Origin of the sequence: Micromonospora sp. AKA38 (assembly GCF_027925725.1) — a bacterium.
Lineage (GTDB): Bacteria > Actinomycetota > Actinomycetes > Mycobacteriales > Micromonosporaceae > Micromonospora.
Window position 1 is genome coordinate 449644 of record NZ_BNEI01000007.1, and the last position, 115343, is coordinate 564986.

The 115343-nt window shown below is 72.0% G+C and carries 98 protein-coding genes, 2 pseudogenes and 1 riboswitch (2 of these 101 only partly in view); of the genes and pseudogenes, 38 read left to right on the forward strand and 62 right to left on the reverse strand.

Features of this window, described 5'->3' with window-relative positions:
- On the reverse strand, positions 1-1621 hold the 5' portion of the coding sequence (gene tmk / locus TPA0908_RS29410; protein ID WP_374709277.1) for a dTMP kinase. 446 nt of this gene lie to the left of the window's left edge; the window shows 1621 of its 2067 coding nt (coding positions 1-1621); it begins with the start codon at positions 1619-1621; its stop codon lies off the left edge, out of view.
- A 306-nt stretch (positions 1622-1927) separates the two neighbouring features.
- On the opposite strand from tmk, the gene TPA0908_RS29415 reads away from it, so the two are divergent.
- Positions 1928-3136 (forward strand): amino acid deaminase/aldolase, encoded by a 1209-nt coding sequence (locus tag TPA0908_RS29415; protein ID WP_281943509.1) that lies wholly within the window; start codon positions 1928-1930, stop codon positions 3134-3136.
- A 75-nt stretch (positions 3137-3211) separates the two neighbouring features.
- Here the strand turns inward: TPA0908_RS29415 and TPA0908_RS29420 are convergent, their stop codons facing one another.
- The gene (locus TPA0908_RS29420; protein WP_281943818.1) at positions 3212-3787 is read right to left on the reverse strand and encodes a TetR/AcrR family transcriptional regulator; all 576 of its coding nucleotides are present in this window, start codon (positions 3785-3787) and stop codon (positions 3212-3214) included.
- A gap of 219 nt (positions 3788-4006) precedes the next feature.
- On the opposite strand from TPA0908_RS29420, the gene TPA0908_RS29425 reads away from it, so the two are divergent.
- Positions 4007-5323: a D-arabinono-1,4-lactone oxidase gene (locus TPA0908_RS29425; protein WP_281943511.1), complete on the forward strand. Its 1317-nt coding sequence runs from the start codon at positions 4007-4009 to the stop codon at positions 5321-5323.
- A gap of 50 nt (positions 5324-5373) precedes the next feature.
- On the opposite strand, the gene topA is transcribed toward TPA0908_RS29425, so the two are convergent.
- The 6 genes from topA to TPA0908_RS29455 all read right to left on the reverse strand — a co-directional run bounded on the left by topA (position 5374) and on the right by TPA0908_RS29455 (position 13193).
- The gene (gene topA, locus TPA0908_RS29430) at positions 5374-8202 is read right to left on the reverse strand and encodes a type I DNA topoisomerase (RefSeq protein ID WP_281943513.1); all 2829 of its coding nucleotides are present in this window, start codon (positions 8200-8202) and stop codon (positions 5374-5376) included.
- A 314-nt stretch (positions 8203-8516) separates the two neighbouring features.
- Positions 8517-9131: a hypothetical protein gene (locus TPA0908_RS29435; protein ID WP_281943514.1), complete on the reverse strand. Its 615-nt coding sequence runs from the start codon at positions 9129-9131 to the stop codon at positions 8517-8519.
- Positions 9122-9661 carry a hypothetical protein gene (locus TPA0908_RS29440; protein ID WP_107154714.1) on the reverse strand — a complete coding sequence of 180 codons (540 nt, stop codon included), beginning with the start codon at positions 9659-9661 and terminating at the stop codon, positions 9122-9124. The genes TPA0908_RS29435 and TPA0908_RS29440 overlap by 10 nt, the downstream gene beginning before the upstream one ends.
- Before the next feature lie 101 nt (positions 9662-9762).
- Positions 9763-12111, reverse strand: coding sequence for a sodium-translocating pyrophosphatase (locus TPA0908_RS29445; protein ID WP_281943518.1), 2349 nt, complete (start codon positions 12109-12111; stop codon positions 9763-9765).
- 294 nt (positions 12112-12405) lie between these two features.
- Positions 12406-12843: an ATP-binding protein gene (locus TPA0908_RS29450; protein WP_107154712.1), complete on the reverse strand. Its 438-nt coding sequence runs from the start codon at positions 12841-12843 to the stop codon at positions 12406-12408.
- On the reverse strand, positions 12843-13193 hold the full coding sequence (locus TPA0908_RS29455) for an STAS domain-containing protein (protein WP_107154711.1): 351 nt from the start codon (positions 13191-13193) through the stop codon (positions 12843-12845). Before TPA0908_RS29455 ends, TPA0908_RS29450 begins: the two co-directional genes overlap by 1 nt.
- A gap of 104 nt (positions 13194-13297) precedes the next feature.
- On the opposite strand from TPA0908_RS29455, the gene TPA0908_RS29460 reads away from it, so the two are divergent.
- The 3 genes from TPA0908_RS29460 (at position 13298) to TPA0908_RS29470 (ending at position 17252) form a co-directional block, all read left to right on the forward strand.
- The gene (locus TPA0908_RS29460) at positions 13298-15919 is read left to right on the forward strand and encodes a DEAD/DEAH box helicase (RefSeq protein WP_374709278.1); all 2622 of its coding nucleotides are present in this window, start codon (positions 13298-13300) and stop codon (positions 15917-15919) included.
- Between the two features lie 339 nt (positions 15920-16258).
- Positions 16259-16465, forward strand: coding sequence for a hypothetical protein (locus TPA0908_RS29465; RefSeq protein ID WP_107154710.1), 207 nt, complete (start codon positions 16259-16261; stop codon positions 16463-16465).
- A gap of 208 nt (positions 16466-16673) precedes the next feature.
- Entirely contained in the window at positions 16674-17252 is a 579-nt protein-coding gene (locus TPA0908_RS29470) for an LURP-one-related/scramblase family protein (protein ID WP_281943524.1), read from the forward strand.
- Positions 17253-17352: 100 nt separating this feature from the next.
- Here TPA0908_RS29470 and TPA0908_RS31730 read toward each other — a convergent pair whose 3' ends face one another.
- From TPA0908_RS31730 to ssd, 7 genes are all read right to left on the reverse strand, one after another.
- The gene (locus TPA0908_RS31730; RefSeq protein ID WP_374709272.1) at positions 17353-17688 is read right to left on the reverse strand and encodes an Rv3654c family TadE-like protein; all 336 of its coding nucleotides are present in this window, start codon (positions 17686-17688) and stop codon (positions 17353-17355) included.
- 389 nt (positions 17689-18077) lie between these two features.
- Positions 18078-18488, reverse strand: coding sequence for a TadE family type IV pilus minor pilin (locus TPA0908_RS29480; protein ID WP_374709273.1), 411 nt, complete (start codon positions 18486-18488; stop codon positions 18078-18080).
- A 59-nt stretch (positions 18489-18547) separates the two neighbouring features.
- Entirely contained in the window at positions 18548-18715 is a 168-nt protein-coding gene (locus TPA0908_RS29485) for a DUF4244 domain-containing protein (RefSeq protein ID WP_013283643.1), read from the reverse strand.
- A 23-nt stretch (positions 18716-18738) separates the two neighbouring features.
- Positions 18739-19467, reverse strand: coding sequence for a type II secretion system F family protein (locus tag TPA0908_RS29490; RefSeq protein ID WP_281943528.1), 729 nt, complete (start codon positions 19465-19467; stop codon positions 18739-18741).
- The gene (locus TPA0908_RS29495) at positions 19467-20315 is read right to left on the reverse strand and encodes a type II secretion system F family protein (RefSeq protein ID WP_281943530.1); all 849 of its coding nucleotides are present in this window, start codon (positions 20313-20315) and stop codon (positions 19467-19469) included. Before TPA0908_RS29495 ends, TPA0908_RS29490 begins: the two co-directional genes overlap by 1 nt.
- Positions 20312-21523 (reverse strand): TadA family conjugal transfer-associated ATPase, encoded by a 1212-nt coding sequence (locus TPA0908_RS29500; RefSeq protein ID WP_281943532.1) that lies wholly within the window; start codon positions 21521-21523, stop codon positions 20312-20314. Before TPA0908_RS29500 ends, TPA0908_RS29495 begins: the two co-directional genes overlap by 4 nt.
- The gene (ssd, locus tag TPA0908_RS29505) at positions 21520-22623 is read right to left on the reverse strand and encodes a septum site-determining protein Ssd (protein ID WP_281943534.1); all 1104 of its coding nucleotides are present in this window, start codon (positions 22621-22623) and stop codon (positions 21520-21522) included. Before ssd ends, TPA0908_RS29500 begins: the two co-directional genes overlap by 4 nt.
- 308 nt (positions 22624-22931) lie before the next feature.
- Here ssd and TPA0908_RS29510 point away from each other — a divergent pair, with 308 nt between their 5' ends.
- The 7 genes from TPA0908_RS29510 to TPA0908_RS29540 all read left to right on the forward strand — a co-directional run bounded on the left by TPA0908_RS29510 (position 22932) and on the right by TPA0908_RS29540 (position 32456).
- The gene (locus TPA0908_RS29510) at positions 22932-23621 is read left to right on the forward strand and encodes a VHL beta domain-containing protein (RefSeq protein ID WP_281943536.1); all 690 of its coding nucleotides are present in this window, start codon (positions 22932-22934) and stop codon (positions 23619-23621) included.
- 120 nt (positions 23622-23741) lie between these two features.
- A complete protein-coding gene (locus TPA0908_RS29515; RefSeq protein ID WP_281943538.1) occupies positions 23742-24629 on the forward strand; it encodes a hypothetical protein in 888 nt (295 codons plus the stop codon).
- A gap of 1255 nt (positions 24630-25884) precedes the next feature.
- Positions 25885-27255, forward strand: a complete 1371-nt coding sequence (locus TPA0908_RS29520) for an Eco57I restriction-modification methylase domain-containing protein (RefSeq protein ID WP_281943540.1) — start codon at positions 25885-25887, stop codon at positions 27253-27255.
- Between the two features lie 47 nt (positions 27256-27302).
- Complete coding sequence (locus TPA0908_RS29525) at positions 27303-29687, forward strand: ATP-binding protein (protein WP_281943542.1); 2385 nt, start codon at positions 27303-27305, stop codon at positions 29685-29687.
- Entirely contained in the window at positions 29684-30811 is a 1128-nt protein-coding gene (locus tag TPA0908_RS29530; protein WP_281943544.1) for a hypothetical protein, read from the forward strand. Before TPA0908_RS29525 ends, TPA0908_RS29530 begins: the two co-directional genes overlap by 4 nt.
- Positions 30812-30941: 130 nt before the next feature.
- Positions 30942-31415 (forward strand): hypothetical protein, encoded by a 474-nt coding sequence (locus TPA0908_RS29535; RefSeq protein ID WP_281943547.1) that lies wholly within the window; start codon positions 30942-30944, stop codon positions 31413-31415.
- 561 nt (positions 31416-31976) lie between these two features.
- Positions 31977-32456 (forward strand): Imm1 family immunity protein, encoded by a 480-nt coding sequence (locus TPA0908_RS29540; protein WP_281943549.1) that lies wholly within the window; start codon positions 31977-31979, stop codon positions 32454-32456.
- A 121-nt stretch (positions 32457-32577) separates the two neighbouring features.
- Here TPA0908_RS29540 and TPA0908_RS29545 read toward each other — a convergent pair whose 3' ends face one another.
- Complete coding sequence (locus tag TPA0908_RS29545; RefSeq protein ID WP_281943550.1) at positions 32578-33045, reverse strand: NUDIX domain-containing protein; 468 nt, start codon at positions 33043-33045, stop codon at positions 32578-32580.
- 23 nt (positions 33046-33068) lie between these two features.
- Entirely contained in the window at positions 33069-34292 is a 1224-nt protein-coding gene (locus TPA0908_RS29550) for a helix-turn-helix domain-containing protein (RefSeq protein WP_281943552.1), read from the reverse strand.
- A gap of 317 nt (positions 34293-34609) precedes the next feature.
- Here TPA0908_RS29550 and TPA0908_RS29555 point away from each other — a divergent pair, with 317 nt between their 5' ends.
- From TPA0908_RS29555 to TPA0908_RS29565, 3 genes are all read left to right on the forward strand, one after another.
- A complete protein-coding gene (locus tag TPA0908_RS29555) occupies positions 34610-34837 on the forward strand; it encodes a hypothetical protein (protein ID WP_281943554.1) in 228 nt (75 codons plus the stop codon).
- Entirely contained in the window at positions 34830-35084 is a 255-nt protein-coding gene (locus TPA0908_RS29560) for a hypothetical protein (protein WP_281943555.1), read from the forward strand. The genes TPA0908_RS29555 and TPA0908_RS29560 overlap by 8 nt, the downstream gene beginning before the upstream one ends.
- Positions 35085-35474: 390 nt before the next feature.
- A complete protein-coding gene (locus TPA0908_RS29565; RefSeq protein WP_281943557.1) occupies positions 35475-36281 on the forward strand; it encodes an HAD family hydrolase in 807 nt (268 codons plus the stop codon).
- 138 nt (positions 36282-36419) lie between these two features.
- Here TPA0908_RS29565 and TPA0908_RS29570 read toward each other — a convergent pair whose 3' ends face one another.
- Positions 36420-37166: a Fic family protein gene (locus TPA0908_RS29570; protein ID WP_281943559.1), complete on the reverse strand. Its 747-nt coding sequence runs from the start codon at positions 37164-37166 to the stop codon at positions 36420-36422.
- Positions 37167-37373: 207 nt separating this feature from the next.
- On the opposite strand from TPA0908_RS29570, the gene acs reads away from it, so the two are divergent.
- The 5 genes from acs (at position 37374) to TPA0908_RS29595 (ending at position 46770) form a co-directional block, all read left to right on the forward strand.
- Positions 37374-39362, forward strand: coding sequence for an acetate--CoA ligase (acs, locus tag TPA0908_RS29575; protein ID WP_281943561.1), 1989 nt, complete (start codon positions 37374-37376; stop codon positions 39360-39362).
- Positions 39363-39568: 206 nt separating this feature from the next.
- A complete protein-coding gene (locus TPA0908_RS29580; RefSeq protein ID WP_281943563.1) occupies positions 39569-42361 on the forward strand; it encodes an immune inhibitor A domain-containing protein in 2793 nt (930 codons plus the stop codon).
- Positions 42362-42711: 350 nt separating this feature from the next.
- On the forward strand, positions 42712-45114 hold the full coding sequence (locus TPA0908_RS29585) for an immune inhibitor A domain-containing protein (protein WP_281943820.1): 2403 nt from the start codon (positions 42712-42714) through the stop codon (positions 45112-45114).
- 106 nt (positions 45115-45220) lie between these two features.
- Positions 45221-45751, forward strand: coding sequence for a hypothetical protein (locus tag TPA0908_RS31840; RefSeq protein ID WP_281943564.1), 531 nt, complete (start codon positions 45221-45223; stop codon positions 45749-45751).
- Positions 45752-45837: 86 nt separating this feature from the next.
- Positions 45838-46770 carry an alpha/beta fold hydrolase gene (locus TPA0908_RS29595; protein ID WP_281943566.1) on the forward strand — a complete coding sequence of 311 codons (933 nt, stop codon included), beginning with the start codon at positions 45838-45840 and terminating at the stop codon, positions 46768-46770.
- A gap of 1 nt (position 46771) precedes the next feature.
- Here TPA0908_RS29595 and TPA0908_RS29600 read toward each other — a convergent pair whose 3' ends face one another.
- Both TPA0908_RS29600 and TPA0908_RS31875 read right to left on the reverse strand, forming a co-directional pair.
- The gene (locus tag TPA0908_RS29600; protein ID WP_281943568.1) at positions 46772-47137 is read right to left on the reverse strand and encodes a hypothetical protein; all 366 of its coding nucleotides are present in this window, start codon (positions 47135-47137) and stop codon (positions 46772-46774) included.
- Positions 47134-48102: pseudogene (locus tag TPA0908_RS31875) on the reverse strand (SseB family protein); the annotation flags it as partial. The pseudogene TPA0908_RS31875 and the gene TPA0908_RS29600, both read right to left, overlap by 4 nt.
- A 2847-nt stretch (positions 48103-50949) precedes the next feature.
- Here TPA0908_RS31875 and mycP point away from each other — a divergent pair.
- Complete coding sequence (gene mycP, locus TPA0908_RS29610; RefSeq protein ID WP_281943572.1) at positions 50950-52158, forward strand: type VII secretion-associated serine protease mycosin; 1209 nt, start codon at positions 50950-50952, stop codon at positions 52156-52158.
- Positions 52159-52333: 175 nt separating this feature from the next.
- Here the strand turns inward: mycP and TPA0908_RS29615 are convergent, their stop codons facing one another.
- Both TPA0908_RS29615 and TPA0908_RS29620 read right to left on the reverse strand, forming a co-directional pair.
- Positions 52334-52627 carry a WXG100 family type VII secretion target gene (locus TPA0908_RS29615; RefSeq protein WP_281943574.1) on the reverse strand — a complete coding sequence of 98 codons (294 nt, stop codon included), beginning with the start codon at positions 52625-52627 and terminating at the stop codon, positions 52334-52336.
- Between the two features lie 21 nt (positions 52628-52648).
- The gene (locus tag TPA0908_RS29620) at positions 52649-52966 is read right to left on the reverse strand and encodes a WXG100 family type VII secretion target (protein WP_281943575.1); all 318 of its coding nucleotides are present in this window, start codon (positions 52964-52966) and stop codon (positions 52649-52651) included.
- 245 nt (positions 52967-53211) lie between these two features.
- Between TPA0908_RS29620 and eccE the strand changes: the two genes are divergently transcribed.
- The 4 genes from eccE (at position 53212) to rarD (ending at position 56968) form a co-directional block, all read left to right on the forward strand.
- A complete protein-coding gene (eccE, locus tag TPA0908_RS29625) occupies positions 53212-55008 on the forward strand; it encodes a type VII secretion protein EccE (RefSeq protein ID WP_281943577.1) in 1797 nt (598 codons plus the stop codon).
- Positions 55009-55055: 47 nt separating this feature from the next.
- Positions 55056-55442 carry a phage holin family protein gene (locus tag TPA0908_RS29630; RefSeq protein ID WP_281943579.1) on the forward strand — a complete coding sequence of 129 codons (387 nt, stop codon included), beginning with the start codon at positions 55056-55058 and terminating at the stop codon, positions 55440-55442.
- A gap of 100 nt (positions 55443-55542) precedes the next feature.
- Positions 55543-55974, forward strand: coding sequence for a GNAT family N-acetyltransferase (locus TPA0908_RS29635; RefSeq protein ID WP_281943581.1), 432 nt, complete (start codon positions 55543-55545; stop codon positions 55972-55974).
- A 52-nt stretch (positions 55975-56026) separates the two neighbouring features.
- Entirely contained in the window at positions 56027-56968 is a 942-nt protein-coding gene (rarD, locus tag TPA0908_RS29640; protein ID WP_281943583.1) for an EamA family transporter RarD, read from the forward strand.
- Here rarD and TPA0908_RS29645 read toward each other — a convergent pair.
- The gene (locus tag TPA0908_RS29645; protein WP_281943585.1) at positions 56953-57642 is read right to left on the reverse strand and encodes an anti-sigma factor family protein; all 690 of its coding nucleotides are present in this window, start codon (positions 57640-57642) and stop codon (positions 56953-56955) included. The two genes, rarD and TPA0908_RS29645, sit on opposite strands and share 16 nt — an antisense overlap.
- A complete protein-coding gene (locus tag TPA0908_RS29650; RefSeq protein ID WP_107154686.1) occupies positions 57639-58154 on the reverse strand; it encodes a sigma-70 family RNA polymerase sigma factor in 516 nt (171 codons plus the stop codon). The genes TPA0908_RS29645 and TPA0908_RS29650 overlap by 4 nt, the downstream gene beginning before the upstream one ends.
- 252 nt (positions 58155-58406) lie before the next feature.
- Between TPA0908_RS29650 and TPA0908_RS29655 the strand changes: the two genes are divergently transcribed.
- Positions 58407-60530, forward strand: a complete 2124-nt coding sequence (locus TPA0908_RS29655) for a PhoX family protein (protein WP_281943587.1) — start codon at positions 58407-58409, stop codon at positions 60528-60530.
- Between the two features lie 71 nt (positions 60531-60601).
- Here the strand turns inward: TPA0908_RS29655 and TPA0908_RS29660 are convergent, their stop codons facing one another.
- Positions 60602-61384 carry an IclR family transcriptional regulator gene (locus tag TPA0908_RS29660; RefSeq protein WP_281943589.1) on the reverse strand — a complete coding sequence of 261 codons (783 nt, stop codon included), beginning with the start codon at positions 61382-61384 and terminating at the stop codon, positions 60602-60604.
- Between the two features lie 152 nt (positions 61385-61536).
- Between TPA0908_RS29660 and TPA0908_RS29665 the strand changes: the two genes are divergently transcribed.
- Complete coding sequence (locus TPA0908_RS29665) at positions 61537-62718, forward strand: MFS transporter (RefSeq protein WP_281943591.1); 1182 nt, start codon at positions 61537-61539, stop codon at positions 62716-62718.
- A 334-nt stretch (positions 62719-63052) separates the two neighbouring features.
- On the opposite strand, the gene TPA0908_RS29670 is transcribed toward TPA0908_RS29665, so the two are convergent.
- From TPA0908_RS29670 to paaA, 27 genes are all read right to left on the reverse strand, one after another.
- Complete coding sequence (locus TPA0908_RS29670; protein ID WP_281943592.1) at positions 63053-64093, reverse strand: polyprenyl synthetase family protein; 1041 nt, start codon at positions 64091-64093, stop codon at positions 63053-63055.
- Positions 64094-64185: 92 nt separating this feature from the next.
- Positions 64186-65739 (reverse strand): NADH-quinone oxidoreductase subunit NuoN, encoded by a 1554-nt coding sequence (nuoN, locus tag TPA0908_RS29675; RefSeq protein ID WP_281943593.1) that lies wholly within the window; start codon positions 65737-65739, stop codon positions 64186-64188.
- Entirely contained in the window at positions 65736-67268 is a 1533-nt protein-coding gene (locus TPA0908_RS29680) for an NADH-quinone oxidoreductase subunit M (RefSeq protein WP_107154680.1), read from the reverse strand. The genes nuoN and TPA0908_RS29680 overlap by 4 nt, the downstream gene beginning before the upstream one ends.
- Positions 67269-67332: 64 nt before the next feature.
- A complete protein-coding gene (gene nuoL, locus TPA0908_RS29685; protein WP_281943594.1) occupies positions 67333-69261 on the reverse strand; it encodes an NADH-quinone oxidoreductase subunit L in 1929 nt (642 codons plus the stop codon).
- Between the two features lie 10 nt (positions 69262-69271).
- Positions 69272-69571 (reverse strand): NADH-quinone oxidoreductase subunit NuoK, encoded by a 300-nt coding sequence (gene nuoK / locus TPA0908_RS29690; protein WP_089154544.1) that lies wholly within the window; start codon positions 69569-69571, stop codon positions 69272-69274.
- Positions 69568-70338: an NADH-quinone oxidoreductase subunit J gene (locus tag TPA0908_RS29695; RefSeq protein ID WP_281943597.1), complete on the reverse strand. Its 771-nt coding sequence runs from the start codon at positions 70336-70338 to the stop codon at positions 69568-69570. Before TPA0908_RS29695 ends, nuoK begins: the two co-directional genes overlap by 4 nt.
- The gene (gene nuoI / locus TPA0908_RS29700) at positions 70335-70973 is read right to left on the reverse strand and encodes an NADH-quinone oxidoreductase subunit NuoI (RefSeq protein WP_281943599.1); all 639 of its coding nucleotides are present in this window, start codon (positions 70971-70973) and stop codon (positions 70335-70337) included. The genes TPA0908_RS29695 and nuoI overlap by 4 nt, the downstream gene beginning before the upstream one ends.
- A 1-nt stretch (position 70974) precedes the next feature.
- Entirely contained in the window at positions 70975-72330 is a 1356-nt protein-coding gene (nuoH, locus tag TPA0908_RS29705) for an NADH-quinone oxidoreductase subunit NuoH (RefSeq protein ID WP_281943601.1), read from the reverse strand.
- Positions 72327-74840: an NADH-quinone oxidoreductase subunit G gene (locus TPA0908_RS29710; RefSeq protein ID WP_281943603.1), complete on the reverse strand. Its 2514-nt coding sequence runs from the start codon at positions 74838-74840 to the stop codon at positions 72327-72329. The genes nuoH and TPA0908_RS29710 overlap by 4 nt, the downstream gene beginning before the upstream one ends.
- Complete coding sequence (gene nuoF / locus TPA0908_RS29715) at positions 74840-76156, reverse strand: NADH-quinone oxidoreductase subunit NuoF (protein WP_281943604.1); 1317 nt, start codon at positions 76154-76156, stop codon at positions 74840-74842. Before nuoF ends, TPA0908_RS29710 begins: the two co-directional genes overlap by 1 nt.
- Positions 76153-77313 (reverse strand): NADH-quinone oxidoreductase subunit NuoE, encoded by a 1161-nt coding sequence (gene nuoE / locus TPA0908_RS29720; protein ID WP_281943606.1) that lies wholly within the window; start codon positions 77311-77313, stop codon positions 76153-76155. The genes nuoF and nuoE overlap by 4 nt, the downstream gene beginning before the upstream one ends.
- A gap of 52 nt (positions 77314-77365) precedes the next feature.
- Complete coding sequence (locus tag TPA0908_RS29725; protein ID WP_281943608.1) at positions 77366-78691, reverse strand: NADH-quinone oxidoreductase subunit D; 1326 nt, start codon at positions 78689-78691, stop codon at positions 77366-77368.
- Positions 78688-79425: an NADH-quinone oxidoreductase subunit C gene (locus tag TPA0908_RS29730; protein WP_281943609.1), complete on the reverse strand. Its 738-nt coding sequence runs from the start codon at positions 79423-79425 to the stop codon at positions 78688-78690. The genes TPA0908_RS29725 and TPA0908_RS29730 overlap by 4 nt, the downstream gene beginning before the upstream one ends.
- Positions 79422-80099 carry a NuoB/complex I 20 kDa subunit family protein gene (locus TPA0908_RS29735; RefSeq protein WP_091062855.1) on the reverse strand — a complete coding sequence of 226 codons (678 nt, stop codon included), beginning with the start codon at positions 80097-80099 and terminating at the stop codon, positions 79422-79424. Before TPA0908_RS29735 ends, TPA0908_RS29730 begins: the two co-directional genes overlap by 4 nt.
- 11 nt (positions 80100-80110) lie before the next feature.
- Positions 80111-80476 carry an NADH-quinone oxidoreductase subunit A gene (locus TPA0908_RS29740; RefSeq protein ID WP_089154551.1) on the reverse strand — a complete coding sequence of 122 codons (366 nt, stop codon included), beginning with the start codon at positions 80474-80476 and terminating at the stop codon, positions 80111-80113.
- 133 nt (positions 80477-80609) lie between these two features.
- Positions 80610-81884: a geranylgeranyl reductase family protein gene (locus tag TPA0908_RS29745; RefSeq protein WP_281943611.1), complete on the reverse strand. Its 1275-nt coding sequence runs from the start codon at positions 81882-81884 to the stop codon at positions 80610-80612.
- Between the two features lie 134 nt (positions 81885-82018).
- The gene (locus tag TPA0908_RS29750) at positions 82019-82240 is read right to left on the reverse strand and encodes a hypothetical protein (RefSeq protein ID WP_281943613.1); all 222 of its coding nucleotides are present in this window, start codon (positions 82238-82240) and stop codon (positions 82019-82021) included.
- Between the two features lie 72 nt (positions 82241-82312).
- Positions 82313-83023 (reverse strand): demethylmenaquinone methyltransferase, encoded by a 711-nt coding sequence (locus TPA0908_RS29755; RefSeq protein WP_281943615.1) that lies wholly within the window; start codon positions 83021-83023, stop codon positions 82313-82315.
- Positions 83024-83113: 90 nt separating this feature from the next.
- Entirely contained in the window at positions 83114-84367 is a 1254-nt protein-coding gene (locus tag TPA0908_RS29760; RefSeq protein WP_281943616.1) for a cell wall anchor protein, read from the reverse strand.
- Between the two features lie 422 nt (positions 84368-84789).
- A complete protein-coding gene (gene mqnC, locus TPA0908_RS29765; protein ID WP_281943618.1) occupies positions 84790-85980 on the reverse strand; it encodes a cyclic dehypoxanthinyl futalosine synthase in 1191 nt (396 codons plus the stop codon).
- A gap of 76 nt (positions 85981-86056) precedes the next feature.
- Positions 86057-86467, reverse strand: a complete 411-nt coding sequence (locus TPA0908_RS29770) for a PIN domain-containing protein (RefSeq protein WP_281943620.1) — start codon at positions 86465-86467, stop codon at positions 86057-86059.
- Positions 86464-86742 carry a type II toxin-antitoxin system Phd/YefM family antitoxin gene (locus TPA0908_RS29775; RefSeq protein ID WP_281943622.1) on the reverse strand — a complete coding sequence of 93 codons (279 nt, stop codon included), beginning with the start codon at positions 86740-86742 and terminating at the stop codon, positions 86464-86466. Before TPA0908_RS29775 ends, TPA0908_RS29770 begins: the two co-directional genes overlap by 4 nt.
- Before the next feature lie 83 nt (positions 86743-86825).
- On the reverse strand, positions 86826-87947 hold the full coding sequence (paaE, locus tag TPA0908_RS29780) for a 1,2-phenylacetyl-CoA epoxidase subunit PaaE (RefSeq protein ID WP_281943624.1): 1122 nt from the start codon (positions 87945-87947) through the stop codon (positions 86826-86828).
- On the reverse strand, positions 87944-88420 hold the full coding sequence (gene paaD, locus TPA0908_RS29785; RefSeq protein ID WP_281943626.1) for a 1,2-phenylacetyl-CoA epoxidase subunit PaaD: 477 nt from the start codon (positions 88418-88420) through the stop codon (positions 87944-87946). The genes paaE and paaD overlap by 4 nt, the downstream gene beginning before the upstream one ends.
- A gap of 55 nt (positions 88421-88475) precedes the next feature.
- The gene (gene paaC, locus TPA0908_RS29790) at positions 88476-89237 is read right to left on the reverse strand and encodes a 1,2-phenylacetyl-CoA epoxidase subunit PaaC (protein WP_281943821.1); all 762 of its coding nucleotides are present in this window, start codon (positions 89235-89237) and stop codon (positions 88476-88478) included.
- 140 nt (positions 89238-89377) lie between these two features.
- Positions 89378-89722, reverse strand: a complete 345-nt coding sequence (gene paaB / locus TPA0908_RS29795; protein WP_374709274.1) for a 1,2-phenylacetyl-CoA epoxidase subunit PaaB — start codon at positions 89720-89722, stop codon at positions 89378-89380.
- Positions 89719-90786, reverse strand: coding sequence for a 1,2-phenylacetyl-CoA epoxidase subunit PaaA (gene paaA / locus TPA0908_RS29800; protein WP_281943628.1), 1068 nt, complete (start codon positions 90784-90786; stop codon positions 89719-89721). The genes paaB and paaA overlap by 4 nt, the downstream gene beginning before the upstream one ends.
- Before the next feature lie 369 nt (positions 90787-91155).
- On the opposite strand from paaA, the gene TPA0908_RS29805 reads away from it, so the two are divergent.
- On the forward strand, positions 91156-92148 hold the full coding sequence (locus TPA0908_RS29805) for a hypothetical protein (protein ID WP_281943630.1): 993 nt from the start codon (positions 91156-91158) through the stop codon (positions 92146-92148).
- Complete coding sequence (locus TPA0908_RS29810) at positions 92148-93083, forward strand: serine hydrolase (protein ID WP_281943632.1); 936 nt, start codon at positions 92148-92150, stop codon at positions 93081-93083. Before TPA0908_RS29805 ends, TPA0908_RS29810 begins: the two co-directional genes overlap by 1 nt.
- 33 nt (positions 93084-93116) lie before the next feature.
- Here TPA0908_RS29810 and TPA0908_RS29815 read toward each other — a convergent pair whose 3' ends face one another.
- The 3 genes from TPA0908_RS29815 to TPA0908_RS29825 all read right to left on the reverse strand — a co-directional run bounded on the left by TPA0908_RS29815 (position 93117) and on the right by TPA0908_RS29825 (position 95963).
- Positions 93117-93968 (reverse strand): menaquinone biosynthetic enzyme MqnA/MqnD family protein, encoded by an 852-nt coding sequence (locus tag TPA0908_RS29815; protein ID WP_107154657.1) that lies wholly within the window; start codon positions 93966-93968, stop codon positions 93117-93119.
- 122 nt (positions 93969-94090) lie between these two features.
- A complete protein-coding gene (locus TPA0908_RS29820; RefSeq protein WP_281943634.1) occupies positions 94091-95338 on the reverse strand; it encodes an MFS transporter in 1248 nt (415 codons plus the stop codon).
- Positions 95339-95381: 43 nt separating this feature from the next.
- On the reverse strand, positions 95382-95963 hold the full coding sequence (locus TPA0908_RS29825; RefSeq protein WP_281943636.1) for an ArsR/SmtB family transcription factor: 582 nt from the start codon (positions 95961-95963) through the stop codon (positions 95382-95384).
- Between the two features lie 208 nt (positions 95964-96171).
- Here TPA0908_RS29825 and TPA0908_RS29830 point away from each other — a divergent pair, with 208 nt between their 5' ends.
- From TPA0908_RS29830 to TPA0908_RS29845, 4 genes are all read left to right on the forward strand, one after another.
- Positions 96172-98244: a HelD family protein gene (locus tag TPA0908_RS29830; RefSeq protein ID WP_281943638.1), complete on the forward strand. Its 2073-nt coding sequence runs from the start codon at positions 96172-96174 to the stop codon at positions 98242-98244.
- An 82-nt stretch (positions 98245-98326) separates the two neighbouring features.
- A complete protein-coding gene (locus tag TPA0908_RS29835) occupies positions 98327-99214 on the forward strand; it encodes an ABC transporter ATP-binding protein (RefSeq protein WP_281943640.1) in 888 nt (295 codons plus the stop codon).
- Between the two features lie 9 nt (positions 99215-99223).
- Entirely contained in the window at positions 99224-99961 is a 738-nt protein-coding gene (locus tag TPA0908_RS29840; protein WP_281943642.1) for an ABC transporter permease, read from the forward strand.
- Positions 99962-100055: 94 nt separating this feature from the next.
- Positions 100056-100814, forward strand: a complete 759-nt coding sequence (locus TPA0908_RS29845; protein WP_281943644.1) for a VOC family protein — start codon at positions 100056-100058, stop codon at positions 100812-100814.
- 77 nt (positions 100815-100891) lie between these two features.
- Here the strand turns inward: TPA0908_RS29845 and TPA0908_RS29850 are convergent, their stop codons facing one another.
- From TPA0908_RS29850 to TPA0908_RS29865, 4 genes and pseudogenes are all read right to left on the reverse strand, one after another.
- Positions 100892-101689: an ABC transporter ATP-binding protein gene (locus tag TPA0908_RS29850; RefSeq protein ID WP_281943646.1), complete on the reverse strand. Its 798-nt coding sequence runs from the start codon at positions 101687-101689 to the stop codon at positions 100892-100894.
- 115 nt (positions 101690-101804) lie between these two features.
- A complete protein-coding gene (locus TPA0908_RS29855) occupies positions 101805-102893 on the reverse strand; it encodes a FecCD family ABC transporter permease (RefSeq protein ID WP_281943823.1) in 1089 nt (362 codons plus the stop codon).
- Between the two features lie 68 nt (positions 102894-102961).
- Positions 102962-103894: an ABC transporter substrate-binding protein gene (locus tag TPA0908_RS29860; protein WP_281943648.1), complete on the reverse strand. Its 933-nt coding sequence runs from the start codon at positions 103892-103894 to the stop codon at positions 102962-102964.
- Positions 103895-103976: 82 nt separating this feature from the next.
- A riboswitch (cobalamin riboswitch) is annotated at positions 103977-104145 on the reverse strand.
- A gap of 71 nt (positions 104146-104216) precedes the next feature.
- Positions 104217-105527, reverse strand: a pseudogene (locus tag TPA0908_RS29865) (M14 family metallopeptidase); the annotation flags it as partial.
- A gap of 206 nt (positions 105528-105733) precedes the next feature.
- On the opposite strand from TPA0908_RS29865, the gene TPA0908_RS29870 reads away from it, so the two are divergent.
- On the forward strand, positions 105734-107074 hold the full coding sequence (locus TPA0908_RS29870) for a C39 family peptidase (RefSeq protein WP_281943649.1): 1341 nt from the start codon (positions 105734-105736) through the stop codon (positions 107072-107074).
- Positions 107075-107133: 59 nt separating this feature from the next.
- Here TPA0908_RS29870 and TPA0908_RS29875 read toward each other — a convergent pair whose 3' ends face one another.
- Genes TPA0908_RS29875 through mqnE form a run of 3 tightly spaced genes read right to left on the reverse strand, consistent with a single transcriptional unit; the run spans position 107134 to position 109075 of the window.
- Positions 107134-107412, reverse strand: a complete 279-nt coding sequence (locus TPA0908_RS29875; protein ID WP_281943650.1) for a DUF4229 domain-containing protein — start codon at positions 107410-107412, stop codon at positions 107134-107136.
- 27 nt (positions 107413-107439) lie between these two features.
- The gene (locus TPA0908_RS29880) at positions 107440-107898 is read right to left on the reverse strand and encodes a hypothetical protein (RefSeq protein WP_281943651.1); all 459 of its coding nucleotides are present in this window, start codon (positions 107896-107898) and stop codon (positions 107440-107442) included.
- Between the two features lie 7 nt (positions 107899-107905).
- Positions 107906-109075 (reverse strand): aminofutalosine synthase MqnE, encoded by a 1170-nt coding sequence (gene mqnE, locus TPA0908_RS29885; protein ID WP_281943652.1) that lies wholly within the window; start codon positions 109073-109075, stop codon positions 107906-107908.
- A 230-nt stretch (positions 109076-109305) separates the two neighbouring features.
- Here mqnE and TPA0908_RS29890 point away from each other — a divergent pair, with 230 nt between their 5' ends.
- From TPA0908_RS29890 to TPA0908_RS29905, 4 genes are all read left to right on the forward strand, one after another.
- Positions 109306-110970 carry a C40 family peptidase gene (locus tag TPA0908_RS29890; protein ID WP_281943653.1) on the forward strand — a complete coding sequence of 555 codons (1665 nt, stop codon included), beginning with the start codon at positions 109306-109308 and terminating at the stop codon, positions 110968-110970.
- A 110-nt stretch (positions 110971-111080) separates the two neighbouring features.
- Positions 111081-112796: a hypothetical protein gene (locus TPA0908_RS29895; protein WP_281943654.1), complete on the forward strand. Its 1716-nt coding sequence runs from the start codon at positions 111081-111083 to the stop codon at positions 112794-112796.
- Positions 112797-112983: 187 nt separating this feature from the next.
- The gene (locus TPA0908_RS29900) at positions 112984-114966 is read left to right on the forward strand and encodes a DEAD/DEAH box helicase (RefSeq protein WP_281943655.1); all 1983 of its coding nucleotides are present in this window, start codon (positions 112984-112986) and stop codon (positions 114964-114966) included.
- Between the two features lie 108 nt (positions 114967-115074).
- Positions 115075-115343: the start of a putative glycolipid-binding domain-containing protein gene (locus tag TPA0908_RS29905; RefSeq protein WP_281943656.1), read on the forward strand. Its footprint extends 352 nt past the window's final position; 269 of the gene's 621 nt are visible here — the first part of the coding sequence; its start codon is at positions 115075-115077; the stop codon falls past the right edge of the window.

Consider the following 115343-nt stretch of genomic DNA (forward strand, 5'->3'; position numbering starts at 1 on the left):
CACTGATCACCACCGCGCCCCGCACCAGCGCCGGGCGGACCACGGTGGCCACGTGGTGGGCCCGGTCGGCGGCGTAGAGCAGCGCCTCGGCACGCGGCGACGGCGCGTCGTCGGAGGTGGTGCCCAGCACCAGCGAGCGGATCCGCTCACCGACCCCGGTGGCGCCCGGCTCGCGGGTGACCACCACGTCCCGCCCGTCGCCGCGCAGCCGCTCGGCGAGCGCGGCGAGCTGGGTGGACTTGCCGGCGCCCTCGCCGCCCTCGAAGACCACGAAGAGGCCGGAGGAGACGAACGACTCGGCCGGCATCAGCGGGCGGCCCCGGATCGAGCCCCAGAGGTCGGCCAGGACCGGCACGCCCTTCTTGTCGTCCATCTGGCCGAACGCGCTGATCCCGGCGAAGATGCCGGCCGCGCCGGCGGCGAGCAGCAGCAGGCGGGTCGAGGAGATGGAGATGCCCAGGTCGGCGATGGTGAGCTGGCGGGAGCCGCCGACGCCGACCAGGAGGCTGCTCAGCGCGATGGCCAGGATCAGCACCAGCCGGGTGCCGATCTGCACCACCGCGAAGACCCGGCCGCGCACCTCGTCGGCGACCTCGCCGCCGAGCAGCGTGGTGCCGGCCAGGAACGCCATGCCGGCGCCGGCGCCGACCAGGATCGCGCCGAGGATGGCCATGGACAGGTGGATGGCGAACGCCAGCACCAGCACGGAGGCGCTGGCCAGCACGATGCTCATGCCGAACCAGCGGCGTCGGGACATGTCCCGCACGACCATCGGCCCCAGCCCGATGCCGAGCGCCAGGCCGACGAAGATCGCGCCGAAGAGCAGCGAGAACGCGGCGTCACCGGCGCCGAGCGAGTTGGCGAAGAACTTGCCGGTGCCGACCACGATACCGCCGCCGGCGAACGCGCCGAAGATGCCCAGCACCAGGCCACGGACCAGCGGCGTCTGGCCGATGAACTTCCAGCCGTCGGCGAACTGGCGGAACATGCTCTGCTCGGTGCGCTGGGCCTCGCCGCGCTGGGCCTCGCTGATCTCCTTGATCCCGAACGCCACCACCAGCGCGGTGGCCAGCCGGGAGAAGGCGTTGAACCAGAGCGCGAGCTGGGCCGGCTGGGCCCAGTCGGGCAGGTTGCCGCCGACCACGCCGGGCAGGCCGCGGGTCAGCACCGCCAGCGCGACGGCGGCGGCCACCGGGGTCAGGCCGTACGTGGTGATCAGCGTGAGCTGGTTGGCGGCCTCCAGCCGGGTACGCGGGATCAGGTTGGGGACCGCCGCCTCCTTGGCCGGGATCCACAGCAACGTGATCGACTCGATCAGGAAGGTGGCGATCAGCGCCCAGCCGACCACCAGGCCGCCCGCCGCGCCGGTGAGCGCGTAGAGCGGGATCGAGGCGAACAGCACGAAGCGCAGCAGGTCGCAGATGACCATCGTCCACCGGCGGTCGAACCGGTCGGCGAAGACGCCCGCCACCGGGCCGAGCACCAGCGCCGGCAGCAGCCGGATCGCGGTGACGCCGCCGAACGCCGCGCCCTGGGCGGTGCTGCCGGAGACCTGCGAGGCGGCGAACAGGGCGGTGGCGAGCAGGCCGAGCCAGTCGCCGAAGGAGGCGGCGCTGAGCACGATCCACAGCCGGCGGAACGGCCGGATGCGCAGCACCGAGCGGATGGCGGCGAACCCGGACCGGTCGGCGGCTGTCCCGGACGACGACACGCCGGACGACTCGCCGTTCTTCTGGCTTTCGATGGCCGTACCTCCACGTGCCGGCCCAGGTCTGGGCATCCCCGGTGGAACACTCTAGCCGCGCGGAGGGCGTCGCCCCCCGTGACATCGCCTGTTCGCCGAGCCTAGGCCGCCGGGACCACCGCCCGCAGCCCGGACAGACGCGAGGGTATTTCGCATTGCCGTCCGGACAGTTAGCGTGCAGACGTGGCCATCGACCGTGCCGAACTTCGCGATCGTCTCGACCGGGCGACCGCCCACCTCGACCCGCCGTACGCGGTGGTCGACCTCTCCTCGTTCGACGACAACGCCGACGCGCTGGCCGGCCGGGCCGGGGGCAAGCCGCTGCGCGTGGCGAGCAAGTCGGTGCGGGTCCGCGAGCTGCTCACCCGCGCGCTCAAGCGCCCCGGCTGGCGCGGTGTGATGGCCTTCACGCTGCCCGAGGCGCTCTGGCTCGCCCGCACCGGCGTCGCCGACGACGTGCTGGTCGCGTACCCGACCGCACACCGGGGGGCGCTCGCCGAGCTGGCCGCCGACCGGGCGCTCGCCGACGCGGTCACGCTCATGGTCGACGACGCCGGGCAGCTCGACCTGATCGACCGGGTGTGCCCGCCCGGCAGTCGGCCCGCGCTGCGTGTCTGCCTCGACCTGGACGCCTCCTGGCGACCACTGCGGGGCCGGGTGCACGTCGGCGTGCGCCGCTCCCCGGTGCACAGCGCCCGGGCGGCCGGCACGCTCGCCGCCGCCGTCGCCGGCCGGCCGGGCTTCCGGCTGGTCGGCCTGATGTCGTACGAGGCACAGATCGCCGGTCTCGGGGACGCCCCGCCCGGGCAGGCGGCGCTCGGCTCGGCGATCCGGGTCGCGCAGCGCGGGTCGTACCGGGAACTGCTGGCCCGCCGCTCGGCCGCGGTCGCCGCGGTCCGCGAGCACGCCGACCTGGAGTTCGTCAACGGCGGCGGCACCGGCAGCGTGGCCGCCACCAGCGCCGACCCGGCGGTCACCGAGGTCACCGCCGGCTCCGGCCTGTACGGCCCGACGCTGTTCGACGCGTACCGCGCCTGGCGGCCCACCCCGGCGGCGTTCTTCGCCTGCGCGGTGGTCCGCCGGCCGGCGCCCGGGCTGGCCACCGTGCTCGGCGGCGGCTGGATCGCCTCCGGCCCGGCGGCGGAGAGCCGGCTGCCCCGGCCGTGGCTGCCGGAGGGGCTGAAGCTGCTCGGCGCGGAGGGCGCGGGCGAGGTGCAGACCCCGCTCGCCGGCGACGCCGCGGACGACCTCCGGGTCGGCGACCGGGTGTGGTTCCGCCACGCCAAGGCGGGCGAGGTGTGCGAGCACGTCAACGAGGTGCACCTGGTCGACGGCGACGCCGTGGTGGCGACCGTGCCCACCTACCGGGGCGAGGGCCACGCGTTCCTCTGACCGGGCAGGAACAGGTCGGGACATGACGACGGCGGGCCCCGGCGCACTCTCAGAACCCGCCGCTCGGCGTGCCGCTCAGCCCTGTGGGACGGCCTCGGTCGGGGCGTCGACCTGACGGTGCAGGTACTCCCGGATGAGTGCCTTCGCCTCGACCAGCACCCGCTCGTCGCCGTCGGCACGGCGGCGGAACGCCAGCTTGATCAGGGCGTCGGCGGCCTCCACCGCGACCTCCAGGTGGAACCGCAGGTCGGGCACGCCGGCCAGACCGAACCGCTCGGTGAGCACGCGGGCGAGCTGCTCCGCGATGACCCCGTTGTTGTCGCGCTGGTCGTCCAGCAGGTGCAGGTCGACCACGTCGCCGAAGTGCAGGGTACGGAAACCGGGCACCGTGCGGTGCATCGAGATGTACTCGTCGATCGCCGCGTCGACCCCGTCCCACCAGTGGGTCAGGTCGTCCGAGGCGAAGCGCTCGTCGAGCCGCTGGAGGTAGGACTCCATGGTCCGCAACGTCAGCGCCTGCACGATCGCCCGCTTGTCCGGAAAGAACTGGTAGACCGACCCGATCGCCACCTCGGCGCGCTCGGCGAGCAGGGTCGTGGTCAACCCCTCGTACCCCACCTCGTCGACGAGCTCGGCGCAGGCGTCCAGCATCCGCTGGACCCGCGCGACACTTCGACCCTGCACCGGTACCCGACGCAGCGGCCCGGTCGTGGCGGCTGGTGTGGACACTCGGCGCCACCCCCCTTCGACGGTTGAACATATCCGCACGTCACGAGTCTGTGACTACCGGTACAACGAGCCGACCTCGATTGCGGTATTTACCAGGCACAACGTTCCTGATATGAATTCAGTTCATATTCATGTCGAGGAGTGTTCGCCATGGCCGGTAGCCCCGCCGACTGGTCCAACTGGGCCGGCAACCAACACAGCACGGCACTGGTCACCGCGCGACCCCGGAGCGTGGCGGACGTCGCCGAGGCGGTCCGCCGGGCCGCCGCCGCCGGCACCACCATCCGGGCGGTCGGTAGCGGTCACTCCTTCACCGCCACCGCCGTCGCCGACGGACACCGGCTCGACCTCGCCGACCTGGCGACCGACGTCACCGTCGACGTGGCGCGTCGCCTGGTCACCGTACCGGCCGGGATGACGCTGCACTCGCTCAACGACCTGCTCGCCGGTCACGGGCTGGCGGTGCCCAACCTCGGCGACATCGACGCGCAGACCGTCGCCGGCGCGATCTCCACCGGCACCCACGGCACCGGCGCGACACTCGGGTGCCTCTCCACGTTCGTGGCCGGCCTGACGCTGGTCACCGGCACCGGCGAGGTGCTCCGCTGCTCCGCCGACGAGCACCCCGACGTGTTCGACGCCGCGCGGGTCGGGCTCGGCGCGGTCGGCATCCTGGTCGAGGTCACGCTGCGCTGCGTGGACGCCTTCGTGCTGCGCGCACACGAACGGCCGGCCGTGCTCGCCGAGGTGCTGGCCGACCTGCCCGGCCTCCACCAGGCGCACGACCACGCCGAGTTCTACTGGTTCCCGTACACCGACCGGGTGCAGGTCAAGACCAACGACCGGGTGCCCGCCGACGACCGGCCGCTGCCCCGCTGGCGCGGCTGGCTGGACGACGAGTTCCTCGCCAACACCGTCTTCGCCGGGGCCTGCCGCCTCGGCCGCGCGGTGCCGGCGCTCGCGCCCGGCATCAGCGCCGTCTCCGCCCGGGCGCTCACCGAACGCACCTACACCGGCCGCTCCGACCGGGTCTTCTGCACCCCGCGCCGGGTCCGGTTCGTGGAGATGGAGTACGGGCTGCCGCGCGACGCGCTGCCCACCGCGCTGGCCGAACTGCGCCGGATCGTGGACCGGCTGCCGTTCAAGGTGCTGTTCCCGGTCGAGGTGCGGTTCACCGCCGCCGACGACATCTGGCTCTCCCACTCTTACGGGCGGGACTCCGCGTACGTGGCGGTCCACCAGTACGTGGGGATGCCGTACGAGCCGTACTTCCGCGCGTTCGAGCAGGTGGCCACCGAGCTGGGCGGTCGCCCGCACTGGGGCAAGCTGCACTGGCGCGACGCGGCCTCGCTGGCCCCCGCCTACCCGAAGTTCGCCGCGTTCCAGTCCCTCCGCACCCACCTGGACCCGCAGAACCTCTTCACGAACCCCTACCTGAAGCAGGTCCTCGGCTCCTGACCGAGATCGTGGTACGCGCCCGCCCCTCCCGGGGCGGATGCGTACCACGATTACTCCTTCGAAGTTGAGGACGCCTTCTTCGGGGCGGCCTTCTTCGCCGGGGCCTTCTTCGCGGCCGTGGTCTTCTTCACCGCGGCCGTCGTCTTCTTCGCGGCGGCCGTGGTCTTCTTGGCCGCCGTGGTCTTCTTGGCGGGAGCGGCCTTCTTGGTGGCCTTCTTCTTCGGCGCCGGGCCCTTCGCCCGCTTCTCGGCGAGCATCTCCGACGCCTCTTCCAGCGTCAGCGCCTCCGGCGTCTGCGCGCGCCGCAGCGACGCGTTGGTCTCCCCGTCCGTGACGTACGGCCCGAAGCGCCCGTCCTTGATCACCAGCGGCTTCTCGGTGAGCGGGTCGACGCCCATCTCCCGCAGCGGCGGCGCGGCGGCCCGGCGCTGGCGGGTCTTCGGGGCGGCCAGCAGCGCCAGCGCCTCGTCCAGCGTGACGGTGAACATCTTGTCTTCCGAGTCCAGCGAGCGGAACTCGTCACCACGCTTGACGTACGGGCCGTAGCGGCCGTTGTTGGCGAAGACCTCCCCGCCGTCCGGGGCCACGCCCACCAGTCGGGGCAGGCTGAGCAGCCGCAGCGCCTGCTCCAGCGTGAGGTCGTCCGGCGACTGCGAACGCAGCAGCGACGACTTCCGCTCCCCGCTGGCCACGTACGGGCCGTAACGGCCGGACTTCAGCAGGATCGGCTCGCCGGTCGACGGGTCGTCGCCGAGCTTGCGCTCACCCCCGCCGCCGAGGAACAGCTCGTGCACCTTCTCCGGGGTCAGCTCATCGGGCGCCAGGCCCTCCGGGATCGGCGCCCGGTCGCCCTGGGAGCCGCCCTCCTCGCCCTCGGCCGGGGCGGCCGGCGCCTGCTGCTCGCCGGGCACCGCCCGCTGGAGGTAGGGGCCGTACCGGCCGACCCGGACGACGACCTCCCGCCCCTCGTCGTCGGTGAACAGCGGGATCGAGTTGACGCTGCGCGCGTCGATGTCGCTCAGGTTCTCGGTGACCAGCTTCTTCAGCCCACCGGCGTGCGCGATGGCCTGGTCGCCGGCGCCGTTGGCGCTGCCGAAGTAGAACGAGGTGAGGAAGTCGACCGCGGCGTGGTCGCCGCCGGCGATCTCGTCCAGCTCGTTCTCCATGCTGGCGGTGAAGTCGTAGTCGATCAGGCGCGGGTAGTGCCGCTCCATCAGCCCGATCACCGCGAACGCCAGGAACGTCGGGATCATCGCCTGGCCGCGCTTGGTGACGTAACCGCGGTCCTGGATGGTCTGCATGATCGAGGCGTACGTGGAGGGGCGGCCGATGCCCAGCTCCTCCAGCGCCTTGACCAGCGACGCCTCCGTGTAGCGCGACGGCGGCTGGGTGTGGTGGCCCTGCGCGGCCAGCTCGTCGGCGGTCAGCGGCTGGTCCTTGACCAGGGTGGGCAACCGCCGCTCGGCGTCCTCCGCCTCGGCGTTCTCGTCGTCGCTCGACTCGACGTACGCGCGCAGGAAGCCCGGGTCGGTGATGGTCTTGCCGGTGGCGCCGAAGTCGGCCTCCTCCTGCGCGGAGGAGACGGCCCGGATGCGCACCGACACGCTGGAGCCGACCGCGTCGGTCATCTGCGAGGCGATGGTGCGCCGCCAGATCAGCTCGTAGAGCTTGAACTCCTCGCCGGACAGCTCCTTGGCCACGTCGCCCGGGGTGCGGAAGTTGTCGCCCGCCGGACGGATCGCCTCGTGCGCCTCCTGCGCGTTCTTCACCTTGCCGGTGTAGCGGCGGGGCTCCGGCGGCACGCTGCGCTCGCCGTACAGCTCGACGATCTGCCGGCGGGCCGCCGCGATGGCGGTCTCCGACAGGTTCACCGAGTCGGTACGCATGTAGGTGATGTAGCCGTTCTCGTAGAGCCGCTGCGCGGTGCGCATCGTCTGCTGGGACGAGAACCGCAGCTTGCGGGCCGCCTCCTGCTGGAGCGTGGAGGTGATGAACGGCGCGTACGGGCGTCGGCGGTAGGGCTTCTCCTCGACCCGGGTGACCGTGAACGGCCGGGCCGCCAGCCGGGCGGCAAGCCCTCTGGCCCCGCCCTCGTCGAGGTGGACCACCCCGGCGCCGGGCCTGACGCGACCCGTGGTCGGCTCGAAGTCCTTGCCGGTGGCGATCCGGTCGCCGTTCAGCGCGACGAGCGTGGCGTTGAACGTGCGCGGACCCTCGCCCGGCTTCGCCACCGCGAGGGTGGCCAGGATGTCCCAGTACTCGGCGGTGCGGAACGCCATCCGCTGGCGCTCCCGCTCGACCACGATCCGGGTCGCCACGGACTGCACCCGGCCCGCCGAGAGCTTCGGCATGACCTTCTTCCACAGCACCGGGGAGACCTCGTAGCCGTAGAGCCGGTCCAGGATGCGCCGGGCCTCCTGGGCGTCGACCAGGTCGCGGTCGATCTCCCGGGGGTTGGCCACCGCGGCCTGGATGGCCGGCTTGGTGATCTCGTGGAAGACCATCCGCTTGACCGGCACCTTGGGCTTGAGCGTCTCCACCAGGTGCCAGGCGATCGCCTCGCCCTCGCGGTCCTCATCCGTGGCCAGGAAGATCTCGTCGACCTCCTTGGCCAGCTTCACCAGCTTGTTGATCTGCTGGCGGCGGTCGGCCGAGACCACGTAGAGCGCGTGGAAGCCGTTGTCGACGTCGACGCCGAGCCGCGCCCACGGCTCGCCCTTGTACTTCGCCGGCACGTCGGCGGCGTTGCGGGGCAGGTCCCGGACGTGGCCGAAGCTGGCCTCCACGACGTACCCCGGGCCGAGGTAGCCCGAGATCGTCTTGGCCTTCGCCGGTGACTCGACGATGACCAGACGGGTGGTTCCAGCGTTGCTCGGCACGTCTCTCCCCGACCTCACTCCTACGCCACGCCCGCTCCGGGCCGTGTTGCACCACCCGGACCGCGGTCGGCCCGGACGTCCAACGTAACGCGCCGTCCGCGCCCCGGGTTTCGTGGGCGGCGAACGGGCCGCCTCCCCGGCGGTCGCCGGCCGCACCCTGCCGGACGGCGCCACCGTACACCGTGGGTAGGGCGCCGGGCGGGTCACTGTGACGATCACACACCCCCCGGCGGAGGCGGCTCCAGTCGAATTCCTGCGCAAACCGCCGCCGGGACGGTCGGCGATCGGACAGCCGGCGGGGTTGCGCCGACGGGTCAGCCGTGCGGGCCCGGCCAGTCGGCGGCCGGCGCGGCCGGCGGCCGTTCCCCCACCAACTCCGCCAGCCGGGTCACCCGCCGCCCACCGATCCGGTACGCGGGGCCGCCCTCACCCGGCTCCACGAACGCGGCCGGCAGGCCCACCGCGGCCAGCGCGGCGCGCACCGCCTTCCAGCACTGCTCGTCGGCCGGGCCGAGCCCGAGGCGGAACCCGGCCGGTTCGGCGGCCCCGGCCGCGGCGGCCCAGAGCCGTAACCGCCGCCCGTCGAGGTGGAACCGGGCCGGCGGTCGCTTCGCCGCGCCGTGCAGCCAGCCCCGGGCGAGCGGCGTCAGCGTGCTCGCGTACGCGGTGCGCACCCGGTACCGGCCGTCCCCGGTCGGCTCCCAGCCCGCCGGCACGCCCCGGGCACCCAGCTCGGCCACCAGCACGTGCACCCGCCAGGCCGCGTCCACCACCACGGAGAGCCGGGCCGTGCCGCCCATCCGCACCACCTCACCCGGCCCGGCGAGCAGGCCGGCGAGGTCCGCCAGCGCGGGATCGGCCGCCTCGGTGGAGAACAGCGAGGGCTGGCGGGCCGGGTTCGGATTCGGGGAGGGTGGCGTCAGCGACACTCCGGGACCTCGTCGAAGGCCTCTTTGAGTTCGGGTGAGTTGAGTTTGCTGGTGTCCAGCGCGCTCGCGTCGTACTCCTGGTTCAGCGTGTCCACGGCGGCGCGCACGCCGTCGTAGAACGGGCCGGCCTGGGCGGTGTCGAGCCGGTCGATGGTGGTCCGCGCCCGCCCGTACGCGTCCCGCATCTTGCTCAGCGAGCCACGGAACCCGGCGGAGACCTCGGGGCCGTGGTCGACCTCCGGCACGCCCGCCTCCTCGACCTTGCGTCGGGCCGTCTCGCTGGCCTGCTCCGCCCCGGCGAACAACCGCACCAGGTTCTCCTTGGCCTGCGGCGGGGTGGTCTGCGCGGTCATCTGCTGCCGGGTGCTGCTGGTCAGCTTGGAGATCTCCGCGCGCCACGGGGTGAGCGCCTGGCACACCGACGCGGCCCAGGCCCGTGGGCTGGGCCCGCCGCAGCCGGCGGCGACGAGGACCAGCGTGGCCAGGACCACCGTGAGCTTTCCGGCGGTTGCCGCCCGGCGCGTACGCATGCGATGCAGCGTACGACCTCCGGGGGGAACCGCCACCGGTCAGGTTTCGTGCACGGGATGGTTCCCGGCCGACCGGGGCCGGCCGGGAACCGTCCCGTCGGTCAGGCGCCCACCGTCTCCGTGCGCTGGCCCGGGGTGCCCGCACCGTGGTCCGAGCTGTCCATGGCCACGCCCTTGCGCTTGCTGAACACCACCGCCGCCGCGATGATCAGCGCGGCCACCACGGCGATCGTGATCCGCAGCGCGGGGTTCTTGTCGTCGCCCACGCTCCAGGCCACCACGGCCGGCGCGATCAGCAGCGAGACCAGGTTCATCACCTTGATCAGCGGGTTGATCGCCGGGCCGGCGGTGTCCTTGAACGGGTCGCCGACCGTGTCGCCGATGACCGTGGCGGCGTGTGCCTCGGAGCCCTTGCCGCCGTACGCGCCGTCCTCGACCAGCTTCTTGGCGTTGTCCCAGGCGCCACCGGAGTTGGACAGGAAGACCGCCATCAGCGTGCCCGCGCCGATCGCGCCGGCCAGGTAGGAGGCGAGCGCGCCCGGGCCGAGGCCGAAGCCGACCGCGATCGGGGCCAGGATGGCCAGCAGGCCGGGGGTCAGCAGCTCGCGCTGCGCGTCCCGGGTGCAGATGTCCACGACCTTGCCGTACTCGGGACGCTGGGTGCGGTCCATGATGCCGGGCAGCTCGCGGAACTGCCGGCGGACCTCCATCACCACGGCGCCGGCCGAGCGGGAGACCGCGTTGATGGCCAGGCCGGAGAAGAGGAAGACGACGGCCGCGCCGATGATCAGGCCGACCAGGTTGCGCGGGTTGGCCACGTTCAGCGCGTTGAGGATCTCGGTGCCGACGTCGCCCACACCCGCGTCGGAGTACGAGGTCCGCAGCGTGTCGGTGTACGAGCCGAACAGCGCGGTCGCGGCCAGCACCGCGGTGGCGATCGCGATGCCCTTGGTGATCGCCTTGGTGGTGTTGCCGACCGCGTCCAGCTCGGTGAGCGTGCGCGCGCCGTGCTCGTCGATGTCACCGGACATCTCGGCCACGCCCTGCGCGTTGTCCGAGATCGGGCCGAACGTGTCCATCGCGACGATGACGCCGACGGTGGTGAGCAGGCCGGTGCCGGCCAGCGCGACCGCGAACAGCGACAGCGTGATCGAGCTGCCGCCGAGCAGGAACGCGCCGAAGACGCCGGCGCCGATCAGCAGCGCCGAGTAGACCGCCGACTCCAGGCCGATGCTGATGCCGGCCAGGATGACGGTGGCGGCGCCGGTCTGCGAGCTCTTGCCGATGTCCTGCACCGGGCGGCGGTTGGTCTCGGTGAAGTAGCCGGTCAGCGCCTGGATCGCGGCGGCCAGCACGATGCCGATCACGACCGCGCCGATGGCCACCAGCCGCGGGTTGCGGTCGACGTCGGTCAGCCCGCCCTCCAGCTCGCCGAACGTGGCCGGCAGGTACGCGAACGCGGCGATCGCCACCAGCACCGCGGCGATCACCGCGGAGAGGTAGAAGGCCCGGTTGATCGCGGTCAGGCCGTTGCGGTCGCTGGCGCGCAGCCGGGTGATGAACACGCCGACGATGGCGACCAGCACGCCGATGGTGGAGATGATCAGCGGGAAGACCAGGCCGTCCTCGCCGAACGCGGCCCGGCCCAGGATCAGCGCGGCGACCAGCGTGACCGCGTACGACTCGAACAGGTCGGCGGCCATGCCGGCGCAGTCACCGACGTTGTCGCCCACGTTGTCGGCGATGGTGGCGGCGTTGCGCGGGTCGTCCTCCGGGATGCCCTGCTCGACCTTGCCGACCAGGTCGGCGCCGACGTCCGCGGCCTTGGTGAAGATGCCGCCGCCGACCCGCATGAACATGGCCAGCAGCGCGGCGCCGAAGCCGAAGCCCTCCAGCACGGTCGGCGCGTCGCCCCGGAACAGGATGACGACGAGCGCCGCACCGAACAGGCCGAGGCCGACGGTGAGGAAGCCGACCACGCCGCCGGTGCGGAAGGCGATCTTCATGGCGCCCTCGCGGCCACCTTCGCGCTCCCGCGCGGCGGCGGCGACCCGCAGGTTGGCGCGGGTGGCCAGCCACATGCCGGCGCCGCCGATGAACGCGCTGAACAGCGCACCCACCACGAAGAACGCCGACCGGCCGATCTTCACCAGCGTCTGGTTCCCGTCGGTGTCGTGCACCGGCAGCAGGAACAGCAGCACGACGGCGATCACCACGAAGATCGCCAGGGTGCGGAACTGCCGCAGCAGGTACGCGGACGCGCCCTCCTGCACCGCCCCGGAGATCTCCTGCATGTTGGTGGTTCCCGTACCGGCTGCCAGTACCGCCTTGGTCAAGGCGGCGGCGAAGACGAGCGCCACCAGCGCGATGACCGCGGCGATGACGACGTACGTCACGTTGGCTCCGGTAAGGGACAGTGCGCCGCCGTCGGCGGCCAAGGTCCCGGACATCTGTGTCCTCCTGTACCGAACACTCGCGTCGGCTCGTGGAGACGCACGGGCCGACGCCTGGATGCGAACTCGCCAGCGCGCGCCATCCACCCGTTCCCGCTGGCTGCGGGGAGCGATCACTTGCTGACAACCCGGGTACTGTAGCCCTCCGGCGTGGTGAGGGTCACAGCGAGGGGGCACCGTGTCTCGATGATCTTCGTAACTGTGTTATGCGAGGAAATCTGATATATAGGCCGGTCAACACGACGAGGCCGCGCTCCCCGTGCGGGGAACGCGGCCTGCGGAACGATCGGATCAGCCGCGGCCGGTCGGCCAGGCCATCCGGACCTCGGTGCCGACACCCTCGTCGACCGGGCGGACCTGGAGGTCCTCCACGAAACCGGCGAGCAGGGCGAACCCCACGCCGGTGGTCAGCGCGTCCTCGCTGAGCGACTCCTTCGCCAGCTCGTCCGGGCCGAGCGCGGCCAACCCGAGACCCGCCTCGATCGGGGCCCGGTCCACCACCCGCACCGTGTACGGCCCGCCGTCGGACATCTCCACGTAGACCAGCTCCGCCAGCCCGTACTGCCGGTGCAGCGCGACCGCCCGGGTGCACGCCTCACCGATGGCCAGCCGCACCTCGTCGAGCAGGTCCTCGCGGACCCCGGCCCGCCGCGCCACCGCGACCCCGACCAGGCGGGCGGTGCGCACGTGCACCGGCGCCGGTGAGAAGGAGAGCTTGACGGTGGCCATCACGCGCCGGTGGTGTCGGCGGCGATGGCCGCGTCGACCGTCGGGTGCAGCGGGAAGACCTGATCCAGGGCGGTGATGCGGAAGATCTTGAGCAGCGGCTCCTTGTCGCAGACCAGCGCGAACGAGCCGCTGGCCGACCGGAGCCGCTTGAGCGCGCCGACCAACACGCCGAGGCCGGTCGAGTCGAGGAAGTCCACCCGACCCAGGTCCACCACCACGTGGCGGGCCCCTCCGTCGATCAGCTCGATGAGCCGTTCCCGCAGGCGGGGTGCGGTGTAGACATCCACCTCACCGCCGACCTCGAGCACCGTGTGCTCCCCCACGGTGCGGGTCGCCAGCGACAGCTCCATCGGCCCCTCCTCGGTAAACTCTCCTGGGCATCTAACCATCCCCCCGTGCGACCGCTTCGGGTCACCGGCCCGGCCCTCCCCATACCCCGACCCGGCGGTTCCCAATTCCGAACACCAGTGCGAGAGTGCAGGACGTGACCGACGACAGCCCCGGCCCGAGGCGTACGCCGGACGAGCTGCTGCGCCGGCTGCGGCTGCGCCACGCCACCGACCCGGTCACCCACGTCGAGCGGGTGCCGGCCCGCGTCGGCGAGCCGGCGCCGTGGCCCGACTGGGCGCCCGCGGAGCTGCGGGCGGCGTTCGCGCGACGCGGCGTGGTCGCGCCGTGGCGGCACCAGGCCGAGGCCGCCGAGCTGGCGTACGCGGGGCAGCACGTCGTCGTCGCCACCGGCACGGCGTCCGGCAAGTCGCTGGCCTACCAGCTTCCCGCGCTGAGCACGCTGCTCGCCGACCCACGCGCCACGGTGCTCTACCTGGCCCCGACCAAGGCGCTCGCCGCCGACCAGCTCCGCGCCGTCGCCGGCCTGGACCTCGACGGGGTACGCCCGGCCACCTACGACGGCGACACCCCGCGCACCGAACGGGAGTGGATCCGTCGGCACGCCCGGTTCGTGCTCACCAACCCGGACATGCTGCACCACGGCATCCTGCCCGGGCACGCCCACTGGTCCGGCTTCCTGCGCCGGCTCGCGTACGTCGTCATCGACGAGTGCCACACCTACCGGGGCGTCTTCGGCTCACACGTCGCGCACGTGCTGCGGCGGTTGCGTCGACAGTGCGCCCGCTTCGGGCGTACGCCCGTCTTCCTGCTGGCCTCGGCCACGTCGGGCGACCCGGCGACGGCGGCCGGGCGGCTCACCGGCCTGCCCGTCACCGCCGTCACCGAGGACACGTCGCCGCGCGGCGGGGTGACGTTCGCGCTCTGGGAACCGCCGCTGCTGCCGCCCACGGATTCGTCTGTTGACGCTGATCTCGTCCAGGTCCGGCGCTCCGCGCTGCGGGAGACCGCCGACCTGCTCGCCGACAGCGTGGTCGAGGGCGTCCGCACGCTCGCGTTCGTCAGGTCCCGCAAGGGCGCCGAGGTGGTCGCCGCGAACGCGCGGCGGTCGCTCGACGAGGCGGTGCCGGGGCTGGGCGACCGGGTCGCCGCCTACCGGGCCGGCTACCTGCGCGAGGAGCGTCGCGAGCTGGAACGGGCGCTGCTGCACGGCGACCTGCTCGGGCTCGCCTCCACCAACGCGCTCGAACTCGGCGTCGACCTGGTCGGGCTGGACGCGGTGCTGATCTGCGGCTGGCCCGGCACCCGCGCCTCGCTCTGGCAGCAGGCCGGCCGGGCCGGGCGTTCCGGCGACGAGGCGCTCGCGGTGCTGGTGGCCCGCGACGACCCGCTCGACACCTATCTCGTGCACCACCCGGAGGCGCTGTTCGGGCGTCCCGTCGAGGCCACCGTGCTCGACCCGGCCAACCCGTACGTGCTCGCGCCGCAACTCGCCTGCGCCGCGCACGAGGCCCCGCTCACCGCCGCCGACCTGGACCTGTTCGGCGACGGCGCGAAGGAGGCGGTGGACTCGCTGGTCGAGGCGGGCGCGCTGCGGCAGCGGCCCACCGGCTGGTACTGGCGGCACCGGGAACGCCCCGAGGTGGACCTGCGCGGCGAGGGCGGCGCCCCGGTCTGCGTGGTCGAGGAGTCCACCGGGCGGCTGCTCGGCACCGTCGACGGCGGCTCCGCGCACTTCCTGCTCCACACCGGCGCGGTCTACCTGCACCAGGGCGTCTCGTACGTGGTCGACGCGCTCGACCTGGCCGACGGCTGCGCGCTGGTGCACGCCGAGGAGCCGGACTGGTCCACCCACGCCCGCGACGTCACCTCGCTGTCCGTGGTGTCCGTCCGCTCGTACGTCGACGCCGGCCCGGTCGGGCTGTTCCTCGGCGAGGTGGACGTGACCAGCCAGGTGGTGTCGTACCAGCGCCGGCGCATCGCCACCGGCGAGGTGATCGACACCCGCCCGCTGGACCTGCCCGCGCGCGAGCTGCGTACGGTCGCGGTCTGGTTCACGCTCTCGCCGGAGTCGCTGGCTCGTGCCGGCGTCGAGGCCGCCGACGTGCCGGGCGCGCTGCACGCCGCCGAACACGCCGCGATCGGCCTGCTGCCGCTGATGGCGACGTGTGACCGCTGGGACATCGGCGGGTTGTCGACCGCCCTGCACCCGGACACCGAAGCCCCGACCGTGTTCGTCTACGACGGTCACCCCGGCGGGGCGGGCTTCGCCGAGCGCGCTTACCGGACGGCCGCCGCCTGGCTGCGCGCCACCCGCGACGCGATCGTCGAGTGCGGGTGCGAGACCGGGTGCCCGTCCTGCGTCCAGTCCCCGAAGTGCGGAAACGGCAACAACCCGCTGGCCAAGCCGGAAGCCGTCAAGGTCCTCGACGTGGTGCTCACCAACCTCGCCGCCGCGTCGAGCAGCACGACGCCCGTCGACGCGACGGACGGCAGCACGACGCCCGTCGACGCGACGGACGGCAGCACGGCGGCCGTCAGCGCGGCGGACGGCAGCGCGACGGGCGTCCATGCGGTGGGCGTCGATGCGGCGGCGGGCGGTGGCTTGCCGGGTGACGTCGCGGCGGATGACGGGTCGGGGCCAGGGGCGGAGCGCGACGGGGTGCTGCCACGGCAGGACGACCGGGCAGCCCGGCGATCGGCGACCGACCGCATCACGACGGACTGACCTCGCCAGATCACTCGTCACCACCTCGGCCCACCGAGGCGGTGACGCCAGCGAGCGAGGACTGTTCCCGTCACCGACGCGCCGCCCGATGCTCACCCGGCGCAGGCCCCACCGTCCCCATCGATCTTGCAGTTTCGGCCCCCACCTCGCCCTCTTTGCCCGGTACGCCTGGGCGCAAGGTGCAAGATCGACGGGGCGGGTCAGCGGGAGGAGTGAGTCTGGTGGGTGGGACGGGGCATGAGGACGGGCGTTGCGGGGCATTGATGTATGGGAGCGCTTCCATGCATCATTCCGGTAGCGCAGACGCGACCCGAGACCCGTCCCGCCGGAGGTGCCGCCGTGGCCGACACGATCGCCGAGACCGTCGAGCTGCTCTACACCATCGACCAGGAAAGCCTCACCCCGGACCAGCAGATAGCGCTGGGTACCGCGCTGGCGAACCTGGCCCAGGCGGAGCGGCTGGACCAGATCAACGAACGCCTGCGCGGTATCCACCAGGTGCTCAACACGTGGGCGATGAAGGCCACGGTCGACGGCGGACGCTGACCGCCCGTCGCGGCACGAACCGCTGTGCGGTGAGCGCGGTCGGACCGGGGGGCGTCTCGCCAGCTCACCGGGAGGACGGTGTCGGACGATGACCGGCACCGTCACTTCGGTGCGCGGGAGTCGATCAAGGTCACCGGCAGGGCGGACCAGCGGTGCGCGCTGGTGGCGGCGCTGTGCGACACTCCGGCGACCCCTCGAAGGAGATCAGATGTCGCTCGACAGCCTGCAGGCCCAACACCGGTTCATCGTCCGCCAGCGGATCCGGATGATGGTCAACCAGTACGAGGTGCACGCCGTGGCACCGGACGGCTCCGAGGGCGGGCTGCTCGCGTTCGCGCAGCAGAAGCGGCTCGCCTTCAAGGAGCAGGTCACCATCTACACCGACGACACCAAGCAGTACCCCCTGCTCGGGTTCAAGGCCCGCCAACGGCTCGACCTCGGCGCCACCTACGACGTGACCGACCACGCCGGCACCCCGATCGGCCTGTTCCGCAAGGACTTCGCCCAGTCGCTGCTGCGTTCGACCTGGCACGTCGAGCAGCCCGGTCTGCCGCCCGCGACGGGACAGGAGCGCAGCCTGCCGGTGGCGCTGCTGCGCCGCTTCGTCGACTCGCTCTCCTGGCTGCCCTACCACTTCGACTTCCTGGCCGGCGGCCAGCCGGTGTTCTCGGTCGACAAGAAGTGGGGCCTGCGCGACCGGTACGTCGTCGACATCCAGCACCCGCACATCGATCGCCGCCTGGTCATCGCCATGGCGGTGGGCCTGGACGCGCTCCAGTCCCGCTGACGCCGACGTCGACCGGTGCGGCCCGTCGCGGCGGGCTCCACCGGTCGACCGCTGGCTAGGTTCATCGGCCGACTGCCGAGTCTCCAGTCGGCAATGATGATCATGGCGTGGCGGCGAGTTCGCGCGCCGGGCCGGCCCGGGACGTGGCGGTGGCGACGCGGGTCAACCCGGGTAGCGGCGTGACCCGCACGTGCGCCGTGACGATCAGGTCGAGGCCGTCGACCCGGCACCCGGTCATCCGGCCGGCGTTGGCGGACACCAGCGCGTCGGCCGACCCGCAGGCAGCGTCCGCCCCGTCGAGCACCCGGCTCGCGCCCGCGAGCGCGCCGAAGTCGGCCGCCACCCGGGCCTGGTGGCGGGCGCAACGGGCGGCCCCGAGCCCGGCGCCGAACAACCCGACGAGCACGAACACCAGGCCGATGGCGAGCAGGCACACGGTCGCCCCACCCCGCTCGGACGCCGACCAGCCGGTGGGTTGTCCGCGTGCGTGCGGTCCATCAAAGCTCGACCCGTCGGGGCTCGGCCCGGCAAGGTTCGGCCTGTCAGGGCTCGGCCTGTCAGGGCTCGACCCGGCAGGGTGCGGCCTGTCAGGGCTCGGCCCGGCGAGGTCCGGCCCGGCGAGGCGCAGCCCGGCAGGGGCCGATCCGGCAAGGTGAATCCCGGCCGGGTCCGACAGCTCATCCGGGTGCGGCTCCCGATCGGCCGAACTGACGGTCGGTGACAAGGTCTCCAGCTTCCCCAGCTTCCCCAGCCGCCCCGGCGTTCCCGGCCTCGCCGGCGTTCCCGGCCTCGCCGGCATTTCCGGCCTCGCCGGTGTTTGCGGCGTCACGGCGTCGGCCCGGGAGCGCCGGGTTCCACGGCGGCCACCGCGACGCCGGAGACGGTCGACCGGGGCAGCCTCGTGCCGAACGTCCGCACGGGTGCCCGGACGGTCGCGGTCACCCGGTCACCGGTCACGGTCAGCGTCACCTCCGCGCCCGCCGGGGCGTACCGGGTGGCGGCGGGTGGGCCCGGCTCGCCCCGTGCGGCGGCGAGTGCCGCTTCCCGGGCCGCGTCGACGCAGCCGGCACGCGTGGTCACCGCGTCGACCGCGGTGAGGCCGGCGACGAGCAGGAACATCAACGCCGGCAGGCCGACCGCCAGCTCGGCGGTGAACGAGCCCCGTTCCCGGGCGTCCCAGGGGCGACGGCGGGCAGCGCCGCACCGGACGCCGTACGGCGCCCCGCCACTTGCCACCGGGGCGGCCGGAACGTGGGCGCACCGGCCACGGTGTCGACCGGCCCACCGGCGCCCGGTCACTTCAAGGCCCGGTCGATGACAGCGGTCAGCGCGGACTGCACGTTCCCGGAGGTGAGCACCTTCAGCAGGATGCCGGCGAAGGCGACCGCGGCGAGGGTGCCCACGGCGTACTCCGCGGTGTTCATGCCGGCGTCACCCCGCAGTCGGGTAAGGAGCTTGCGCATGTCGTACGTCCCTTCTCGATGGTTTACAGCACGTCGCCGAGGACGGCGACGATCACCGGCACCAGACCGGCGAGAATGAAGGCGGGCAGGAAGCACAACCCGAGCGGCAACACGATGAGCACGCCCGCGCGTCGGGCCGCCGCCTCGGCCGCGGTCGAGCGCTCCGCCCGCAGGTCGTCCGCGAGTCGGGTGAGCGCGCCGGCCAGCGCGGCGCCACTGTTCGACGAGCGGACCGCGGCGGTCACCAGGCTCTCCGCCCCGGCGACCGGGCGCAGGTGCGCCCACGCCTCGGTCGCCGTACCGCCCAGGCCCAGCGTGCGGCCCACCCGGCCGAGCCGGTCCGCGAGTGGCCCGCCGAGCGCCTCGGCGACCGCGAGCGCCGAGCGGTCGACAGGTGCGCCGGCCCGGAGCGCCGCGGCCAGCAGATCGGCGGCGAGCGGCAGGTCCGCGGTTTCGCGCAGGCGACGCTCCCGTACGGCGCGGGGCTCGATCCGGCGTAGCAGACGGTCGGCGGTCACACCGGCCAGCAGACCGGTGAGCAGGCCGGGCCAGCCGCCGGCGACCACCGCCACGGCCACGGCGGTCAGGCCGGCACCCAGCCGGATCCGGTCCGGCCACCAGCTCGGGCGGCCTTGCGAAGGGATCGGCGCGAGCCGGCGCAGCCGCCGGACCGGCCGGGCGGTGGCCCCGGTGACGAGTACGAGGGAAGCGGCTCCGCCGAGGCAGACGGCGGCGACCACCTGGCGGGACATCAGGCCGCCCGCCCTGGCCCGGCGCCGAGCCGTTCCGCCCAGAGCAGCCCGCCCACCTGCAGGGCCACGGCCGCCACGGCGCTGCCACCGCCGACCGGCGTGTGCAGGAGCACGGCCACCGGGTCGACGCCGATGGCGTAGCCGAGACCGATCCCGCCGAGTGGCAGGGCGGCGAGCAGCCACGCCGTCGCCCGCGCGCCGGCGGCCTGGGCGGCGGCAGCGGCGAGCCCTCGATCGGCCGCGCGGGCGTCGGCTTCGATCCGTTCGAGCAGGTCGGCCAGCGGCGCTCCGGTCCGGTCGGCAAGTCGCACCGCGGCCCGGGTCAGCCGCGCGATCCGCCCCGCACCAGTGTCGAGCAGGTGGCCGGTGGGCAGACCGGCCCGCAGATCGGCGGCGACGGCACCGAGCCGGTCGAGATCACGACGGTGCTCCGCCCGGGCCGCCTGCCGGGTGCGCCTGCGTACCGCCGCCCGGGCCGCGAGCGTGCCGTATACGGCAAGTGCCAGCGCGGCCACCGGACCACCGAGGAACGCCCCCACCCCGCCACCGAGCAGCGCCGCCGCCGGCGGGAACCGCCGGACGGAGACGGCCCGGAACGCGGCCAGACCCGCCGACGTCGAGGCGGGCCGCCGGTCAGGGGCCGGCCGCGTCGGGAACGCAGCCCGACCGCCCGACGTCGAGGCGGGCCGCCGGTCAGGGGTGGGCCGGCTGCCGGGACCGGGTCCCGGGTCGAGGACCGCCCGCTGTCGGGTCCGGCCGGCGCGTACCGGCCAGCCGACCGTCACCGCGGCACCGACCAGCAGCACGACCACCAGCCCGAGCTGACCGGTCACGAGCTGGCCGGTCACGAGGGGCCTGCCGCGTCGGGCCAGACCGCACAGAGGATCGGCGGCACGGGCACGCCCCGCTCGCGCAGCAGGTTGCCGAGCGGCCGGGCGGCCAGGCCGAGACCACGGCCCCGGATCCAGGCCGGAACCACTGTCACCACCCGTTCGGGGCCACCCGGGAGGAGCAGGCCGATCGAGTCGAGCACCCGCCCCTCGCCGGTCCGGCGTACCTGGAGGACGACCTGCAGGGCGGCGGCGACCTGGGCGTGCAACGCGATCCGCGGCAGCCCGCCGAGCATCCCGAGCGCCTCCAGTCGGGCGGGCACATCCGTCGGGGCGTTGGCGTGCAGCGTCCCCGCCCCGCCGCCGTGGCCGGTGTTCAACGCGGCCAGCAGGTCGACCACCTCGGCGCCCCGGCACTCGCCCACCACGAGCCGGTCCGGTCGCATCCGGAGCGCCTGCCGGACCAGGTCGCTGAGGCCGACCGCCCCGACGCCCTCGACGTTCGCGGTGCGCGCCTGCAACCCGATCACGTGCGGGTGCACCGGGCGCAGTTCGGCGGCGTCCTCCACCAGCACGATCCGCTCGGTGCCGGGCACCAGCCCGAGCAACGTGTTGAGCAGCGTGGTCTTGCCGGAGCCGGTGCCGCCGGTGACCAGGTACGCGAGCCGGGCGGCCACCACCGCGTCGAGCAGCGGGGCGACCGGACGGGGCACGGTGCCGTGGTCGACCAGTTCCGCCAGCGTGAACGGCCGTTGCCGGAAGGTGCGCAGCGACAGGTAGGGGCCGTCGGTCGCCACCGGTGGCAGCACGGCGTGCAGCCGGGTGCCGTCCGGCAGTCGCGCGTCGGCGTAGGGCGACGCGTCGTCCAGCCGGCGACCGGCCGCCGCGGTCAATCGCTGCGCCAACCGGCGTACGTCGTCGACCGTGCCGAGCGGCACGGCCACCTGGTGCAGGCCCCGCCCCCGGTCGACCCAGACCCGGACGCCGTTCACCAGCACGTCGGTGACCTGTGGGTCGGCGAGGAGCGGCGCGAGCGGGCCGGCGCCGACGAGGTCGTCGTGCACCCGGTCGGCGATCCGCAGCAGAGTGGTGTCGCCGAGCACGCCGGCGCCCGGCTCGGCGCGTACCGCGGAGACCACCGCGGCGGAGGTGACCGGGGTGGCGTCGGCGGCGAAGCGGTGCCGGACCCGGGCGGCCAGCTCTCCCGGATCGGCCGGGCCGGTCACGCCGCGCCCGCCGCGGACCGACCGGTCAGCTCGTCGACGAGCCGCTGGCACAGCACGGCGAGCGGGCCCTTGCCGGTGGCGCCAGGGGCCTCGCCGCGCTCCAGCCCTCGGCACAGGCCGGGCTCGGGCCGGAGCGTCCCGGCGAGCGGCAGGCCGAGGGCGCGGGCCACCTCGGCCGCCCGGAGCCGGCCTGGCGCCGGGCCGCGCACGATCACCGAGAGGTCGGCGCACTGCGGTGCCACCACGGCGGCCACCCGGGCCGCGGCGGCGGTGGCACGCAGCTCGGCGGGCACCACGAGGAACGCGCGGTCGGCCGCCTGGAGGGCGATCACCGCCGCGTCGTCGAGATGCCGGGGCAGGTCGAGCACGACCAGGTCCCGCCCGCGCCGGCCGGCGTCGACAGTGGCGGCCATCGCCTCGGCCGGCAGGTGCCGCAGGTCCCCCCGGTCCCACGAGAGCACGACCAGATCGCCACGGCTGGGCAGCGCGCGGACCAGTGACGGTGGATCCACCCGGCCGTCGGCGCCGGCCAGCTCGGGCCAGCGCAACCCGTCGAGTTGCTCCCACCCGAGCACCAGGTCGAGGCCGCCGCCCAACGGGTCGGCGTCGACCAAGAGCGTGCGCAGCCGGGACCGGGCCGCACTGACCGCGAGCCCGCCGGCGAGCACGCTGGCTCCCGCGCCGCCACGCCCGCCGAGCACCGCCACGACCCGGCCCGGGCCCGCGCCGACCGGCCCGGTCACGCACTCGGCGAACCGGTCGACCAGCCAGGGTTCCGCCGCGGGCAGCGCCGCGACATGCTCGGCGCCGATCAGCTCGGCCAACTCCGTACCCGGATCGAGCTGGCCGGAGCGCCCGACCAGCACCGTGCGCGGACGCCGCGGCAGGCGGGCCCGCAGGCAGGCCGCGGCCTGGTCGGCGCCGACCAGCACCAGCGGCGCGGGCGCCCAGCGGGCGCGGGCGGCTGCCGGGTCGGCCGCCAGCTCGACCTCGGTGCCGCTGGCCGCGGCCAGGCGCAACAGCTCGTCGAGCAGGTCACCGTCGGCCGTGACGAGCAGCGGCAGTCGACGGTACGGCGGAAGCGGGGTGCGGGGCGCCATGGCGGCCTCCAACGGTCGGACTCGGACGTGCCGTGGTGGAGCGTCCCCATCCGGCCGACCGTGCGGGTGCCGCAACCGCTCGCCTGTGGACAACGAAGGGGCTTGTGGACAGACCTCGCCGAACGAGTCGATCTGCTATGCGTCGGCGCGGCCGGATCGGCGGGGAACGTTGCCCGGACGACTGGTCCGGCCCAGCTCACCGGCCGGAACCGGCGGCCCCGCCAGCCATTGACTGGGAACGCTGCCCGTCCCGCATAATCGGAGCCCCCTGCCGTGGAACGGACGGCACCGCTCGCGGAATCGAGGCCATGACCGATTCACCGCACGGCACCGGAACCCCGTCCGGCCGACGCCACCCCCGGCCAGCCCTGCCAAGCGGCGGCGAGGTCTGGCTCCGCGACCCGTCCCCGGCCACGCTCGCCTCGGTGGCGATCGGGGTCATGGTGGTGGTGCTGGTCGGCACGCTCAGCTACTTCGCCATGCCGCGCCGCCCCGACCTGCCGCCGCCCGGCGGCGCTGAGGCGATCCTGGCCTCGCCCGGCACGCCGGCCGCGGACCTGGCGACCGAGTCGTACTCCCCGGCGCCCGTGTCGCTCTCCACCCGCGCCGCGCTGCCGACCCGCGCGCCGGCCCCGCCCCGCCGCACCACTGCGGCCGCCCGACCACCGGCGCCGAAGCCGTCGGCCAGCCGGACGAAGCCGCCGGTGTCCCGACCCGGCGAACTCACCCCGCTGCCGGCGTCCCGGGAGTCGACGCTGCGCTCCAGCGGGGGCGGGCCGGAGACCTTCGTCGACTTCGTCAACGCCCGGACCGCGCCCGTGGTCGTCAACTGGCTGAACTACGACGGCCGACGCCAGCGGTACGCGGTGCTCCAGGCGGGGCAGTCCTACCGGCAGCAGACGTACGTGGGCCACCCGTGGGTGGTGACCGACGAGCAGGGCCGAGGGCTCGCCTGCTTCGAGCCCGCCCGGCAGACGCTGCGCGCCGTGATCCGCTGACTGTCCCTTTCGGACGCTTTGCCCTCGCGGTGTAACGACATCACCACGCTGTGCGGTAATTGATCGACAGCAACTATTGGGCGGTACGACCGCCCAGCTGTCTCACCGAGAGGAGCGGGGATGCACAAGACCTGGCGGAGGGCGGCCCTGGCGGCCAGCCTGTCGATCACGGGGGCGCTGGGCGGGCTGGTCGCTGCCGCGCCGGCACAGGCACAGCCGGTGGCGTCCGGTTCGGTCACCTTCAGCGGTGACCAGGGCGACTACATCACCGGCGGCGGGTCGTACGCCTATTCGGTCGCCGGCGGCGACCAGCTCACCACCTCCGCGTCGACCGACGCCAGCCACGTGTCGGTCAACGTCAACGGCTACGGCGGCGACTGGTGGTACCTGGACTTCGACGCCCCGGGCAGCCAGCCGCTGACCCCGGGCACCTACGAAAACGCGACCCGTTACCCGTTCAACGGCGCAGGCCCCGGCCTGAGCCTGGACGGGAACGGCCGCGGCTGCAACGAGCTGACCGGCACGTTCACCGTGCTCAACGCCGTCTTCGGACCGAACGGCTACGTCCAGACGTTCGACGCCACCTTCGAGCAGCACTGCGAGGGCGGCACCACGGCGGCCCGCGGCGAGGTGCACATCGCCAACCCGCCGGCCCCGGCGCCGCTGGACCTCGCGCTCGCCGTGGCCACCCAGGGCACGGCCAGCACGGTGAGCGGCAAGGCGGTCGTGCACGGCACGGTCACCTGCAACCAGCCGACCTCCGTGGCGCTCTACGGCACGGTCACCGAGATCGTCAAGAAGACCATCGTCCGGGGTGACTTCACCACCCGCGTGGACTGTGTCCCGGGCACCCCGGCGGCCTGGGCCGCCACCGCCACGCCGACCGGCACCGTGCCGTTCGTCAAGGGTGACGTGGAGGTCAGCACCAGGGCACAGGGGTACGACAGCGAGTACAACCAGTACGTCGAGGTCAACGACACCGCGGTCGTCAACCTGATCAAGGGCTGATCCGCCGATCGGAGCGGCCGGCCCGGCGAAGGGTCGGCCGCTCCGCCACGCCGGCACCCGGAGACGACCGAGCCGAAAAAGGCGCTCCCACCTCAGCGGGAGCGCTCCACACAAAGGGACGACCCCCGTCGGGGGGAAAGTGACCTGACGTAGCAGCGAGAGTGATCGAGTGCCGTGCCGCGTGGTCAGACGCATCCGTCTTGCCGTCGAGCATGATCGAGAGTTGCCACGTGATACGGCGTTCGCTGACGATCGGCTGACGCGCCGCGTCCGGCACTGCGGTCGATGCGGTGCAATCCGGGGCTGCATCCTTCACCTCGAACGGCCGTCCGTCTGCGACGTGCTCCGGCTGCATCGGTCCCGGCTCGTTGCTGTCGACAGCCCTACGTGATCGAATCCGTGCGGCCAGCGCGACTGCGCGAAGGAGACCACGGTGACTCAGGAACCCAGCCGTCAGAAGCTACTTTCCGGTCGCCACCATCTCGCAACTCTGGTCCTCGCCGTGCTCGCCTCCTGCGCGGGAAGCTCCGCGGTGGCTGGCGCATATGCCTCCTGTGATGTCGGGGTCAACACTGGGTAGTGCCATGCCATGATCGAGTGCCGGCAGATGGTACGACGTTCGCTCGCTATCCCCTGACTCGCCCTTCAACTCGTTGCGGGACGAGCCACCAGCATCCAACCGCCTCTCCAAGTAGTGACGGCTCTCGGATCACGGTTAGCACCCTGCGTCTGGCAAACTTGCGGCCATGGCGACCATCGAGACGGCAGGCTCTTCGAAGTCCGCTCACAGACGAAACGCATGAGGATTTCCGTTGATGATCATCGCCAAGCGGAGGGTGTGGTCGTCCGCCCCCCCGGTCGCCAGCTCGCGCCCAGACACCAAGGCAACCCCTCTGAGGACGAACGCCTGCTGCGCCGGCTGGCCTCTTGGTGCCGTGCCAACAGCCGGGAAGCGAGCCTCGCAGCTCACGTGCCAGGGCCGAACGCGACAGAACAAGCGCAGCTAGCAGCACTAGGCGGCGTCTCAAGGTCCCTGATGGGATCCTTAGCGGACGGCGTTAAGCCCCTACTTCCTCGGGCCGTCGCTGAATGGGCCGCTAATGCTCCGCTACTGCCTCCGGAGCTCCTTGAGCCTCTGAGGGCTAGCCTGAGCCGCCGAGTGGATCCCCTCGCTCTCTTGTACGAGCGGTTAGTCGCAGCACCCCGACGTCGACCGCTAGGGACATTCTTCACCCCGCCCGACATCTCAAGCTATATGCAGAAGCTTGTTGAGCAGCGCCTTTCCTGCCCGCCAAAGGCGGTCATTGACCCGGGCGCGGGCGTGGGCGCTTTTACCCGAACAGCACTTGAGGCATGGCCAGAGGCTAACATCCACGCCGTCGACATTAATGTGGCAACACTCGGTCTACTTGCAGCCACCCCGCAGATTACGTCAAGCCTACCCAACCGGGTTTTCCTTCACCATGCCGACTTCCTGGATTGGTCATTGCACCAGTGGGCTGCGATTCCGGGACCGCGTCTAATCTGGGGCAATCCTCCCTACACAAGACATCAAGGGCTGACCCGCGCAGCTAAAGAGCTAGCAAAGAAGGCTTCGGGTTATTTGGCACCAGGTGGCCGAGCAGGGCTTTCGACCTATTTCTTAGCAGCATCACTCGCACATCTAGATCCCGCTGACAGCCTGTGCCTCCTACTGCCCTCCAATTGGCTCGAAGCGGATTACGCGGAGAGCCTCCGGCGTTACCTATGGAGCGTCAAGGAGCGACCGGTAGAGCTCCACATCTTTCCCCACGCCTTGAATCTATTCCCCATCGCCTCTGTGGCTGCAATGGTCCTCTGGGTCGGGCCGGTGAATTCAACGGTCAACAAACTACACGTCATCCGATTGAAGGGCGAGCTTGGTTTGGGCTTCTCTCGCGCTGCATCTCAAGAGGTTCAGCGAGAAGGAGCGCCGCCCAAAAGCTTCCTCTTCGCCCACACCACCCATTCGAAAGTACGGCAGAAGACTGTCCCACTAGCTTCGATTGCCCGCATACGGAGAGGCGTCGCAACGGGATGCAACCAGTTCTTCCTACTGACGGACGAACAGGTAGCGAAGTTGCCCGACACCGCATACGTTCCAGCGGCAACCAGACTCCGTGACATCCCGACCGACCACCTAGACGAAATGGCGCACGACACCATAGGGGCTCGGGGATTACGCAGGTGGCTCCTATGGCTCAGCGAACAGGACGCGAGCGATCCGATTGTTCGCCAACTACTTGAACTGGGCAGACTAAAGGGCGTTCCTGATGCCTACCTTTGTAGCGCACGAAGCCCTTGGTACGTTGTCGAGAAAATCCCCGCACCGGACCTACTGTTCGGGCCGATGTCAAAGGGCCAATTTCGACTCATCGTAAACTCCGCGAAGGCCATTCCTACCAACACCTTCTACGGCATCACAATTCGTCGCGCGCCCAAGGCAGCCGAGCCCATTGCGTGCTTGGCATCCTGGATCAGAGGCCCCGCAGGACAGGATGCCCTAGCCAATGCGTCACGACAGCATGGCAGTGGCACGCTCAAGATCGAGCCGCGGGACCTTGCCGACCTTCAGATCCCGATCCAGATTGCCCAAGCTCTGGACTGACCGTAGCCCTAACGCTACGCTCGGCTCTTCACGGGAAGGAGTACGCGTTGGCGCTCAACGAGACCCAGGAGTCTTTCGGGTTCTCAGTCGACACCCACTTGTTCCGGGAGCTGGGCGAGCTCCTTGTCGGCCGCGATAGCACTGCCCTGATTGAGTTGGTAAAAAACGCATATGACGCCGACGCCACGGTGGTCACGGTCCGAGGCGAGGACCTGCGAGGGCCGAATGGGCGAATACTCGTAAGTGATAATGGAGTGGGCATGGCCCCTGACGTTTTTCGGGGCGCCTTCCTCCGAATCGCGGGGCGCTATAAGGAAAAGGGAAGCAAACAAAGCCCGGTGTATGGGCGCCATTACACTGGCGCAAAAGGCGTCGGAAGGCTAAGCGCCCATAAACTCGCTCGCAAGCTTGTTGTCAACTCAGTACCTCAAAACCTCGCCGGCAATGACCTTAGGGGTGTGCAGGCAACGATTGACTGGCAGAAGCTAGAGGAGGAGTACGAGACCTTCGACGACGCGCGCCAAGGACTCGATGTCCGCACTTTCCCAGTAACACCCCAGCATTCACACGGCACACGACTCCAACTTGAAAGACTACGCCGCAGATGGACTGGCGCCGCTCTCTCAAACTTCGTCTCCCAGATCTCGTCATGCACGCCACCAATAGAGCTCGCGCAAGGGCCGCCACCAAACCTCTTCTCCTCAAGCGATTTATTCGATGACTTTGTTGTCTCGTCGCGTAAGCCTGAGGACCCAGGGTTCCGGATCAAGTTTGAAGGCGACCTCAATGCAGGGGAGGATCTATGGCCTCAACTCCTAGAACAGACCGACTGGCTCGTAGAAATTAGAGCAAAGCCAGACGGCGTTGAGTTTAACATCCAACCTTCCATGGGGCAGATATCCAGTAAGCACGGTGGTAGCGACTATCAACTCCGCCGCGACCACCCGGATCCTCATGTAGGGCCATTCTTTTCAGCTCGAATCTATGCGAGAGTCGGTCAAGTACGCGGAATCGGAGCGAGAACCTCCTCACTCCGGAAGTTCGCTCGGACATCTCGCGGCGTACGAGTATACGTCGAGGGGTTCCGTGTTCTGCCTTATGGCGATCAGGGCGATGATTGGCTCAACCTGGATCGCGACTATGCACGTAGAGAGCGTGAGTTCTCTATCGAGCTGGATGACGCATCGAGCCGCCTGCTCATGCCGGTTGAGAAAGAAGCCTACTTCAATCAGGGCAACGATCAGTATGTCGGTGCCGTTTTCATGACTGCTGCCGGCGCTTCGCCGTTGCGCCCTGTAGTTAATCGCGAAGGGTTTGTCCAAGACGCGGCGTTCGAAGTACTGCGCGAGCTAGTCCGAAACGGCGTCGATTTGCTTACCCGCGTGAGGGCGTCCCATGCTCGTACTGAGCAAACGGCCCGCTTGAACACGATGCGCCGCGAGCTTTCTCCACCACAGACGCCATCAGCGGCACCATCCCCTGGCCACCAAATACAAAGCTCCTCAAGTTCAGCTATTGCTGAATCGGCCGAATCTTCCTCCGATGAGACGAGCGACGGTCTCTCCTTGCCGATCTCAATCACTCGCCGTGAGATCCGCACACTTAAGGTAGAACTAGGTGCCAACTCGGACGTTGCCCCTCGACTAGCCCTCATCGAGAAGGCGATCGATTACATCGAGGAAGCCCAGCGTGGGGACGAGGTCAGAGCTACCCTCCAAATTCTGGCTGGCGTGGGCCTCCAGTTGGCTGCGTTCGTGCATGACATCAACGGCATCCTCGGCCTAGCCCAGGCGATTCGAACAATTGCGTTGGCCACTGCTAGCGAGAACGACCAACGAAGACGCGATGAATTGCTAACCGACTTGGAGAAAGCTACAGACGAGCTCGTACAGTCACTAAGCCGCCAAAGCAGTTACTTAGTAGAGGTGGTTGGCCCTGATGCGAGGAGGCGTCGGCGACGCATCCCTTATTCGGCGGCAATCGAGCCTAGCCTCCGTCTTCTCTCCACAACGCTCATCGAGCGCCGAATTGAGGTAGTGCAGGAGGTCGACCAGAGCGCTCGAACACCGCCAGTATTCCCAGCGGAGATAACCATCATCCTGACCAACGTTCTTACGAATGCGGTTAAAGCTGCGGGCGAGAAGGGCCGAATTCTCATTTCCGCGACACAGGGCGCAGATAGCGGCTTGGTGCTGAGAGTTGAGAACACTGGGGTACAAGTCGATCTCCATCAGTCGGAGCGCTGGTTCCGCCCGTTTGAGTCCACTACCACGGAGGTCGATACCGTGCTTGGACAAGGAATGGGAATGGGATTGCCGATTGTGCGGCGACTAGTAGCTGAATACAACGGAAGTGCACGGTTCGTCGCACCAACGAGCGAATACAAAACCGCCATTGAGGTCAGAATACCCGGCCGGAGGACAGGTCAGTGAGCTCCAACACCCCTCGCATCCTTCTGATTGACGACGAGGTCTCGAAAGAGGAGTCCGTAGCCGCCGGGCTGCGCTTGTCGAACTTGCTAGTAGAGGTGCGGTCTCCGAACACGGTGACGCGGAACGATCTCCGGTCGTCTAAGGTCATCGCAATCGACCATCACTTTGATTGGGCCGTGGTCCCACATCCATCTGAGTGTCTATACTGGCCGCACGACGGCCTCGCGGTCGCGGCCGTTGTTACCGGCCACCTTCGGGACATGGATCATCATGCCGCCGTGGTTCTGCGAACGGGCAATCTGGATAGTATCGCAGGCCCTCTGCCGAGCCAGTTGCGCCAGCCTGCGGTTGCCGCCGAGAACGGACTCGACTGGGTCTTCCGTAAGGGAGACCCTGCAATTGCTGATGGCCTTCACAGCATTGCACGAGCCGTTGACGGCCTCGAATCACTGGTAGCAGATCCAACGGGGTGGAACGAAGGCTGCGCTTGGTTGGATGTACCAGAGACCAAGTGGAAAGAGGCTGCCCTCGCAGACGTTCAGGTCTGCCGGCCGCCGGAGAATTTCGTGGCGGCGTATACTTCCGGCAGCGCTTGGTTACGCTGGTTCGCCCAACGAGTTCTTCCGTTCCCGACCTTTATCATTCCGGATATCTGGGCCGCGACCCTGCTGCGCCTACCTCTTGAAGACTTCCGGGAGATCACTTCAGAAGACAATGGGTTGGCTGAGGCGCTTAATCAATGCCGGTATACAGGCCACCTAGCGGAACTCGGCGAACGACGATGGTGGCGCGCCGGGCTCGATTCGCTGGTGGATGCTCTCCTGCTGGATGCGTCTAGTCACCTTCCGGAGGCGGAGGCGCTCGCGGAACAAATGACGGTCCTGCGCGGAAGCCCGGTGCGAACCATCGGATTTGACTATCCGGTTGTGACGATTGACAGTGATTACCAACCTGGCGAGGTTCTTGACGCGAGCGACTGCGTTCGCCTGACTCCGGACTTTTGGCCGGTCTTCGGCCAGGAGCCTTGGGCCGCGTTTGATGACTTGTACGACGATCTGCAACTTCGAAAGATGGTCGCCCGAGGTGATCGTCCTCGCTCTAGAAGGGAGGGCGACGATGCATGAGGCTACTGCCACCTCGGGAACTCTCGTCACCTTCGACACAGGACCACTTCTTTGCTTCGGCCATCTTCCGCGTGGGGTCAGAATCGTTCGACAGCGCTACTTCCAGCGAATGCGTTGGACTGAAGCCGTCATGAATGAGATTGTCCATCATGCTGAAAGACGTGGAACGAATACCGACAACGCAGAGCTCTCGGCGGCTGCCAAAAAGTGGACCGGACGCGACCGTGGCGCTTTTGGAGAGCCGCACTGCTTCGCAGAGCGCGCCGACGTCGAAAAAATGCGGCAGTTGGTTCGTGCGGCGTCTCGGAACCCAAAGTCGGACGATTCAGACCTTGGCGAGTCCGAAACACTTCTCTTTGCCCAACAGACCGCCTCTGTCGCAATGATTGACGAGAATGCTGGCCGGAAGGTCGCCGGCAATCTCGGGATCCGTGCTCATTGCACGCTTGATGTGCTGATCGCGGAATATCAGGACGGGCGTCTGCCGTTGACCGAATTGAAACGGATGTGGGAGCTGCTGCGTAGTTCCGGCCTAGACGGCGGGGACGTGCTGCCATCAGACAGAGGAGCACTCCGACGGTGGCCCAGTCCCGCACCCCAATGAACGATTATTGCGGATGAGCTAAGCGCCTTTAGGAGGTGATGGTTGATCTGGCGGTGTCCTGTCTAGGATCAACGTCGCGTTTATGCGCGATGCGATGCGAGGCTCGCCCCGGTCATCGGCCGGGGCCGCTTCGTTCTGCCCCAGCAGTCCACCATCTGATCCCCTCGAATTCGATGGCAAGCCGCGGAGCGGCGCGGCAGTCGATCGCCCTGCCCTCCGCGCTGCCCGACTAGTCACGCGATCGTCCCGCCCCTTGTGAGCGATCGAGCCTTGGCCGCCGCCGCGTCGGCCGATGCCGGCCGAAGGCCGCCAGCAGGCCGTGCGCGGCGGGTGCGGCCCGCTTGCGGGCCGTCTTGATCCTGAAGAGAGTGTTTCGGCAGTGGTGTCCTTGTGAACGTTGTCCCGTCACGGGACATGCTTGACACTGCGTCCCGCCAGATACTTGACGTGATCCTCAAAGCCCTGGGAAGCCCTCACGGTCCGCGATAGTGCGCGCATGCCGGCAGACGGCTGTGGTCCTACCTTTCGAGAGGGCCGGGCAGGATCGCTACGGTGTCGGGCGTGATTCTGTCGGTGAGCAGTCGCGTATTCGATGAGGCCTGGCGCCACGCGACGACGTGGGAGGAGAAGGCTCAACTGGTTGAGCTAACGATGGACCGGCTCCCATCCGACGATCTTGCCTGGTTCGGCATCGCCGACCGACCAGTCAGTGACGACGAGCTGACGTCGGACACCTGGCTCGCCGTCGCGGTCAACAAGACCGCTGGCTACGGAGCCTTGATGTGGTGCGTCGATTCCCGCAGCCCGAGACGCGGCGGCATCTATGAGCACGTCTGGCTGACCGACAACTCAAGACCACCGAAGGCCGACCCCCAGGTCGTGGCGAACCCGGATGCTGGACTGATCCACAGTCCTCGCAGCACACTGCCCATAGCCCAGATTCGTCTGGCCGTGGAAGAGTTCTGCTACGGGGACACCGGCGACCGGCCAAAACGAGTCAGCTGGTCACGCGGCGACCTCAACGGCCACCGCCACGACTGAGCCGGGCACGTCAGCCGATGGCCCCAGTCGCACCAGCGTTTGGGAGCCGCGCGCCCACATCAGATCATCGGCATGTCGCTGCTGTCGTAAAATGCGTTAGTTTGCCACGCTACTGACTTCCTCAGATGGCGCTGCCATGCTCGGCGTAGGCGGGCGTGCCGCCCCGGCGTGCCGCGATTGCGGTGCGGATCCTGCGGGCCAGCCGCGACGGGCCATGCTCTTCCAAGGACTCTTCGTCCACGTAGCGCCATTCAGTGAGTTCGCCGTCCGCAAAGCGGATCTCGCGCTCGCTGTCGGGTCCGAGTGACCCGCCGTCGAAGATGAAGAGGAGCTTGTCGCCCTCGCGCTCGGCGGGTGCCCAGTCCACGACCAGCATCGGTCCGAGCGCGGGCGTGAGGCCGAGTTCCTCTCGGATCTCCCGTACGCAGGCTGCCCGCGGTGACTCGCCGGGTTCGACGTAGCCGCCTGGGATGTCCCAGTGCTTCTTGTAGCTCGGGCGCACGAGCATCACCCTGCCTTCGTCGTCGAAGAACAGGGCGCCGGCGGCGACGCGTGGGGTCGCCACGGGTGGCATCTCGTTGGCCGTCACCAGGGCAGCCTAGATGCCTCGATTCAGTCGAGCACCTTCAGCCGGCGAGCCAGGCCGACCAGCTCGGCCGGCGGCTTACCGCGCTGCCGGCGGACCCAGGTCAGCGCCAGTTGTCTGCTGAGGAAGTGATGCCTGACTTGCTCGGGCGCCATCTGCTCTGCTTCGAGCAGCGCAGCTTGGGCGTCATCGACGCGGTTCCACGAGCTGTAGGCGCGGGCGACTTCGAGGGCGTGCCGTACCCGACGTTCCATCGGGAGCCCGGTGGTGTCGACGCGCGGGCCGAGGTTGACGGCCACCTGTACATCGCCCAGCTCGGCTGCGGTGGCGACGCGGTGGATGGCGACGTTGGTCGGGCCGAACGCGGTCCAGAGGTGGTTGGCATCGTTTCCGAGCTGGTCGGCGGCGTGCTCTGCCGCGGTGAGGAAGGTGCGGGTGGTGCCGGCGTCGTTGGAGCGGGCGGCGGCCATGGAGCCGGACAGGAACAGGGTGCCGTAGACGGAGAGCAGGGCCGGCGAGGCGTGTGCCAGGTGGGGCTCCAGGTAGCCGGCGGCGTCTTCGGTGAGACGTACGGCTTCGGTGTAACGGCCGGTGGCGTGCAGGGCGTGACCGACGGACCGGAACAGAGAACCGGTGATGAGCGGGTCGCCGGTGGGCCGGACGGCTGCCAAGCCGCGGTCGGCAGCGATCCAGGCGAGGTCGACCTCTCCGAGCTTGGTGAGCTGGGTGGCGGTCAGCTGATAGGCAAGGCCGAGGAGCCGGCGGGCTTGGTCCTGGTCGTCGCCCTCGTGGCGGTCGGCGGCGGCCTGGGCGCGGTGGAGTAGGTCGGGTAGGCGGCCGGTGACATACCCGAATCGGGAGTCCTGGTAGGCGTCCCAGAGCGCGCCGACGTCCTTGCGCAGCATGGCAACGGTCGGTGGCTCGTCGTGAAAAGTGCCGCCGAACGGGGCAATGGCGCGGTAGTTCATCAGCGCCGACCGGAGAGCGGGGACGGTGTCGGTGCCGGTGTCGGCGGTCCAGTCAAGCAACACGGGTTCACCGAGAAGATCACCAAGGGATACGTCCAGGACCTCGGCAAGGGACTTGATGACGGAGAGCCGGTCCAGCTCGATGCGGTTGTTCTCGACCTTTCCGAGCCAATCAGCGGTGCGGCCGATGAGCCCGGCAAGGACTTCCTGCGACAGGCCGCGCCGGCGGCGGTACCAGGCGATGCGCTCACCGATGGCCAGGGTGTTGGTTGTCCGGCGCACCGTTTCACCTTCTCCCCTCGGCCGGCTGCGACCCCGGAAGGATTTTCCGGGTCACTGGGCGGTTTCGGCCACAACCTGGCTTCATGACGAGGCTGAACGACTCGACCACATGTCAATCCTGCACTCGCGGGAGCTCGAAGCGCGCCGGTCGCGCGGCGACCTGCTGAGGCTGGCCCGGGGTGGGTGCTGGCATGGGACCGCGACCCGAACGCCGGTCACGAGAGAGCCCGCCCACCTCGGCGCCCCGCAGCCGGCCGCCTGTTCCGGCGGGCGCGCCCAAGCCGGGTGCGCTGGTCCTGCTTGACGGTCGCGCGTCGGTGCAGTTCGGCGGCGATCGGGTGCTGTGGCTGCGGGTCACCGCAGTCGGCGACTGGCCGGCGTATGACGGCTGGGTATGGCTGACCGGCTACGTCATCAACCCGGTCGACGGGCAGGCGTTGGCGCGGCGGGAGGTCTTGGCGCAGATCGCCGGCCTTCAGATCAGCCCTCCATCCAGCGTGCCGTCGCCGGAACTGGGGCGGACGGCAGGGAGGCGTGGTGTTTGACCTTCGGATTCGGCTCGGCGCGGTGCTCCGGGTGGAGGCTGCCGACCGCTACCGCCCGTCGGACGGCCCGGTGATGCTCCGGGTGACCGGCGTCCGCCTGGTGCTCAACCGTCCCGAGCGCGAGCAGTGGATCTGGGTCGAGGGCATCAAGGCAGCGCCGCGCAGTCAGCGGGGTAAGCACACTCAAGTCCTCGTACCCGTGCGGCTGTTCGCTCCTCCAGGTGCGGGTGACGGGGCGGGCGGCTGACATTTGCTGACTTTCCGACTGACACCCCGCGTCGGGTAAGCCGGGAAAAGACGCTCCCACCAGTGCGGGAGCGCTCCACACAAAGGGACGACCCCCGTCGGGGGGAGACGGGGGTCGTCGGGTGGTTCGGCTCCGGGGGGGTCGAGCCGAACCGACTCAGCGGTCACGGGGGGTGCAACCGCCGAGGGCCTCCAGCAGCGACAGGACGTGAACTCCCGTCGTGAGGACAAGCATGCCGCAGCCGACCCTTATACGTCGAGTGGTGTTCACTCCACGCAAAGCTAATTTCTCGCGCGTCCGTGTGACCGGCGTCACTCAGCCGGGTGCTCCTCAGGTTAGGGGTCCGGGCCGGGCGGCTCTGGGCGTCCCGTCCGGCTAGACTTTCGCGCCGTGGGCCGTGGTGCCGCTTTCTTCGATCTCGACAAGACCGTCATCGCCAAGTCGAGCGCTCTGGCGTTCGGTCGGCCGTTCTACCGGGACGGGCTGATCACTCGGCGTGACGTGGTCAAGTCGGCGTACGCGCAGCTGATGTTCCGGCTGGGCGGCACCGACGAGCAGACCATGGCCCGCACCCGAGACTATCTGGCCACGCTCTGTAAGGGCTGGCCGGTGGAACAGGTCCGCCAGATCGTCGCGGAGACGCTGCACGAGCTGATCAACCCCTATGTGTACGCCGAAGCGGCCGCCCTCATCGAGGAGCACCAGGCTGCCGGCCGGGATGTCGTGCTGGTCTCCGCCTCGGGCGAGGAGATGGTCCGACCGATCGGCGAGTTGCTCGGGGTGACCGACGTGATCGCCACCCGGATGGCGGTCGTCGAGGGCCGCTACAGCGGCGAGGTCGAGTTCTACGCGGCCGGCCCGAGCAAGGTCGACGCCGTGGGCGAGCTGGCCCAGGAGCGCGACTACGACCTGGCCGAGTCGTACGCGTACTCCGACTCGTACAGTGACCGGCCGCTGCTGGAGTGCGTGGGCCACCCGTCCGTCGTCAACCCGGACCGGGCGCTGCGCAGGCTGGCGATGGAGAACGCCTGGCCGGTGCTGGAGTTCCGGCACCCGATCCCGCTGGGCCGCCGGTTGCGGGAGCGGCCGGCGGTACCGGTCGCGGCGGCGGCGCTGGGCGTGGGTGTCGGTGTCGCCATCGGCATCGCCTGGTACGGCCGGCACCGCCGCACCCGGGCCGTCGCGCCCACCGCCTGACCCGGCCGGCCGCGACCGCCAGCGGCAGCACCGGAAGAAGGCTGCGCGCGCCCAAGAGGCGGAAGCGCCCAGAGGCGGAAGCGCCCAAGAGGCGGAAGCGCCCAAGAGGCGGAAGCGTCCAGAAGACGGAAGCGCGCGTCAGGAGGCGGCGAGGATCTCGTCGCCGATGAGCGTGATCTGCTCCGCCCCGACCTCCACCGCGGCCATGTAGTGCCGCAGCCAGGAGCGTAGGCCGTCGGGGGTGCCGGTGGCGAAGGCGCCGGCCGCGCCGACGTACTCCGGTTCCCGCTCACGGTGCCCGACGTCCACCGCGACCAGCCCGCGGGGGTCGAACCCGGTGGAGATCAGTACGAGTCGCGCGGCGGCGCGGGCGACCACGCCGGAGGGGCCCGGGAACGGGCGTAGGTTCAGCAGCTCGCCGTGCACGACGGCGGCCAGCACCAGCGGCGGTACCTTCGTGCCGCCGGCCACCAGGCCGGACAGGCCGTCGAGGCGGGCCGCCACCACCGGGTCGGCGACCGGGCGTCCCAGTTCCTCCTCGGTCACCACGTCCCGGGCGGCGAGCACGTGCAGCCGGGCGAGCACCTGTCGGGGCGCCTTCGGCCAGAGGTCGCTCAGGCCGGGCAGCGCGCCGGCGACCCGCAGCGCGCCCTGGAGCACCGGGTCGGTGACCGTACCGGCGCGTACCTCCTCGCGGTCGTGGTCCCGGCCCTCCAGCGCGGCGCTGGCGACGGCCGAGCGGAGACTGATCTCGGCGGCGAGCGGACCGCCCTGGCGGCGCAGCGCGCGGTGCCGGTGGGCCTGGTCGACCCGGTCCCGGGCCTGCTCGACGGCGGGCGCGACGTCGGCGAGCGCGAGCAGCGGGGCGAGCGGATCGGTGGTCACCCCGTCACGCTAGCGACACGGTCCGGGGCGTTGAGAGGGGACCCTTTCTCTACCGGAGGCGTTAACCGGGGGCCCGGCCTTGCACCTCGGCGCGGAGGGGGAGCCGCTGAGCGCGCGGAGCGGGGCGGGCGGTCGCGGGTCGGCGGTGCCGGGGCTAACCTTCCCCGGAGTAGGGAGACGCAGGTCACGCGACGAAGGAGTCACCGTATGAGCGAGGCATTGGCCAATCTGCTGAGCGAGACGCGCCAGTTCCCGCCGCCGGCCGAACTCGCCGCGAACGCCAACGTGACCGCGGAGGCGTACGAGGAGGCGACCGCCGACCGGCTCGCCTTCTGGGCGCGTCAGGCCGGCCGGCTGAGCTGGGCCGAGCCGTGGGAGCAGGTGCTCGACTGGTCGAACGCCCCGTTCGCGAAGTGGTTCACCGGCGGCCGGCTCAACGTGGCGTACAACTGCCTGGACCGGCACGTGGAGGCGGGCCACGGCGACAAGGTGGCGATCCACTGGGAGGGCGAGCCGGGCGACACCCGCACGGTCACCTACGCGGACCTGCACCGGCTCACGTGCCAGGCGGCGAACGCGCTGACCGAGCTGGGCGTGACGGCCGGTGACCGGGTGGCGATCTACCTGCCGATGATCCCGGAGGCGGCGGTGGCGATGCTCGCCTGCGCCCGGATCGGCGCCACGCACAGCGTGGTGTTCGGCGGCTTCTCCGCCGACGCGTTGACCAACCGGATCCAGGACGCCAGCGCCAAGGTGGTGATCACCGCGGACGGCGGCTTCCGCCGGGGCAAGCCGTCGGCGCTCAAGCCGACCGTGGACGAGGCGGTGGCGAACTGCCCGTCGGTGGAGCACGTGCTGGTGGTCCGCCGCACCGGCGAGGAGGTCGGCTGGTCGGCGAAGGACCACTGGTGGCACGAGACGGTGGAGACCGCCACGCCGGAGCACGAGGCGCAGGCGTTCGACGCAGAGCACCCGCTGTTCATCCTCTACACCAGCGGCACCACCGCCCGGCCGAAGGGCATCCTGCACACCACCGGCGGCTACCTGACCCAGACGTCGTACACGGCCCACGCGGTGTTCGACCTGAAGCCGGAGACCGACGTCTACTGGTGCACGGCCGACATCGGCTGGGTGACCGGGCACTCCTACATCGTCTACGGCCCGCTCTCGAACGGCGCCACCCAGGTCATGTACGAGGGCACGCCGGACACCCCGCACAAGGGCCGGTTCTGGGAGATCGTCGACAAGTACCAGGTCAGCATCCTCTACACCGCGCCGACGCTGATCCGCACCATGATGAAGTGGGGCGAGGACATCCCGGCGGGCTACGACCTGTCGTCGCTGCGCCTGCTCGGCAGCGTCGGTGAGCCGATCAACCCGGAGGCGTGGATCTGGTACCGGCAGTACGTCGGGCGCGGTGAGCTGCCGGTGGTCGACACCTGGTGGCAGACCGAGACCGGAGCGATGATGATCTCGCCGCTGCCGGGGGTGACCGAGGCGAAGCCGGGTTCGGCGATGACCCCGCTGCCCGGCGTGGTCGCGGACGTGGTCGACGACCAGGGCGAGTCGGTGCCGAACGGCGGGGGTGGCTACCTGGTGCTCACCGAGCCGTGGCCGTCGATGCTGCGCACCATCTGGGGTGACGACAACCGGTTCCTGGAGACGTACTGGTCGCGGTTCGGGGCGGGCGCCAACGCCGGCGACAAGTGGGTCTACTTCGCCGGTGACGGCGCCAAGAAGGACGACGACGGGCACGTCTGGCTGCTCGGCCGGGTCGACGACGTGATGCTGGTGTCCGGGCACAACATCTCCACCACGGAGGTGGAGTCGGCGCTGGTCAGCCACCCGTCGGTGGCGGAGGCGGCGGTGGTCGGCGCGACCGACCCGACCACCGGGCAGGCGATCGTCGCGTTCGCCATTCCGCGCGGCAGCGCGGAGATCACCGGCGACGCGGGCGAGCAGCTCATCGCCGAGCTGCGCAACCACGTGGCGAGGACGCTCGGCCCGATCGCCAAGCCGCGGCAGATCATGCTGGTGCCGGAGCTGCCGAAGACCCGCTCCGGCAAGATCATGCGCCGGTTGCTGCGGGACGTGGCGGAGAACCGGTCGCTGGGCGACGTGACCACGTTGCAGGACTCCTCGGTGATGGAGTTGATCTCGTCGGGGATGAGCGGCGGCAAGTCCGACGAGGACTGACGACACCGGTACGACGAGGGGCGGGTCGCGCGGCGGCCCGCCCCTTGGCGTACCCGGGAGCCGTGCCGGTCGATCGGCGGAGGCGCACTGGTCTGTTCACCCCTGCCGATGGCGCTTCCCGTCGGCTACGTTCAGCCGCACCGGCAAATTTCGACACGCGTCACTGAGACGGCCGGTCCCTCACCATTCCCTACGAACGGAGTGGCATGCTCCCCAGTTCGCAGTCCCGGGCCCGCTGGCGACTACTCGTCGCGCTGCCCGCCATCGCCCTCGCGGCCACGTCGCTGACCGTGACGGGTAGTGCGTCGGCTCAGCCGTCCCGGTCCGCGCCGGCCACCATCGCGGCGGACGAGTTCTACATCAACTACGCCGAGCCGGAGGTGCAGCCGGACACCGGCGGCAAGGAGGCCAAGGGCAAGGACGGGGTCTTCTCCGCACCGGCGGACGAGGCCCGCGCCTACGACCGCAAGTACGCCGGCGGCAACCCGATCGCGGCCCGCGAGCTGGCCAAGCTGGAGGCCAAGTCCATCCGGACCGGCCAGAGCCCCCGCAAGATCAAGAAGGCCAAGAACACCCAGACCGCCAAGCTGCTGACGCTGCTGGTGGAGTTCAACGACAAGGCCAACGACGACTTCACAGGCGTGATGGTGCCGAAGACGGTTTTCGAGGACCGCACCTGCGTGCCCGGCACGGTGCAGAACGGGCCGCGGCACAACACCATCCCGAACCCGGCCACGCTGCCGCACAAGGACAACAACTCGATGTGGGTGCCGGACTTCTCGCCGGCCCACTACAACAAGATGCTCTACACCAAGCAGGGCATCACCGAGCGGGTCCGCAAGGACCTCAAGGGACCGGACGGCAAGCCGGGCATCAGCCTCGCCGGCCGGACCATGCACAACATGTACCTGGAGATGTCCAAGAACGCGTACACCGTGGACGGGCAGGCCAGCCCGTGGATCACGGTGCCGCACTCGGAGGGCTGGTACGCCGCCTCCCGCTGCTTCCAGGACGAGAACGGCAACTGGGTCGCCGGCCGTGAGCAGTCGATGAACGGTCACCCGGACAACCCGCAGGGCGCGGGCCGGCTCGCCACCGACGCGATCGACGCGTTGGCCGCCGCCGACCCGAGCTTCCCCTGGGCCGACTACGACATCGAGGACCAGAGCGACCGCGACGGCGACGGCAACTTCCACGAGCCGGACGGCGTGATCGACCACCTGGTGCTGGTGCACGCCAACCAGGGCAAGTCCCGTGGTGGCGGCGACGTCGGCGTCTACTCGGTCTGGGCGCACTCCTCCACCGTGGCCGGGGGCTACACCATCCCGGGCACGAACCTGAAGGTGTCGAACTACATCGTGCAGCCGGAGGACGCCGGGGTCGGTGTCTTCGCCCACGAGTTCGGGCACGACCTGGGCCTGCCGGACCTCTACGACACGTCCGGCAACGCCGACTCCGACGTGGACTTCTGGGACCTGATGGCGTCCGGCTCGCACTCCGGTGAGATCTTCCAGGCGCTCCCCACCCACATGGGCCTCTGGGACAAGTGGGTGCTCGGCTGGGCCGAGCCGAAGACGTTCGGGCCGGGCGACCGGGCCAAGCTGGTCAAGCTCGGGCAGACCTCGCGTACGCCGGTGGGCACCGAGGACGGCATCAAGATCGACCTGCCGGACAAGGTGATCACGCTGGCCGAGCCGCACAGCGGCGCGAACATGTGGTACTCCGGTGCCGACCAGGCGTGGGCGGACGTCAAGCTGAGCCGCACGGTGAGCGTCCCGAACGCCGCCGACGCGAAGTTCTGGATGTGGAACGACTACGTCATCGAGGAGGACTGGGACTACGGCTTCGTCGAGGTCTCCACGGACGGCGGCGCCACCTGGACCGAGCGCAAGGTGTACGACTCCTCCGGCGCGCTGGTCTCCACCGATGACGGCTACGCCGACCCGAACGGCCGGATGGTCGACTTCGGCAACAAGAAGTACGGCCTGACCGGCAGCACCGGCGGCTGGCGCCACGACTACGTGGACCTCTCGCCGTACGCCGGGCAGACCGTGCAGGTGCGGCTGCGGTACGCCACCGACGAGGCGTTCCAGGAGCGCGGCTGGTTCGCCGACGACTTCTCGGTGACCGGCGGCGGCGCGACCACCTGGAGCGACGACGTCGAGGGCGGCGCGGCCGGCTGGACCCAGACCGGCGGCACGTTCACCGACACCACCGGCGCGGGCTGGCACGTCGACTCGGGCACCCAGGTCCGCTCGCACTACTACCTGGCCGAGTGGCGCAACTTCGACGGCTTCGACAAGGGCCTCAAGTACGCCTACGACACCGTCTACTCGCACGAGGCGTGGAAGGTCGACCGGATCGCGTACAACGCGCCCGGCATGCTGGTCTGGTACCGGGACACCGAGCTCGGCGACGTCAACCACGTCACCGCGCAGATGACCGCGCTGCCCAGCTACGGCGCCAAGGGCGGGCTGCTGATCGTCGACTCGCACAACGACCCGCTGCGCCGCAAGGGCGTGGCGGCCGAGAAGGACCCGTCGGTGCTGGACAACCTGCCCAGCCGGCCGCAGTCCTCGAACGCCGCGTTCGGGTTGACGAAGACCTACCCGTTCAAGGAGTGCCTGGAGGCGGCCGACGAGCCGTACAGCGAGTACTGCACGAAGTTCGGCGCGCAGGCGCCGGTGCGGGGCTTCACCGACAACAAGGGCTGGTACCCGGGCATCGAGATCCGCGACGGTTCGCCGTACGCGCGGGACAACGACGCCTCGGTGGTGGTCCCGTCGAAGGGCAACCAGCAGTACACGACCCGGGTGGTGAACCCGGACGGCACCCCGGCGACCGACTACTACGGTTCGACGCTGGGTGGCGGGGCGATCGTGCTCGGCACCGGCAACCCGGGTGACGCGGGCGTCGGGTACGGCACGTCGATCATCATCAAGCGCGCCGCCAAGGACAACTCGTACGCCCAGGTGTACGTGGTTCCGCCGCGGAGCTGATCGACACCTTCAAACCGGAACCGGAATGCCCGGAATACGGGCCGAACGAGCCGGCTGACGGACGGGCCGGGAGCGGTAGCGCTCCCGGCCCGTTCCGTATATCCATCCGTTTCGCTGCCTTCGGCCGAACGGCCATCGCCGCTGGTCAACGCCTTGGTAACAAAGCAGAGTGTGACGGCGAAAGTCAACCCCAACAAAAAGTTGCTACAAATCGACGCACGCATCTTCACAGCAGTCCCAGCAGTGTCTATGTTCACCGTGGGTCCCACTTGTGGGACGTTCCACCGCCGGCCCGTACCCCCATGGGGCCGGTTCCCTCACACCGGAGGTACCACGTGCGCAAAGTCGCAGTGGGTCTGCTCGGGCTTTCGCTGACCGCAACGGGGCTGATGGCGGGCACGTCCGCCAGCGCCGCGCCGACGCCGAAGCTGCCAGCCGCCGCCCCGTCGGTGGCCGAGCCTGCGCAGGCTGAGCACGACCTGCCCAACCCGCTCGAGGACAAGCGGCGCGCACTGCGCCAGGAGGGCCTGAGCGAGGTCCTGTCGGGCCGGGCGAAGGCCCAGAAGATCAACGGCAGCACCGTCGTCAAGGTTGGCGAGAAGGCTGCCGAGGGTGCCGCGGCGGGCAAGGCCGCCCGGAGCACCAAGGCCGGCAAGGGTCCCACCGAGGACCAGTACGTCGAGCTCTCCCGCGAGAAGACCGACAAGATCTTCGTCATCCTCGCGGAGTTCGGCGACGAGCGGCACCCGAACTACCCGGACCAGGACACCGCCCCGGCCGTGCCGGGTCCGACCCGGTTCGACGGGCCGCGCGTCAACCAGATCCCCGAGCCCAACCGGGCTGTGGACAACTCCACGATCTGGCAGCCGGACTTCAGCGCCGACCACTTCCGGCAGGTCTACTTCGGCACCAAGCCGGGTGACGAGTCGCTGAAGCAGTACTACGAGGCCCAGTCGTCGGGTCGGTACAGCGTCGACGGCGAGGTCACCAACTGGGTGAAGGTCAAGTACAACGAGGCCCGCTACGGCCGTTCCAACGGCTACCCGTGCGCCTCGAACGTCTGCAACAACACCTGGGCGCTGGTCCGCGACGCCGCGAACCAGTGGGTCGCCGACCAGAAGGCCCAGGGCCGCTCCGACGAGGAGATCGCGGCCGACGTCAAGTCGATGGACGAGTGGGACCGTTACGACTTCGACGGCGACGGCAACTTCAACGAGCCGGACGGGTACATCGACCACTTCCAGATCGTCCACGCCGGCGGCGACCAGGCCGACGGTGACCCGATCCAGGGTGAGGACGCGATCTGGAGCCACCGCTGGTACGCGTTCGCCAGCGACCAGGGCAACACCGGTCCGGAGAACTTCCCGGCCGGCGGCACCCAGATCGGCAACACCGGCGTCTGGATCGGTGACTACACGATCCAGCCGGAGAACGGTGGCCGGAGCGTCTTCTACCACGAGTACGGCCACGACCTCGGTCTGCCGGACGACTACAACGTCACCAGTGGTGGGGACAACAACAACGAGCACTGGACCCTGATGGCCCAGAGCCGGCTCGGCGCCAAGAACGACGCCGGCATCGGCGACCGCGGCGGCGACCTCGGCGCCTGGAACAAGCTCCAGCTCGGCTGGCTCGACTACGAGGTGGTCGTCGCCGGTCAGAAGCGCACCCTGGAGCTGGGCCCGCAGGAGTACAACTCCGCCAAGGCGCAGGGCGCCGTGGTGGTGCTGCCGCAGCGGGCGTACGAGTTCCAGAACGGCAAGCCGTTCGAGGGTACGAAGCAGTTCTTCTCGGGCAACGAGGACGACCTGAACACCACGATGACGCGGAGCATCGACCTCACGGGGAAGAGCAGCGCCGCGGTGTCGATGAAGGGTCGTTACAGCATCGAGGCGGACTTCGACTACCTCTTCTTCGAGGCCTCCACCGACGGTGGCCAGAACTGGGTCTCGCTCCCGGGCACGGCCAACGGCCAGGCCCTGAAGGAGATCTCCCCCGGGCGTTACGCCCTGGACGGCTCCAGCGACGGCAACTGGGTCGACGTCAACGTCAACCTGGACTCGGTCGTCGGCAAGGCCGTGCAGTTCCGGCTCCGCTACCAGACCGACGGTGGCGTGTCCGAGGGCGGCTTCTACGGTGACGCCCTCACCGTGACCGCCGACGGTCAGACGCTGCTCACCGATGGCGCCGAGGCCGGTGCCCCCGGCTGGACGCTCAACGGCTGGAGCATCGTCGAGGAGACCTACACCCGTCTGTTCGACAACTACTACATCGCCGGTAACCGGTCGTACGTCTCGTACGACAAGTACCTCAAGACCGGCCCGTACTTCTTCGGTTACGCGAACACCCGCCCGGACTACGTGGACCACTACGCGTACCAGGAGGGTCTGCTGATCTCCTACTGGAACCTCCGGTGGGCGGACAACGACACGTTCGTGCACCCGGGTGAGGGTCGGAACATGATCATCGACGCCCACCCGCGGCCGATCTACAACCTGACCGGGGCGCCCTGGCGGGCCCGCGTCCAGGTCTACGACGCGCCGTTCGGCCTGAAGAAGGCGGACTCGTTCACGCTGCACCTCAACAGCCAGCCGCAGTACATCCGTGGCCAGGCCGCGCAGCCGCTGTTCGACGACACCAAGCAGTACTGGTACCCGGAGCTGCCGAACCACGGCGTCAAGCTCCCGGCCACCGGCACCAAGATCAAGGTCCTGGAGCAGGACGGCACCTCGCTGAAGGTCCGCTTCTCCTGAGCCACTGATCCACGCGACACCACGACGAGGCCCGGGCAGGTCACCTGCCCGGGCCTCGCCCTGTGCCGGGCGGGAACCGTCGCGACCCGCGGCGCGTCCCAAGCGGGTGACCACAACCCTCGACCGCCGCCTCGCCGCGGTCCTCGCACTGCCGCTGGCCCTGGCGCTGGCCGGCTGCGCGAACCCGGAAAACGGAGGAGACGTGTCCGCGTCCGAACCCCCCGCCGGTCCCGGCGTACCCACCGGACCCGTCGGCGCCACGCCGCAGCCCTCGTCCCCGACCGCACCGCGCACGACCGCGCTGACGCCGACCGCACCGGCCCCGGCCGCCTCCGCCGGCCGGCCCCCGCTATCCGCGACCGATCTGCCGACGCTCCGGCCGCCGACCGGTCCACCACGGCAGCCCACCGACCAACGCAAGCCGAACGTCCTCGCCGGCCGGCTCAGCCACGGCGGGAGCGGCCCCTGCTACACGCTGGTCACCGACGACGGCCAGGAACACGCCCTGTACGGCCCGGACCAGGGCACCTGGCCCACCGGCACCTGGGTCCGGGTCACCGTGGGCCCGCCGCCGGCGGGTGTGGAGTGCGGACCGGGACGGCTGGTCGGCCTGCTGCGCATCGAACGCGTGGGCTGACCCGCTCGACGCCCTGTCCCGGAGAATCCCCTGATCCTGGGCACCTACGGGGCCGGCGGGCGACCGGCGGCCCTAGGCTGTGCCCCATGACCGACCAGCGCGGCGGGTTCGCCGACGAATCCTGCGTCCTGCCCGAAGGGCCGTGGACGCACCGGTTCGTCGGCGCCAACGGCAGCCGGTTCCACGTCGTCGAGGCGGGCACCGGCCCGATGGTGCTCTTCCTGCACGGCTTCCCGGAATACTGGTACGCCTGGCACGAGATGCTGCCGGCAATCGCCGACGCCGGCTTCCGCGCGGTCGCCGTCGACCTGCGCGGTTACGGCGCGAGCGACAAGCCACCCCGGGGGTACGACGGCTACACGCTCGCCGCCGACGTGGCCGGCCTGATCCGCGCGCTCGGTGAGCGGTCCGCCACCGTGGTCGGCACCGGCGCGGGCGGCCTCATCGGCTGGACCGCCGCCTCGTTCCACCCCACGCTGGTCCGCCGGCTCGTGGTGCTCGGCGCACCGCACCCGCTGCGGCTGCGGGCCGCCATCGTCGCCGACCCGCGCGGCCAGTTCGCATCCGCCACGGCCACGCTGAAGTTCCAGCTCCCCCGCTACGAGCACGTACTGACCCGGGACGGCGCCGCCGAGGTGGCGGAGATGCTGCGCCGCTGGGGCGGGCCGGCGTGGGTCGACGGCCCGGACTTCGACGACTACGCCCGGTGCTGCCGGGTGGCGATGCAGATCCCGCAGGCCGCGTTCTGCGCCCTGGAGGGCTACCGCTGGGCGTTCCGGTCGGTGCTGCGGCTGCACGGCTACCGGTTCGTCAAGCTGATGCAGAAGCCGCTGGTCACCCCGACCCTGCAACTGCACGGCGCGCTGGACCGGGCCTCGCTCCCCCGCACGGCGCAGGGCTCCGGCCGGTACGTCAGCGCCCCGTACGAGTGGCGGCTGCTCGACGGGGTGGGCCACTTCCCGCACGTGGAGGCGCGGGACGTGGTGCTCGGCGAGATCCTGCGGTGGGCGAAGTCCTGACTCAGACCCGCTGCTCGCCCAGCCCGGCCACCTCGGTCGCGGGCGCCCAGCCCTGGTAGACGCCGAAGTCGAACGCCTCCAGCCCCATCGCCTCCGCCACCGGCCAGCGCCCACCGGTGTACTCCACCCGCAGCCAGCCCTCGTGCTCGGCCAGCACGATGAACGGCTGCCCCTGCCAGGTGCAGGTGGTCCGCACGTACGCCAGGTCGTCGACCTCGGCCGCCGGCACCACCCGGACGTACCGGCCGGGGCGCGCCTCCGTGAAGCCCTCGTCGGGTTCGGGCTGGTAGAGCCGCACGTCGTCACCGTCCGGGCTGGCCTGGTACTCCCGGCCGCGCCACCGGGCCACGTAACCGTCGCGGCTCACGCCCCGTCCGCCTTCCGCCACAGCAACGCGTCGGTGTCCAGCACCGCGACCAGCCGGGCATCGCCGTCGGCGGCGACCCGCCACAGCTCGGCACCGTGCGGCAGCCGGGCACTGTCCACCTTGAACTCGGCGATCACGTCGCTGCTCTCGCCCGGCGCGAAGCCGTTGCCCCGGAACGGGTACCGCTCGATGACCCAGCCCTCCATCGCCCGCATCGCGGCCTCGTTCTGCCCGCCGTACGGGATCCGGTAGAGGCTCGGCCGGTAGGCCGGCCAGCGCAGCAGGTACAGCTCCTCGGCGTCCCGGGAGAACGGGGACCCGGGATGGCCGAGACCGAGCGCGTCGAACAGCTCCGCCGGCGTACGCAGGTGGGCCAGCTCGCCGGCCCGGTGCACGAAGCCGGACACCCGGTCGTAGCCACGCTCCAGGTAGTAGGCGAGCTGGCTCGCCGCGATGGCCTTCTGCATGACCACCGGCCGGGTCGGCTTCGCCGCCGGTGCGTCCGGCCGCGGCTCGGCCGTGGGCGCCGGTCCGGTGGCGGGCGGCTCGGGCTCGGTCTCCGGGTCGTCGCCGAGCCCCACCTCGGCGGCCCAGTTGGCCAGCGCCAGGACCTGCTCCCCCGGGTACGCCGCGCCGACCGGCGTGTCCGGGTTGACCCGGAACGACCAGGCCACGTCCGGCCACTGACGGATGAGCTGGACGAACTTGACCCGTACCGTGTCGACCGGCCCTCCGGCGTGATCGGCGAGCCGCTCCGGCGAGGTGTAGACCACCACGTACCGCACCCCGTCGACCGTCTCGGTACGCCAGGAGAAACCCGGATCGCCGGGCCGGCTGCCCGCCGCCGAGTCGAACGCGACCGGCAACATCACCCGGGCCAGCAGCAGCGTGGTGAGAAAGCCGTCGGTGTTACCGCTGGCGGCGGCCGCCAGCAGCTCCTCCTCCACCTCGTTCGCCGGCACGAAGTCCGGCTCCACGGCCGGGCGACCGGTGCCGTCGGTCACCGGCTCGACGCGCGGCTCCTCGGCGGTGACGTACGGGATCGTCTCCGTCTCCAGCCCCGTCTCCGACGACGGGGACGGCTCCTCGGACGGCGACACCGCGAAGAGCGACGTGGTCGGCTCATCCGCCGCCGGCCGGCTGGCCGGCGCGAAGAGTGACGTGGTGGCCTCGTCCGTCGCCGGCGCGAAGAGTGACGTGGTCGCCTCGTCCGCCACCGACGAGAACAATGAGGTGGTCGGCTCGTCCGCCGCCGGGCGGCTGACCGGCGCGAACAACGACGTGGTCGGCTCGTCCGAGGGCACCGGCGCGAACAGGGACACCGTCGGCTCGGCTGCGCCCGGCACGGACGGCGACGTGGTCACCTCGTCCCCGGCCGGCGCGAACAACGACGTGGTCGCCTCGTCCGCGGTTGCCGGCGCGGGCAGGGACACCGTCGGCTCCGCCGCGACCGGCGCGAACAGGGACGTCGTCGGCTCGTCCGGGACCGGGCTGGACAGGGACGTCGTCGGCTCTTCCGTGACCGGCGTGGAGAGGGACACCGTCGGTTCGGCCGGGACGGGCACGGCCGGCGAGGACAACGGCTCGAACAGCGACCTGGTGGGTTCCCCGGCGGAGGACGTCACCGGGGTGCCCGGCTCGTCCGACGGCGACGCCGATGCTGGCGACGTGGGCTGAGACGGCGAAGACGAAGGCGTCGGCGAAGGCGAGAACAGCGGTGTGGTCGGCTCGAACAACGACACCGTCGGCTCGTCCGGGTGCCTGGCCGGCCGGGCGAGCGACACCGTCGGCTCGTCCGGTCCGGTCGGCAGCGGTGCCGCGTCCGCCGGGACGGACGCCTCGGCCGCCGGTCGGAGCGGATCGAACACCGAGCTCGTCGGCTCGCTGGCCGGGGACGGGAACGGCTCGGCGGCGGCCGGCGAGAGCGGTGCCGTCGTCGTCTCCCACGCCGACCCGACCCGGTCCGAGCGCGACCCGGTGGCGAACGGCTCGGTGGGGGCCGATGAACCGGCGTCGAACGAGTCGGTGGCCGACGGCTGGGTGGCAAACGGCTCGGTGGCAAACGGCTCGGTGACAAACGGCTCGGCAACGGACGGCTCGGAGACAAACGGCTCGGAGACAGACAGCCCGGCGACAGACGGCTCGGTGACGAATGGTTCGGGCGCCCTGCGGTCGTCAGTCCACGCGGGCTCGTCGACGTCGACGGCCGGCGACCCGGCCGGCTCGGCGGCGTCCACCCGGGAGAGGACGGGGCCGGTGGCGGCGTACCCCTCGGAAGCTGGCCCGGTCGCCGCGGGTGCGGTCAGGTCACGGGCCTCGATGACGGTGCCCTCGATGACGATCGGCGTGAAGTCCCGGCGCGGCGCGGGCGGAGCGGACACCGGCTCGGCCATCGACGGTGGCAGCGCCTCGGCTTCCGCCGGATCGTCGAGCGGGGTCCAGCCCGGCGCGTCGCGGTCGGTACGCGTTCCGGCCCACCGGTCGGGAGCGGGCGGGCCGGAGTGCCGGCGGGGCAGTGTCCGAGGCGTGTCCTCGGGCGGCCGGGCCGGCCGGAACGGCGCTGTCGGTTCGGCCGGCGTCGGCGCGGGCTCGTCCGCTCCCACCCGGAACGGTCGGGTCTGGTCCTCACGCACCGGCTCGTTCAGCGGCCGGCGCCGAGGGAACGGTTGGCCGCCGGCGAACCGGGAGGGCGGCGTCGCCCGCTCGCCGGATCGCCTGGGGGTGTCCAGCGGCGAGGGCCGCCGGGTCGCGCGGCCCGAGGTGGGCTCGAAGAAGGAACGGGCCGGTGGTGGGGCCGGCGGCGTCGGCGGCTCGTCCGGCGTCGCACGGCCGGCCGCGAACGGGTCCGGCTCGTCGGGACGGCGACGCAGGTCGGTGAGCCAGCCGTCGAGCGCGTCCGGGTCGGCCCCGTCGCCCGCCCCGGCGCGGCCGTGGTCACCGGACGCCGGGCGGCGGTGCGGCGCCGTCGGGGCGCGGCGGCCGAGGAGGGGAACGGATCGCATGGGTACGGTGGCGGGCTCCTCGACCTCCGCCACCCGCCCGCCACGGCCCGACGGGGCCGGGGGTGTCGCGGCGGCCGGAACCGGAACGGACGGCGCCTCGCGGGCGGGTTCCGGGACAGCGAAGCGGCCGGATTCGGCGCCGACGTCGCGCACCGAACCGGGGACGCCGTCACGCACCGGCCCGGGAACGCTGTCACGCGCCGGCCCCAGGACGCCGTCGCGGGCGGCCCGGGCGGCGCTCTCCACCCGCTCCAGACGGGCTCGGGCGCCCATGGTCCGGCCGGGCAGCCGGACGTCGCCCCGGGCGAGCTGGGCGACGTACCAGGCGGGCAGGTAGCCCTCGATCGGCAGGCCCGGGTTCACCGCCAGCCACCACTCCTGGTTGGGCCAGGCGGCGGCCAGGTCCGGGTACGCGACGAGACGCGTGGCGCCGGCGTTCTCGCCCAGGCTGGCGCGCAGCGCGGCGACCGACGTGAACGCCAGCACGTGCGTGCGGCCCTCGGAGGTCCAGGTGCCCCACCCCGCGGTCGGGCCGCCGGCGATCGGCAGCACCAGATCGACATGGGTCAGCACGCGGAAGTATTGCTGCTGGTCCTGCGCTCGTAGCGCGTCCCGCATCGCCACCTCGGCCTCGGTGGCCGGCTCCCATCCGGTCACGGGCCACCTCTCCTTCCGCGCACAGGCCACAGGCATCGCCTACAACCTACAAGGTGGTAACAAGATCACAATGCCTGGCCATCGACGGTCGGCCGTGGCGTCGGCGAGGCGCTAACATCCCGTTCCGGAGTCGACACGTTACGGAGGTCGTCGATGCCCCGGCCCCTCGCGCGCTCCACCGCGGTCGCGCTGGCGACCCTCCTCGTCTCCGGTCTGCCGGCGGCCCCGGCGGCAGCGGCCCGCGCGCCGTCCGGCTGCGCCACGCCGCCCGCGCCGGCCCGCCCGGTGGCCGAGCAGCCGTGGCCCCAGCAACGGTACGCGCCGGAGCGGCTGGCCCCGCTCGCGACCGGCGCGGGCGTGGTGGTGGCGGTGGTCGACTCGGGGGTGGACCGGTCCCATCCGCAGCTCGCCGGTCGGGTGCTGGCCGGCGCCGACTTCCTCGACCCGGGCGGGGACGGCACCCGCGACTGCGCCGGGCACGGCACCGGCGTGGCGAGCATCATCGCCGCCACGCCACGGCCGGGTGTCGCGTTCCGGGGCCTCGCGCCGGGCGCGCGCATCCTGCCGGTACGCGTCAGTGAACAGCAGGTGGTCGACGGGCGGGAGTCGGGGCGTACGGTCGACGCGGCCGACTTCGCCCGGGCCGTCCGCTGGGCCGTGGACCACGACGCCGACGTGCTCAACCTCTCGGTCGTGCTGTACGCGGACGACCCGGCGGTGCGCGCCGCGGTCGCCTACGCGGTGCGGCGGGACGTGGTGGTGGTGGCCGCCGCCGGCAACCTGCACGACAGCGGTGATCCCCGCCCCTTTCCGGCCGCGTACGACGGGGTGCTCGGCGTCGGCGCGATCGGGCGGGACGGGACGCGTGCCGCGTTCTCCCAGACCGGCCCGTACGTCGACCTGGTCGCCCCGGGCAGCGAGGTGCTGATGGCGGCGCCCCGGCAGGGCCATCGGCGGGCGGAGGGCACCAGTTACGCCACGCCGTTCGTCGCCGGCACCGCCGCGTTGCTGCGGCAGTATCGCCCCGGGCTGCACGCGACCGAGGTCGCCGGGCGGATCGTGGCCGGCACCGACCCGGCACCGGGGCGGGGCGAGGGCTACGGCGCCGGGGTGCTCAACCCGTACCGCGCGGTGACCGAGTCGCCCGGCGGGGCGGACGTCCGGCCCGGGCGTGCGGTCGCGCTCCCGGCGGACCGCCCGGACCCGGCCACGCTCGCCCGCCAGTCCCGCCGGGCCACGGCCCGGGACCGGGCACTCCTGGTGGCCGGCGTGACGGGTGGCGCGGCGGCGCTCGTGGCGCTGCTGGCCGTGGTGCTACCCCGGGGAACCCGCCGACGCTGGCACCCCGCCAACCCCACCTGACCCCCCACACCCGCCCCCGCGCGCCCGATCTTGCAGTTGGTGCCCGGACGAAACGGGCAAGACGCCTGAGCCGAGGGCCGAAAGTGCAAGATCGCGGAAGCGGGGTGGGGGCCGGGGAGGGCCGGGAGGGTGGGGGCGGCCCGGGTGACGGGCACCCGGGCCGTACCCGCCGGTCTCAGTGGAACAGGTTGGTGTTGCGCTTCTCGGTGTCGAGGTAGTCGGCCGCGGAGTCCTCCACCGCGAGCTTGATGTCGCGCAGCATCGCCTGCATGTCCTGCGAGGCGGCCCGCCAGCGGGACTGCCGCTGCTCGTACGCCTCGCGCGCCTCACCGTTCCAGCTCGCCACCAGCGGTGCCGCGTCCCGTTCGAGCTGCCCGAGCTGGCTCTCCAGGGTGGTCAGCGCCCGTTGGATGTCGGCGCCGGCCTGTTGCAGGGCGGCGAAGTTGACGACCAGCACACCGTGCTCCATGGGTTCGATCCTTCCGATGGTCTAGAGCGGCAGCTGGATGCCGCGGTTGGTGCCGGCCACCCGGCCGGCGGCCTCGGTGTCGGAGACGTCGTACTGGCGGCCGGCGGTGCGGATCGCGGTGGCGGTTTCGCGCAGGGCCCGTTGCAGGGCCGCCTGATCCTGCGCCCACTGCTGCTTGACCTGCGCGAACGAGCGCCCGCCGGCGCCTCGCCACGCTTGTTGCAGCACCTCCAGCTCGGCCATCAGGCCGCTGAGCATGGTCTGCAGCGACTGGTCGACGTGCTCGAACTTCGCGGCGGTCTGCTGCATCACCGCGGCTTCTGCCTGGGTCTGGGACATCCCGGACGTCACCTCGTCTCCTCGGTCGTGGCTGGCCACCCGGGGTGACCACCGTGGACTCGTCGGCGCGGCGCTCGCGGCCGCCGGAAGGGGGAGGGAGACGGCGGGCGCACGCGCAACGATTTTCGTCGCTGACGGTAGCGGTCCCAGTCCGGTTCTGCTACCCCCGGGGCCTCCCCTGTGGACAACGACGCCACTACGATGTGCCACGGCGGCGTCACCCGGCGGCCCGACGAGGAGGTGCGGTGACCGCGAGCACGACGGAGCGGCCCGCGCCCGCGCCGCCTCCACTTCCACAGTGGAGGCTCCGGCGGCTCCGCGCCGGACAGATCGTGACCACGCAGGTCGCGGCCGCCGTCCTGCTGGCCGCCCTGGGGCGGGGCGTCGCGCCGACCGCCGTGGCGTTGTGCTGCGCGGCACTGCTGGTGCCCGCCGCGTGGGTCCGGTTCCGGGGCCGTTGGCTGCACGAGTGGCTCACCGTCGGCGCGGCGTACCTGAGCCGTCGCCGCGCCCTGCCGGCGGCCACCGATCCCTCGGCGCTGCTGGGCCTGGTCGGGCCGGGCACGGTGGTGCACGCCGCGGAGTTGGCCGGCGGTCCGGCCGCCGTGCTGCACGACGCCGCCGGGCTGACCGCGCTGCTGGAGCTCGGCGATCCGGACGACCTGATCGGCGACCGCCCGCAGGCGCTCCCGGCTCCGCCCGACCTGCTCCCGCCCGCCGGCCCGGAGAGCCCTCCGGTCCGGCTCCAGCTGGTCTTCTCGGCCTCGCCGGCCCCCGTGCCGCCCGTCGCGTCCGGGCCGGTCGGGACGTCCTACCGCCAGCTCACCGACGGCCGGCTGGCCGGGCGTGCGCGGGTGGTGCTGGCCGTGCGGGTGCTGCGGGCCGACGGCTGGTCGGACGAGGAACTGCTGCGGGCGCTCTCCGGGACGGTCCGGCGGATCGTCCGCCGGCTCGGTTCGCTCGACGGCCGGCCGCTCGGCGCGCCGGCCGCCCTGCGGGTGATCGACGAGCTGGCCCATCACGAGACCGGCGCCCCGGCCCGGGAGACCTGGCCGCTGCTCACCGTGGGTGGGCTGACACAAGCCACCTGGCGGCTGCGTCGCTGGCCGGATCCACGGGGCGAGGCCGCCCGGGGGCTGGTGCCCCGGCTGCTGGCCGTACCGGCCACCGCCACCACTGTCGCGCTCTGCGTCGGCCCCCGCGCCGACGCCCCGCCGGCCCGGGCCGAGCTGACCGTCCGGGTGGCCGCCGGGAGCGCGGCGGAGTTGGCGGTCGCCGAACGGGCGCTCCGTCGGGCGGCCGGGGACGCGGGAGCGGAACTGCACCGCCTCGACGGCGAGCACCTCACCGGGTTGGCCGCCACCCTGCCGCTGGCGGCGACCGGCGGCGGGGCGCCTCCGGCCGGGTCGCCGCCGGCCGCGCCGGACCTGCCGGTCGGTGGGTCCGGCCTGATGGTGGGCGCCAACCGGCGCGGCGGCCCGCTGACCGTCCGCCTGTTCCGTCCGGCGACGACCCGGGTGCTGCTGGTCGGCGGGGTGCCCGCCGCGCAGTTGCTGGTGCTGCGGGCGTTGGCGCTCGGTGCCCGGGTGGCGGTGCAGACCACCAGGCCGCGCGCCTGGGAGGCGTTCGCGCGCGGGGTCGGCGGGCCCGGCGACGGGGTGCCGCTGCTCCCGCCGGGGCGGCCGGTCGGCGGCGCGCCCGGCTCGCCGCTGCGGCCGCTGCTGCTGGTGGTCGACGCCGGCCCGGTGCCGCCGGAGGTCGGTCCGGCGGCGGCCTGGCAGTCGGTGCTGGTGGTTCGCGACGAGCTGACCCCGGCGGACGCCCCGGCGCTGGCCCGCGCCGACCTGGCCGTTCTCCAGCCGCTCGACCCGGCCGAGGCCGAACTGGCCGGCACCGCGCTGGGGCTCGGCGGTTCCGCCGGCTGGCTCACCCGGATCCGCGACGACATGGTGGCGGTGGTCAACCGGCGGGCGCTGCGGTGGGCGCTGCTGTCGCCGACCCCTGTCGAGTCGCGGTTGGTCGGTCGTCCGGTCCGCCGCTGAGGCGTACGCGCTTCCGCCGGTGGGAGCGGCGTGGCACGATCCCGGCCATGGATTTCCTGAAGGGTCTTCTGATCCGGGTGGCGTCGACGGCGGTGGCGTTCTGGCTCGCCACGTTGCTCATCCCGGGCATCACGCTCGACTCCGGGTCCGTCACCGAGACGGTGGCGACGCTGCTGCTCGTCGCGGTGATCTTCGGCGTGGTCAACGCGGTGCTCCAGCCGATCATCAAGACCGTGGGGTGCGGCTTCTACCTGCTCACCCTCGGGCTGATCGCACTGGTGGTGAACGGCCTGCTGTTCCTGCTCACGAGCTGGATCGCCGGGGAGGCCGGCCTGCCCTTCCACGTGGACGGGTTCTGGCCGGCGGCGGTGCTCGGCGCGCTCCTCGTCGGCATCGTCACCTGGATCCTGGGCGCGGTCCTCGACCGCGACTGAGACGTCTTCGCCACCCGCCCGGCACTCCGTCCGGGCGGGCAGGCCAGTGCGCGGAAATTGGCTGGCGAGCGGCCCCCGGAGCGGCACTAGCCTCGGCCGGGTGTTCACCCTGACGCGCGCCGACGGCTACCAGCTCAGCACCGACCCCGACCGGCTCGACCTGGGCCGCGTGCACACCTGGCTCGCCACGGACGCGTACTGGGCGCGGGGGCGGGAGCGGGAGACGGTCGAGCGCGCGTTCGCCGGCTCGATCGGCTTCGGCGTCTACCGTCCCGGGGACGGCCGGCAGGTCGCGGTCGGCCGGGTGGTGACCGACCGGGCCACGTTCGCCTGGCTGTGCGACGTCTACGTCGACCGGGCCGAGCGGGGCCGCGGGCTGGGCACCTGGCTGACCGCGGGCGTCCGCGACCACGTTGCCGAGCTGGGCGTACGCCGGATCGTGCTGGCCACCATGGACGCGCACGGCGTGTACGGGAAGCTCGGCTTCCAGCCCGTGGCGGCGGACCGGTACATGGAGCTGGACGAGCGGTGACGCCTGTCACCGGAAAGGACCAACAGCCGGCTTCACCACTTACGGTGGAGCCGTGAACCAGCTCCGCCTCGGCTATCTGTACGGCATCGGCGCGTACCTGCTCTGGGGTTTCTTCCCGATCTACCTGAAACTGCTCCGGCCGGCCGGGCCGGTGGAGATCCTCGCGCACCGGATCATCTGGTCGGTGGTGTTCGTGGCGCTGCTGCTGGCCGCCATGCGCCACGTCGACTTCCTGCGGGCGCTGGCCCGGCGACCCCGCGCGCTGGCCGGGATCGCGTTCGCCGCCGCGCTGATCGCGGTGAACTGGGGCACCTACATCTACGGCGTGAACTCCGACCGGGTGGTGGAGACCGCGCTCGGCTACTTCATCAACCCGCTGGTGTCGGTGCTGCTCGGCGTGCTGGTGCTGCGGGAACGGCTGCGCCCGGCGCAGTGGGCGGCGCTCGGCGTCGGCGCGCTCGCGGTGGCGGTGCTCACCGTCGACTACGGCCGGCTGCCCTGGCTGGCGCTCACGCTCGCGTTCAGCTTCGCCGGGTACGGCCTGGTCAAGAAGCAGCTCGGCCTGCCCGCCGCCGAGGGGCTCTTCGTCGAGTCGGCGGTGCTGGCGCTGCCCGCCCTGGCGTACCTGGGCTGGCTCGCCACGCGCGGCGACTCGACGTTCGGGCACGTCTCCGCCGGGCACACCGCGCTGCTGGTGCTGGCCGGCGCCGCCACCGCGATCCCGCTGCTGTTCTTCGCCGGCGCGGCCAACCGGTTGCCGCTGTCCACGATCGGCATGTTGCAGTACCTGGCCCCGATCCTCCAGCTCGGCTGCGGCGTGCTGCTCTTCCACGAGCCGATGCCGCCGGCCCGCCTGGCCGGCTTCGCCCTGGTCTGGCTCGCCCTCGTCGTCTTCACCGTCGACGCCCTGAACCACACCCGCCAGACCCGCCGCACCCGCACCCCACTCCCCGCCGGGGGCGGGGGCGAGGTGGACTGTCAGCGGAGGTCGTAGGCGAGGATGGGGGTGTCGGTGCCGCGGAGGAGTTCCAGGCGGACCAGGTCACCCCGGGTGAAGCGGGTGACACCGGAGAAACGCAGGTCGTCGCCGGGCGCGGCGAGCCAGGACCCGATCTGCTCGGTCGCGCCGTCCGGGCCGTGCGCCACCAGCCGGAACGTGTACGCCTCGCGGTGCCCGGCCCGCCTGTCGTAGCCGCAGTGCATGGTGACCTCGGTGCCCCACGGCGTCTCGGTCAGCCCCACCTCGGCGTGCACCGGCGCGGTTCCGGCGACCGGCCGCATCGAGGTGAGCGCCACCGGCCGGGGAGCCGACTCGGCCGGCGGCCGGACCAGCGTCACGCCCACGCCGGCCAGCACCGCGAGCGCGGCGGCGGCGAGCGCGGTCGACGCGTACCGTCGTCGGGCGCGCGACCGGTCGCGGCGCTTGCGCGCCCGCGCGGCGTCGAGCAGCGCGGGCAGCCGTGAGGTCTCCGGGCCGACCTCCAGGAACTGCTCCAACCCGGCCGGATCGAGCCGACCCAGCAGGCCGGGCAGCACGGCGATCTCGGCCACCGCCTCCCGGCACTGCGCGCACCCGCCCAGGTGCCGCTCGTAGGCGGCGCGGTCGGCCGGGGCGAGGGCGCCCAGCACGTACGCGCCGTCGTCGTGCGCGAACTCGCAGCGGGTCATCCGGTCACCCCCATCTCGGCCAGCGCCAACCGTAGTGAGCGCAGCGCGTAGTGGGTGCGCGACTTCACCGTGCCCGGCGGTACGCCCAGCCGGGCAGCCGCCTCCGCCACCGACCGGCCCTGGTAGAAGCATTCGACGAGCACCTCGCGGTGGGTCGGGCTGAGGCGGTTGAGCGCCTCGGCCACCGTCCACGCCTCCACCGCGCGCTCCGTCTCGTCGACCGTCTCCGCGGTTTCCGGCAGCTCGTCGGTGTAGACCTCGCCGACCCGGGCGGAGCGGCGACGCCAGGCGTCGATGGCCAGGTTCCGGGCGGTGGTGAAGAGCCAGGCGCGGACCGAGCCACGCCGTGGGTCCAGCGACTCCGGGTGCCGCCAGGCCCGCAGCAGCGTCTCCTGCACCAGGTCCTCGGCGCGCGGCCGGTCGCCGTTGACCAGTCGCAGGGCGTGCGCGAACAGCGCGTCGGCGTGCTCGTCGTGCAGCGCGCGCAGCAGTTGGGCGTCGTGGTCGCTGATGGCGGTACCTCGCTTCCGGCGGCGGGGAGACCGGCGATGCGTTCGCCCGTCCGGGCGGTTGCGTTCGTTCTTCCATACGTGCCGGGCCGCCGAACGGTTCAGCCGCAGGTCACGCCGGAGCTGTTCACGTCCGGTTCATGTTCGGGCCGACGCGCGCTCACCGCGTGCTGGCACCGTCCGGCAGGTACGCGTCCGGGTCGACCGCCCGGCACGCCGTCCGACGTCCGACGTCCGACCAGGAGGCTCCACCCCATGAGCGAACGTCCTCGCCTGCTTCCGCTGCTGGGTGGCACCCGCCACGGCAGCCGCGACGCGATGACCTGTCTGTACCGGTGCGGCAACGCCTGCGACCACCCGGTGCCCAACTCCTCCGACAACCCGTACTTCGGCGACCTGGTCGACACCGAGGTCTCCCGCCGCGGCGTGGTCCGGGCCGGTGCGGTCGGCGCGCTGGTGCTCGGCTTCGGCGGCGCCGCCGCGGGCGCGCTCGCCGGGGCGACGCCGGCCGCCGCCGCGCCCGCCACCCCGACCGCCCCGGGCACGGACGAGGCCGTCGCCGCGTCCGCCCGCCCGGGCAACGGTGCGCTGTCGTTCAAGCCGATCCCGCCGAACAAGCTCGACACGCTCGTGGTGCCGAACGGGTACGACCACGCCGTCGTCATCAAGTGGGGTGACGAGGTGGTCCCCGGCGCGCCCGCGTTCGACGTGCGTCAGCAGAGCGCCGCCGCCCAGGCCGAGCAGTTCGGCTACAACAACGACTTCGTCGGCGTGCTGCCGATCGACCGTAGGCGCGCGCTGCTCGTGGTCAACCACGAGTACACCAACGAGGACCTGATGTTCCCCGGCTTCACCGGCCAGGACGCGCTGACCGTGGAGCAGGTGCGGGTGGCGATGGCCGCGCACGGCATGTCCGTGGTGGAGCTGGAGCGGGTCACGGACACCGGCCAGTGGCGGCCGGTACGCCGGGGCCGGCGCGAGTACAACCGTCGGGTCACGGCGCTGGCCACGAAGTTCGAGCTGACCGGCCCGGCCGCCGGCTCGGCGTGGCTGCGGACCGCCGCCGACCCGAAGGGCCGCACGGTCGTCGGCACGCTGAACAACTGCGCCGGCGGCGTCACGCCGTGGGGCACCGTGCTCTCCGGCGAGGAGAACTTCAACCAGTACTTCGTCGGCGGCGACGGCGCGCCGGAGGAGCTGAAGCCGAAGCTGGCCCGCTACGGCATCCCGACCGACGTGCGCTACCCGAGCGGCAGCCGCAAGTGGGAGCGGGCCGACGAGCGGTTCGACCTGGCGAAGCACCCGAACGAGGCACACCGGTTCGGCTGGGTCGTCGAGATCGACCCGTTCGACCCGCAGGCCCGGCCGCGCAAGCACACCGCGCTGGGCCGGGTGAAGCACGAGGGCGCGAACGTCATCGTGGCCCGCAGCGGGCACGTGGTCGCGTACATGGGCGACGACGAGCGCTTCGACTACCTCTACAAGTTCGTGTCGGACAAGAAGTTCCTGCCGGGCAACTCCTGGGTGGCCCGCAAGCACAACCTGACGCTGCTGGAGTCGGGCACGCTCTACGTGGCCGCGCTGACCGGCGACAGCCCGGCCGGGGAGATCGACGGCAGCGGCACGCTCCCCGCCGACGGCGGCTTCGGCGGCCGAGGGCGGTGGATCAAGCTGGTCAGCGGCAACCGCTCGTACGTCGACGGGATGACCGCCGCCGACGTACTCACGTTCACCCGGCTGGCCGGCGACAAGGTCGGCGCGACCAAGATGGACCGTCCCGAGGACGTCGAGCCGAGCCTGCTCACCGGCAAGGTCTACGTGGCGTTGACCAACAACAGCGACCGGGGCAAGGCCGGCAAGGCGCCGGCCGACGAGGCGAACCCGCGTAACGCCAACAAGCACGGGCAGATCCTGGAGCTGGTCGAGGAGCGCGGCGACAACACCGCCGAGACGTTCACCTGGTCGCTGCCGATCGTCTGCGGTGACCCGGCCGACGCCTCGACGTACTTCGCCGGGTACGACAAGACGAAGGTGTCGCCGATCTCCTGCCCGGACAACGTCGCGTTCGACGCCACCGGGAACCTCTGGATCTCGACCGACGGCAACGCGTTGGGCAGCAACGACGGCCTGTTCGCCACCGCCGTCGAGGGCCCGGAGCGGGGCCACCTGAAGCAGTTCCTCACCGTGCCGCTCGGCGCGGAGACCTGCGGCCCGTTCATCACCCGGGACAACCGGTCGGTGTTCGTGGCCGTGCAGCACCCGGGTGAGATCTCCGGCGCGTCCGTGGAGAACCCGGCCTCCACCTGGCCGGACGGTGACTTCGCCAAGCCCGGCGTGGTGGTCACCTGGCGCCTCGACGGCGGCCCGGTCGGCAGCTGAGCCAACCTCGGGGCGGTCCGGCGCTGGACCGCCCGCTGGAGGGCCACCATCCGGCCAGGATGGTGGCCCTTTCAGGTCTCGGTGGCGATTCCGTCGGCGATCGCCCGCGCGACGGTGAGCAGTTTCGCCCGCACCACCCGTGCCGAGGTCATCATCTCGCTGGCCGGCAACGCGCAGGCCAGCACCACCCGCCGCTCGATGTCCTTGTCCGGGGCGACGAGCACCGCGGCGCACGCCACGCCCTGCCGGAACTGGCCCAGTTCCAGCTGCATGCCGCGCCGGTCGCCGGCGGCCAGGTCGGCCTCGAACGCCTCGACCGTGGTCAGGGTGGCAGTGGTGAACGGCCGCATGCCGTACTCCCGCAGGTAGCGGAAGCGCTGCTCGGCGGTGAGCGTGGCGAGCAGGCTCTTGCCGAGCGCGGTGGCGTGCGCGCCCTCGGCGAAGCCCGGCACCAGATCCTCCAGGTACGGCGAGCGCGGTCCCTCGGCACACGCGGTGACCGCCACCTGCCCGCCGACGAAACGGCCGAGGTAGTGACTCCAGCCGGTCTCCGCGGCGGCCCGGCGCAACGCCTCACCGACCGCGGGCGGGCCCCGGAACGCGGTGACCAGCTCACGGTAGCGGTCGGCGATCTCCAGCCCGACGATGTACGTCCCGTCCTCGCGCCGGATCACGTAGCCCTCGTACGCGAGCGTGCGCACCAGATGGTAGGTGGTGGCGACGGTCAGTTCGCAGCGGCGGGCGATCTGCTTCACGGTGAGGCCCTTCGGCGCACGGCCGACCGACTCGAGTACTCGAAGCGCGCGGGAGACGCTGCGGATCAGGTCCGAAGGCTCCGCCAGAGGGTCGCGCACAACCACCTCCGCCGCCGGGGCTTACACCATATGAAAAAAGGTCCGGGTGCGAAATGCCTGTTCGGGTCGAGGATGTCAGATCACCGGGCACAGAACGTGCATCGACAGACACGATCAGCAGCGAAAACGCGGTCGGCGTAGGTTGACCGACAATGACTGAAACTATTTCGCGAACCGGTCGGCCGGCGGCCGGGCGACCGGTTCGGGTCGGTGCCGGCGCCACCGTCACCACGATCGCCTGCGTCCTGCCCGTCTTCCTGGTCGGCGGCCTCGCCGTGCAGCTCGGCGACGAGTTGGGCTTCAGCCCGGCCGGGCTGGGGCTGGCCGTCTCGGTCTACTTCGGCATCAGCGCGCTCGCCTCGGTGCCGTCCGGCGCCCTGGTCGAGCGGTACGGGCCGGCGCCGGTGGCCCGCGTCGCCATCGTGCTCTCCGCCGGCTCGCTGCTGGCCGTGGCCGGCCTCGCCCGGTCGTACCCCACACTGGTGGCGCTGCTCGCGCTCAGCGCCGCCGGCAACGCGCTCGGCCAGCTCGCCAGCAACGCCGCACTGGCCGAGCACGTGCCCGCCCACCGGCAGGGGCTCTCCTTCGGCGTGAAGCAGGCCGCCATCCCGCTCTCCACGCTGCTGGCCGGCGCGGCGGTCCCCACCGTCGCGCTGACCGCCGGCTGGCGCTGGGCGTTCGTGGCGGCCGCCGGGGCCGCGCTGGCCGCGCTGCCGGCCGTACCCCGGTCCGGTCGGGACCGGCGTACCCGGTCCGCCTCCACCGCCCGGGGCGGCGGCCGGGCCGCGCTGGTGGTGGTCGGGCTGGCCGCGACGCTCGCGGCCGGCGCGGCGAACGCGCTGGGCACGTTCCTGGTCGACTCGTCGGCCGCGCGCGGGCTCTCCCCCGGCCTGGCCGGCCTGACGCTCACCCTGGGCAGCGCGGTGTGCGTGTCCGCCCGGGTCGGCGTGGGGTGGCTGGCCGACCGGCGGGCCGGCGGGCACGTCGGCGTGATCGCCGGGCTGCTGGTGGCGGGCTCCGTGGGGCTGCTCCTGCTCGCGGTGGCCGGTCCGGTGCCGCTGGTCGCCGGCGTGGTGCTCGGCTTCGGCCTCGGCTGGGCCTGGCCGGGGCTGTTGAACTTCGCGGTGGTCCGGCTCCACCCGCGGGCCCCGGCCGCCGCCACCTCGATCACCCAGACCGGCGTGTACGCGGGCGGCTGCCTGGGCCCGCTCGGTCTCGGCGCGCTGGCCGGCACGGCCGGCTATCCGGCGATGTGGCTGACCGCGGCCGGCGCCATGCTCCTCGCGGCCCTGCTCATGCTCCTCGCCGCCCGCCTGCTGTCCCGCCCCACCTGAGCCCCACCGCCGCCACGACACGCGTCGCCGAGCCGCCGAGCCGCCGAGCCGCCGAGCCGCCGAGCCGCCGAGCCGCCGAGCCGCCGAGCCGCCGAGCCGCCGAGCCGCCGAGCCGCCGAGCCGCCGAGCCGCCGAGCCGCCGAGCCGCCGAGCCGCCGGGGAAGATACTTCGCCGGGGACGGTTATGACCAGGGGTCATATTTATGACCGTGAGGTATATGCCTCAACTGCGGCCTACTCCTGGCAGAGACTACGTTCGGTAACGGTCGGGACAGCGCCGGCGTCCGCGGCCCGGCCGCACGGATATCGGTCGCGCCTGGCGACCGGAACCGGGTCAGCTGGTGCGGTCGGCGATGTAGTCGCAGAGGGATTCGAGGGCGCGGCGGGCGGGACCCTCGGGGAGCGGGGCGAGGTGGGCCCGGGCGTCCTCGGCGTAGCTGCGCACCGTCTCCCGGGCGCGCTTGAGCGCCGGGGACTCACGGAGCAGCGTGAGCGCCTCGGCGTGCAGCGCGTCGTCGACGAGCGGGCCGGTGGCCAGGATCTCCCGCAGCCGGACGCTGGCCGCGTCCGAGTCGTCGCCGGCCAGCGCGTAGAGCACCGGCAGCGTGGGCACGCCCTCGCGCAGGTCGGTACCGGGCGTCTTGCCGGACTGCACCGACTCGCTGGCGATGTCCAGCAGGTCGTCGGAGAGTTGGAACGCGACGCCGATGACCTCGCCGTACCCGGCCAGTGCCTCGATGTGCGCGGCGGACGCGCCACCGAACATGCCGCCGAAGCGGGCCGAGGTGGCGATCAGCGAACCGGTCTTCTCGGCGATCACGTGCAGGTAGTGCGCGACCGGATCGGTGCCGCGCGGGCCGACCGTCTCGGCGATCTGACCGTGCACCAGGCGGGCGAACGTGCGCGCCTGCAACCGGACCGCCTCCGGGCCCAGGTCGGCCGCGATGTCCGCGGCCCGCGCGAAGAGGAAGTCGCCGACCAGGATGGCCACCGAGTTGCTCCAGCGGGAGTTGGCGCTCGGCGCGCCCCGCCGCACGGCCGCCTCGTCCATCACGTCGTCGTGGTAGAGCGTGGCCAGGTGGGTGAGTTCCATCACCACGGCGGCCGGGACCACCTGGGCGGCCTCCGGATCGCCGAACTGGGCGCCCAACGCCACCAGCAGCGGCCGGAACCGCTTGCCGCCGGCCTCCATCAGGTGCCGGGCCGCCTCGGTGACCAACGGGTCGGCGCTGGCCACGCCGGACCACAGTTGGGCCTCGACCCGGTCGAGGACGCCCAGCACGGACGCTTCGACGCGCGGGTCGGCGAGGTGCAGGCCGAGCGCGCCGAACTGACCTGAACGCTCGCCAGCCGGGTTCACCACGTCTTCAACCATGCCACACCCGTTCGACCTGCTCGGTGAGGGGGATACGGACCGGGGGGCCGGTACGCCACGGCGTACCGGCCCCCCGGGTGGAACCACTTCCGTCATCGGACGAATTCGGCGGCACCGGTGGTCAGGTCCAGCAGAGGCCCGGGGACCACACCGAGGACGAGCGTGGCGAGCACGCCGATCATCAGGGCGGCCGAGGTGAGCGCGCCCGGCACGGTCACCGTCGGGGTCGCCTCGCCCGGCTCCGACAGCCACATCATCACCACGACCCGCAGGTACGGGAAGGCCAGCACCATGCTGGTCAGCACGCCGGCGATCACCAGCCATGCCTGGTCGGCCTCCAGCGCCGGGCCGAAGACCGCGAACTTGCTGGTGAAGCCGCTGGTGAGCGGGATGCCGGCGAACGCCAGCAGGATGAACGTGAAGATCGCCGCGAAGAACGGCGAGCGGCGGCCCAGCCCCGCCCAGCGGGACAGGTGGGTGGCCTCGCCGTCCGCGTCCCGCACCAGCGTCACCACGGCGAACGCGGCGAGCACCGAGAAGCCGTACGCGGCCAGGTAGAACATCGTGCCCGACAGCCCTTCCTTGCTGGGGGCCAGCACACCCACCAGCAGGTAACCGGCGTTCGCGATCGACGAGTACGCCAACAGGCGCTTGATGTCCGTCTGGGTGACCGCCAGCACGGCGCCGACCAGCATGGTCAGCACCGCCACCACACCGATCACCGGCGTGAAGTCCCAGGAGGCCCCGGCGAACGCGACGTGGAACACCCGCAGCAGCGCGCCGAACGCGGCGACCTTCGTGCAGGCCGCCATGAAGCCGGTCACCGGCGTCGGCGCGCCCTGGTAGACGTCCGGCGTCCAGACGTGGAACGGCGCGGCGGCGGCCTTGAAGAGCAGACCGATGGCGAGCAGCGCCATGCCGGCGAAGAGCAGCACCTGGCTGGACGAGGACTCGCCGACCGCGGCGTGCACGGTGGCGAAGTCGACGCCGGCGCCACGGCCCGGGATGCCGGAGGTGAAGCCGTAGATCAGGGCCACACCGAACAGGAAGAACGCCGAGGCGTACGCGCCGAGCAGGAAGTACTTCATCGCCGCCTCCTGGCTCAGCAGCCGCCGGCGGCGGGCCAGCGCGCAGAGCAGGTAGAGCGGCAGCGAGAAGACCTCGAGCGAGATGAACATGGTCAGCAGGTCGTTCGCCGCCACGAAGATCAGCATGCCGCCGATCGCGAACGAGATCAGCGGGTAGACCTCGGTGGCCCCGCCGACGCCGTCGGCCTGCTTCCGGTCCTCGGGCGACTCGGCGGTGACCGCCGCGTGCGCCACGAATGCGCCGCCCCGCTCCACCGTGCGCTCGCCGACCAGCAGCAGCGCCATCACGGCCAGCACCAGGATGGCGCCCTGGAGGAAGAGCGTCGGCCCGTCCACCGCGATCGCGCCGCCGGCGGTGACCAGCCGGGCGTCGGACTTCAGGATCACCATGGTGATCGCGGCCAGCGCCGCCACCAGGGCGAGCGCGAGCTGTACCGCGTTGCGCAGCCGGCGCGGCACGAACGCCTCGACCAGGACGCCCAGCAGGGCGGCGCCCAACATGATCAGGATGGGAGCGAGCGCCGCGTAGTCGATCGACGGCAGCTTCAGTTCACTCACTTTGAAGCCTCCTGGACGCTGCCGACCTCAGGGGCGGGATCGGACTTGCCGACGTCCTGCATGGTCGCCTGGACGGCGGGGTTGATGACATCGGTGACCGGCTTGGGATAGAAGCCGAGCAGCACGATCAGCGCGATCAACGGCGCGACGACGACCTTCTCGCGCAGGCTGAGGTCCCGACGCATGCCCTCGACCTCGGTGAGCGCCGGGTTCAGCGTGCCCTGGGTGGTGCGCTGCACCATCCACAGCACGTACGCCGCCGCCAGGATGATGCCGAGCGTGGCGATCACCGCGACCGGCTTGTTGACGGTGAACGTGCCGATCAGCACCAGGAACTCGGAGACGAACGGCGCGGTGCCGGGCAGCGCCAGCGACGCCAGACCGGCGAAGAAGAGCACGCCGGCCAGCACCGGCACCAGCTTGCCCGCGCCGCCGAAGTCGCTGATCAGCGCCGAGCCGCGCCGGGCGATCAGCATGCCGACCACCAGGAAGAGCAGGCCGGTGGCGAGACCGTGGTTGAGCATGTAGAGCACCGCGCCGGTGCCGGCCTGGGTGGTGAACGCGAAGATGCCCACCCCGATGAAGCCGAAGTGCGCGATCGAGGTGTACGACACCAGCCGCTTCAGGTCGTTCTGCCCGACCGCCAGCAGCGCCGCGTAGATGATGCCGATCACGCCGAGCGCCAGCGCGTACGGCGCGAACCAGCGGGACGCCTCCGGGAACAGCGGGAGGCAGTAGCGCAGGATGCCGAACGTGCCGACCTTGTCCAGCACGCCGACCAGCAGCGCCGCCGCACCGGCCGGCGCGGCGCCACCGGCGTCCGGCAGCCAGGTGTGGAACGGGAAGAACGGCGCCTTGATCGCGAACGCGAGGAAGAAGCCGAGGAACAGCCAGCGGGCGGTGTTGGTGGCGAACTCGGCCTGACTCAACGCCTGCCAGTCGAACGTCTTCCCGCCGACCACCCAGAGACCGATCACCGCGGCCAGCATGAACAGGCCGCCGACCAGCGAGTAGAGGAAGAACTTCACCGCCGCGTACTGCCGCTGGTGGCCGCCGTAGCTGCCGATCAGGAAGTACATCGGGACGAGCATGACCTCGAAGAACACGTAGAACAGAAAGACGTCGGCGGCGGCGAAGACGCCGATCATCGTGCACTCGAGGACGAGCAGCAGCGCGAAGTAGACCGGCACCGAACGCTTCGACTGCTCGGCGTCGTGCCACGACGCCAGGATCACCAGCGGCACCAGGATCGCGATCAGCATCAGCATGACCAGCGCGATGCCGTCCACCTCGAAGGTGAACCGCACACCCCAGTTCGGGATCCACGCGTACGACTCGCGGAACTGGAACCGGTCACCGTCGGCGGAGAAGGCGAACCACATCACCACCGAGAGCACCAGCACCAACAGCGACCAGCCGAACGCCACCAGCTTGGCCAGGTCCGGCCGCCGACGTGGCAGCAGCGCCACCACCAGCGCGCCGACCAGCGGCGCCACGGTCAGCACCGAGAGGAACGGGAAGTTGGACATTATTCGGCCTTACCTCCGTCGTGACTGCGTGGCCCGCCGGCGGGGGCGGCCGCGTTGAGGTCGATCACGCCAGCCACCCCGCCTGTACCGCCAGGAACGCCGCCACCACGAGCAGCGCGCCGGTCAGGATCGAGGTCGCGTACGACCGCACGAAGCCGGTCTGGAGCCGCCGGAGCCGGCCGGAGCCCCCGCCCACCGCGGCGGCCAGGCCGTTGACCAGCCCGTCGACGCCCCGGTTGTCGAGGAAGACGAGCGCCCGGGTGAGGAAGATGCCCGGCTTCTCGAAGACCGCCTCGTTGACGGTGTCCGTGTAGAGGTTCTTGCGGGCGGCGGTGACCAGCACGCCGGCCGGCTGCGGCTCGGTGGCCGTGCCGTTGCGGAACAGGAACCAGGCCAGCCCGGCCCCGAGCACGGTGATCAGGATGGAGAGGATGGTGATCACGGTGTGCGAGAGCACGCCGTGTGCCTCGCCACCGGCCTCCTCGCCGAGCACCGGGGTCAACCACGACACCACGCTGTCGTTGAGCGTCATCAGACCACCGGCCACCACCGAGCCGGCGGCGAGCAGGATCAGCGGGATCGTCATGAGCTTCGGCGACTCGTGCGGGTGCTCGATGTCCTCGGTCCACCGCTTCGGGCCGTGGAACGTCAGCACGAAGAGCCGGGTCATGTAGAACGCGGTGAGCCCGGCGCCGAGGAGCGCTGCCCCGCCGAACAGCCAGGCGGTCCAGCCCTCCCGTTCGAACGCGGACGCGATGATCGGCTCCTTGGAGAAGTAGCCGGAGAGCGGCGGGATTCCGATGATGGCCAGCCAGCCCATCATGAACGTCAACCAGGTGATCTTCATGTACTTCGACAGCCCACCGAAGCGGCGGATGTCCACCTGGTCGTTCATGCCGTGCATGACCGAGCCGGCACCGAGGAACATGTTGGCCTTGAAGAAGCCGTGCGCCAGCAGGTGGATGATCGCCAGCGCGTACGCGCCGCCGCCGAGGCCGACGCCGAGGAACATGTAGCCGATCTGGCTGACCGTGGACCAGGCCAGCACCCGCTTGATGTCGTCCTTCGCCGCGCCGATGACGCAGCCCATCAGCAGCGTGAGCGCACCGACGCTGACCACCACGAGCTGGAGCGTCTCGTTCGCCGAGAAGATCGGGTTGGAGCGGGCGATCAGGTAGACGCCGGCGGTGACCATGGTCGCCGCGTGGATGAGCGCGGAGACCGGGGTCGGGCCCTCCATCGCGTCCGGCAGCCACGCCTGGAGCGGGAACTGGCCGGACTTGCCGGCCGCGCCGAGGAGCAGCAGCAGGCCGAGCACCAGCACGGTGGTGGAGGTCAGCGAGCCGACCCCGTTGAACACCTCGTCGTACTGAGTCGTGCCGAGCATGGCGAACATGACGAAGATGCCGATGGCCAGGCCGGCGTCGCCGACCCGGTTCATCAGGAACGCCTTCTTGCCGGCGGTGGCCGCGCTCGGCCGGCCGTACCAGAAGGAGATCAGCAGGTACGACGCCAGGCCGACGCCCTCCCAGCCGAAGTAGAGCATCACGTAGTTGTTGCCGAGCACCAGCAGCAGCATCGCGGCGACGAACAGGTTGAAGTACCCGAAGAACCGCCGCCGGCCCTCGTCGTGCGCCATGTACTCCACGGCGTAGAGGTGGATCAGGAAGCCCACCCCGGTGATCAGCAGCACGAACACCGCGGCCAGCGGGTCGAAGAGCAGACCGAAGTCCACCTTCAGGTCGCCGACCGTGATGAACTGCCAGAGACTCGACTGGACCTGCTTGTTCTCCAGGCCACGGAGCTGGAAGAAGTACGTCAGGCCGAGCACGAACGCGGCGCCGATGGCCGCCACGCCCAGCCAGTGGCCCCAGCGGTCCGCCCGCTTGCCGAGCAGCAGCAGGACCGCCGCGCTGACCAGCGGGATCGCCACCAGCAGCCAGACACTGCCCAGCAGCCCATCCGCCGTAGCGAATTCCACAGTCTGTTCCACGACTGGCCCCTCAGTACTTCAGCAGGTTGGCGTCGTCGACGCTGGCCGAGCGCCGGGTCCGGAAGATCGCCATGATGATCGCGAGCCCGACCACGACCTCGGCCGCCGCCACCACCATCACGAAGAACGCCATGATCTGGCCGTTCAGGTCACCGTTGATCCGGCTGAACGTGACCAGGGTCAGGTTGGCCGCGTTGAGCATCAGCTCGACGCACATGAACAGCACGATCGCGTTGCGCCGGACCAGCACGCCCACGGCGCCGATGGTGAACAGCACCGCCGCGAGGATCAGGTAGTAGTCCGGGGTCATTTGTCAGTGCCCTTCAGTGCGGTCTCCTCCGACGTCATGTCGCGCACCGGCATGATCTCCGGGATGCCGCGGTCGGTCAGCCGGCCGTCCGGCAGGCGGGCCGGCGTGGCCACCGAGGAGGAGGTGGCGAAGACGCCCGGGCCGGGCTTCGGGCCGGGGTAGTTACCGGGACGGAACCGCGCCTTCATGGTGGCGACCTGGTCCATCCGGTCCTCCTTGCGCCGCTCCACGTGCGCCAGCACCATCGCGCCCACCGCGGCGGTGATCAGCAGCGCCGAGGTCAGCTCGAAGGCGAAGACGTACTTGGTGAACAGCAGCCGGGCGATGCCCTGCACGTTGCCCTCGGCGTTCGCCTGGTCGAGCCCGACCGCCCGCACGCCGTCGAGCGCGCGGTAGAGACCGGTGCCGACCAGGCCGGCGAAGCCGAGCCCGAGCACCACCGCGGCGACCCGCTGGCCGCGCAGCGTCTCGATCAGCGAGTCGGACGCGTCGCGACCGACAAGCATCAGCACGAACAGGAAGAGCATCATGATCGCGCCGGTGTAGACGATGATCTGCACCATGCCGATGAACGGGCCGGCCTGGAGCACGTAGAACACGCCCAGGCAGAGCATGGTCAGCACCAGCCAGAGCGCGGAGTGCACCGCGTTGCGGGCCCACACCATGCCGAGTGCCCCGATCAGGGCCAGCGGGGCGAGGATCCAGAACGTGACCTCCTCGCCCCCGGTCACGTCGCCCGCCGCGGCGAGCACCGTAGAAGTGGTCATACCCCTGCTCCCTTGCCCGCCTCGGACCGCTGCGCGGCCTGCTCGGCACCGGGGAAGGTCACGCCGGGGTGTTCCTCCACCGGATACTGGCCGCCCGCAGGCGAGTGCTCGGCACCGGCCGAGGTGCCCGGGTTGGTCAGCGCACCGACGTAGTAGTCCTTCTCGCTGTCGCCCAGCCGCATCGGGTGCGGCGGCTGCTCCATGCCTTCGAGCAGCGGCGCGAGCAGCTGCTCCTTCGTGAAGATCAGGTCCTGCCGGTTGTCCCGGGCCAGCTCGTACTCGTTGCTCATGGTGAGCGAACGGGTCGGGCAGGCCTCGATGCAGAGCCCGCAGAAGATGCACCGGGCGTAGTTGATCTGGTAGTTGCTGGCGTACCGCTCACCCGGGGAGAAACGCTGCTCCTCGGTGTTGTCGCCACCCTCCACGTAGATCGCGTCGGCCGGGCAGGCCCAGGCGCACAGCTCGCAGCCGATGCACTTCTCCAGCCCGTCCGGGTGCCGGTTGAGGATGTGCCGCCCGTGGTAGCGCGGCGCCGAGACCGGCGGCTTGAACGGGTAGTCGGTGGTGACGACCTTCTTGAACATGTGCGAGAAGGTGACCCCGAAGCCCTTGAACGTTCCGGTGATCGCGCCCACGTCACACCTCCCTGGACTCGGAGCCGGCGACGACGTTGGCCGGCTCCCGCTCGGCGACCACGCGCTTGGTACGCGGGCTCGGCGGAACCTGAAGATCCATCGGTGGCAGCGGGAAGCTGCCGTACGGCCGGCTGTCCGCCTGCTCCTGGGGCGACGGCTTCGGCTGCTTCTTCCGGCTCGGCCAGAAGAGCGTGGCCAGCAGCAGCACGCCCGCGCCGATGGCGGTGACGAGCAGCCGGTCCCGGGTCTGCCAGTCCTCGATCGAGCGGAGCCCGGCGAGCACCAGGATCCAGACCAGGTTGATCGGCAGCAGCACCTTCCAACCGAAGCGCATGAACTGGTCGTACCGGAGCCGGGGCAGCGTGCCGCGCAGCCAGACGAACACGAAGACCAGCAGGATCACCTTGCCGAAGAACCACAGCATCGGCCACCAACCCTCGTTGGCGCCCGACCACAGCGTGATCGGCCAGGGGGCCCGCCAGCCGCCGAGGAACAGCGTCGTGGTGACCGCGGACATGGTCACCATGGCGACGTACTCGGAGAGCATGAACAGCGCGAACTTCAGCGAGCTGTACTCCGTCATGAAGCCCGCGACCAGCTCCGACTCCGCCTCCGGCAGGTCGAACGGGGCCCGGTTGGTCTCACCGACCATGGCGATGAAGAAGATGATGAAGCTGGGCAGCAGCAGGATCGCGTACCAGCCCGGGGTGGGCAGGTCGAAGCCGCCGATGCTGAGCTGCGTGCCGTCGGCCTGCTTGGCGACGATCCCGCTCGTCGACATCGTGCCGGCGGTCATGAAGACCGCCACGATGCTCAGCCCCATGGCGACCTCGTACGAGATCATCTGGGCGCTGGAGCGGAGACCGCCGAGCAGCGGGTACGTCGAGCCGGAGGCCCAGCCACCGAGCACGATCCCGTAGACGCCCATCGAGGAGCAGGCCAGGATCACCAGCACCGCCACCGACACGTCGGTGACCTGGAGCGGCGTCCAGTGGCCGAAGATGCTCACCTTCGGGCCGAACGGGATCACCGACAGCGCGGTGACCGCGGAGATCACCGAGATGGTCGGTGCGAAGAAGAAGACCACCTTGTCGGCGGCGCGCGGGAGGATGTCCTCCTTGAACGCCATCTTCAGGCCGTCCGCGAGCGTCTGGAGCAGGCCGAACGGGCCGACCTGGTTCGGGCCGGGCCGCACCGCCATCCGGCCGACCACCCGCCGCTCGAACCAGACGCCGAGCAGCGTGGCCAGCAGGCCGAACGCGAACGCGAAGACGATCTTCCCGAGGACCAGCCACCACGGGTCCTTGCCGAAGTCGGCCAGCGTCGGGTCCTGCGCCGCGAGGTAGACCGCGTTCACTGGTGTGCACCCCCTGCGTTGAGGAGCGGACCCGGCCGTGCGGCGGCGTCCGCGGCGACGCGTCCGGCCGGAACGGCCGGTCCGTCGATGGAGCCCGCGGTCACCGTCACCACATGACCGGACGTCGCGCCGAGGCTGCGCCGCACGGTCGAACCGGGTGAGTTGGTCGGCAACCAGACGACACCGTCCGGCATCTCGGTGATCGCCGCCGGCAGGGTGACCGCGCCGCGGTCGGTGCCGACCGTGACCGGGTCGCCGTCGGCCACGCCGAGCGCCTCGGCGGTGCCCTTGCCCAGCCGGACGACCGGCAGGCGGGCGGTGCCGGCGAGGTGCTCGTCGCCGTCGGTGAGGCTGCCCAGGTCGAGCAGTTGGTGCCAGGTCGCCAGCACGGCCTCGCCCGGACCGGGCTGCGGCACGGTGGCCGGCTCGACCGAGGGGGCGGACGGCCGCTCGGTGCGGGTCCGGGGCAGCGCGCCCAGCTCGCGGCGCACGCTCAGCACGTCGCCGGTGCCGAGCCGGACGTCGAGCAGCGCGGCGATCGCGTCCAGCACCCGGCCGTCGGTCATCGCGCCGGTGTCCAGCACCCGCTCGAAGGTCCGCAGCCGGCCCTCCCAGTCCAGGAAGCTGCCGGCCTTCTCGACCACCGGGGCGACCGGGAAGACCACGTCGGCCCGGCGGGCCACCGCACTCAACCGCAGTTCCAGGCTGACCAGGAACGGCACCGCGTCCAGGGCCTCCTCGGCCCGGCGCGGATCGGCCAGGTCGGCCGGGTCGACGCCGGCCACCACCAGCGCGCCGAGCTTGCCGTCGGCCGCCGCGGCGAGGATGCCGTCGGTGTCCCGGCCCGCCTGGCTCGGGATCACCCCGGCCGGCAGGTCCCACGTCTCGCCCAACTCCGCGCGGGCGGCCGGCTCGGTGACCACCCGGCCGCCGGGCAGCAGGTTCGGCAGGCAGCCCGCGTCGACCGCGCCGCGGTCACCCGCGCGCCGCGGCACCCAGGCCAGCCGGGCACCGGTACGCCGGGCCACGTCCGCCGCCGCCGACAGGCCGCCGGGCACCGCGCCCAGCCGCTCGCCGACGATCAGGATCGCGCCCGGCTGCCCCAGCGCCTCGGCCACCGTGGCGTGCTCGGCCAGCACGCTGGCCTCCTCGCCCGGCACCACCCGGGCCAGCTTGGCCCCGAGCTTCTCCAGGCCGCGGGTCGCGAACGGCGCGATCGCGTACACGGTGAGCGTCTTCTTCAGGTACGCCTTGCGCAGCCGCAGGAAGAGGATCGGGCACTCCTCCTCCGGCTCCAGGCCGACCAGCACCACGGCGGGCGCGTTCTCCACGTCCGCGTAGGTCACGTCGGTGACCCCGGCGACGCTGCTGGCCAGGAAGTCGGCCTCCTCGCGGGAGACCGGGCGGGCCCGGAAGTCGATGTCGTTGGTGTGCAACGCGACGCGGGCGAACTTGGCGTACGCGTAGGCGTCCTCGACGGTGAGCCGGCCGCCGGTCAGCACCGCCGTGCCGGTCGCGCCGTCGCGGGCCGCGCGCAGCCCCTCGGCGGCCCGGGTGAACGCCTCGCTCCAGGACGCCTCGCGCAGCTCACCGGTCTTCTCGTCGCGCACCAGCGGGGTGGTGAGGCGGTCGAACGCGCGGGCGTACTGGAAGCCCCAGCGGCCCTTGTCGCAGTTCCACTCCTCGTTCACCGCCGGGTCGTCACCGGCCAGCCGGCGCAGCACCTTGCCCCGCCGCCAGTCGGTGCGCTGCGCGCAGCCGGCCGAGCAGTGCTCGCAGACGCTGGGCGAGGAGACCAGGTCGAACGGGCGGGACCGGAAGCGGTACTGCGAGCCGGTCAGCGCGCCCACCGGGCAGATCTGCACGGTGTTGCCGGAGAAGTAGGAGTTGAAGGGGACGTCCCCCTCGTCACCGTCCTCGCCGTACGCGTCGTCCCGGTAGATGTTGATCTCCTCGTGCGAGGAGCGCCCCATCAGGTCGATGAACTTGTCGCCGGCGATCTCCTCGGAGAACCGGGTGCACCGCTGGCAGAGCACGCAGCGCTCGCGGTCGAGCAGCACCTGGGTGCTGATCGGCAGCGGCTTCGGGTACTCCCGCTTGTGCTCGTGGAAGCGCGAGTCCGTCCGGCCGGTGGACATCGCCTGGTTCTGGAGCGGGCACTCGCCGCCCTTGTCGCACATCGGGCAGTCCAGCGGGTGGTTCAGGAGCAGCAGCTCCATCACCCCCTCCTGGGCCTTCTTCGCGACCGGCGAGGTGAGCTGGGTCCGCACCACCATGCCGTCGGCGACGGTCTGGGTGCAGGAGGCGACCGGCTTGCGCTGGCCCTCCACCTCCACCAGGCACTGCCGGCAGGCGCCGGCCGGGGCCAGCAGCGGGTGGTCGCAGAAGCGCGGGATCTCGGTGCCCAACTGCTCGGCGACCCGGATCAGCAGCGCCCCCTTCGGCGCGGTGACCTCGACGCCGTCGATGGTCAGCGTGACGGTCTCGGTCTGCTTGGCTACGTCCGTCATCAGTGCGCCCCTACCAGGGTCTTCTCCGACAGCTTCGGTGCGGTACGTCCCTCGATGTAGTCGAGGTAGTCCTGCTTGAAGTACTTCAGCGACGAGGTCACCGAGCTGGTCGCGCCGTCACCCAGGCCGCAGAACGAACGGCCGAGGATGTTGTCGCAGGTGTCGAGCAGGGTGTCCAGGTCCTCGTGGGTGCCCTGGCCGGCCAGGATGCGCCGGTAGACCCGGACCATCCAGTAGTTGCCCTCCCGGCACGGGGTGCACTTGCCGCACGACTCGTGGTGGTAGAACTCCAGCCACCGGTAGGTCGCGTACACCGGGCAGTCCTGGTCCGAGAAGATCTGGGTGGCCGTGGTGCCGAGGATCGAGCCGGCCGCCGCCACCCCCTCGAAGTCCAGCGGCACGTCCAGGTGCTCGGCGGTCAGCAGCGGCGTCGACGAGCCGCCCGGCGTCCAGAACTTCAGCTCGTGCCCGGGCTGCATGCCGCCGGCCAGCTCGATCAGCTCGCGCAGCGTGATGCCCATCGACGCCTCGTACTGCCCGGGGTTGGCGATCCGGCCGGAGAGCGAGTAGATCATCGGGCCGGACGACTTCTCCGTGCCCATGGTCTTCCACCAGTCCGCGCCGCCCAGCACGATGTAGGGCACGCTGGCGATGGTGCCGACGTTGTTGACCACGGTCGGGCTGGCGTACAGGCCGTGGGTCGCCGGGAACGGCGGGCGCAGCCGGGGCTGGCCCCGGAAGCCCTCCAGCGAGTCCAGCAGCGCGGTCTCCTCACCGCAGATGTACGCCCCGGCGCCGGAGTGCACCACCAGGTCCAGGTCGAAGCCCGAGCCGAGGACGTTCCGGCCGAGGTAGCCCTTGGCGTACGCCTCGGCGACCGCGCTGCGCAGCCGGCGGGCGGCGTGCACGGCCTCGCCGCGGATGTAGATGTAGGCCCGGTTGGCCCGGATCGCGTACGAGGCGATGATGACGCCCTCGACCAGCGAGTGCGGGTCGTGGGTCATCAGCGGCAGGTCCTTGCAGGTGCCCGGCTCGCCCTCGTCGGCGTTCACCACCAGGTAGTGCGGCTTCCCGTCGCCCTGCGGGATGAAGCCCCACTTGAGCCCGGTCGGGAAGCCCGCACCGCCCCGGCCGCGCAGCCCGGAGTCCTTGATGAGCTGGATCAGGTCGTCCGGGTGCGCCTTGAGCGCCTTGCGCAGGGCGGCGTAGCCGTCCAGCTTCTCGTAGGTGCCGAGCCGCCAGGCGTCCGGCGACAGCCAGCGCTTGGTGAGCACCGGCGTGAGCTTGGCCAGCGTCTCCGGCCGAGGAGTGGTCACTTCCGGACCCCCGTTCCGTTCGCGTCCGCCGGGTCGGCGCCGTCGGCGTCCGTACCGGCTGCGGCGTCCTTGAGGTTGCGCTCCTGGGCGCCGGCCGCGTCGCCGGCGGGCTTGCCGTCGCCGGCCGGCGGGTTCGCCGCCACGCCGGCCGCCTCCGCCGCCCGCGCGTCGCGGGGCGCCGGGGCCGGGCCGTCCGTCGGGACCTTGGTGCCGGGCGCGTCCGCGACCGGGGTCCGCGCGTCCGGCTGCCGGGTCTCGGCGGTACGCACCTGCGGCGACTTGTCGTCCGGCGCCTTCACGTCCGGCGCGGTGCTGCCGCTGGCCGCCTCCGGCGTCGCCGGCTCGGCCGCGCCGGCGTTGCCCGGGGTGGCGGCCTTGGCCGGAGTGCCCGTGGCATCGGCCTTCGCCGGCGCGGGGGCCGGCTTCTCGGCCTCGGCCTTCGCCTTCGCCTCGGCGGCGGCCCGGTCGGCCTCGGCCTTGCTGCGGATCGGCGTCCTCGGGTCGAAGCCCGGCACCGAGATGCCGTGCTGCTCGGCCAGGCGCAGGCCGCGCAGGCTCGGCTCGCCCGGCCCGCCGTCGGCCACCGCGCCGTCCCGCTCGTCGGCGAAGCCGGCGAGCTGGACCGCCATCTCCTTGAGCGTGCAGAGCCGCGCGCCCCGGGTCGGCATCGGACGACCGCCGGCCTGCAACTCCTGCACCACGCCGAGCGCGCCCTGCGGCTCCACGTTGTCGAAGAAGTCGTAGTTGACGGTCATCACCGGGCCGTAGTCGCACGCCGCCAAACACTCGGCGTGCTCCAGGGTGATCTTCCCGTCGGCGGTGGTCTCCTCGTGCCCGACGCCCAGGTGCTCGGCGAGCGTGTCGTAGACCGCCTGACCGCCCAGCACGTCGCACATCGTGTTGGTGCAGACGCTGACCAGGTAGTCACCGGTCGGCTTGCGCTTGTACATGGTGTAGAAGGTGGCGACGGCGCCGACCTGGGCCTTGTTCAGCCCGAGCACCTCGGCGCAGAACTCGACGCCGGCCGGGGAGACGTACCCCTCCTCGGACTGCACCAGGTGCAGCAGCGGCAGCAGCGCCGAACGGGACCGGTCCGCCGGGTACCGGGCGATGATCTCCCGCGCCCGCAGCCGGGTCTCCTCAGTGAACACGTTCATCAGAGCCGCCTTCCGTTCGCGACTGCGGGGCTCGCAAGCTCACTCCTCGCGCTCACCTGTCACAACCACCCATCACGGGGTCCAGCGAGGCGCCGCCGGCGATCACGTCGGCGATCAGGCCGCCCTCGGCCATCGCCGGGAGGGCCTGGAGGTTGACGAAGCTCGGCTCCCGGTAGTGCACCCGGTAGGGCCGGGTGCCGCCGTCGGAGACCGCGTGCACGCCCAGCTCGCCGCGGGGCGACTCGATGCCGACGTAGACCTGGCCCGGCGGGACCCGGAAGCCCTCGGTGACGAGCTTGAAGTGGTGGATCAGCGACTCCATCGACTGACCCATGATCTTGGCGACGTGCTCCAGCGAGTTGCCCATGCCGTCGACGCCGATGGCGAGCTGCGCCGGCCAGGCGATCTTCTTGTCGGAGACCATCACCGGGCCCGGCTTCAACCGGTCCAGCGCCTGCTCGACCAGCTTCAGCGACTCCCGGATCTCGGCCAGCCGGACCAGGTAGCGGCCCCACACGTCGCCGTCGGTGTGGGTCGGGACGTCGAACTCGTACGTCTCGTACCCGCAGTACGGCATGGTCTTGCGCAGGTCCCAGGCGAGCCCCGCCGAGCGGAGCACCGGGCCGGTGATGCCGAGCGCCACGCAGGCCGTCACGTCGAGCACCGCGACGTTCGTGGTGCGCTCGATCCAGATCGGCTGGCCGGAGAGCAGGTTCTCGTACTCCTTGAGCTTCTTCGGCATCAACGCCAGGAAGTCGCGGATCTTGCGGATCGCGTCGTCCGGCACGTCCTGCGCCACCCCGCCCGGCCGCACGTACGCGTGGTTCATCCGCAGGCCGGTGATGGTCTCGAAGATGTCGAGGATGTACTCCCGCTCGCGGAAGCCGTACAACATCATGTTGATCGCGCCCAGCTCCATGCCGGTGGTGGCCAGCCAGACCAGGTGCGAGGAGATCCGGTTGAGCTCCATCATCAGCACCCGGATGGTGGTGGCCCGCTCGGTGACGTCGTCCGTGACGCCGAGCAGCTTCTCCACCGCGAGCGCGTACGCCGTCTCGTTGAAGATCGGCGAGAGGTAGTCCATCCGGGTCACGAACGTCGAGCCCTGGACCCAGTTGCGGTACTCCAGGTTCTTCTCGATGCCGGTGTGCAGGTAGCCGACGACGGAGCGGGCCTCGCGGACCGTCTCGCCCTCCAGCTCCAGGATCAGCCGGAGCACGCCGTGCGTGGACGGGTGCTGCGGACCCATGTTGACGACGATCCGCTCGTCGTTGATCGGGTCGGTGCCGGAGACGACCTGGTCCCAGTCCCCACCGGTGACGGTGAAGACCTTGCCCTCGGTGGTCTCGCGCTCGGTCGCGTAGTTCGACGTGGTCACTGGTAGGACCTCCTACGGTCCGGCGGGGGAATTTCCGCACCCTTGTACTCGACGGGTATGCCGCCGAGCGGGTAGTCCTTGCGCTGCGGGTGCCCCTCCCAGTCGTCCGGCATCAGGATCCGGGTCAGGTTGGGGTGGCCGTCGAAGACGATGCCGAACATGTCGTACGTCTCCCGCTCCTGCCAGTCGGCGGTCGGGTAGACGGCGGTGACGCTCGGCAGGTGCGGCTCCTCGACGGAGACCGCGGCCTCCAGCCGGACCTGCCGCCGGTAGGTCATCGAGGTGAGCTGGTAGACCACGTGCAACCGGCGCGCGTCGGCGCCAAGGTAGTCCACCCCGGACACCGAGGAGAGCAGCTCGAAGCGCAGCGACATGTCGTCGCGCATCACCTGGCAGACCTCGGCGATCCGCTCCGGGCGGACGTGCAGGGTCAGCTCGCCCCGGTCGACCACGACCTTCTCGATCGCGTCACCGAAGGCCGGGTACGCCTCCTCCAGCGCGTCCCGCACCTCGTCGAAGTAGCTCCCGTACGGCCGGGTGGCCTCCTCGATCGGCTTGCGCTGGCGGACCAGGCCGCCGTAGCCGGAGACGTCACCGGTGCCCTGGTTGCCGAACATGCCCCGCCCGGCCGGGCTGGCCGGCGGGTACTCCGCCGGCGCGGTGCTGCTGGCCCCGGCGGGAGTGGTCGGCACCGGGACCCCGCCGTCGTTGTTCCTGTCGTTCGGCGAGGTCATTTCGGGCCCCCCTGCGTCTGGAGGTGGTTCTGCGCCTTCATCCAGTTCTCGATCCGCAACTGTTCCTCGCGCCCCTCGCGGACCGCCTTCGTCCACTCGGCACGCCGGGCCTTGTCGTTGCGGTACGACGACGGCATCGAGCCGTACGGCACGACGGGCACGTCACCGCGCTCCTTGCGGGCCTCCAGCATCTTGCGGCCGTTCGGGCCCAGCGGCTCGTACATGATCTTCTCGCGCAGCTTGAGCACCGCGTCGATGAGCATCTCCGGCCGGGGCGGGCAGCCGGGAAGGTACATGTCGACCGGGACGACGTGGTCGACGCCCTGCACGATGGCGTAGTTGTTGAACATGCCGCCGCTGCTGGCGCAGACGCCCATCGAGATGACCCAGCGGGGCTCGGCCATCTGGTCGTAGATCTGCCGCAGCACCGGGGCCATCTTCTGGCTGACCCGGCCGGCCACGATCATCAGGTCCGCCTGCCGGGGCGAGGCGCGGAAGACCTCCATGCCCCACCGGCCCATGTCGTAGTGCGGGCCACCGGCGGCCATCATCTCGATGGCGCAGCAGGCCAGGCCGAAGGTGGCGCCCCAGACGGACGACTTCCGCGACCAGTTCACCAGCTTCTCGACGCTGGTGAGCAGGACGCCGGAGGGAAGCTTCTCCTCGATGCCCATCTGCTACCTCCTCAGTCCCAGTCCAGGCCGCCGCGCCGCCAGACGTAGGCGTAGGCGACGAAAACCGCGACGATGAACATGACCATCTCCACGAAGCCGAAGATCGGCAGGGCGTCGAAGGAGACCGCCCAGGGGTAGAGGAAGATGATCTCGATGTCGAAGACGATGAAGAGCATCGCCGTCAGGTAGAACTTGATCGGGAACCGGCCGCCGCCGACCGGCTGCGGGCTCGGCTCGATGCCACACTCGTACGCCTCGAGCTTGGCCTTGTTCAGACGCCGGGGGCCGGCGAATCGGGCGGCGGCCACGGAGAACAGCGCGAACCCCGCGGCGAGGGCGAACAGCCCGATGATGGGTGCATAAGGAGAGAGCGTCATCGTTGTCCCCTGCTCGTCCTTCCCTGACCTCGGTGGTTGGCCAAAATCACACTATTCACGTCCCTGACGACCTCGGTCGGCGGGGGTCGATCTCTCCGCTCCGTGGTCGGTCGACCGCGGGCCGGTGGTCTCCTCACACGGCCGGGGCCACCTTCGTCATGGCGTTGATGACCCGGTCCATCGCGTCCCCGCCGCGCGGGTCGGTCAGGTTCGCCAGCAGCTTCAGCACGAAGCGCATCAACATCGGGTGCGGCATGCCGTGCTTGGTGGCCATCCGCATCACCTCGGGCCGACCGATCAGCTTCACGAAGATCCCGCCGAGCCGGTAGTAGCCGCCGAAGCGGGCCTTCAGCTCCTGCGGGTACGCCATCAGCGCCCGTTCCCGCTCCGCGCCGGCCGGGCGGGCCAGCGCCTGCACGGCGACCTCGGCGGCCAGCTCGCCGGACTCCATCGCGTACGCGATGCCCTCGCCGTTGAACGGGTTGACCATGCCGCCGGAGTCGCCGACCAGCAGCACGCCGCGGCTGTAGTGCGGGACCCGGTTGAAGCCCATCGGCAGCGCGGCGCCGAGGATCGGCCCGTCCGCGTTGGCCTCGTCGGTCATCCCCCAGTCCTCCGGGGTGTTGGCCAACCAGTCGGTGAGCAGCCGGCGGTAGTTCGTCTTGCCGAACGCCGTGGAGGAGTTGAGCACGCCGAGGCCGACGTTCACCCGGCCGTCGCCGAGGCCGAAGATCCAGCCGTAGCCGGGCAGCAGCGCGTCATTGCCCTTGGCCCGCAGCTCCAGCCAGGACTCCAGGTAGTCGTCGTCGTGCTTGGCGGGCGAGCGGTAGTAGCGGCGGACCGCCACCCCGATCGGCCGGTCCTCCCGCTTGGCCATGCCGAGCGCGAGCGGGAACCGGCCGGAGACGCCGTCCGCGGCGACCACCAGCGGCGCGTGGAAGGTGGCCGGCTCCTTGTCGGGGCCGACCTCGGCCTGCACGCCGGTCACCCGGTCGTCGGCGTCGAGCACCGGGGCGAGGACGTTGACGCCGGTGCGCAGCTTCGCGCCGGCGGTGACGGCCCGCTGGGCGAGCAGGTCGTCGAAGTCGAGCCGGGTCCGGACCAGGCCGTAGTTGGGGAAGCTGGCCAGGTCGGGCCAGTCCAGCTCCAGGCGCACCCCACCGCCGATCACCCGCAGGCCCTTGTTGTGCAGCCAGCCTGCCTCGGGCGAGGTGTCCACACCCATCCGGACGAGCTGCCGCACGGCGCGGGGCGTGAGCCCGTCGCCGCAGACCTTCTCCCGGGGGAACTCCGTCTTCTCCAGCAGCAGCACGCGTACGCCGTGCCGCGCCAGGTGGTATGCCGTGGCCGATCCTCCGGGACCGGCGCCCACGACGATGACGTCGGCGTCGTTCTCCACCGCGGTCATCCGCGCCTCCTCCCGCATGCTCGTGAAATGCTTCACAAGCCGATCGGGTTGGAGTCTATGACCGGCGTTACACCTGTATGCGCTGAGGGGGTCCTAACTTCCCGGAAACCGGCTGGTAAGGGAGCGGAGATCGGTCACGGGCGGGCCGGTGCGGCCGGTCCCAGCCCGGCGTCGAGCCGGATGGTCTCGGGCAGATGGTCACGCAACGCGCCTCCGGCCGCCCGGTCCAGTGCCGCCAGCACCTCGGCGACCACCTGGCGGACCTCGGTGGGATCCGCGCCGGCCAGCTCCTTGAGCTGCGCGATCAGCTCCGCGGCGTCGTCGTCGTTGGCGGCGGCGTGGTCGGGTCCCGTCATGGGCGCGAGCCTACGGCGCGAATCATCCTCAAGCCGGACATTCACGAAATGCCCGGCCGCGAGCCGGACCGATCAGTTCCGGACGGCCCGGTGCAGCGCGACGACGCCGCCGGTCAGGTTCCGCCACGCCACCCGACCCCAGCCGGCCACGCCGACGCGCGCCGCCAGCGCCGCCTGGTCCGGCCAGGCCCGGATCGACTCGGCGAGATAGACGTAGGCGTCAGGGTTGCTGGAGACCGCGCGCGCCACCGTCGGCAACGACCGCATCAGGTACGACAGGTAGACCGTGCGGAACGCCGGGTTGACCGGGGTGGAGAACTCACAGACCACCAGCCGCCCGCCCGGCCGGGTGACCCGGGCCAGTTCACGCAGGGCGGCGTCGGTGTCGTTCACGTTGCGCAACGCGAAGGAGATGGTCACCGCGTCGAAGCTGGCGTCCGCGAACGGCAGCCGCAGCGCGTCGCCGGCCAGCAACGGCACCGCCGGCCGGGTGCGCTTGCCGGCGTGCAGCATGCCCAGCGACAGGTCCGCGCCGACCGCGTACGCCCCGGAGTGGGCCAGCTCCTCGGTCGAGACGCCGGTGCCGGCGCCCACGTCCAGCACCCGCTCGCCGGGGCGCAGCCCGAGTGCCGCCCGGGTGGATCGCCGCCAGGACCGGTCCTGCCCGAAGGAGAGCACGGTGTTGGTCAGGTCGTAGCGGGCCGCCACGCCGTCGAACATGGCGGCGACCTCGTGCGGCTGCTTCTCCAGGCTGGCGCGTCGGCCCTGCGGGGTACGGCTCACCCCTCCACTCTGCCAGCCGCATCGACCCGGGTACGGCGCGGGGGCGAGGTGGTCGCCCACCCCGCCCCCGCCGTGTCCGGAGCGTCCGGCTCAGTCCCCGGTGCGCTCGTCGGTCGGGGCGACCAGAACCACCCTGCGGCGGCGGGACAGCACCACCAGCGCCGCGCCGGCGGCGAGCACCAGCGCGCCGATGCCGCCGATCAGGCCGACCTGCATACCGGTCACCGGCAGGCCGCCGTCACCGGAGCCACCGCCGCTGCCGCCACCCGTGGTCGGGGTCGGGACCGCGGTCGCGCCGCCGCTCGGGGTCGGCTCGGCGGTCGGGGTGCCGGTCGGCGTCGGCGTCGGGGTCGGCTGCCCGTTCGGGTCCACGAAGACGTCGAACTGGGCGGTGTTGTCGACGTCGTCGACCTCGGAGAAGGCGCGGCGCTGCGCCGAGCTGGCGACGCGCGGCTCCTCCTCGGGCTCGCCGGATGCGGAGTCCAGGCCGGCGGCGAAGACGAAGCCGGGCCGGAGCAGCTTCTCGGTCACGTCCGCGCCGACCTTCACCCGCACGCCGGCGGTGTAGAACTGGCCCGGCTTCAGCACCGCGCCCCGGTCCTCGCAGTACGCCTGCGCGAAGCCGCCCAGGTCCTGCTCGACGCAGCCCTCGGGCAGCTCGGCGAAGGTGACGCCGGCCGGCAGCGTGATGCCGTACGCGACGCCGGTGGCCTTCCGGCTGCCGTCGTTGAAGACGGCCCAGTCCAGCGGCGCGGTCTCGCCCGGCCGGACCGGACGCAGGTTCGCCTCGCCGGCATCGTCGCCGTCGACCTGCACGTCGGCGTACACGTCCTGCACCCAGGTGGTGAGGTCGTAGCCGGGGGCGGTCACGGTGATGTCGTGCTCGACCGAGTTGTTCTCCAGGTCGGGGTCGGCGGTGGCCGCGCTGATGGAGACCTTCAGCGTGCCGGCCGCGCCCTTGCCGCCGGTGGAGAAGAGCGGGATGCCGAAGTCCTCGGTGGTGCCCGCGGCGAGGTCGCCGAGCAGGCAGGTGAAGGAGGTGCCGGTCACCTCGCAGCCCTCCGGGACCAGCACGCCGACCTTGCGGTCCTTCAGGCCCTTCGTCTCCACCGTGACCCGGACGCCCTTCGCGTCGACGGTGCCGGTGGTGTTGTCCACCTGGAACTTGAACGGCTTGGCCCGGGCCTCGTCGACGCCCTTGGCGAGCTGGTAGCTGAGCGGGACGAGCTGAAGGTCGGCCTCGTCGGCGGCGTGCGCCGGGCCGGCGACGGCGGCGAGGCCGGCGGTGGAGAACAGGGCCACCACACCGGCACGCGCCAGTGTGGATCGGTATCGGAAAGTCATGGTTCCCCCGGGGGTAGGGACGCGCCGATCAGGCACGGAACGAACGGACGGTACCGGAGCGACGCGGCGCGGCGCCAGCGTCCCACGGGTGGGAATTCCCACCGGCCCCGACCGACAGCAGGGGCGGGATGGTCACCCATCCCGCCCCTGCCGCGGTGCGTTATGTGAACGGCCCTCATGGGCCGATGGAGGACGACGGTCCGCCGAACGCCGCCAGCGTAGCCGCGACGGCGACCGGCGTGGCCACGCTCGCCCGGGTCGCCGCCGACCTGTTACCTGGCAGCTCGCGGCCCGGATGGGCGGTGTCGAGCGGGGACGTTAGCGGCTCCCGATCAGGCCCGTCGAGGGCCACGCCGAAGCTCCACCGGAAACGGGACGACACCCGGCCGCACGACGCTCCCGACCGACCGAACGGTGGACCGTCAGCTCGCCTCCACCAGCGGCAACGACTTCCCGACGCCGCCGCCCGGCAGCGCGATCGAGGAGAAGTGCGAGACCACGCGGTCGTCACTCGGGTCGTCGGCGGGCGTGCGGTGCACCGCGAGCCGGCGGTAGAGCGTGTCCCGCTGGGCCGGGATCCGGTCCGCCGACCGGATCATGCCGATCAGCTCGTGCAGGTTGGACCGGTGCCGGGCGCCGGCCGAGGAGATGACGTTCTCCTCCAGCATGATCGAGCCCAGATCGTCCACGCCCATGTGCAGCGCGAGCTGCCCGACGTCCTTGCCCGTGGTCAGCCAGGAGGCCTGGAGGTGCGGCACCGTCTCGAAGAAGAGCCGGGCCACCGCAACCAAGCGCAGGTATTCCAGCGCGGTGGCCTGGGTGCGGCCCTTCAGGTGGTTGTTCTCCGGCTGGTACGTCCACGGGATGAAGGCCCGGAAGCCGCCGGTGCGGTCCTGCACGTCCCGGATCATCCGCAGGTGCTCGATGCGCTCCGCGTTGGTCTCGCCGGTGCCCATCATCATCGTCGCGGTCGACTCCAGGCCCTGCCGGTGCGCCAGCTCCATCACCTCGAGCCACCGGGCGCCCGACTCCTTCAGCGGCGCGATCGCCTTACGCGGCCGGTCCGGCAGCATCTCGGCGCCGGCGCCGGCGATCGAGTCCAGGCCGGCCGCCTTGATCCGGGCGATGGCCTCGTCCAGGCTCACGCCGGAGACCTTCGCCATGTGCAGGATCTCGCTCGGGCCGATCGAGTGGATGGCGAGCTGCGGGTAGGCCCGCTTGACCGAGGAGAACAGCTCCTCGTAGTAGTCCACGCCGTAGTCCGGGTGGTGGCCGCCCTGGAGCATGACCTGGGTGGCGCCCAGCTCGACCGCCTCGCCGCAGCGGCGCAGGATCTCCTCGGTCGGGTGGGTCCAGCCCTCGGCGTGCTTGGGGGCCCGGTAGAACGCGCAGAACTTGCACGCCGTCACGCAGACGTTCGTGTAGTTGATGTTGCGGTCGATCAGGTACGTGACGATGTTGTCCGGGTACCGGCGCCGCCGTACCGCGTCGGCCGCCTCGCCCAGCGCGTGGAAGGGCGCCTCGGTGTAGAGCAGCAGCGCCTCCTCGGGCGTGATCCGCCCGCCGTCCGCGCCGCGCTGCAGGATGTCGTCGATCTCCCGGTTCGCCGTCACGCCACCGAGCCTACGTCGCGGCCCCGACGGCGGACACGCCCACCTCGGCCGGGTGACGAGGGCCGCAGTCGCCGAATCAGGCGAGTCCCGGGCTCGCCACCGGCAGTCCCACAGCCTTGGCCGCCTGCAACAGACGCCGGTCGTACGTCACGAAGGCCTCGAACTCCGTGACCGCCTGGCGGGCCAGAATCTCCGCGGTGGCCAGGTGGATCGCGTCCAGGCTGCGCAGCGTCGGTTCGGCGTACGCGCCGGCGGTCGCCCGCACCGCCGCGTCGATCTCGACCCGGTAGAGCCGGCCCAGCACCGACGGGACACCCACCAGCGCCTGCGGAGCGGCCCGACGCAGCGCCCTTGGCACCTCGACCTCGACCAGCACCGACGAGACCAGGGCAGTCCCGGAACGGTCGTTCAACCAGCCGATCAGATCCGGCGTCTCCTCCTCGCGTCGGAGCATCTTGATGACCGCCGCGGAGTCGAGGTAGATCACCAGCGCTCCTCATCGCGCGCCTCGACCAGGGCCGCCGCAACGTCCACCGACGCATCACCGAGAACCGGAGGCATGGGCACCGGGCCGACCGCCGTCGGTGCCGAGGCGCGCCCTTCGGCGACGAGTCGACCCAGGAGGGCATCGCCGGCCAGCACCGGGACGAGACGGGCGATGGGCTCCCCGCGGTCGGTCACCTCGACCGTCTCACCCGCGCGTACCCGCGCCAACACCCGGCTGGTGTGCTGGTTCAGCTCTCGTATCGCGATCTGCTCCATCAGCCAAGTGTAGAACGAATCGTTCTACCCGGCGTCGTCCCTCGGCCGCGGCGTGACCCGCACCGGCGCACACGTTCGTGGCGTCACGCGTCGTAGTCGACCGTCAGATGCTCGGTCACCGGGCTGGACTGGCAGGTCAGGACGTAACCGGCGGCCACCTCGTCCGGCTCCAGCGCATAGTTGCGGGCCATCGTCACCTCACCGGAGGTGACCCGGGCCCGGCAGGTCGAGCAGACCCCGCCCTTGCACGCGTACGGCAGCTCGCCCCGCACCCGGAGCGCGGCGTCCAGCACCCGCTCGTCCCGGCGCATGGTGAAACTCGACGAGCGCCCGTCCAGCACGATCGTCACCTCGGCGCCCGCGCCCGGCTGCTCGACCGGGCGGCGCACCGGCTCCGGCGGGGCGTCCACGTGGAACAGCTCGGTGTGCACCGCCGCGTCGGGCACGCCGCGCCCGGCCAGCACCGCCCTGGCGTCCACCACCATGCCGTACGGGCCGCAGAGGAACCACTCCTCGATCTGGTCGCCCGGCACCACGGTGTCCAGCAGCCGGGTCAACCGGTCCGCGTCGATCCGCCCGGACAGCAGCGCCGACTCGCCCATCTCGCGGCTCAGCACGTGCACCAGGTGCAGCCGGGTCGGGTAGCGGTCCTTCAGGTCGGCCAACTCCTCGGCGAACATCACCGTGTTCGCCGTGCGGTTGCCGTACACCAGGGTGAAGGTGCTCTGCGGCTCGACGGCCAGCGCGGTCGCGACCAGGCCGAGCACCGGCGTGATGCCGGAACCGGCGACCACCGCGCCGTACCGGCGGACCCGGTCCGGCGTGAACGCGGAGGTGAAGTGCCCGAGCGGCGGCAGCACCTCGACGGTGTCCCCGTCGCGCAGCGCGCCGCAGGCATATCCGGAGAACGCCCCGCCCGGGACCTCGCGCACCCCGATCCGCAACCGGCCGTGCCGGGCCAGCTCGTCCGGGGTGGAACAGATCGAGTACGACCGTCGCGCCTCCGCGGACTCCGGGTCGTCGGCGACGGCCGGACGGCGGACCGTGAGGTGCTGCCCGGCGGAGAACGCGAACGTCTCCCGCAGCTCCTCCGGCACCGCGAAGGTGATCGACACGGAGTCGTCGGTGAGCCGGTCGACAGCGGCGACCGGCAGCGGGTGGAAGACCGGCCGGCGGCGGACCGGCCGGGTGATGGTGACAGTCACAGCGCCTTCAGGTGGTCGAAGGGTTCGGCACAGGAGCGGCAGCGCCACAGCGCCTTGCAGGCGGTGGAGCCGAACCGGCTGACCTGCGTGGTCTCCGGTGATCCGCAGCGCGGGCAGCGGACCGCCAGGGTCAGCGGCACCACCGTCTCGTCGCCGCGCGGGGCGGGCGGGGCGATGCCGGCGGCGGCCAGTTTGGCCCGGCCGGCGTCGGAGATCCAGTCGGTGGACCAGGCCGGTGCGTAGACGGTGCGAACCTCGGCGTCCGGATGCCCGGCGGCGGCGAGCGCCCGGCGGATGTCCGCGCGGATCACGTCCATGGCCGGGCAGCCGGTGTAGGTGGGGGTGATGGTGACGACGACCTGGCCGGTGGCCGGCTCCTCCTCGACCGCGCGCAGGATGCCCAGCTCATCGATGGTGATGACCCGGATCTCCGGATCCACCACCGCCGCCACGGCCGCCCTGGGGTCGGTCACCAGTGCCACCCTCTGTTCGCGACTGCGGGGCTCCGCCGCGCTGCACTCCTCGCGCTCACCAGTGCGCTCCGGGGTGGGCTCGGTGCAGCACCTGCATCTCGGCCAGCAGGTAGGAGAGGTGCTCGGTGTGCACGCCGTCCCGTCCCCCGCCGGGCGTCCAGCGAGTCTCCGGCCGGGTCAGCGTGGCCTCGTCCAGCACCGCGGCCACGGTGGCGTCGAAGTCGGCCCGCAGCGTGGCCGGGTCGACCGGCGCCGCCGGGTCGCTGGTGAACAGCTCGTGGACGTACGGCCAGACCTGGTCGACCGCGTCCTGCATGCGACGGTGCGACTCGTCGGTGCCGTCGCCGAGCCGCTTCACCCAGAGCGAGGCGTGGTCCAGGTGGTACGCCGACTCCTTACGCGCCTTCGCGCCGACCGCGGCCAGCCGGTCGTCCCCGCAGCCGGCGAGCGCGGTGTAAAGCGGAAGCTGCCAGGCGGCCAGGAAGAAAAGCTTCGCCACGGTCACGCCGAAGTCGCCGTTGGGCAGCTCGACCAGCAGACAGTTGCGGAACTCCCGGTCGTCGCGCAGGTAGGCCAGGTCGTCCTCGTCCCGGCCGGCGCCCTCCAGCTCGCCCGCGTACGTGAGCAGCAGCCGGGCCGCGCCCAACTGGTCGAGGGCGATGTTGGCCAGCGCGATGTCCTCTTCCATCTCCGGCGCGCGGGTGGTCCACTCGCCGAGCCGCTGCGCCGCGATCAGCGCGTCGTCGCCGAGGGCGAGCGTGAAGTCGAAGAGGCCGCTCACAGGGCCGCCTTCCGTTCGCGACTGCGGGGCTCGCAAAACCGGCTCACTCCTCGCGCTCACAGGGCCGCCTTCCGTTCGCGACTGCGGGGCTCGCAAAACCGGCTCACTCCTCGCGCTCACAGGGCCGCCTTCCGTTCGCGACTGCGGGGCTCGCAAAACCGGCTCACTCCTCGCGCTCACAGGTGCGACACCCCGTCCGGTACCTCGTAGAACGTGGGGTGGCGGTAGACCTTGTCGGCCGCCGGGTCGAAGAACGCGTCCTTCTCGTCCGGGCTGGACGCGGTGATCGCGCCCGCCGGCACCACCCAGATGGAGACGCCCTCCTGCCGGCGGGTGTAGAGGTCGCGGGCGTTGCGCAGCGCCAACTCGGCGTCGGGGGCGTGCAGGCTGCCGACGTGGGTGTGCGACAGGCCGCGCCGGGCCCGCACGAACACCTCCCACAGGGGCGAGGACTGACCACTCATGCCGTGCTGACCGGGCATGCCCTCACGGCCCTCGCTTCGCTCGGTGCGTTCGCTCATGCCGCCACCGGTTCCTTCCGCTCCACCCGCTTCGCGGCGTACGCCGCGGCGGCCTCCCGCACCCACGCGCCGTCGGCGTGGGCCCGCTGCCGGTGCGCCATCCGCTCCCGGTTGCACGGCCCGTCACCCTTGATCACCCGCATCAGCTCGGCGTAGTCGGGCTGGGTGTAGTCGTACGCCTGCCGCTCGTCGTTCCAGCGCAGGCCCGGGTCGGGGATGGTCAGGCCGAGCACCTCCGCCTGGCCGACGCACATGTCGACGAAGCGCTGGCGCAGCTCGTCGTTGGAGAAGCGCTTGATCTTCCAGGCCATGGACTGCGCGCTGTGCGTGGAGTCGCCGTCCGGCGGGCCGAACATCGCCAGTGACGGGTACCACCAGCGGTCCAGCGCGTCCTGGGCCATCGCCTTCTGGGCTCCGGTGCCGTGTGCCAGCGTGTGCAGGATCTCGTAGCCCTGACGCTGGTGGAACGACTCCTCCTTGCAGACCCGGATCATGGCGCGGGCGTACGGGCCGTAGGAGCAGCGGCACAGCGGCACCTGGTTGACGATCGCGGCGCCGTCCACCAGCCAGCCGATGGCGCCCACGTCGGCCCAGGTCAGCGTGGGGTAGTTGAAGATCGAGCTGTACTTCTGCCGGCCGTCGAGCAGCAGCTCCACCAGCTCGTCGCGGCTGATGCCGAGCGTCTCGGCCGCCGCGTACAGGTAGAGCCCGTGGCCGGCCTCGTCCTGCACCTTGGCCAGCAGGATGGCCTTGCGCTTGAGCGAGGGGGCCCGGCTGATCCAGTTCCCCTCCGGCTGCATGCCGATGATCTCGGAGTGGGCGTGCTGGGCGATCTGCCGGATCAGCGTCTTCCGGTACGCCTCGGGCATCCAGTCCCGGGGTTCGATCTTCTGGTCGGCGTCGATCACGTCGGCGAAGTACGCCTCGAAGTCCTCGTCCGGCCCGGGGCCGCCCCGGCGGGCCCGCGCTGCGGCCTCGCGCAGCGCCGCCTCCGCGGCTTCCACCTCGCCGAGCAGGCCGCCGCCCGGAGCGTCCTCGGGCGGGGCGAAGTCGTTGCCATACATGAGGCCAGTGTTACAGCTCGCGACGCATGACACCAGAGGGTGTAACAGGATTCCGCAATCACCTCCGGTGGCCACGCGGAAGCCGAGGGTGGTCGCCCCTGAGCTGGGGAAACGTTTGTGACGTCGACCACTCGCCGGAAATGAAACCCCCCACGAGCCGCATATCTGCTCAATATCCCGCCCACCCGGCGAGTCGCCGGGTGTCGGGATCTGGCGGAATGCCAGTCCGGAAGTAGACTTCCCCCGGCACACCGATCGGCTGCCGTTGATCGCCACCTTTCAGGCCACCGTCCCCCGGCCTTGTGGTGATCGGGCCGAACACATGCGGAAGCCGGTCCCCCCGGCCATACATCTGGAGTTCACCCACTCATGCGACCTCGCGTGACCATGGTGCTCGCCGTCGTGGCAGTGCTCGTCGGCGGCGGCATGCTGGTGCCCGCCGCGTACGCCCAGCTCTCCGGCGGAGACGGCCCGAGCAGCCTCGGCGGCTTCGGCGGCGGCACCGAGCAGGTGCCGGCGCCCGCCCCGAGCGCGCCCCCGTCCCCGACGCTCGCCGACGCCCCGGTCTCGGTGGACTTCCGGGGCGACTTCTTCTCCTGGGCGCTGATGGACCGCACGACCGGCACCGTCACCGGCGCGAAGAACATGAACCGGACCAGCTCCACCGAGTCGATGCTCAAGACCTGGATCGTCTCCGACTACCTGCGCCAACTCGGCGACAAGGAGCCCACCGCCGAGCTGAAGAAGGCGGCGAGCGTGGCCATCCGGGACAGCAACGACGACGGCGCGAACCGGGTCTACCGGGCGGCCGGCGGCTCCTACCAGAAGCAGCCGGGCAACAAGCTGAACCCGGTGCTCCAGCGCGCCGTCAAGATCTGCGGCCTGACCGACACCAGGGCCGGCACCGTGCCCGCGTACCTGGGTTGGTGGAGCTTCACCGAGATGTCCCCCCGGGACGCGGTCCGGCTCGGCGACTGCATCGCCGACGGCAAGGCCGCCGGGCCGAAGTGGACGAAGTGGGTCATGAACGAGATGGCCAACGTCCGGGGCAGCATCAAGAGCCAGCAGGAGAAGTCCGGCGGCGGCAAGTGGGGCATCATCGACGGCCTGCCCGCCTCGATCAAGGCCCAGGGCCCGGTGAGCATCAAGAACGGCTGGACCCGGCTCGCCTACGACGGCAACTGGCACGTCAACTGCCTGGCGGTCACCGACAAGTGGAGCCTCGCGGTGATGATGCGCTATCCGGGCGCCGTCGGCCTGTGGTACGGGTCGAAGCTCTGCGCGAGCGTCGCCACGCAGCTCGTCACCCCGCAGCCCGGCGCGGCGCTCAAGGTGCCGCAGCAGCCGATCGGGAAGCTCTGATGGCCGGCGCCCGGCGACGGCCCGGCAGTCACCGCCGCCCGCTGGCGTTCAGCGCGGTGGCGGTGGCCCTGGTCGGCCTGCTGGTCCTCTCGCTCCGACTGGTCCCCGGTTCGCCGCTGCGGCCGACCGCCGCCTCGCATCCCGACGTGGCGGGTGACCGGTCCACCACGCAGCCCACCGACCGTAGCGACCGGCCGGCACCGGCCCCGTCGCCGTCGCTGGAGCCGCTGCCGTTCCAGGCCAGGAACCTCGACGACCTCGACCTCAAGGGCTGGTACGCCTGGTCCGTGCTGGACAAGCGGACCGGGCAGATCATCGGCTCGAAGAACATGGGCGAGACCAGCACCACCGCGTCCCTGATCAAGTCCTGGGTGGTCGCCGACTACCTGCGCCGCAGCGCCGAGGCGGGAAAGACCCCGAGCGACGCCAAGCTCGACGACGCCACGCGGATCATCCGCGACAGCGACAACACCCGCGCCCAGCAGTTCTACGAGAGCGTGGGCAGCGCCGCCTCGATCAGGCGGCTGATCTCGATCTGCAAGCTGACCGACAGCAAGGTCGCCGCCGACGGCGGCTGGAGCCGTACGCTGCTGTCCCCGCGGGACACCGCCCGGCTCGGCCTCTGTATCGACGACGGCCGGGCGGCCGGGCCGAAGTGGACCAAGTGGCTGCTCAACGAGATGCGCCTGGTGCGCGGCTCCGGCGACTTCGGCATCCGCAAGGCGTTCCCGACCGCCGAGCAGAAGAAGATCGCCATCAAGAACGGCTGGATCGACCGGGAGAAGGAACAGGAGTACCACGTCAACTGCCTGGCGATCGGCGACACCTGGACGATGGGCGTGATGGTCAAGAGCCCGTTCAGCGTCGGCGGGTGGGACTACGGCATGAAGGCGTGCGAGCAGATCACCGAGGCGCTGCTGCGCGAGCCGACCTGATCCCGGCGCGGCGGCGCTGACCGCCGCACCCGGTCAGCGGTGGAAGAACTCCGGGCCGCCCGGCGGCAGCGCCGGCACCTCCCCGTACGCGGCGGCGCGGCGGGCGAACTCGCGCAGCCCGGCCACCTGCCGCTCGCCCAGCGAGAAGTCGAGCGTGCGGAAGTAGGTCGCCAGCGTCGCCGCGTCGAACGGCTCCCAGCGGGCCGCCGCCTCGGCCACCTGGTCCAGCTCGGCCAGGCAGAGGTCACGCGAGCGCAGGAACGCCTCGTGCACCTCCTTGACCAGCCCCGGGTGGGCGGCGGCGAAGTCGCGGCGGACCGCCCAGACGGCGAACACCATCGGCATTCCGGTCCACTCGTGCCACGCCTGCCCGAGGTCGGTCACCGCGAGGCCCTTGCCGGGCGCCTCGTAGAGCGCACGCAGCGCCACGTCGCCGATCAGCACGCCGGCGTCGGCCTCCAGCAGCATCTGGGTCAGGTCGGGCGGGCAGCGGAAGTACTCCGGACGCACCCCGTACCGCTCGGCGAGCAGCACCTGGGCCAGCAGCACCCCGGTACGCGAGGTGGAGCCCAGCGCCACCTTGCCGCCGTCCAGCTCGGTCAGCGGCCGGGTGGAGACCATGTTGACCGAGAGCACCGGGCCGTCGCTGCCGACCGCCAGGTCGGGCAGGAGCAGCAGCTCGTCGGCGTGCTTCAGGAACTCCACGAGCGTGATCGGGCCGATGTCGAGGTCGCCCCGGACCAGGTCGGCGCTCAGCCGGTCCGGTGAGTCCTTGTGCAGGTCGACGTCGAGCAGCGCGCCGGACCGCATCAGCCCCCAGTAGATCGGGAGGCAGTTGAGGAACTGGATGTGCCCCACCCGGGGGCGGGCGATGCGGTCGGCCATGACCCGACCGTATCCCCGCCCAGGACTCCCCGCCCCGCAGGGAGCCGCGGGAGTGGCCCATCCCGCACCGGATGGAAGGAGGGGCCCCTTGTTAACGCGTCCGGTAGAGAAGGGGCCCCTCCTCACCGCCCCATCCCGACGGCGGGCTGCGGCGCGGGAACGACCGCGGCGCGCTCGGCGCGTACCGCGCGGCGGACCGGCCCGGCCAGCGCCGCCACGACCAGCAGGCCGACCACCCCGCAGCCGACGACCAGCGGTCGGGGGTCGGCCACCGCCAGCAGCAGGCCGCCGACCAGGTAGCCGCCCATTGCGGCGCCCTGCACCGCCGCCCCGAAGACCGCGAACGCGCGCCCCCGGGCCGCCTCCGGCACCCGGCGGGCCAGCAGCAGGTTGTTGAAGACGTTGTCGCCGCCGTTGGCGGTGCCCCCCACCAGCCAGATCGGCACGAGCAGCCACGCCGACGGCACCGCCGCCGAGACGAGCACCGCCAGGCAGCAGCCGCCGAGCAGCACCAGCCCGGCCCCGAGCAGCGCACCGTCGTCCGCGAGCCGGCGGGCGAACCGGGCGAACAGCCAGGCGCCGAGCACGATGCCGGCCGTCCAGGCGCCGGTGACCAGGCCGTACACGGTGGTGGAGCTGTTCAGTGTCTCGCGGATGAAGAAGACCTCGATCACGTTGATCGCCCCCACCGCGCCGACCACCGCGGCCACGCTGCCGACCATGACCAGCAGCATCGGGTCGCGACGCAGCCGCCAGGCGGGCGTGGCCACGGCGACGCCGGCCGCCGCCGTGGCCCGGCCACCCCGTCGGGTACGGATGAGCAGCGCGGCCACCACCAGCGCGAGGTAGCTGACCGCGTCGACGAGCAGCGGCACCCGGGTGCCGAACTGCCCGACGAGCAGCCCGGCCAGAGCGGGCCCGGCGAGCGCGCCCAGCGTGCCGGCGGTCTGGTTGAGCGCGCCGGCCCGGGGCAGGTCCTCGGCCCGGACCATGACCGGCACCAGCGCGGCGAGCACCGGCTGGGTGACCGCGAGCCCGGTCGCCAGCAGCGCCACCAGCGCGAGGACCAGGGCCGGCGTCGTCGCGTACGCCAGCGCCGCGCAGATCGCGGACTGCACCAGGCCGGCGACGATCAGCAGGGTCCGGCTGTCCACCCGGTCGGCGAGGCGGCCGGTCAGCGGGGCGAGCGCGACGAGCGGCAGCGTCGCGGCGAGCATCAGCCCGGAGACGGCGAGGCCGCCCGCGCCGGCGGACTGGAGCGCGAGCGTCAGCGCGGTGGCCGCGAGGAAGTCCCCGCAGCTCGAGACGCCTCGGGCGGTGGCGGCGAGCCAGACGTCCGGCCAGCGCGACGCACCAGTTGTGAAGGACATACTTCGAAAATAATCCTTCACAACTGGTGCGCGCAACCCCGGATCAGTCGATCGGCATCGCCCGGTACTGCACCGCCACCTTGCGCGCCCCCACCGGCGGGTCGGTCCGGTTCCGTTGCCGGTACCGAGACGTGAGTGCCCGGACCGCCTCGTTCAGCTCGACCAACTCCTCCGCGGTCAGCAGCAGCACGCTGTCGCTGAGCCAGGTCGCCTCGTACCACTCGCGCGGCTCGTCCGGTGCACGGCGCATCCAGTCCCGGACCCGCTGGGCGTCCCGGACCAGGTGCGCCTCGACCAGCGCGGCCTCGGCGGCACGCGTGTCCGGGTCGGCGTCCGGCGCCGCCTCGACGGAGTACGACGGGTTCACCGCCTGCCACACCCGCTCCCGCGCGTCACCGCGGCCCGGCGCCTGTTGAACCAGGCCGAACTTCGCCAGCTCGCGCAGGTGGTAGCTGGTCGCGCTCGGCGACAACCCGGCGATCTCGGCGCACTCGGTTGCGGTCGCACCACCCTCCCCCGCGCTGAGATGCTCCATGATCGCCATGCGGGCCGGATGGGCGAGCGCCCGCATCACCTGCGGGTCGCTGATCGTCACCCGGTGCTGTTCGGGACGCGCCTCGGTCATGCCCCCATGATCCCGCGCCGGCCGGCGACCGGCGCACGAGGCAGCGCCGGCCGGAATCCGGTGGCGTCGCCGATCGGGGCCTCCGTATAGTGGATGACCGCCCGACGGCCGCGGTGAGCATGCACCGCAGCGGACGTCCCCGCGCCGGGAGCAGGCCAACCGCCCCGGACACGCGAGCGAGCATCATGTTGAGCCCTGGGAGTTCACAGTGCCCGCACCGGAACTGACCGCCACCACCCCGCTCGACGACGAACTCGTCGCCGAACGGGCCCATCTGGACACCTCCCGCGCCGCGCTGCGCCGGATGCGGGAGCGCGCCGAGTCACTGTTCGCCACCGGCGACAAGGTGGCCGGCGACGCGTACACCGCCGAGCAGCTCGGCCGGCACATGGCCCGGCGGGTCAAGGAGCTGGCCGACGATCCGACCACCCCGCTCTTCTTCGGCCGGCTGGACTTCGGCGGGGACGCCGACAGCCCGCCCAGCGGGGAGACGGACCCGGACCACGCCGGGCGGAACTACCACGTCGGGCGGCGCCACGTCACCGACGACCTGGGTGAACCGCTGGTGCTGGACTGGCGGGCCCCGGTGTCCCGATCGTTCTACCGGGCCAGCGCCCGCGATCCGCAGGGCGTCGCGGTGCGCCGCCGGTTCGGCTTCAGCGCCGGCACCTTGACCAGCTTCGAGGACGAACACCTCGACCGGGGCGAGGAACTCGGCACGGCCAGCCGCATCCTCACCGCCGAGATCGAACGCCCCCGCGTCGGCCCGATGCGGGACATCGTCGCCACCATCCAGCCCGAGCAGGACGAGCTGGTCCGGGCCGACCTGGCCGACTCGATCTGCGTGCAGGGCGCGCCGGGCACCGGGAAGACCGCGGTCGGGCTGCACCGCGCCGCGTACCTGCTCTATCTGCACCGGGAACGGCTGCGCCGCTCGGGTGTGCTGATCGTCGGGCCGAACCGGGCGTTCCTGTCGTACATCGCGGCGGTGCTGCCGGCGCTCGGGGAGGTCGAGGTCGAGCAGGCCACCGTCGAGGACCTGGTCGCCCGCGTGCCGGTCCGCGCGGTCGACGAACCGGCCGCCGCCGCGCTCAAGCACGACATCCGGATGGCCGAGGTGCTGCGTCGCGCCGTCGAGGCCCACATCGGTACGCCCACCGAGCCGATCATGGTCTCGGACGGCTCGTACCGCTGGCGGATCGGGCTCGACCCGCTGCACCGCCTGGTCACCGAGACGCGGCAGGAGGGGCTGCCCTACGCCACCGGGCGGGAACGGGTCCGGGCCCGGGTGGTGGGGCTGCTGCAACGCCAGGCCGAGGCCCGCCGCGCCGAGTCGCCGTCGGACGCCTGGCTGCGCCGGATGAGCCGGATCAAGCCGGTCACCGACCTGCTCGACGCGGTCTGGCCGGCGCTCACCCCGGACGGGCTGCTGCACCGGCTGCGGACCGACGCCGAAGCGCTCGCGGCCGCCGCCGACGGGCTGCTCAGCGCCGACGAGCAGGAGCTGTTCCGCGCCGGCAAGGTCGGGCGAACCGCGAAGGCGACCCGGTGGACCGCCGCCGACGCGGTCCTCCTCGACGAGGTCGCCGGGCTGCTGGAGCGACCCGCCGGATTCGGTCACGTGGTGGTCGACGAGGCGCAGGACCTCTCGCCGATGCAGTGCCGGGCCATCGCCCGCCGCAGCGAACACGGCTCGATCACGCTCCTCGGCGACCTGGCCCAGGGCACCGCGCCCTGGGCCGCGACCGACTGGCGGGAGTCCCTGGCCCACCTGGGCAAGCCGGACGCCGCGGTGGTGCCGCTGAGCGTCGGCTTCCGGGTGCCGGCCGCCGTGGTCGCGTTCGCGAACCGGCTGCTGCCCGCGCTCGCCGTCGACGTACCCCCGGCCCGGTCGCTGCGCCACGACGGGGCGCTCGATGTGCGTACCGTCGAGGACCTGACGGCCGCGACGGTGGCCGAGGTGCGGGCGGCGCTGGCACACGACGGCTCGGTCGGCGTGATCGCCGCCGACGACACGGTGGACCGGCTCCGCGCGGCGCTCGACGCCGCCGGCGTCGAGACCGCGACCGCCGACGACGTCGAGGCCGCGGCGCGCGTCACCGTCGTCCCGGCGACGCTGGTCAAGGGGCTGGAGTACGACCACGTGGTGGTCGTCGAACCGGCCGCGATCGTGGCCGCCGAGCCGCGCGGCCTGCACCGCCTCTACGTGGTGCTGACCCGGGCGGTCTCCGGGCTGGCGGTGCTGCACCGCGCCCCGCTGCCCGCCCCGCTGGTCGGCTGACGGAACCGGTGGCCCCCGGGCGGGGCGACTGGCGGGCACCCGGTACACAGGGGAGGACCGTCCCCCGCCCGAGGAGCCCGCGATGATCCTGGCCCGCGCCGAACAGGTCAGCCGCCGCTACGGCGAGGTGCTGGCGCTGGACCGGGTCGACCTGACCGTCCGGGCCGGGGAGTTGGTCGGCCTGCTCGGCCCGAACGGCGCCGGCAAGAGCACCCTGATCAACCTGCTGGTGGGGCTGCGCCGCCCGACCACCGGCCGGGTCGAGCTGCTCGGCGGTGACCCGCGCGACCCGGCGAGCCGGCGACAGCTCGGGGTGACCCCGCAGGAGACCGGCCTACCCGGCACGCTGCGGGTCGGCGAGGTGGTCGATTTCGTCTCCGCGCACTTCCCCGACCCGGTGCCCCGGGGCGAGCTGCTCGACCGGTTCGGCCTCACCGACCAGGTGCGGCGGCAGACCGGCGGCCTCTCCGGCGGGCAACGACGGCGGCTGGCCGTGGCGCTGGCGTTCGTCGGCCGGCCCCGGCTGGTGGTGCTGGACGAGCCCACCACCGGGCTCGACGTGGAAGCGCGGCACGCGCTCTGGGACGCGATCCGCGGCTTCCACGCCGACGGCGGCACGGTGCTGCTGAGCAGCCACTACCTGGAGGAGGTGGAGGCGCTCGCCCAGCGGGTGGTGGTGATCGGCAACGGTCGGGTGCTCGCCGACGACTCGGTGGCGGCGATCCGGGGCATCGTCGGCGTACGCCGGGTCAGCCTGGTCGCCGACGACCTGCCGGCGCTGCCCGGGGTGGTCGCCACCGAACGCGTCGACGGGCGGGTCCACCTGCTCACCACCGACGCCGACCAGCTCGTCCGCGACCTGGTCACCGCCGGCGTGGCGTTCCGCGACCTGGAGGTTCGCCCCACCTCGCTGGAGGAGGCGTTCCTCGCCATCACGGCCGACGCCCGGCCCGCGCCCACCCCCGCCTAGGAGACCGCCGTGCCGCTCGCCCTGGTCCACGCCCGCTACCAGCTCCTGGAGATCATCCGGATCCCGGTGGCGGTGGTGGGCAGCGCGTTCTTCCCCGCCGCCGCGATGCTCTTCTTCGTGGTGCCGTTCGCCGGCGACGACCCCACCGGCGCCACCTACGCCACCGCCGCCATGGTCACCTTCGCGACCATGAGCGCCAACATCTTCCAGTACGGCGTGGGCGTCGCCGAGGACCGCGACCAGCCCTGGAACCCGTACACCCGGACCCTGCCGGCCGGGCCGGCGCCGCGCCTGGCCGGGCGGATCCTGGCCGGCCTGGTGCTGACCTACCTGTCGATGGTGCCGGTGGTGGTGATCGCGGCGGTGGCCACCGCGGCCCGGGTCACCGTGGCGCAGTTCCTGATCGGGCTCGCCGCGGTCGCCGTGATCTCGGTGCCGTTCACGCTGCTCGGCCTCGCGATCGGCTACTCGTTGCCGAGCAAGGCGGCGATCGTGGTGGCGCAGGTGCTCTTCTTCCCGCTGGCGTTCGGCGGGGGCCTGCTCTCCGCACCGGACCAGGCCCCCGGTTTCGTCCAGGCGGTCGCCCCCTACCTGCCGACCCGGGGCGCGGTGGAGTTGATGTGGGCGGCGGTCACCGACTGGCGACCCGATCCCCGGGCGCTGGTGATGCTGGTGGTCTGGGTGGTGGCGCTCGCCGCGGTCGCCGGCTGGGCGTACCGGCGGGACGAGGGACGCCGCTTCCGCTGACGTTTTGTCCGGTTCCGGCCCGGCGGCCGGCCCGGTGGTGCCACGATGCCGGCAGGGCGGGCCAGCGGGACCGCCCCCGGCGGAAGGGGTCACCGTGAACGGCGTCGAGCCCGGCACACCCTGCTGGACCGACCTGGCCACCCCCGGACTGGACGACGCGAGACGGTTCTACCCGCAACTGTTCGGCTGGACCGGGCGGATCTCCACCGTGCCGGACGCCGGCGGCTACACCGTCTTCCTCAAGGACGGCAAGGCGGTCGCCGGGGTCGGCCCGCCGGCCACCCCGGACCAGGTGCCGGTCTGGTCGACGTACGTGGCCACGGACGATGCCGACCTGGTCGCCACCCGGGTCGCGGCGGCCGGCGGGCAGGTGGTCGTCGCCCCGTTCGACGTCGCCGCGCAGGGTCGGATGGCGGTGCTCGCCGACCCGGCCGGCGCGGCGTTCAGCGTCTGGCAGCCGATGGCGATGCGCGGCGCGGAGTTGTTCAACGCGCCCGGCGCAATGTGCTGGAACGAGCTGGTCACCCCCGATCCGGAGGGAGCCCGGGAGTTCTACGCGCTGGTCTTCGGCTGGCATCCCGAGGAACGGTCGACCGGGCCGGCCCCCTACATCGGATGGCGCTGCGGCGCCCGCATCGTCGCCGGGATGCTGACGCCGGCCGAGCCGCTCCCCGCCGACCTGCCGGCGTACTGGACGGTCTACTTCGGGGTGGAGGACACCGACGCCACCGCGGCCCGCGCCGCCGAACTGGGCGGCACCATCCTCGTCCCGCCGCGGGACAACCCGGCCGGTCGCTCCGCCGCCCTCCGCGACCCCCACGGCGCGCTCTTCTCCATCTCCACCCTCCGCTGACCGTCCCGCCCGGTTGTAAGGAGGGGCCCCCTTTTAACAGGTGGCGTTGAGAGGGGGCCCCTTCTCTACCGAATGCGTTAAGCGGGGGCCCCTCCTTCGCGCCGGCGGCGGAGCGGGACGACGTGTGGGCCGTGCGGGCCGGGGATCACCCGGACGTGGGCGCGGTAGTGGCGGGCCAGCAGGTCCTCGGTGAGCACCTCGGCGGGTGGGCCGGCGGCGGCCACCCGGCCGTCGGCGAGCAGCACCAGACGGTCGGCGTACTCGCCGGCGATGGAGAGGTCGTGCATGGTGGCGAGCACGGTCAGGTCGTGCTCACGGCGGAGCTGGTCGACCAGTTCCAGCACCTCCTGCTGGTGCCCGATGTCCAACGCGCTGGTCGGCTCGTCGAGCAGCAGCAGGGTGGCGCCCTGGGCCAGCGCCCGGGCCAGGAAGACCCGCTGCCGCTCGCCGCCGGAGAGCGTGGCCAGCTCGCGGCTGCCGAACCCGGCCAGGTCGAGCCGGTCCAGCACCTGGCGCACGGCGGCCAGGTCGGCGGCGGACTCCCGACCCAGCGGCGGCATGTGGGGCGTGCGCCCGAGCAGCACGTAGTCGACGACCGCCATGCCGGCCGGCACCGCCGGTGACTGCGCCACGGTGGCCACCACCCGGGCCCGGTCTCGCCGGCGCATCGCGCGGATCGGCGTACCGAAGAGGGAGACGGCGTCCGGCGCGGGCAGCAGGCCGCCGACGGCGCGCAGCAGCGTCGACTTGCCGGCGCCGTTGGGGCCGATGACGGTGACCCACTCGCCCACCGCGACGGTCAGGTCTACGCCGCCCAGGACCGGACTGCCGCCCAACTCGACCCGCAGGTCCCGGACCTCGACCGCGGCGGTCACGCTGGTCCCCCGGCGTGCGACTGCGGGGCTCGCAAACCCGGCTCACTCCTCGCGCTCACGCTGGTCCCCCGGGCGTGCGACTGCGGGGCCCGCAAACCCGGCTCACTCCTCGCGCTCACGCGCGCACCCCGCGGGCGGTGCGCAGGATCAGGACGAAGAACGGGCCGCCGAGCAGCGCGGTCACCACGCCGATGGGGATCTCGGCGGGTGCCGCGGCGGTCCGCGCGACCACGTCGGTCAGCGCCAGGAACGCGCCGCCGAAGAGCATCGACAGCGGCAGGATCACCCGGTGGCTGGAACCGGCGAGCAGCCGGACGGTGTGCGGCACGATGATGCCGACGAAACCGATCAGGCCGGAGGCGGAGACCGCGGCGGCGGTGCCCAGCGAGGCGGCGGCGATCAGCAGGTAGCGGGACCGCTGCGGGTGCAGCCCGAGGCTGGTGGCCTCGTCGTCGCCGAGGGCGAGCACGTCCAGCTCCCGCCGGTGCGCCAGCACCACCACGGCGGTGAGCAGGAAGTACGGAAGGACCAGCAGCACGTCGTGCCAGCCGGCGGTGGAGAGCCGCCCGAGCAGCCAGGAGTACACCTGCTGGAGGCTGTCCGAGTGCGCTTGCAGCAGGTAGGTCTGCCCGGCGGCGAGGAACGCCGACACGGCCACCCCGGCCAGGATCAGCGTGGCCGGGGAGCGGTCCCGGCCACCGGCGGCGCCGAGCAGGTACGTCATCGCCACCGCGCCGAGCGAGCCGACGAACGCGGCGAGCGGGACGGTGACCGGCAGACCGGTGAGCGCCCCGCCGGCCCCGGCGCCGAGCACGATCGCCGCGGTGACCGCGAGCCCGGCCCCGGCGGCCACGCCCAGCAGGTACGGGTCGGCCAGCGGGTTGCGGAAGACACCCTGGTAGCAGCCGCCGGCAAGGGCGAGCAGCGCGCCGACGAGCAGACCGAGCACGACCCGGGGCAGGCGCAGCTCGGTGACGATGGCGACCTCCTGCTCGGTGAGCCCGCTGTCGAGGTGTACGCCGGGCAGCAGGTTGAGCAGTTCCGCCGCGACGCTGCCGGGCGGCAGGCTGACCGGGCCGAACGAGACGCCGGCCACCAGCGCGACGAGCACCGCCACCAGCCCGGCGAGCAGCCAACGTGTGCGCAGCCCGGCCGGCCGGGCCGGAGCGTCGGCGTGTGCCGCGCCTCGGCGGGGGTGCGGCAGCCGGCCGGCCGGCCGGGACGCGTCGGGCGTCCCGGCCGGCACGGGGTCCGCCGGTCGTACGGCCACGGTCAGGCCGGAACCTTGGCGGTGGCGTCGACGATCGCCTTCAGCAGCTCGACGACGCGCGGGCCCCAACGCGAGGCGATGTCGTCGTCAAGCGCCACGACCTGGTTGTTCTTGACCGCGGTGAGGCCGGCCCACCCGCTGCGCGCCTTGACCGTGTCGGCGCTCTGCTGGCAGCACTTGGTGTCGGCCAGGAAGACGAAATCGGGGTTCGCCTTGACGATGACCTCCTGGGAGAGCTGCGGGTAGCCGCCGCTCTTGCCGCCGGCGTCGGCCGGGTCGGCGATGTTCTCCAGCCCGGCGAGCGCGTAGATGGTGCCGATGAACGTCTTGCTGGTCGCGGTGTAAAGCTCCGGGCCCAGCTCGTGGTAGTAGGTCAGTTTCTCGGCGCGCTTGGGCAGGTCCTTGGTGAGCGCGGTGATGTCGTCCTTCATCTTCCGCACCACGGCGTCCGCCTCGGCCGGGTGGCCGGTGAGCTTGCCCAGGTCGGTGAGCTGCCGGTACGTGTCGTCGAGCGTGGTCGCGGCCGGGGTGAGCAGGACCGGGATCTTCAGCGCGACGAGCTGGCTGGCGATCTTGTTGGTGTCATTGGCGATCACCACCAGGTCGGGGCTCTTCGCGGCGATCGCCTCGGCGTTCGGCTGGTAGCCGGAGAGGTCGGTCTTCGGCGCGTCCGCCGGGTAGTTCGACTGGTCGTCGACGGCGGTGACCTGCTTGCCGGCGCCGATGGCGAAGAGCATCTCGGTCGAGGTCGGCGACAGCGAGACGATCTTCTCGGGGCGCTTCTCCAACGTCAGGTTGCCCACGCTGGCGGGGAACGAGCCGCCGGACGCGCCGGTGGCGGGGGTGTCGGTCGAGGTCTTCTCGGCGCAGCCGCCGAGCAGCAGCACGCCGGCCGCGAGCGCGGTGGCGAAGAGCCGAGGGGTACGTCGGGTCACAGGTCCTCCTGTCGGTCGAGGAGCGTGGTGCTTCGCCGACAGGGTGGGAGGGCCCGTCCGCGAGGCGCCCTTCCTCGAAGGCGCGTGTCGCGACCGGGCGGCAGGCGACCTGGCTCGTCCCACGTCCGTCGGCGCCGGCGGGAGGCCGACGCCGACCGTACGGGGCATCACAGTTGCGGGACAGCGCCGGTTTCGCACCGGCTTCGCTGTGGCACGGTCGGTGCCACCGTAGCGCACGACCAGCGAAGATCACCCGGACGGGCGGGGTGGGCGGGGACCCCGGTGGGGGTGGGGCCGGGGTCCCCGCCGCCGGGTGAGGTCAGCAGTACTGGCTCTGCTTGCCGATCGCCCGGTACGGGCAGTCGGCGTACTCGGAGAGCGTCAGCACGGCGTCCCGGTTGCGCGAGGTCTGCGCCGGGATCACCTCGTCGGGCGGGTAGAAGCCGCCGCCGGAGGCCGAGCCGGGGTACATCTCGAACGTGTACGCCCAGATCTTGTGGGTGCCCCACATCCAGTCGATGCTGGTGCCGTCCGCGATGTAGAGGTCGCTGGACTGCTCCGGGGTGTAGCCGTTGCTGGCCGCCATCTGCTGGCCGATGGTGGCGAACGTGTTGTACTGGTCGGCGTTCATCCCGGTGGCGGTGTTGCTGTACGTGTAGCCGTACGGCCAGAGCACCAGCTGGGAATAGGTGTGGAAGTCGATGTTCGCCTTGATCTGCTGCACCCCGCCGACGACCCGGCTGTTGACGAAGTTGCGCAGCGCGGCGGTCTCCGGGGCGGAGAAGGCGGACGGGCCGCGGTAGGTGTCCGACGACTTCGAGCTGGACGAGCCGCCGCAGCAGCCCCACTGGTAGCTCCAGTTGCGGTTCAGGTCGGTGCCGACGTACGTGGAGCCGCTGTTGGGCTGCCGGTTCTTCCGCCAGGAGCGGTAGGAGCCGGTGGCGATGTCGTACTCGCTGCCGTCCGGGTTGACGGTGGGCACGATCCAGATCTCCCGGGAGTTCACGATGTTGGTGATCCGGGAGTCGGTGCCGTAGTTGTCGGTGAACAGGTTGAGCAGGTAGATCGCCATCTCGACGGTCAGGTGCTCGCGGGCGTGCTGCTGGGCGTTGAACAGGATCTCCGGTTCGCTCTCGTCGGTGCCGACGTTGTCGGAGATCTTCACGGCCATCAGGTCCCGGCCCTGGTAGGACGTGCCGATGCTGAGCTTGCGGGCGATGCTCGGGTGGTCGGCGACCACCTGGTTGACCACCGCGGTCAGCTCGGCGTAGTCGTGGTAGTTCGAGTCGGCGGGCGGGAACGCGTACGCGGTCGCGCCGCCGGCCGGCGCCGGGGCGACGTCCTTCTCCAGCCGGAAGCCGAGCCGGGTGATCGCGTTCGCCTCGGCGGTGGTGGCCGTGACGTGCAGCACGCCGTGTTCGGAGTAGTCGATGGCGGCGCCGGTGCGGGCGACCGCGGTGCGGTCGGCGACGGTGCGTGGGCCGAGCACCCGGTAGGCGACGGCGGCCGACTCGCCGGCCCGGTCCGGGTCGGGGCGGGCGGCGGCCGGCCCGGCGGCGGCGGTGACCAGGATCAGGCCGACGGCGGCGACGAACGCGAGCCGGCGGCGCAGCGGGGACGTGCGGAGGGCCATGGACAACCTCCTCGGGGTACGGGGAGATCCCGTTGTCCGCACACTCCACCAGCAGTCACATGGTCATATCAACATTCGTCGTTGTCACGTACCATCCCGACCTGATCCTCACGTCGGCAATGATTTTCCATGGCTGAACATCTGGCGAAACTTCCCGCCAAGGACGACAGTGAACGGCAACGATGCCGTTTCCCCGTGGAGCTGCCATGTTCGGAAGACCCCTGCGCGCGGTCGCCCTCGCCGGCCTGACCGCGCTCACCCTGCTCGGCACCACCGCACCCGCCCAGGCCAACGGCCCCCGGCCGGGCGTCACCCACGACGAACAGATCACCTTCCAGGAGTTCTCCCGCTACCCCGACTGGCGTACCGGCACGCACCAGGGCACCCGCGCCGTGCCCGGCCGCCAGCCGGCGCTCACCATCGCCCGGCCCGCCGGCACAGGCGAGTTCACCGACGAACACACCGGCACCACCCGCACCTGGGAGTACGCCACCTGGACCTCACCCGAGCGGCGGATCGGGTTCGACGCCACCGAACTCGTCGCGTCCTGGAACGCCAGCACCCCCACCGGCACCTGGATCCAGGTCGAGCTGCACGGCACCTACAACACCGGGGCCCAGACCCCGTGGTACGTGATGGGCCGCTGGGCCTCCGGCGACCAGGACATCAAGCGGGCCACGCTGGACGGTCAGGGTGACCCCTGGTCGAGCATCTGGACCGACACGTTCGCCGTCGACGACGCCTCGGCCGGGGTGCTGCTGCGCTCGTACCAGCTCCGGCTGACGCTCTACCGCGCGCCCGGACAGGCCGCCGCGCCGCAGGTCCGGATGGTCGGCGCGATGGCCTCGAACGTGCCGGACCGGTTCACCGTCACGCCGAGCCGGGGTGGCATCGCCTGGGGCACCGAGCTGGCCGTGCCCCGCTACTCGCAGAACGTCCACATCGGCGAGTACCCGGAGTACGACGGCGGCGGCGAGGCGTGGTGCTCGCCCACCTCCACCGAGATGGTGGTCGAGTACTGGGGGCGCAAGCCCTCGGCCGAGGACACCTCCTGGGTCGACCCCGCCTACGCCGACCCGACCGTCGACCACGCCGCCCGGATGACCTACGACCACGAGTACGACGGCGCCGGCAACTGGCCGTTCAACACCGCGTACGCCGCCGGCTTCCCCGGTCTGGAGGCGCGCGTCACCCGGCTGCACTCGCTGGACGAGGCGGAACGGTTCATCAAGGCCGGCATCCCGGTGGTCACGTCGCAGTCGTTCCTGGCCGAGGAGCTGGACGGGGCGAACTACGGCACCTCCGGGCACCTGTTCGTGATCGTCGGCTTCACCGCCGACGGCGACGTGATCGTCAACGACCCGGCGTCGTCGTCGAACGAGGCGGTGCGCAACGTCTACAAGCGCGAGCAGTTCGAGCAGATCTGGCAGCGCACCAAGCGGTACCGGGCCAACGGCACCGTCGCCTCCGGCTCCGGCGGCATCGCATACCTGATCAAGCCGCTGAACCGCCCCTGGCCAACCGTCCCCAACTCCACCAACTGGTGAGCTGAAAGGAGGGGCCCCTTGTTAACGCCTGGCGTCGAGAAGGGGCCCCTTCTCACCACTCAGCCTCGGGGCTCGCCCGGCGCGTCGGTGGGCTGGTCGTCGCCGGCCAGGGCGGAGCGCAGCCGGTCCTTCTCGGCGCGGCGGCGCTCCGCCGCGTCGGCCATCTCCCCGGCCATCTCGTCCCGCCACCCCTTCAGCAGGAAGAACGACAGCGTGGCGGAGAAGACCAACGCCAGCATCAGCCGCAGGAACATGTTCATCTCGACGAACCAGAGGGCCGCCAGCACCGCGACGAACAGCCCGATCCGGCCCAGCGTGTACTTGACCGCCGCGCTCATGCCCGCATTCCCACTCTCTCCGCCACCTCAGCCCGTCCGCCGGGCCAGCCAGTGCACGCCATGAAACCAGATCACCGCGTAGACCACGGTGAAAACCGCCGCGGCCAGCGCGCCGGTGAACAGCGCCGGCAGCCCCGCGGCCAGCCCGGCCGCCAGCAACCCGGCCAGCACGCCGACCCCGAGCCCGACCAGCGCCGCCAGCACCCGGGCGGCACCGAACTCCCAGGCCCGGAAGTCGTCCCAGAACAGCCAGAGCGGCAGGATCACCGCCAGCCAGCCGTTGGTCCCCCCGAACCCGCCGGCGCCGAGGGCGGCGAACGCCCACTCGAAGAGCAGCAGCGCCAGCACGCCGATGACCAGGCCGGCGAGCGTCACGCCGAGCAGGTCACCGAGCGTCAGGATGCGTCCCTCGGCGTCCCGCCGAGGAAAGCCGCGCTGCTCCCCGGTGCTCGTCGCCGGGTCAGGCCCAGACCTGCCGGTGCTCATCGCCGGGTCAGGCCCAGACCTGCTGCGGCTCGGAGCGGCGCTCGGCCATCGACGGCGCGGCATCGTACTCACGGACGGTCTCGTAGCGGGTGTTCCGCTCCACCGGGCGGAAACCGGCGTCCCAGATCAGGTGGAGCAGGTCGTCCCGGTGCATGGTGTTCGGCGTGCCGTACGAGTCGGCGTCGTGCGTGATCTTGTATTCCACCACCGAACCGTCCAGGTCGTCCACGCCGAAGTTCAGCGAGAGCTGGGCCACCGAGAGGCCGTGCATGACCCAGAAGCACTTCACGTGTGGGACGTTGTCGAACAGCAGGCGGGAGACCGCGAACGTCTTGAGCGACTCGGCCGGGGAGGCCATCGTGGTGCGGGCCTGAATCCGGTTACGGACCTTGCCGTCCGCCGAGTCGACGAAGTCGTGCTGGTAGCGCAGCGGGATGAAGACCTGGAAGCCCCCGGTCTCGTCCTGCAACTCGCGCAGCCGCAGCACGTGGTCGACCCGGTGCCGGGGCTCCTCGATGTGGCCGTAGAGCATGGTCGACGGCGTCTTCATGCCCTTCGAGTGGGCCAGCCGGTGGATCCGCGACCAGTCCTCCCAGTGGCAGGCGTGGTCGACGATGTGCTGCCGGACCTCCCAGTCGAAGATCTCCGCGCCGCCGCCGGTCAGCGACTCCAGCCCGGCGTCCATCAACTCGTCGAGGATGGCGTCGGCGGTCAGCCCGCTGATCTTCTCGAACCACTGCACCTCGGTCGCGGTGAACGCCTTGAGGTTGACCTTCGGCAGCGCGGCCTTCAGCTCGCGCAGCACCTTGGGGTAGTAGCGCCAGGGCAGCGTCGGGTGCAGGCCGTTGACGATGTGCAGCTCGGTGAGCTGCTCGTCCTCCATCTCCTTGGCCTTGCGGACCGCCTCGTCGATCCGCATCGTGTAGGCGTCCTTCTCGCCCGGCTTGCGCTGGAACGAGCAGTACGCGCACGACGCGGAACAGACGTTGGTCAGGTTGAGGTGCCGGTTGACGTTGAACATCACCCGGTCGCCGTTGAGCTCCGTACGCCTGTGGTGGGCCAGCCGGCCCAGCCAGGTCAGGTCGTCGCTCGCGTAGAGCGCGATGCCGTCCTCGCGGGTCAGCCGCTCCCCCGCGTAGACCTTCGCTTCGAGCTCGCGCTTGAGTCCGGCGTCCATCCGAAAGCCACGTCCTTCCACCTGGGGTCCCGATCGAGCGTACGTCGCGGGTCCGGAGCGTCGCCCGCGCGGTCGACCGCAGCGACCCAGTTCACCGGTCGTCACGCTCCGCACATCGACATCGTTGCGTCGGTGAGGTAAGACAGGGTGGGGCGGAACACACACCAGGGGTCGCCCTGTCTCATCACGCCCACGACGCGTGGCGCGCACCAGACCGGACGGGGAGCGGAATGGTCGACAGCACCAAGGCCCGAAGGCGACGGCGACGCTCACCGGTGATCTCACCGGTGCTGCGCCCGGCGCTCTGGTCCGCCCTGCTCGGGGCGGTCGCGGCTGCGGCGCTCGCGACCCCGGCCTGGGCCGATCCGCTGCCCGACACCATTCCCAGCACCGGGTCCCGGCCGCAGGTGACCGGCCCGCTCCAGCTTCCCACCGTGCCGGGCGCCACCGTCCCCGGCCGACCCGGCGCCACCGTCCCCGGCCAGCCCGGCGTCCCGGTGCCCGGCCTGCCCGGGGCCACCGTGCCCGGCGGCGCACCGGTCCTGCCGGGTGCCACGACCGGCGTCACGAACCCGGCCGACGGGCCGCTGATCGCGCAGATCAACCAGGTCGACGGTCAGGTCGCCCAGCTCGGCGACAACCTCCTGCGGGTCAAGGGTGAGCGGGACGCGGCCCAGGCCGAGCTGACCACCGCCGCCGCCCGGCTCAAGGAGGCCCAGGCCGCGCTGGCCCGGGCCCAGGAGAACGCCAAGAGCGCCGCCGCCGACGCGGTCAAGGCCGACGCCGCGCTGCCGCCCGGCGAGTTCGGCGCCAGCCTGCGCCAGTTCTCCGATCTCCAGCGGATCACCCGGGGCGACAAGGCCGAGGGGGCCACCACGTCGGTGACCGGCGAGCTGCTGCGCGCCACCACCGACGAGCGGGTCGCGCGCGAGGCGCACGCCTCGGTCCAGCGCCGGGTCACCGAGAAGACCGCGGAGTTCACCCGGGTCGAGACCGACCTGCACAAGCAGGAAGCCGCGCTGCTCAAGCTCCGCCGCGACAACGCCGCCAAACTGCTCGACATCGAGCGCCGCGAGGACGCCGCCGAGCAGCGGCTCGGCAACCCGTACGTCGTCAACCAGAGCATCAACGGCCTGGTCGCCGACCCGCGGGCGCTGACCGCCGTGCGCTACGCCCTGGCCCAGTTGGGCGACCCCTACCTCTGGGCGGCGGAGGGCCCGGACCGGTTCGACTGCTCCGGTCTGATGCTCGCCGCCTACCAGTCGGCCGGCTACCGGGGCCTGCCCCGCGTCTCCCGGGACCAGTACTACGCGACCCGCTCCCGCACCGTCAGCCCGACCGCCCTCCTCCCAGGTGACCTGCTCTTCTTCGCCTCCGGCGGTAGCTGGAGCAGCATCCACCACGTCGCCATGTACATCGGTAACGGCAAGATGGTGGAGGCGCCGCGGACCGGCGACGTGGTCAAGATCTCGGTGGTCCGGTGGTCCCGGCTCTACGCGGCGACCCGGGTGGTCGGCGCCGTCCCCGGGCCCGCCACGCCGGTGCCGCTCCCGACCGTGCCGGTCAACCCGCCGAAGCCCGGCACCACGCCGAAGCCGACGCCGAAGCCGACGAAGACCGCCACGCCGAAGCCCACGCCGAAGCCGACGAAGACCGCCACGCCGAAGCCCACGCCGACCACGTCCAGTCCGACGCCCACCCCGTCGACGAGCACCAGCCCGACGCCCACCCCGTCGGACACGCCGAGCCCGTCGCCGAGCCGCACCGCCACCGTCGCGCCGTCGTCGACCTCGGCGGAACCGACCGAGAGCGCCGCCGCGCCGTCGAGCAGCACGGCGAAGCCGACGGAGAGCACGGCCGGCAGCAAGTCCGCCAGCCCGACCAGCACCGGCTGACCCAACCGTCCGCTCCGACTGTGTTCCCGGGCCGGAATGTGGCACGGTGAGATCCAGGCACTTCCGGCCGGCGCCACGGTCGGGGGCGAGCGTGGGTGCGGAGGGGCGAGATGGGCGAGCACGAGGTTCCGGCGGAGACGGTCCAACCGGGATCCACGCCCGACCCCGGCGGGAACGCCGACGAGCGCCCGGCGCAGCCGGGGCCGGTCGCCGTCGCGCGGGCCCGGGTCAGCGTGGCCGGCTCGGCCGTAGCGCCGCCGTCGGGCGGGGAACGGCCCGGTCCGCCGGCCACCGCCACCACCTACCGGGCGGGTGCCCCGGCGGAGAGCGTCCCGCCGCTGGACCGCCGCCGCCCCGGGGCGACCGTCTCGCCGCCGTCCAGTTGGTCCGCCTTCGCGGCGGCCGACCGGCCGGCCTCGACCGACGACGACGCCGGTTCGCCGGCCGCCTCGACGCCGCCGACGCCGGTTCCGGTGGCCCCGATCCCGCCATCGCCGGCCGCCCCGGCCCTGGCCGCCCCGACCCCGGCGGCCCCGACCCCGGCGGCCCCGATCCCGCTCCCGGCCGCCGCGACGCCGGCACCCGTTCCGACCGTGGACGCCGCCGACCATTCCGGGCCGGCTCCCGACGACGCCGCGGCGGGCCCGACCGACGGCGACTCCCCGGCCACCCCGGCCTCCGGTGCCGCCCCGGCCCCCAGCGCCGCCCGGATCTCCGGCTCCGCCCAGGTGCCCAGCGCCCCCCAAGTGCCCAGCGCCGCCCAGGTCTCCGGGGCCGCTCAGGTGCCCGCGCCGCGCGCGGAGTCCCCGGATGCGAGCCGGTACGCCCGCCCCGTCGGCGACGCCGGGCAGCAGCCGGCCGACCGGGTCGCCGGCCGGGTCACGCCCGCGCCACGCACCGACTCCCCGGCAGCGCCCGCCCGGGCCAGCGCTTCGGTACCCGGCCTGAGCCGGGTCTCGGCCGACGAGGTCGCCGTGTCGGTGGCGGCCGCGCCCACCGCCGCGAAGCTCTACCGGGCCGCCCCGGTCAACCCGGAACCGCCGGAGCCCGCCCAGCCGCCGGAGCCGGCGCAGCCGCCGTCCCCGCCGGGCCCCGAGCCCGAGCCGGCTCCGACCCCGGTGCCCGGGCCGACGCCCCCGTCACCGGCTCCGCCCGTACCCGAGCCGGAGCCCCCGCTCCGCCCGACGCCCCCGGTGCCCGCCCCCGTGCCGGCTCCGTCCCCGAATCCGCCCGGACCGAATCCGCCCGGACCGAATCCGCCGGGGCCGGTTCCGCCGGGGCCGGTTCCGCCGATGCCCGGGCCACCCGTGCCGCCCCCGGGGCCGGCGGTGCCTCCGCCACCACCGCCGCCCGGCCCGATGCCCGCGCCCCCGTTCCCGCCGCCGCCGGCGATGGCCGGCGTGCCCGGAGCGCAGCCGGTCTGGCCCCCCACGTCCGCGCCGCCGGCCCCGGCCGTCCCGGCGCCGGCGCCGCCGACCTGGCCGCCGCCGGCCGCTTCCGCACGGCAGACCGAAACCGCCCCTCCGGTACGCCCGCAGCTCGGCAGTCAGGACCTGGCCGGAACCGCGTACGGCGGCACGGAGGGCCCGGGCTTCGCCACGGTCGCGCTCCCGCAGAGCAGCCCGTCGGAGAACACCGGTTCGCTGACCGGGCACATCCTGGCCCAGGGCTGGGCCGAGGACACCCCGGCCAGCCGGGCCAGCAACACCAAGGTCATCATCGTGTTGGCCGTCGCACTGACGGCGCTGATCGCCATCAGTCTGCTCGTGGTGTTCCTGGCCAACGACGCGCTGAGCGGCCTGACCGGCACCGTGCTGACGCGCTGACGGGGTGAGCCCGCCCACTACGGCAGCGCGATGCGGTGGCCGTGTCGGTGAAGCGCCGTACACTTGTCGGGATCACTGACCCGGCGCGCCCGACTGCGCGCCCATGGGCGATCTTGCGGGCGATTCGGCGGCGTGACGGTGCCGCGGCAGGCCATCGCGAAGATGCGCCCCGCTCGAAAGGTATTTCTTGACCACCTTCGCTGAATCCAGCATGTCCCCGTCCACCGACCCGATCACCGACGCCCCCGACTTCGCCTCGCTCGGCCTTCCGGCGCAGGTGGTCGACGCGCTCGCCCGGCAGGGCATCACCACCCCGTTCGAGATCCAGCGGGCCACCGTGCCGGACGCGCTCGCCGGCCGCGACGTGCTCGGCCGGGGCCAGACCGGCTCCGGCAAGACGCTCGCCTTCGGCCTGCCGGTGATCGCCCGGCTCGCCGACCGCAACCGGGCCCGGCCGCTGCACCCCCGCGCGCTGGTCCTGGTTCCCACCCGCGAGCTGGCCATGCAGGTCAACGACGCGCTGGTGCCGCTCGGCAAGGCGGTGGGCATCTTCCTGAAGACCGCGGTCGGCGGCGTGCCGTACGACCGGCAGATCGACGCGCTCCGCCGGGGCGTGGAGATCGTGGTGGCCACGCCGGGGCGGCTCGGCGACCTGATCGCGCGCGGTGTCTGCCGGCTCGACGACGTCGAGGTCACCGTGCTGGACGAGGCCGACCAGATGGCCGACATGGGCTTCCTGCCCGAGGTCACCGAGCTGCTGGCGAAGACGCCTGCGGACGCCCAGCGGCTGCTCTTCTCGGCCACTCTGGACAACGACGTCGACTCGCTGGTCAAGCGGTTCATGACCGACCCGGTCACCCACTCGACCGCGCCGGCCACCGCGGCGGTGTCCACCATGGATCACCACATGCTGCTGATCCCGCCGCACGACAAGTTCGCGGTGACGGCGTCCATCGCCGCCCGTGAGGGGCGCACCATGGTCTTCGCCCGTACGCAGCTCGGCGTCGACCGGCTGGTCGAGCAGCTCACCGCGGTCGGCGTACGGGCCGGTGGCCTGCACGGCGGAAAGACCCAGCGGATGCGCACCAGGACGCTTGCCGAGTTCCGCGAGGGCCGGATGAACGTGCTGGTCGCCACCGACGTGGCGGCCCGGGGCATCCATGTCGACGGGGTCTCGCTGGTGCTGCACGTGGACCCGCCGAAGGACCCGAAGGACTACCTGCACCGGGCCGGCCGCACCGCCCGGGCCGGCGAGTCCGGCGCGGTGGCGACCCTGGTGCTGCCGAAGCAGCGCCGGACCACGTTGGCCATGCTGGAGAAGGCGGGCGTCGAGCCGTCCCAGGCTCGGGTCCGCGCCGGCGACGAGGCGCTGGCCGAGCTGACCGGCGCGCGCGAGCCCAGCGGCGTACCGGTCCGCGAGGAGCCGGAGCCCCGCCGTGGCGGCGGCCCTCGCCGCTTCGGCGACCGGGACGGACGCGGATACGGCGACCGGCCCACCGGCGGACGCAGCTTCGGCGACCGGCCCACCGGCGGACGCGGATACGGCGACCGACCCAGCGGTGAGCGCCGCTACGGCGACCGGCCCAGCGGTGAGCGCAGCTTCGGCGACCGGCCCACCGGCGGACGCGGATACGGCGACCGACCCAGCGGCGAGCGCCGCTACGGCGACCGGCCGACCGGCGAGCGCGGCTTCGGGGACCGGTTCGGTAGCGACCGGACCGACCGGCGCTTCGGCGACCGGCGGTCCGACGACCGCGGTGACCGCTTCGAGGGCCGGCAGTCCGACGACCGGCGCTTCGGCGAGCGGGCGCAGCGCGACCGGACCGGCGGCGACCGGCCGTTCGGGGACCGGCACCGGCCGACCGGCGGGCGCGGCTTCGACCGGGACGACCGGGGACGCGACGACCGCCCCACCGGCGGGCGCGACTTCGGCGAGCGCCGCCACGGGGACCGCCCGCAGGGCGAGCGTCGCTTCGGGGACCGCGACGGCAGCGCCCAGCGGCGCTTCGGGGACCGGGACGGCGGCACCGAGCGTCGCTTCGGGGACCGGGGCGAGGCCCGGCCGGCCGAGCGTCGGGGCGGCTTCCGTCCCGAGGGCCGGGGCCGGGACGACCGGCCGCGCGACGACCGGCGCGGTTTCGGCGGGCGCCCGCCGGCCCGTACCCACTGATCCCGAGCCTCCGGGAGATCACTTCGAACGCCGTCGTCGAGCACCCGCTCGGCGGCGGCGTTCGCGCATCCGCTGCCGGTACCCGGCGGGTCGCGTAACGTCCGGTCCATGCCGAAGTCGCTCTTCTGGGCCCGGACCGACACCGCCGGATCCGAGCACGTCGTGCTCGACGACCGCCAGGGGCTGACCGCGCAGGGCGTGGCGCTGGCCGTGGACCCGATCCCGTACACCTGCCGTTATCGCCTGACGGTCGCGCCGGACTGGTCGACCAGCCTTCTGGAGGTCGACGCGGACGGCGCCGGCTGGGCGCGGAGCGTACGCCTGGAGCGGGGCGGCGACGGGTGGCGAGTGCGTACCGGCGAGGAGGGGGACCTGGA

What these genes read in the sequence shown, in the direction of transcription:
- TPA0908_RS29420 (WP_281943818.1), bottom strand. Translation starts at nt 3,787, where the DNA reads ATGCTGGACGCCTGCGCCGAGCTCGTCGACGAGGTGGGGTACGAGGGG.
- TPA0908_RS29440 (WP_107154714.1), bottom strand. Translation starts at nt 9,661, where the DNA reads ATGCGTACGCGCCGGGCGGCAACCGCCGGAAAGCTCACGGTGGTCCTG.
- TPA0908_RS29445 (WP_281943518.1), bottom strand. Translation starts at nt 12,111, where the DNA reads ATGTCCGGGACCTTGGCCGCCGACGGCGGCGCACTGTCCCTTACCGGA.
- TPA0908_RS29450 (WP_107154712.1), bottom strand. Translation starts at nt 12,843, where the DNA reads ATGGCCACCGTCAAGCTCTCCTTCTCACCGGCGCCGGTGCACGTGCGC.
- TPA0908_RS29455 (WP_107154711.1), bottom strand. Translation starts at nt 13,193, where the DNA reads ATGGAGCTGTCGCTGGCGACCCGCACCGTGGGGGAGCACACGGTGCTC.
- TPA0908_RS29470 (WP_281943524.1), top strand. Translation starts at nt 16,674, where the DNA reads ATGTCGCTCGACAGCCTGCAGGCCCAACACCGGTTCATCGTCCGCCAG.
- TPA0908_RS29485 (WP_013283643.1), bottom strand. Translation starts at nt 18,715, where the DNA reads ATGCGCAAGCTCCTTACCCGACTGCGGGGTGACGCCGGCATGAACACC.
- TPA0908_RS29490 (WP_281943528.1), bottom strand. Translation starts at nt 19,467, where the DNA reads ATGTCCCGCCAGGTGGTCGCCGCCGTCTGCCTCGGCGGAGCCGCTTCC.
- ssd (WP_281943534.1), bottom strand. Translation starts at nt 22,623, where the DNA reads ATGGCGCCCCGCACCCCGCTTCCGCCGTACCGTCGACTGCCGCTGCTC.
- TPA0908_RS29510 (WP_281943536.1), top strand. Translation starts at nt 22,932, where the DNA reads ATGACCGATTCACCGCACGGCACCGGAACCCCGTCCGGCCGACGCCAC.
- TPA0908_RS29515 (WP_281943538.1), top strand. Translation starts at nt 23,742, where the DNA reads ATGCACAAGACCTGGCGGAGGGCGGCCCTGGCGGCCAGCCTGTCGATC.
- TPA0908_RS29520 (WP_281943540.1), top strand. Translation starts at nt 25,885, where the DNA reads ATGCAGAAGCTTGTTGAGCAGCGCCTTTCCTGCCCGCCAAAGGCGGTC.
- TPA0908_RS29535 (WP_281943547.1), top strand. Translation starts at nt 30,942, where the DNA reads ATGAATGAGATTGTCCATCATGCTGAAAGACGTGGAACGAATACCGAC.
- acs (WP_281943561.1), top strand. Translation starts at nt 37,374, where the DNA reads ATGAGCGAGGCATTGGCCAATCTGCTGAGCGAGACGCGCCAGTTCCCG.
- TPA0908_RS29580 (WP_281943563.1), top strand. Translation starts at nt 39,569, where the DNA reads ATGCTCCCCAGTTCGCAGTCCCGGGCCCGCTGGCGACTACTCGTCGCG.
- TPA0908_RS29595 (WP_281943566.1), top strand. Translation starts at nt 45,838, where the DNA reads ATGACCGACCAGCGCGGCGGGTTCGCCGACGAATCCTGCGTCCTGCCC.
- mycP (WP_281943572.1), top strand. Translation starts at nt 50,950, where the DNA reads ATGCCCCGGCCCCTCGCGCGCTCCACCGCGGTCGCGCTGGCGACCCTC.
- TPA0908_RS29615 (WP_281943574.1), bottom strand. Translation starts at nt 52,627, where the DNA reads ATGGAGCACGGTGTGCTGGTCGTCAACTTCGCCGCCCTGCAACAGGCC.
- TPA0908_RS29620 (WP_281943575.1), bottom strand. Translation starts at nt 52,966, where the DNA reads ATGTCCCAGACCCAGGCAGAAGCCGCGGTGATGCAGCAGACCGCCGCG.
- TPA0908_RS29630 (WP_281943579.1), top strand. Translation starts at nt 55,056, where the DNA reads ATGGATTTCCTGAAGGGTCTTCTGATCCGGGTGGCGTCGACGGCGGTG.
- TPA0908_RS29645 (WP_281943585.1), bottom strand. Translation starts at nt 57,642, where the DNA reads ATGACCCGCTGCGAGTTCGCGCACGACGACGGCGCGTACGTGCTGGGC.
- TPA0908_RS29655 (WP_281943587.1), top strand. Translation starts at nt 58,407, where the DNA reads ATGAGCGAACGTCCTCGCCTGCTTCCGCTGCTGGGTGGCACCCGCCAC.
- TPA0908_RS29665 (WP_281943591.1), top strand. Translation starts at nt 61,537, where the DNA reads ATGACTGAAACTATTTCGCGAACCGGTCGGCCGGCGGCCGGGCGACCG.
- TPA0908_RS29670 (WP_281943592.1), bottom strand. Translation starts at nt 64,093, where the DNA reads ATGGTTGAAGACGTGGTGAACCCGGCTGGCGAGCGTTCAGGTCAGTTC.
- TPA0908_RS29680 (WP_107154680.1), bottom strand. Translation starts at nt 67,268, where the DNA reads ATGTCCAACTTCCCGTTCCTCTCGGTGCTGACCGTGGCGCCGCTGGTC.
- nuoK (WP_089154544.1), bottom strand. Translation starts at nt 69,571, where the DNA reads ATGACCCCGGACTACTACCTGATCCTCGCGGCGGTGCTGTTCACCATC.
- TPA0908_RS29695 (WP_281943597.1), bottom strand. Translation starts at nt 70,338, where the DNA reads ATGACCACTTCTACGGTGCTCGCCGCGGCGGGCGACGTGACCGGGGGC.
- TPA0908_RS29710 (WP_281943603.1), bottom strand. Translation starts at nt 74,840, where the DNA reads ATGACGGACGTAGCCAAGCAGACCGAGACCGTCACGCTGACCATCGAC.
- nuoE (WP_281943606.1), bottom strand. Translation starts at nt 77,313, where the DNA reads ATGAACGTGTTCACTGAGGAGACCCGGCTGCGGGCGCGGGAGATCATC.
- TPA0908_RS29730 (WP_281943609.1), bottom strand. Translation starts at nt 79,425, where the DNA reads ATGACCTCGCCGAACGACAGGAACAACGACGGCGGGGTCCCGGTGCCG.
- TPA0908_RS29735 (WP_091062855.1), bottom strand. Translation starts at nt 80,099, where the DNA reads ATGGGCATCGAGGAGAAGCTTCCCTCCGGCGTCCTGCTCACCAGCGTC.
- TPA0908_RS29740 (WP_089154551.1), bottom strand. Translation starts at nt 80,476, where the DNA reads ATGACGCTCTCTCCTTATGCACCCATCATCGGGCTGTTCGCCCTCGCC.
- TPA0908_RS29745 (WP_281943611.1), bottom strand. Translation starts at nt 81,884, where the DNA reads ATGACCGCGGTGGAGAACGACGCCGACGTCATCGTCGTGGGCGCCGGT.
- TPA0908_RS29750 (WP_281943613.1), bottom strand. Translation starts at nt 82,240, where the DNA reads ATGACGGGACCCGACCACGCCGCCGCCAACGACGACGACGCCGCGGAG.
- TPA0908_RS29760 (WP_281943616.1), bottom strand. Translation starts at nt 84,367, where the DNA reads ATGACTTTCCGATACCGATCCACACTGGCGCGTGCCGGTGTGGTGGCC.
- TPA0908_RS29775 (WP_281943622.1), bottom strand. Translation starts at nt 86,742, where the DNA reads ATGGAGCAGATCGCGATACGAGAGCTGAACCAGCACACCAGCCGGGTG.
- paaB (WP_374709274.1), bottom strand. Translation starts at nt 89,722, where the DNA reads ATGAGCGAACGCACCGAGCGAAGCGAGGGCCGTGAGGGCATGCCCGGT.
- paaA (WP_281943628.1), bottom strand. Translation starts at nt 90,786, where the DNA reads ATGTATGGCAACGACTTCGCCCCGCCCGAGGACGCTCCGGGCGGCGGC.
- TPA0908_RS29805 (WP_281943630.1), top strand. Translation starts at nt 91,156, where the DNA reads ATGCGACCTCGCGTGACCATGGTGCTCGCCGTCGTGGCAGTGCTCGTC.
- TPA0908_RS29810 (WP_281943632.1), top strand. Translation starts at nt 92,148, where the DNA reads ATGGCCGGCGCCCGGCGACGGCCCGGCAGTCACCGCCGCCCGCTGGCG.
- TPA0908_RS29815 (WP_107154657.1), bottom strand. Translation starts at nt 93,968, where the DNA reads ATGGCCGACCGCATCGCCCGCCCCCGGGTGGGGCACATCCAGTTCCTC.
- TPA0908_RS29820 (WP_281943634.1), bottom strand. Translation starts at nt 95,338, where the DNA reads ATGTCCTTCACAACTGGTGCGTCGCGCTGGCCGGACGTCTGGCTCGCC.
- TPA0908_RS29825 (WP_281943636.1), bottom strand. Translation starts at nt 95,963, where the DNA reads ATGACCGAGGCGCGTCCCGAACAGCACCGGGTGACGATCAGCGACCCG.
- TPA0908_RS29835 (WP_281943640.1), top strand. Translation starts at nt 98,327, where the DNA reads ATGATCCTGGCCCGCGCCGAACAGGTCAGCCGCCGCTACGGCGAGGTG.
- TPA0908_RS29870 (WP_281943649.1), top strand. Translation starts at nt 105,734, where the DNA reads ATGTTCGGAAGACCCCTGCGCGCGGTCGCCCTCGCCGGCCTGACCGCG.
- TPA0908_RS29875 (WP_281943650.1), bottom strand. Translation starts at nt 107,412, where the DNA reads ATGAGCGCGGCGGTCAAGTACACGCTGGGCCGGATCGGGCTGTTCGTC.
- TPA0908_RS29880 (WP_281943651.1), bottom strand. Translation starts at nt 107,898, where the DNA reads ATGAGCACCGGCAGGTCTGGGCCTGACCCGGCGACGAGCACCGGGGAG.
- mqnE (WP_281943652.1), bottom strand. Translation starts at nt 109,075, where the DNA reads ATGGACGCCGGACTCAAGCGCGAGCTCGAAGCGAAGGTCTACGCGGGG.
- TPA0908_RS29890 (WP_281943653.1), top strand. Translation starts at nt 109,306, where the DNA reads ATGGTCGACAGCACCAAGGCCCGAAGGCGACGGCGACGCTCACCGGTG.
- TPA0908_RS29895 (WP_281943654.1), top strand. Translation starts at nt 111,081, where the DNA reads ATGGGCGAGCACGAGGTTCCGGCGGAGACGGTCCAACCGGGATCCACG.